We start from the raw sequence: 115343 nt of genomic DNA, 5'->3' as shown, positions 1-115343 counted from the left end.
CCCGACATGCTCGCCGCCGGTGTCCCCGTCGGCCTCGGCGTCGACGGCACGGCGTCCAACGAGTCCGGCGAACTCCACACCGAGCTGCGCAACGCCCTGCTCATCAACCGTCTCGGAGCTCGTCGCGAGGCCGCCCTCAACGCCCGTCAGGCGCTGCGGCTGGGCACCTTCGGCGGCGCCCGGGTCCTGGGACGCGCCGGCCAGATCGGCTCCCTGGAGCCGGGCAAGCTGGCCGACCTGGTGCTGTGGAAGCTCGACACCCTCGCCCACGCCTCCATCGCCGACCCGGTGACCGCCCTGGTCTTCGGCGCGGCCGCCCCCGTCACGGCCTCCTTCGTGAACGGCCGTCAGATCGTCGACTCCGGAAGGCTGCTGCACGCCGACGAGGAGGAGATCGCCCGCACGACGCGCGAGGAGGCCCGCCGCCTCGCGCGGATCGCCGCCCAGGGCTGAACCCCCCGGCCCGCGGGGAACCCGGCCCCCGCGGCCCGGTTCCCCGCGGGCGGACACCGAACTCCGGTCGAGGGGGACGGCCCTCGACCGGGAGCCACGGACCTCCGAGCGGGGTCCGTGGTGGGCCGTGCCCGGGGTGCGCGTGGACGCGCGCGCCCCGGAACGGTTCCCCGCCGCCCCCTCGCGTCTCCCGTGACCCGCACGACCGCCGCACCACCTCCCTGACACCCGCGTCAGAGCCGACGTGTACCCGACCGGAGGAGAGCCGCCGTGTCCCCGCACCCCGCCGAACACCCCGTAGACCAGAAGCTCCCCGCCCTGCGCATGGCCACCAGCGGTCTCCAGCACGTGGCCGCCATGTACGCCGGGGTCGTCGCCCCGCCCCTGATCGTCGGCGCGGCCGTGGGCCTGACCGGCGCCGAACTCACCTTCCTCACCGGCGCGTGTCTGTTCACGGCCGGTCTCGCCACCTTCCTCCAGACGCTCGGCGTGTGGAAGATCGGTGCCCGTCTGCCGTTCGTCAACGGTGTCACCTTCGCCGGGGTCGCCCCCATGACGGCGATCGTGGCCTCCACCGACGACAAGAGGGACGCCCTGCCGGTCATCTACGGCGCGGTGATCGTCGCCGGCCTCCTGGGCTTCCTCGCCGCGCCCGTCTTCTGCAAGGCGGTCCGCTTCTTCCCGCCGGTCGTCACGGGAACGGTGATCACCCTCATCGGCGTCTCCCTGCTGCCCGTCGCCTTCGGCTGGGCCCAGGGCCCCGACCCCGCCGCGCACGACCACGGTTCGACGACGAACCTGGGCCTGGCGGCCGCGACCCTGCTGATCGTGCTGCTCCTGCGCCGGTTCACCGGCGGCTTCGTCAAACAGATCGCCGTGCTGCTCGGCCTCCTGGCGGGCACGCTCGTCGCGATCCCCCTCGGCGTCACGGACTTCGGGCCGGTGGCGGACGCGGACGTCGTCGGCTTCCCCGCCCCCTTCCACTTCGGCGCGCCGCAGTTCCGGCTCGCGGCGATCGTGTCGATGTGCGTGGTGATGGTGGTCTCGATGACCGAATCGACCGCCGACATGCTGGCGTTGGGCGAGATCGTCGAACGCCCGGCGGACGAGCGGACCATCGCGGCGGGCCTGCGCGCCGACACCCTGGGCTCGGCCCTCAGCCCCGTCTTCAACGGCTTCATGTGCAGCGCGTTCGCCCAGAACATCGGTCTGGTGGCGATGACCCGGGTCCGCAGCCGCTACGTCGTCGCCACCGGCGGCGCCTTCCTCGTGCTGATGGGCCTGTGCCCGGCGGCCGCCTCGCTCATCGCCGTCGTGCCCCGCCCGGTCCTCGGCGGCGCCGGTGTGGTCCTGTTCGGCTCCGTCGCCGCCAGCGGTATCCAGACCCTCGTCCGGGCCGGCCTGGAGAAGGACGACAACGTCCTGATCGTGGCCGTCGCCCTGGCAGTGGGCATCATCCCCATCACCACGCCGGACTTCTACCACGCCTTCCCGGAGACGGCGAGGATCGTCCTCGACTCGGGCATCTCCACGGGATGTCTGGCCGCCGTCCTGCTCAACCTGGTTTTCCACCACACCGGCCGCGGCCGGGACACGACGGACGTCACCCACCCGATGGAGACGGGCGAGGACCTCACCGGGCCGGTCCGGGCCCCGGCCACGCCATGAGGTTCGCGAGCAACTCGGCCTGCTCGACGGCGTCGTCGAGCGCGTGATGCGTGTGCGGGCGCCGGGGCAGCAGCCGCGCCGGCATCGTCCGCTTCGCCACCGACCGCAGCGGCACCCCCGCCCTGGCGGCGTACAGCGTCTTCATGTCCAGGCAGCCGGAGTGCCCGAAGGGGCTCGCGCCGGTGAAGCGCACCAGGTACCAGTACAGGAACGTCCAGTCGTACGAGGCCGGGTAGCCGCACATCACCGGCTGGGCGTCCTCGCTCACCTCGCGCACCCACCGGGTGAACTGGGTCAGCGCCTGCTCCGGTGGCAGTCCCTCGACGGCCAGACGCTCGCGGTCCAGCCCGCTCACGGCGAGTGCCTCGGGGACGAAGTCGTCGCTGATCGGCCTCAGTTCACGGTAGAAGGTGCGGCGTGCCGGGTCGGCCGCGGTGAAACCCCCGGCGTCGTGCCGCCCGGCGACCGCCGCTCCCAGGCTCAGCAGGGAGTACGGCCCGGGGATCGGGCCGTCGGCCTCGATGTCGACGGAGATGTAGAGGCTGGGTTTCACACGGCGTGCGGACATGGGACCGGAGCATCGCAGGCCCGCACACCCGAGCGCATCCGAATTCGCCCGAAGACGGGCCGGGCGGCGGGTCAGAGCCCGAACAGGCCCGGATCCGAGGCCAGTTCCTTGAAGTGGTCCTGCGGGTCGGCGACCATCCTGCGGGTCTTCAGGTCCAGCAGCCCTCCGACCGCGCTGAGCTGGGCGGACACCGTGCCGTCGGTCTTGGTGATGGTCTGCTCGATCCGGAAGGTCCTGCCGCCGCCCCACTCGAAGACGCAGGTCACGTCGACCTCGTCCCCGGCCAGGAGTTCGCGCCGGTAGCGGATGGTCGTCTCCAGGGCGACCGGGCCCACGCCCCTGGCGGCCAGGCCCGCCTGGCTGATGCCCGCCGCCTGGAGCAGTGACCAGCGGGCGTGTTCCGCGTAGTTGATGTACACGCTCTGGTTGAGGTGCCCCTGGACGTCGGTCTCGTACCCGCGCACGGTGATCCGGACGGAGAACGGCTCGCTCACGGTGTCCCCTTCTCTGGGTCGGTTCCCTGGTCGGTGCCGAGGTCGGTCCCGCGGTTGTCCCGCGGGTCGGTCCCGGGGGCCGGTGCCCGCCGGTGATCCGCCCGTCGATCTTGGCATGTCCCTCACACCCGGCGGGGGGAAGCGAGCAGATAGCGGGTCCGCGAGCGGGGGTCGGTGTGCTCGCCGGTCTGCCAGCCCGCCCCCTCCAGGGTCGCCGAGCAGGCCCGCAGTGTCGCGTCGTCCGGCGCGTGCACGGCGACGGCCTCGGGCTGCGGGGTGTCGCGCACCCGGTACCCGTCACGGCCCGACGGCCCGGCGGGAAGGTGGCCGGCGGCCTCCAGGGCGAGGGCCGCGGCCCGCACCAGGTGGGCGCGTTCCCAGCCGCACGGCCGGCCGGTGCCGCCGTCCGGGTTGGTCATCCGGCGCAGTTCGAGCAGCCCCTGCCAGGCGCTGTGCACCTCGCGGGCCCGGGCGGGTCCGGACGCCCCGCCGTCCGCCTCGCCGCCGACGCGCGCCGCGAACACGCCGGTGTCCGCCGGCGCCGGCTCCGGGCGGGCTCGGGCCGGGGCCTCCGCCTCGTCCGCTCCCGCCCCGGCCGCCGGCGCCCCGGGCGCGCGCAGGGTCTCGCGGACCCGGTGTCCCGCCGGGGTGAGGAAGTGGTCGTGCGGCGGGCGCGGGTGCCGGAAGGCGAGGCCCTGCCGCACCAGCGCCGTCAGTTGCGGCGCCGTACCCCGCAGCCGCCCGGTGACCGCGTCGGCGGCCTCGATCATCCGCCGCTGGGCGGCGGTCGGCGGTCGGGTCACGGTGTGCTCCCTGCGAGTGCTGTCCCCGGCGGGGACCTCCTCGAAGGCTACGGCCCGGGTCCGACATTCCAGGCGGCGATCACCGGCCGCCCGTGTTCGGTGCCGAGCCGGCACAGCGTTCCCGTCTCCAGCAGGAACAGCGCGCCGGCCGACGCGGGCAGTCCCAGCCGGCGCGCGGTGAGCACGCGCAGGAAGTGGCCGTGGGCCACCAGCACCACGCACTCCCCGGGGCCGGTGGGCGCCGCGTCGATCCGGGCGAGCACCCGGTCGGCCCGTTCGCCGACCTGTTCGGGCGTCTCCCCGGGGCGGCCGGGCGGGCCGGGGGCGACCCCGTCGGTGAAGAGGAACCAGTCCGGCCGTGTCCGCCGGATCTCGGCCGTGGTGACGCCCTCGTAGCCGCCGTAGTCCCACTCGCGCAGGCCGGCGTCGACGCGCACCCCGTGCAGGCCGGCCAGTTCCGCCGTCTCGCGGGCCCGCGCGGCGGGGCTCGCGAACGCCGCGGCGACCCGGTGGGCCCGGATCAGGGGCGCCAGCGCGCGTGCCTCGTCGCGGCCGTGCCCGGTGAGCGGCACGTCCGTCGATCCGGTGTGCCGGCCCGAGCGCGACCACTCGGTCTCGCCGTGCCGCACGAGAAGCAGGTCACCCACGCGCGCGTGCCCCTTCCTGCCGTGCCTTCCAGCACCGTGACACAGGACCCGGGCCCCCGCATGCCGGGCGGCGGCCGGCCGCCGTCGCCCGGCATGCCGCCGGATCCTCGCCTACTGCCGGTAGCCGCCGAGGAACCGGCCGATGCGCCCGATCGCCGCCTCCAGGTCGTCGGCGTGCGGGAGGGTGAGGATGCGGAAGTGGTCGGGGGTGGGCCAGTTGAAGCCGGTGCCCTGGACGACCTGGATCTTCTCCCGCAGCAGCAGGTCCAGGACGAACTTCTCGTCGTCGTGGATCTTGTGGACCTTGGGGTCGAGGCGGGGGAACGCGTACAGCGAGCCCTTCGGCTTCACGCAGGACACGCCGGGGATCTCGTTGAGCTTCTCCCAGGCCACCGTGCGCTGCTCGTGCAGACGGCCGCCGGGCGCGGTCAGTTCGTGGATGGACTGGCGGCCGCCGAGCGCCGCCTGGATGGCGTACTGCGCGGGCGCGTTGGCGCACAACCGCATGGAGGCCAGCATGGTCAGGCCCTCCAGGTAGTTCCTGGCGTGCTGCTTGGGGCCGGTGACCACCAGCCAGCCCGACCGGAAGCCGGCCACCCGATAGGTCTTGGACAGGCCGCAGAAGGTCAGGACGACCAGGTCGGGGGCGAGCGCGGCGACCGAGTGGTGCACGGCGTCGTCGTACAGGATCTGGTCGTAGATCTCGTCGGCGAAGACCATCAGGCCGTGACGCCGGGCGAGGTCGAGGATGCCTTCGAGGATCTCCTTCGGGTAGACCGCGCCGGTGGGGTTGTTGGGGTTGATGATGACCACGGCCTTGGTGCGGTCCGTGATCTTCGACGCCATGTCGTCCAGGTCCGGGTACCAGTCGGCCTGTTCGTCGCAGAGGTAGTGGACGGCCTTGCCGCCGGCGAGGGTGGTGACGGCCGTCCACAGCGGGAAGTCGGGGGCGGGGATGAGGATTTCGTCGCCGTCCTCGACCAGCGCCTGTACGGCCATCGAGATCAGCTCGGAGATGCCGTTGCCGAGGAAGACGTCGTCGACGCCGACCTCCAGGCCCAGGGTCTGGTAGCGCCCCGCCACCGCGCGACGGGCCGACAGGATGCCGCGCGAGTCCGTGTAGCCGTGCGCCTGCGGGAGCATCCGGATCATGTCCTGGAGGATCTCCTCCGGCGCCTCGAAGCTGAAGAGGGCGGGGTTGCCGGTGTTCAGGCGCAGGACGCTGTGACCCGCCGCCTCCAGCGCGTCGGCGTGCTCGATCACCGGACCGCGGATCTCGTAACAGACCTCGCTCAGCTTGTTCGACTGCCGGAACTCCATGCGCGCTCGCCCCTCCGGTTCGTTGTGATGCTTGGTTTTACCAAGTTCCAGCTTGGAAAGTCCAACGACATGTCTAGACTGCGTGCCATGTCACCTCGCCGAAGCTACGACCAGTACTGTTCCGCCGCTCGCGCGCTCGACGTCGTCGGCGACCGCTGGACCCTGCTGATCGTCCGGGAGCTGCTCGCCGGCCCGCGCCGTTACACGGACCTGCACGCCGACCTGCCGGGAGTGAGCACGGACGTGCTCGCCTCGCGGCTGAAGGACATGGAGCGGGACGGGCTGACCACCCGCCGCAGGCTGCCTCCGCCGGGCGCCGCCTATGTGTACGAACTCACCGGACGAGGCAGGGAGTTGCTGCCCGTCCTCCAGGCGCTGGGGGAGTGGGGCGAAGGGGAACTCGGTGAGCGCCGCCCCACCGACGCCCTGCGGGCGCACTGGTTCGCGCTGCCGCTGCTGCGCGGGCTCACGGACGAGGCTGCGGTGTCCGCAGGCGCCGGGCTGGTCGAAGTCCGGCTCGACGAGGGGGAGTTCCATCTGCACGTCGGCGCGGAGGGCGGGCCCGTGTACGGGGACGGGCCGGCGCCCGCCGAGCCCGACGCGCGGCTGGTCCTGGACGCGGGCACCTGTACGGCGGTCGCCCAGGGCCGGTCGACCGTCCCGCAGGAGGTGCGCGCCGGGCGCATCGAGGTCACCGGCGACGGCGCGATCGCCAAGGCCCTGAGAAACGCGTGACACCGGGGCGCCCGTGCGGTGCCGCTCGTGGCGGAAGGCCTGCCGCCGGTGGCGGCAGGCCTTCCGAGGGGGTGTCCGGCGGGCGTCAGGCGCCCGGCGGCACGTGCCTCGGCCGTCCGGAACCACGCGTCAGCGTGTACCCGCCGATACCGGCGAGGGCGGCGAGCACGGCGCCGACCGCGGTCCACACCCACCGGTCCGACCACCAGCCGGACGCCCAGCCGTCGTCCGGCTCGATGCTCGACAGCACGGCCGAGGCCGACGAGTCGTCCTCCTCCGCCTTCGTCCCGACGGCGATACCGGGAACGAGCGGCTCCGCGAGCGAACCGTCGACGGCCGCGGAGCCCCCGATGTCCTTGGATTCCACCCGCAGTTCCGCGCCGACCGGCAGGCCCAGGTCGGCCGCCTTCAGCCCGAGGACCGTCAGCCGGACGTAGTACGTGCCCGGCAGCGGGTCGTCGGCCCACGGCTCCGACCAGGCGCGGACCGTGCGCAGCACACAGGCCAGCTCCACCGAGGCCGTGCCCGGCGCGGCGGTGCGCGTCTGCGCCCCGTACTGGCAGGCCTGGCGGCGCCGCAGACCGTCGTAGACGTCGACCTGCCAGGTCTGCCCGGTGTGGGCCGCGGGCAGTTTCACCGTCGCCCGGACCGTCGGGCGCTGGCCGGTGTCCGCGGGGAACGACCAGTAGAGGTAGTCACCGGCCGATCCGCTCGCCGTCGCCGTCTGTCCCTGGTCGATCTCGGTCGCCGTACGGAACGACGTACCCGCCTCGGTCGGCGCGGAGGAGTCGTCCGAGGGGCTCGCCGAGGGGGTGGAGTCGGCCGCGGCCGAAGCGGCCGCCGGTCCGAGCGCCAGCCCGAGCACCGGTCCGAGCGCCAGCAGGGCGCCGCTCAACACTCGTGAGACACGCATCAGTTGGTCCTCCAGACCGCGATCCGCCAGCGTGACACCCAGCCCCACAGCACACCCGCGAGGAAGCCGAACAGCACCAGGACGCCCAGCAGCCACCAGCCGCGCCCGAGGCCGAAGGAGGCCACGTCGCCCGCCGGTGACGGGCTGCCGACCACGTCCACCGTCAGTTCCAGCGGCATGCCCGGCGTGGTCTTCACGCCCGCGGCGGCCGAGTAGGAGTTGGTCACCTGCACGCAGACCGTCTCGGCAGGAGCCTCGTCGTCGTCGCTCTCCGCCTTCGGGTAGCGCAGCCCGGTCGAGATGACGTCGGTACGGCCGTTGCCGGCCGCCTCGCCGCGCACGATCTCCCGGCCGTGCACCGTGACCGCCCGCAGCAGCACCCCGTAGTCGGGGTTCATGGCCCGGTCGGCCGCCACGCTCACCGAGGCGCGCAGTTCCTGCCCCGGCTTCACGTCGACCTTGTACCAGCGCTCCTGGCCGAACTCCTCGCGGTCGGTGTACAGCCCGGACTTGAGCGCCGGGGCCGCGGAACAGGAGGCCGCGCCCTCGGTGGCGACCGGCGTCACCACGGGGTCGGCGGCCCGGTCGACCAACTGGTTGACCCGGTCGGTGAGTTCGTCGGTGTGCTCCACCGAGGTGTAGGTGCCGCCGGTGGCCTCGGCGATGCAGCTCAGCTGCCGGCGCATCTTGACGTTGGGCACCAGCCCGAGCGTGTCGATGGTCAGGCCTATGCCCTTGGCCGCGATCTCGCGGGCCACCTCGCACGGGTCGAGCGGCGCGCAGGTGTCCTCGCCGTCGCTGATCAGCACGATGCGCTTGGAGCCGGTGCCGCCGTCGAGGTCGCCGGCCGCCTTCAGCAGCGCGGGGCCGATCGGTGTCCAGCCGGTCGGCGACAGGGTCGCCACCGCCGTCTTGGCCTCGGTCCGGTCCAGCGGGCCGACCGGGTAGAGCTGCGCGGTGTCCTTGCAGCCCGTCTTCTGGTCGTCCCCGGGGTAGTTGGCGCCGAGCGTGCGGATGCCGAGCAGGACGTTCTCCGGGGTCGCGTCCAGCACCTCGTTGAACGCCTGCTTGGCCGCGGCCATCCGCGTCCCGCCGTCCATGTCCTTCGTCCGCATCGAACCGCTGACGTCGAGGACCAGGTCGACCTTGGGCGCGGTGGCGGTGGTCTCGTCGGCGACCGCCCCGGCCGGGAACGCGAGCCCGGCCGTGAGCGCGGCGAGCAGGGCGCAGACGCCCGCCGCCAGCCGTTGTGTTCTGATCATCGGCGGATCCTATTGATCAGAGGTGTCCGGCCACAAAACGGCGGCGGAACCGATCGCGGCGCCGGTCGCGGACCCGGCGCGCCCGACCGGTCGTTCCGCGTCGACCCGATGGCTCGTCAGAAAATGCCGGTGCTCAAGGGGTTGGGCAGTGCGGCCCATCGGTCGCCCGCGGTGCCCTCCGACAACCGCATCAGCGTCAGCGCCTTCGCCGGAAGCGGCTCCTCGCACAGCGCCACGAGGTCCGGCGAGCGCGGCAGATCCCGCACGGCCGTCTCCAGCGCCGCCCCCAGGGCCGCACGGCTCCCCGCCGTCGCGGCCAGCGCTCCCGCCACCAGGGAACCGAACAGCTTGCGCCGCAGCGCGGTCACGTCGTCCGTGCGGATCCGCTCGGGCAGCCGGTCCGGCAGCGGGACGCCGTGCCGGGCCAGCCGGGCCGGACCCACCCGGATGTCGGCCAGATCGCGGTAGACCAGCCGCAGCGGGGCGCCCGAGGCCGACAGCACGACCAGCAGGTTCTGGCCGTGCGCCTCCAGCGCCACGCCCAGCTCCAGCAGCCTCAGTCCGACGGTCAGCGCGAGCCGCGTGAAGTCCGCCAGCCACCGCGGCGAACTCGGCAGCGCGGTGCCTGCCAGCGCGGCCACCGGCACGACGTGCTCGCCCGGCGCCGCGTACACCCGCGGCGACTCGCGCAGCACGGCCGCCAGATCGGGGGAGTGGGCGGTGGCCGCGCCCAGGGTGCGGGTCATGTGCAGCAGGCCGCCGGTGTACGGCGTCAGGGTCTGCGCGAACTCCGACAGCACCGCCGAGGAGGTGACGGACCCGACGGAGATGTCCCGCACGGAGGACGTCAGCCGCGTGCTCAGCGCGGTCTTGACGTGCCGGTCGCCGGGAAGGGCGAGCGTACGCAGCGACATCAGCGGGCGCGCGTCGATCCCCCGCTCGCAGGTCCGCTTCAAGACGTGCGAGGCCTGCCACGGATGGACCGGGATCACCAGCCGGTCCCCGTCCCGCAGTTCCCCGGGCCACTCGCCCGACACCAGACACTCGTCGGCCGGCACCGGCAGCAGCCCGAGCCGTACCGGCACCCGGTGCTCGGGCCCGTACGCCAGCTGCTCCGCCACCGTGAACCCGGGCCTGGAACGGCAGTTGGGATGGTAGGGATGCCCGTCCACCACGCGCTGCTCCCACTCCCAGTCGTGCACCGGCCACTCGTCCGGGTCCCGCAGGAGGCTCGTGCCGGGCTCCTGGCCGGCCCGCGACAGCGCCATCGACGCCACGCTGTGGGCGAGTTCGGCGGCGAATCCGGAGGCGTGCGGCACCCCCAGCTCCGTCATCAGCCGCGCCGGGTCGCCGTGGGCGACTCCGTCCAGCCGCACCTGCGTCACCCGCGCGGCGGTCGCGTACGGGTCCGGGAGGGGGCCGTGCAGACGACGGCCGTCCGCCAGCCGCAGCAGGCACTCCCCGCCGGACTCCTCCCGGCGGGTGATCCACGGCAGCGGCTCGTGGACCAGGGCCCGCCACAGCCTGGTCAGGACGGCCGCCCTCGCCCCGGGCAGCGCGGCCGTGAACCGGGGGCCGAGAGCGGGACGGACGACGGCCAGTTCCGCGGCCAGCTCGGCCTCGGCGGTGGGAGGAGGGTGCACGGGTGGGCTCCTGAGAGTGCGGGTACGGCGTCACCGATGGGCCGTGACGACGCGATAATGATCGTCTCCGCCCAGCAGAACCGTAGGGAACCAGGGAACCAGTGGATCGCGTGGACCTCATCCCCCCGCCCGCCGAGGCCACGGCGTCCGCCGACGCCATCGCCGAGCGCGCCGACGCCTGTGCCGCCGCGCCGCTCCTCAACTGTCTGTTGAGGGAGCTCGCCGAACCGCAGCCCGCCGCGTACAGCTCGGGCTCGGCGGGCACGGACCGGCCCGTGTACCGGCTGCCCGGCGGCGACGGCGGTCGCCTGCTGCGGGTGCGGGCCGGACGGCGGCCCGCCGAGCCCGAGCTGTACGCGGCGGGCGCCTGGCACCGCCTGGGGCACCGGCAGCTCGTGGCGCTGGCCGCCGAGGTGCTGCGGGCGCACACCGGCCTGTCCCACAGCGAACTGCCCGCCGAGATGACCGCCAGCCGGGACGCCGTCGCCGCGCTGCTCGCCGCACGCGCGCGTGCCACCCCGCCGGCCGGCGCTTACCTGCGCTCCGAGCAGTCCCTCGTCACCGGCCACCCCCACCACCCCGCACCCAAGGCGCGCGGCCGGGGCCCGGCGGCCGGCTGGCTGCCGTACGCCCCGGAGGCCCACGCCCGCTTCCCGCTGGTCCTGCTCGGCCTGCGCGAGGACGCGCTCGTCGAGGAGGGCGACACCGGCGCGCTCGACGCCCTCGGCACGGCCCCGCCCGGCTACCGGTTGCTGCCCGCCCACCCCTGGCAGCTCGACCTGGCCGCCCGGGAACTCGCGCCCGCCTTCGCCGACGGCCGGCTGGTCCGGCTCGGCACGACCGGCTTCGAGGCCTGGCCGACGGCCGCCGTACGGACGGTCTACGCGCCCGAGCGCGACCTGTGCCTGAAGTTCAGCCTCGACGTGCGCATCACCAACGACATCCGCCGCCTGTGGCGCCACGACCTGCTGAAGCTGCGCCGCACCGACGAGGCGGCGGTCCGCGCCTTCGCGACGGACGGCGGCCGCGCGGGCCGCGCGCCGGCGGTCTGGCTCAGCGACCGGGGCTACCGCACCGCGTCCTTCGCCTTCGAGGCGCTCGCCGTGCTGGTCCGCGACGGGCTGGAGGACCGGCTGCCGCCCGGCGCCACCCCGCTGCTCGCCGCGGGCCTCGTGGAGGGCTTCGACGGCGACCCGCTGGCCGCCGCGCAGGACCCGGCTGCCTGGTGGGAGGCGTACCTGGCGGCCGTCGTCCCTCCGGCGCTGCGCGCCTTCGCCGACCACGGCGTCGTCCTCGAGGCCCATCTCCAGAACACGCTGGTCGCCGTCGACGCCGACGGCATGCCCGTGCAGGCCCTGTTCCGGGACGCCGAGGGCGTCAAACTGCTGACGGACGTCGAGCGGTCGGCCGGCTGGGAGCGGCTGGTGTACTGCCTGGTCGTGAACCATCTGTGGGAGGTCGCGGCGGCGCTCGCCGAGTGCCACCCCGGCCTCGACCCGTGGCCCGCCGTGCGCCGCGAGCTGGCCCGTCACGACCTCCCCGAGGCCACCGCGCTGCTCACCGCGCCCACTCTGCCGGGCAAGACCAACCTGCTGCTGCGCTGGACGGGCGCGGACGGCGCCGACGCCCGCTACCTCCCGCTCCCGAACCCTCTCCTGCGCCCGTAGGCACGAACCCGCCGACGACCGCCGGGGAAGCGGGTAAGGTGACCCTAACTTTTCCTGGTGGGGTGCCGTTCCGGCGAGGGTGCCCGTCGTGGATGGAGGCTCCATGGAGGATCACGCGCGCGCCCGGAGCGGGAGCCCGGCGGACGGACCCGCCCCGGAGGGCGCGTGGGTCCTGGACCGGGTGCGGCTCGGCGCCGGCGGCCCCCTCGCCCGGGTGCGGGTCGCGGGCGGCAGGATCACCCATGTCTTCGCCGGGACCGGGACCGGGGGGCCGGTCGCGGCCGCCGACGGCGAGCGGGTCCTCGACCTGGACGGACGGGTGCTGCTGCCCGGTCTGTGGGACGCCCATGTCCACCTGGCGGAGTGGGCCGGCGCCCGGCACCGGCTGGACCTCGCCGGGACCGCCTCCGCGCGGGAGGTCGCCGACCTCGTGCGGCGGCGCGGCGGAGCGGGGGACGCGCGGGGCGGGGGCACGGTGCTCTTCGGCTACGGGTTCCGGGACGGGCTGTGGCCCGACGCCCCGCACAAGGCGCTCCTGGACGCGGCCCTGCCCGACCGGCCGGTCGCCCTGGTCAGCGCCGATCTGCACGCCGCGTGGCTCAACTCGGCCTGCCTCGCCCTCGTCGGCCGCGGCGGCCACCCCACCGGGCTGGTGCGGGAGACCGAGTGCCACGAGGTCCTGGCCGCCCTGCCCGGCGCACCGGCCGCGGTGGTCGACGGGTGGATCGCGGACGCCTGCGAGGCCGCCGCGGCACGCGGGGTCACCGGGGTCATCGACTTCCAGTACGGCGACACGGTCGGGGACTGGGAGCGCCGCTCGGCCGCGTTCCGGCCCGCGGTGCGCGTCGCCGCGGCGGTCTATCCGAGCCGTCTGGACGCGGCCGTGGAGCGCGGGCTGCGCACGGGCGACCCGGTCGGTGGGTCGGGGCTGGTGACGGCGGGCCCCCTGAAGCTCTTCACCGACGGCTCGCTGAACACCCGTACCGCCCTGTGCCGCGACCCCTATCCGGGCCTCGAGGGCACGGAGGGCGCGCACGGCATCGAGGAGACGTCACCGCGCGAGCTGGTGCGTCTGATGCGCCGGGCCGCCGCGCACGGCATCCGGCCCGCCGTGCACGCGATCGGCGACCACGCCAACACGGTGGCCCTGGACGCCTTCGAGGACGTGCGCTGCCGCGGCCGGATCGAGCACGCGCAGCTGCTCAGCCCCGAGGACCTCCCGAGGTTCGCGCGGCTGGGCGTCACCGCGGGGGTCCAGCCGCGGCACGCGACGGACGACCGGGACGTGGCCGACCGGCACTGGGCCGGACGCACCGCACGCGCCTTCGCCTACGCCGATCTGCTGGCCGCCGGGGCCCGCCTGGAGTTCGGTTCCGACGCCCCCGTGTCGCCGCTCGACCCGTGGCTCGCCGTCGCCTCGGCCGTCGGCCGGACCGACGACGGACGCCCCGCCTGGCACCCGGAGCAGTGCCTGACCGTCCCCGACGCGCTGGTCGCGGCGGCCCGCGGACGCCGGTTCGTACGGGTGGGCGACCCCGCCGACCTGGTCCTCGTGGACGTGGACCCCGCGCGCGCCGACACGGACACCCTGCGCACGATGCCCGTGCACGCCACGATGACGGACGGCCGCTGGACCCACGGGCCCTACCGGACGCACTGAGACGGCGGGCGCGGGTGGCCGCCCGCCGTCGCCGCGGGCCCCGGGCCCGGAGGGACCGTTTCCTCCGGGCCCGGGGAGCCGGGGCGGGTCAGACCGTCGCCCTCGCGGCCAGCACGGAGCGGTGGATCTCGTCCGCCCGGACCGCCACGGTCGACAGCAGCGTGCTGGTCAGGCCGTGGGTGTGCTCGGTCCCGCCCTGGAGGTAGAGACCCGCGGTCACCTCCGGTGCCGTCTCCACCCGGTGGTCGCGGCCCACCCGGACCTCGTCCCCGTCGTCGCGCAGGCAGAGCTTGGCCGCCTCGCCGAGCAGCGAGGCCAGGTCGCGGGGCCGGTAGCCGGTGGCGAGCACGAGGACGTCGGCGGCGAGCAGCCGCTGTTCGCCGGTCGGCAGGAACTCCACGGTGACGTCGAGACCGCCGTCGGCGCCCTGGTCGACCGCGCGGACCCGGGAGACGTTGAGGAAGCGCAGCCGTTCGCGCCCGGCCACCTTCTCCCGGTAGGCGGTGGCGTACAGGGCCTCGATCAACTCCATGTCCACCACGGAGTAGTTGGTGGAGCGGTGGTAGTCGAGCAGCGACTGCTTCACCTCGGAGGGCGAGGAGAAGTAGACGTCGACCGCCTCCGGGTCGAAGATGCGGTTCGCGAAGGGACTGTCGTCGGCCGGGGTGTAGCCGTACTTGGCGAAGACCGAGCAGACCTCGGCCTCGGGGAAGGTGCGGTGCAGGTAGTCCACCGCCTCGGCGGCGCTCTGCCCGGCGCCGAGCACGACGGCCCGCCGAACCGGGGCGCCCGAGTGGGCCAGCCGCTGCGCGCGCGGGATCAACTCGCTGTTGTGCCAAACGTGTTCGTCGAGCTCCAGGCCGGGCGGCACATGCGGCTCCAGGCCCGTGGCCACGCTGATGTTGCGGGCCCGGCGGGTCACGGTCGCCCCCGCGCCGGTGGCGCCGCGGCTGGTGACGTCGAAGAAGGCCACCTCCCCGTCGTCCCCGCGCACCGGCTCGACACGCACCACCTCGCTGCCGTACTCCACCAGGTGGGAGACGCGCCCGGCGGCCCATTCGAAGTACTCGTGGAACTCCATGCGCAGGGGGAAGAGGGTCTTCTGGTTCAGGAAGTCGATCAGTCTGCCCCGCTCGCGCAGGAAGCAGAGGAAGCTGAAGTCGCTGGTCGGGTTGCGCAGGGTGACGAGGTCCTTGAGGAAGGACACCTGCATCGTGGCGTCGTCGATCAGCATGCCCCGGTGCCAGCCGAAGCGCGGCTGGCGCTCCAGGAACAGCGCGTTGAGGCGGCGGTCTGCCGGAAGGCTCGTGTTGTGTTCCTCGACCGCGATGGACAGAGCGAGATTTGATGGACCGAATCCGATTCCGATGACGTCGTGTATGACGCCGGAACCCGTGAGCGGTGACTTCACCTTGGCATCGCCTCCTCAGGCAGGCCCATGCTAGATAAGGTAAGGCTTACCTTGCAATGAGTCGTTGAAGGGGAGGACCGTCATGCGGGTCGTCATGCTCGGCTACCAGACCTGGGGCCACCGCACGCTTCAGGCGCTGCTGGACTCCGACCACGAGGTGGTTCTCGTCGTCACCCATCCGAAGAGCGAGCACGCCTACGAGAAGATCTGGGACGACGACGTCGCCGAACTCGCCGAGAAGCACGACGTTCCCGTCCTGCTGCGCAACCGCCCCGACGACGCCGAACTCCTGGCCGCCGTCGCGGACGCCCGTCCGGACATCATCGTCGCCAACAACTGGCGCACCTGGCTGCCCCCGGAGCTGTTCGACCTCCCCCCGCACGGCACCCTCAACATCCACGACTCGCTGCTGCCGTCGTACGCCGGGTTCTCGCCGATCATCTGGGCGCTGCTCAACGGCGAGGAGCGGGTGGGCGTGACCGCCCATCGCATGAACGCCGAACTCGACGCCGGGGACGTCCTGGTGCAGCGCTCGGTGCCGGTGGGGCCCGCCGACACGGCGACCGACCTGTTCCACCGGACCGTCGACCTGATCGCGCCGATCGTGCGCGAGTCGCTCGACCTCATCGCATCCGGCCGTGACGCCGGCCGGTGGGTGCCGCAGGACCGCGCCCGGGCCAGCTTCTTCCACAAGCGGTCGGCGCAGGACAGCCGCATCGACTGGAACTGGCCCGCCGAACGGCTGGAGCGGCTGGTGCGGGCCCAGTCCGACCCGTACCCGAACGCGTACGCCTTCCACCGGGGCCGCCGGCTGAGGATCGTCTCCGCGGCCGTCTCGGAGGGGCGGTACGGCGGCACCCCGGGCCGGATCTTCATCCGTGAGGGGGACGGCGTCGTCGTGGTCGCGGGCGCCGAATCCTGGTCGGGCCGCTGCCGGGGACTCCTCGTCCGGCGGGTGCGCACCGACGACGGCACGGAGTACGCGGCCGGCGAGTACTTCCGCACGATGGGGGGATACCTGACGTCCCGTCCGTGAACGGCGGCCACGGGCGCGCGGGGTGCGCCCGCACGCCCGCATGCCCGAGTGCCGAGCACCCCGGGGGGCTCGGCACTCGGGTTCAGTCGGCGATCGTTGCCGGGACGGACCGTGGGGCGGGGGGCGTCGTGCCGGGGTCGTCGTGGTGGTGCCGGCCCAGCGGGATGACCATCGGGGTGCCGCTGACGGGGTCGGTGGTGATCCGGCAGCGCAGGCCGAAGACGTCCTCGACGGTGGCCTCGGTGACCACCTCGGCGGGCGCGCCCTCGGCGACCACGCGGCCGCCCTTCATGGCGATGACGTGATCGGCGTACCGGCAGGCCTGGTTGAGGTCGTGCAGCACCATGACGACCGTGCGCCCCTCGTGCCGGTTGAGGTCGGTGATCAGGTCGAGCACGTCGATCTGGTGGGCGAGGTCGAGGTAGGTCGTCGGTTCGTCGAGCAGGAGCACGGGGGTGCCCTGGGCGACGGCCATCGCGATCCACGCGCGCTGCCGCTGGCCGCCGGAGAGTTCGTCGACGGGGCGGTCGGCGAGGTCGGTCAGGCCGGTCGCCGCCAGTGCCCCGTGCACGGCCTCCTCGTCCGCCGCGGACCACTGCCGCCACCAGGTCTGGTGCGGTGAACGGCCCCTGCCGACCAGGTCGAAGACGGTCAGTCCCTCCGGCGCCACCGGGGTCTGCGGCAGGATGCCGAGGGCGCGGGCGAGTTCGCGGGTGGGGATCGAGCGCAGGGCGGCACCGTCCAGCTCGACGACACCGTGACGAGGTGTCAGCAGCCGGGCGAGGGCCCTCAACAGGGTCGACTTGCCGCAGGCGTTGGCGCCGACGATGGCGGTGATCCGCCCGGTCGGCACGGTGAGGTCGAGGTCCTCCACCACCGTCCGTCCGTCGTAGGCGAGATGCAGGTCCCTGGCCCGCAGTTCGGGCCCCCGGGCGCCGGTGCGAGCGCCGTGCCCGGCCGGGGCGGGTGCGTCGGGCGCGCCGGCCGGCCCGTACGGCAGGCCGGCGCGGCCCTTCGTGGGGGTCGGCCGCGGGGTGCGCGGGTCGGTGGTCGACATGCGATCAGCCTCCAGAGCCCGCGCGGTTGGCGCGGATGAGCAGCCACAGCAGGACCGGCGCGCCGAGGGCGCCGGTGACGATCCCGACCGGCAGTTCCGTCCCGGGGACCGCCTCGCGGGCGAGGAGGTCGGAGCCGAGGACGACCAGCGCGCCGGTGAGACCGGAGACGATCGGCGGCGGCGACGCGGTGCCCGCCAGCCGCTGGGCGATCTGCGGACAGGCGAGGGCGACGAAGGCCACCGGACCGGCCGCGGCCGTGCCGAAGGCGACGAGCCCCACCCCGGCCAGCAGCAGGGCCAGACGGACGGCCTGGACGGGCGTGCCGAGGCCCGCGGCCACGTCGTCACCGAGCTGGAGCGTGCGCATCCAGCGGGTCATGGCCAGGGTGACCGGCAGGAGGACGGCCAGGGCGACGGCCAGCGTGTCGACCTGGCCCCAGGTGCGGCCGTTGAGGTTGCCGACCAGCCAGCCGATGGCCTCCTGCGCCTGGAAGCGGCTGCCCCGCGCCACGAGGAAGTCGGTGGCGCTGGTGCAGATCCAGGAGACGCCGATGCCGACGAGGACGATGCGGTACCCGGTGGTGCCGCCCTTCCACGCCAGGGCGTACACGAGCAGCGCCGTCGCGAGCGCGCCCAGCAGCCCCAGGGCCGACAGGCCGAGGCCGCCGGTCCGGCCGAGGACGACGGACGCCACCACGGCCGTCCCGGCGCCCTCGGTCAGCCCGATCATGTCGGGGCTGGCCAGGGGGTTGCGGGTCATCGTCTGGAACACGGCCCCCGAGACGCCGAACGCGACACCGACCAGCGCCCCGGTGAGCGCCCGGGGCAGCCGCAGGTCCCGTACGACGACGAGCGTGCCGGGGTCGCCCGCGCCGCCGAGCGCCCGGACGACGTCGGCGAAGGGCACGGGGTAGTCGCCGAGCGTCAGTCCCCGGCAGAACAGCAGGAACGCGCCCGCGGCGACGAGCAGTCCGGTCAGCGCCGGACGGGGGCGCAGCATGCCGGAGACCGGCGGAAAGGCCAGCCGGAACGGCCGGCCCCGCAGCGCGGGGCGCGGGGGAGCGGCGGGCGGTGGCCCGGCGGCCCCGCCCGGCGGACGCGCCGGCGCCGAAGGGGTGGTCGGTGAGGACTGTGCGGGCACGCTCACACCTCCGCGAGCTTACGGCGGCGGACCAGGGCGATGAAGAACGGGCCGCCGAGGAAGGCGACGAGGACGCCGGCCTGGATCTCCGTCGGTCTGGCCACCGTCCGGCCCAGGATGTCGGCGGACAGCAGCAGCACGGGCGCGAGCGCCGCGGACAGCGGCAGCAGCCAGCGGTGGTCGGGGCCGAGGCCGGCGTACTGCGCGAGGGCCCGCGCGATGTGCGGGACGACCAGGCCGAGGAAGACCACGGGGCCGATCACGGCGACGGACGCGCCGGTCAGCAGCATCACGGCGGTCACCCCGCGCAGGCGCACCGCGCCGAGGCTGCGGCCGAGGGAGGCGGCCACGTCGTCGCCGAGGGCCATGCTGTTGAGGGCCGGCGCGCAGGACAGGGCGAGGACCGCGCCGACGGCGAGGAAGGGCAGGATGCGGGCCACGTCGCCGGAGTCCTGGCCGGCCAGCGTGCCGGCCGACCAGAAGCGGTAGCGGTCCAGGGCGTCCTGGTCGGTCAGGACGACGGCGCTGGTGAGCGAGGACAGCAGCGAGGTGACGGCGACTCCGGCGAGCGCGAGTTTCACCGGCGTGGCCCCGGAACGGCCGAGCCGTCCCAGGAAGAAGACCAGGACGCTCGCGGCGAGGGCCCCGGCGAACGCGAACCAGACGTAGCCGTAGAACGACCCGGCCCCGAACACCGCCACCGCCAGCACGATCGCGAAGGACGCCCCGGCGCTGACCCCGAGGATGCCCGGGTCGGCCAGCGGGTTGCGGGTGAGGGCCTGCATCAGCGCCCCGGACAGCCCGAGCGCGGCGCCCGTCGTCAGTCCGAGCAGGGTGCGGGGCACCCGCACCGACCAGACGACGTTGTCGACCAGGCGGCTGGGCGGGCGGCCCAGCATCGCCCGCACGACCTGGTCGAGGGGGACGTCGAGCGCGCCCAGTGCCAGCGAGAGCAGGGACAGGACGACGAGGAGGGCGACGACCAGGGTCACCAGTACCGCGGTGCGAAGCCTTCTGCGTGAAGCCACGTGCCGGTCTCCATGTCGCGGTCCGGGGGTGCCGCCGGGGCTGTCGCGGGGTCATCACCCGTCGTGCGCAGCCCTGTTGGCGGACCACCGGACGATCCCGTCAGCAGGTTAGGTGAGCATAACCTCAGTCGCCTGCGCTTGGCTCCCGGTCGAAAGGGTCCGCCGGGAGGGCCCGTCGAGAGGGTCTATCAAGTTAGGCAATGCTTACCTTACTATTCGAGCGGTCGCGGCTCCGCTGAGCCGTTCCAACCGCACCTGGGAGGCACGGGCAGCTGTGTCGGGCAACACGCGCACTTCTGGACAGGCGACGGCGGCGGACTACTGGCGGCGGCGGTTCACCGCACCGGCACCACAGCCCGCACTGCCACTGGATCTTCCGCACCCGACCCGCCGGGACGGGGACGCGCCCCGCGCCCGGCGCACGGCCCCGCTGGAGACGGCGCCCGACGGGACGGCCGCGCTCACCGCGTTCGTGGCCCTGCTGCACCGCTACGGCGGCGCGACGGCGACCGCCCTCACGGTGGCCCACGAGGGACTCCCGCTGCGCGTCGGGACGGACGGCGGCACGACGTTCGCCGCACTGTGCGCACAGGTCGCGGACGTGCGCGCGCAGGCGGCGGCCCACCGCCTGCCGACCGCCGACCTGGTGCGGCTCCTGGCTCCCGAACCCTTCCGCGGCGGCGCCCTGTTGTGCGCCACGGGCTTCGGTCACACGCCCTGGGAGGACGCCGGTCCGCTGGACCTGGCGCTCTCGGTCGACGGCGCGGAGGTGACGGCGGACTACCGCGGCGACCTCTTCACACCCGCCACCGTCGACCGCGTCCTCGGCCACTACCGCACCCTCCTCGCCGACGCCCTCGCCCGCCCGGACACCCCGCTCGCCGACCTGGAGATCCTCGAAGGCGCCGAGCGCCACCGGATCCTGCGCGACTGGAACGACACCGCGCACGACGTGCCCGCGCACACCTGGCCGCGGATGTTCGCCGACCAGGTCGCCGCCCGCCCGCACGAGGTGGCCCTCGTCCACGAGGGCGTCCGCCTCACCTACGCCGAACTCGACGCCCGCGCTGCCCGGTTGGCCCACGCCCTGGTGGCCCGGGGCGCCGGTCCCGAGACCGTCGTCGCCCTCGCCGTACCGCGCTCGGCCGACATGATCGTCGCCGAGGTCGCCGTCCTGAAGGCGGGCGCCGCCTATCTGCCGGTCGACACCGACTACCCCGCCGACCGCATCGCGTACATGCTCGCCGACGCCCGGCCGGTCTGCCTGGTCACCACCGCGGACACGGTCGCGGACCTCCCCCGGACACCCGTCCGCTCGTCCTCGACGCCCCGGACACGATCGCCGAACTGGCCGCCCACCCCCCGCACGACCCCGCGGCCGCCGCCGGCCTGACGCCAGCGCACGCGGCCTACGTGATCTACACCTCCGGCTCCACCGGACGCCCCAAGGGCACCGTGCTCTCCCACGCGGGCGTCGCCGGACTGGTCGCCACCCAGCGGGAACGCTTCGGGATCGGCCCGCACAGCCGCGTCCTCCAGTTCGCCTCGCCCAGCTTCGACGTGGCGTTCTGGGACCTCTGCCTGGGGCTCCTGTCCGGCGGCCGGCTGGTCGTCGTGCCCGCCGACCGCCGGGTGCCGGACGCCCCGCTCGCCGACTACGCCCGCGAGCACGGCATCACCTTCATGATCCTGCCGCCCGCCCTGCTCGCCGCCCTGCCGGACGACGCCCTGCTCCCGCCCACGGCGACCCTGCTCGCCGGCACCGAGCGGGTCTCTCCCGAACTGGTCGCCCGCTACGCCCGCGGCCGGATGATGTTCAACGCCTACGGGCCCACCGAGGCCACCACCAACTCCACCCTGGGCCGGTGCGATCCGGACACCCCGGCCGGCACCCTCGTGCCGATCGGCGTACCCGACCCCGGGACCCGCGCCTACGTCCTCGACGACCGGCTGCGCCCGGTCCCCGCCGGTGTCACGGGAGAGCTCTACCTCGGCGGCGCCGGCCTGGCCCGCGGCTACCTGGGCCGCCCCGGCCTGACGGCCGAGCGGTTCGTCGCCGCGCCCGACGGCCTCGCCGCCGCACCCGGCGACCGCCTCTACCGCACCGGCGACCTGGTGCGCTGGAAGGCGGACGGCCGGCTCGAGTTCCACGGCCGCGTGGACAGCCAGGTCAAGATCCGCGGCTTCCGGGTCGAACCCGGCGAGATCGAGTCCGTCCTGCGCTCGCACCCCGGCGTCGACCAGGCCGCCGTCGTCGTCCGCGAGGACCGCCCCGGCGAACGGCGCCTCGCCGCCTACGTCGTGCCCGCGCTGGAGGCCGGCCCCGGCACCGGCGCCGAGGCGGGCGTCGCCGAGTGGAAGGACCTGCACGAACTGCTGTACTCCGCGGCCGGTTCGGAAGGGTTCGAGGAGAACTTCGCGGGCTGGAACAGCATGTACGACGGGCTGCCCATCCCCCTCGCCGACCTGCGCGAGTGGCGGGAGGCGACCCTGGAACGGATCCGCTCCCTGCGGCCCCGGCGGGTCCTGGAGATCGGCGTCGGCTCGGGGCTGCTGCTGTCCCGGCTCGCCCCCGACTGCGAGGAGTACTGGGGCACCGACCTATCCGAGGAGGCCGTACGCGCCCTGCGGACCCAGGTGTCCGCCGTCCCCTGCCTCGCGGACCGCGTCACCCTGCTGGCCCGGCCCGCGCACGACCTCACCGGACTGCCCGCCGGCCGCTTCGACACGATCGTCGTCAACTCCGTCGTGCAGTACTTCCCGGGCGGCGACTACCTCACCGGCGTGCTGCGCGCCGCCGCCGCCCTGCTCGCTCCCGGCGGCGCCCTCTTCGTCGGCGACGTGCGCAACCTGCGGCTGCTGCGCACCCTGAGCGCGGCCGTCGAGAGCGGCCGGATGCGGGACGGCGGCGACGCGGCGCAGGCGGACAAGGAGGCCCTGCGCGCCGCCGTGGACCGGGCGCTCGCCTGGGAGGGCGAACTCCTCGTCGACCCCGACTACTTCACCGCCCTCGACGGGCTCACCGCGGACATCCGCGTCAAGCGCGGCGCCCACCACAACGAACTCACCCGGTACCGCTACGACGTGGTCCTGCGGCCGGGCGCGGACCGAGCCGGGGACGCGGGGACACCCGAGTCGCCCTGGCCCGCGCTCGGTTCGGTGCCCGCCCTGGACGCCCTGCTCGCCGAAGGCCCGGACCGGGTGCGGATCACCGGCATCCCCAACGCCCGCCTCGCCGACGACCTGGCCGCGCTCGACGCCCTGCACGACAGCAGCAGGCCGGCCACCGCCTCGCACGGGGTGGACCCCGAGTCCCTCCACGACAGCGCCGCCCGGCACGGTTACGAGGCGACGCTCACCTGGAACGGCGACGCCGAGGACGGCAGCCTGGACGCCCTGTTCGTCCCCGCGGGCAGCGGCCACGCCGTCCGCTACCGCCCCGGCGGCGGCCGTCCGCTCACCAACCGGCCGGCGCCCTTCCGTACCGTCGGCGCGCTGATGGGGGCCCTGCGCCGGCACGCCACCGCGGCCCTGCCCGACTACATGGTCCCGGCCGCCTTCGTCCCGCTCGACCGGCTGCCCGTCACCCCCAGCGGCAAGCTCGACGCCGCCGCGCTGCCCGTGCCGGACCTCACCCGGACCCGTACCGGCCGCGACCCCGGCACGGACCGCGAGCGGCTCCTGTGCGAGCTGTACGCGCGGGCGCTGCGGGTGCCCTCGGTGAGCGTCGACGACGACTTCTTCGCGCTCGGCGGCGACAGCATCGTCGCCGTCCAGCTGCTCGTCCTGGCCCGCCGCGCCGGCCTCGAACTGACCCCCCGTGACGTGTTCCGCCACCGTACGGTCGCCGAACTGGCCGGCGTCGCCCGCACCGCGGCCACGGACCGGACGGACGACCCCGCGGCCGGTGTCCCGTGGCGGACGCCCACCGACGAGGAACTCCTGTTCCTGCGAGGGGAGTCCGCGCTCCGCATCGAGGAGACGCTGCCGCTCGGCCCGCTCCAGGAGGGCTTCTTCTTCCACGCACTGATGGACGGCGCCGAACACGACGCCTATGTGGTGCAGCAGGTCGTCGAGCTGACCGGACCGGTCGACGGCGTCCTGCTGCGCCGGGCCGCGCAGCGGCTGCTGGACCGCCACGCCCCCCTGCGTGCCTGCTTCCGGCAGACACCGGACGGCCGCCCCGTCCAGATCGTCGCCGCCGGCCCGCGGCTGCCCTGGCGCGAGGTCGACCTGACCGCGCAGGACGACACGGCGGTCCGCCACTCCCTCGCCGAGGCCGTCGCCGCCGACGAACGCGCCCGTCGGTTCGACCTCGCCCACCCGCCGCTGCTGCGCTGCGCGCTGCTCCGCCTCGGCCAGGAGCGCAGCCGTCTCGTGCTGACGTTCCATCACATCGTCGCCGACGGCTGGTCCCTGCCGATCCTGCACCGCGAACTCCTCGCCCTCTACGGCGAGGACCCGGCCCCGCTGCCCGAGGTCGCGCCCTACCGCGGCTACCTCCGCCGGATCGCCGGGGCCGACCGCGAGGCCGCCCGCGACGCCTGGCGCACCGCCCTCGCCGGGGTCGAGGAGCCCACGCGGCTGGTGGACGCCCCGGCGCCCGCCGGCCCGATCGAGCCCGCCCAGATCCGCGTCGAGCTGTCCGAACGGGTCACCGCGCGGCTCACCGCCCGCGCCCGGGACCTCGGAGTCACCCTCGGCATCCTCGTCCAGGGCGCCTGGGGACTGCTCCTCGGCAGGACGACGGGCCGTCAGGACGTCCTGTTCGGCACCACCGTGGCCGGACGCGACGCCGCCGTCGACGGCATCGACTCGATGATCGGCCTGTTCATCAACACGCTGCCCACCCGGCTGCGCTGGGCGCCCGGCGACACCCTCGGCGCCCTGCTGGAACGGCTCCAGGACGAGCAGAGCGCCCTCCTGGACCACCAGCATCTCGGCCTCGCCGACATCCGGCGCGCCGCAGGCCACCCGGGCGGCGGCGAACTGTTCGACACACTCGTGGTGTTCGAGAACTACCCCGGCGGCGAGGGCGCCCCGGCCGTCACCGACCCCTCCGGCACGATCGCCGTCGCCGGGCACGCCTTCCACGACGCCGTGCACTACCCCCTGGCGCTCATCGTCAAGCCGGGGCGCCGGCTCGACCTGCGTCTCAAGCATCACGCCCGCCGACTGGACGCCGACGCCGTGCGGTCGCTCGCCGACCGGCTCACCCTCGTCCTGCACGCCCTGGCCGAGGATCCCGCCGCCCGGGTCGCCGACCTCGACCTGCTCACCCCGCCCGAGCGGGCCGGCGCCCACCCGGCGGGGGAGACCCGTGAGGTCCCCGCGACCACCCTCGCCGCCGCCCTGGCCGCGCAGGCCGCGCGCACGCCCGACGCGACGGCCGTCGTCGCCGACGGCGGGGCCACCCTGACCTACGCCGAACTCGACCGGCGTGCCGAGCGGTTGGCGAGGACGCTGCGCTCGCGGGGGGCGGGACCGGGCCGGTTCGTGGCCGTCGCCGTGCCGCGCTCGGCGGAGCTCATGGTGGCCCTGCTCGCCGTCCTGAAGTCGGGGGCCGCCTATCTGCCGCTGGACCTGGACTACCCGGCGGACCGGCTCGCGTACATACTGGCCGACTCCGGCGCGACCACGGTCGTCACCACGGCCCGCGACCGGGAACGGCTGCCGTCGGCCGCCGGCCCGGACGTGATCGAGGCCGACACCGACGCCGGGACCGATGCCGGGGCCGTACCCGATGCCGGGGCCGTGCCCGAGGACGGCACCCGACCGGCCCGGCCCGACGACCCCGCCTACCTCATCTACACCTCCGGCTCCACCGGCCGGCCCAAGGGCGTCGTCGTCACGCACCGCGCCGTCGTCAACCGGCTGGCCTGGATGCAGGGCGCCTACGGCCTCACCGCCGACGACCGGGTGCTCCAGAAGACGCCGTCCGGGTTCGACGTGAGCGTGTGGGAGTTCTTCTGGGCGCTGTGCGAGGGCGCCGCCGTCGTCCTCGCCGTGCCGGACGGCCACCGCGACCCCGCCTACCTGGCCCGCCTCGTCCGGGCCGCGGGCGTGACGACGGCGCACTTCGTGCCGTCGATGCTGGAGGCGTTCCTCGCGTCCGAGGAGGTGACCTCCGACCCCGCCTGGGCGGACGGGCTGCGCCGTGTGTTCAGCAGCGGCGAGGCCCTGCCCGGGGCCGCCGCCCGCCGCTGGCGGGAGCTGACCGGCGTCCCGCTGCACAACCTGTACGGTCCCACCGAGGCCGCCGTCGACGTGACGTACCACGCCTACGACGGCGCGTCCGACACCACCGTGCCCATCGGCAGGCCGGTGTGGAACACCGGTCTGCGCGTGCTCGACCCCTGTCTGCGCCCGGTCCCCGACGGCGTGCCCGGCGAGCTGTACCTGACCGGGGTCCAGCTGGCGCGCGGCTACCACCGGCGCCCCGCGCTGACCGCCGAACGCTTCGTGGCCGACCCGTACGCCATCGGGCCGGGCGCCCGCATGTACCGCACCGGCGACCTGGTGCGCCGCCGCTCCGACGGCACCCTGGACTACCTCGGCCGCACCGACCGGCAGGTCAAGCTGCGCGGCAACCGGATCGAACCCGGTGAGATCGAGGCCGCGCTGACCCGCCACCCGGCCGTCGCGCGCGGCGCGGTCGTGGTGCGCGACGAGCGGCTCGTCGCCTACGCGGTCCCGGCGGCCGGTCACGACGTCGACCCGGCGCGGCTGCGCGCCGCCCTCGCGGAGGCGCTGCCCGCGCCCCTCGTCCCGGAGGCGTACGTCGTCCTCGCCGACCTGCCCCTCACCCCCAGCGGCAAGCTGGACCAGGCCGCGCTGCCCGCCCCCGAGGCCGAACGCGCCGACCGCCGCGAGCCCGCCGGACCGCTGGAACGCCGGCTCACCGAGATCTTCGCGGCCGTCCTGGGCATCGCGGACACGGGTCCCGACGACGACTTCTTCCGGCTCGGCGGCGACAGCATCAGCTCCATCGGGGTCGCCGGGCGGGCCCGCGCGGCCGGCCTGGACCTCAGCCCCCGCGACGTGTTCACCCACCGCACCCCCGCCGCACTCGCGGCCGCGGCGGCCACCGGCACGGCGGCGCCGGCCGCCGGTCCGACCCGCGCGGCCCCCTTCGTGCTCACCGAGGCCGGGCACGCCCGCGTCCGCGCGCTGGCCGCCCCGGCCGCCGTCGCCGACGTGTGGCCGCTGGCACCCCTCCAGGAGGGCCTGTTCTTCCACTCGGCGTACGACGAGGGCGCCCTCGACGTCTACACCGTCCACGAGACCTTCGACTTCGCGGCCCGGCTCGACACCGGACGGCTGCGCGCCGCCGTCCGCACCCTCCTCACCCGCAACCCGGGCCTGCGGGCCGGGTTCACCGGCGAAGGACTGGACCAGCCGGTGCAGTTCATCGTCGAGGACCCGCCGGTCCCGCTCGACGAGGTCGACCTCTCCCACCTCCCTGCCGCCGAACAGGACCTACAGATAAGGGAGTTGACGGACGCCGAACGCCACCGGCGCTTCGACCTCTCGGCGCCCCCGCTGTTCCGGCTGCTCCTGCTGCGCCTCGGCGCCAAGCGCGGCGACCGGCTCGTCATCGGCCGCCACCTGATCCTCTGGGACGGCTGGTCGGCCTGGCTCTTCCTCGACGAGCTGTTCGCGCTCTACGGGACGGGCGGCGACGCGACGGCCCTGCCCGACCGCGGCAGCTACCGCGACTACCTCACCTGGCTGGAACGGCAGGACGACTCGGCCGCCACGGCCGCCTGGCGCACCGCCCTCGCCGGTCTCGACGAGCCCACCCTGCTCGCCCCCACCGCCGCCGACGGCCTCGAACCGGTCATCCCCGACCGGCTCGACCTGCGCCTGCCCGCCGCGCTCGGCGACCGGCTGCGCGCGACGGGACGCGCCCACGGCCTGACCCTCAACACGTTCCTCAACGCCGCCTGGGCACTCACCCTCGCCTCCGCCACCGGCCGTACCGACGTCGTGTTCGGCACCACGGTGGCCGGCCGGCCCAGCGAGGTCCCCGACGTCGGCGACATCATCGGCCTGTTCCTCAACACGGTCCCCACGCGGATCGCCCTCGACCCCGCCGAGCCGGTCCTCGACCTGCTCCGCCGCGTCCAGGGCGACCGCCTCGACCTCATGCCGTACGAGCACCTGAGCCTCGGTGTGCTCCAGGCGGAGACCGGGCACCGCAAGCTCTTCGACACCCTGTTCGTGCTGCGCAACAACGACACCGAGGAGCGGCTGGCGGACCTGCGCACCCGGCACGGCGCCACGGCCGTCACCAACGCCGACGCCACCCACTACCCGGCCAACCTCGTCGTCACCCCGGGCCGCCGGATCACCGTCACCCTCACCCACCGTCGCGACCTCGTCCCCGCGGACCGCGCGCGCGACCTCCTCGACCGGTTCGCCCTGCTCCTGGAGCGGCTGAGCGCCGACCTCACCGCCCCCGTCGGCTCCCTCGACCCGCTGCTGCCCGCAGAACACGAGGCACTGCGCGCCCGGTCGGCGGCGAGCCGGGTACCCGCACCCGAGGACACCATCGCCGACCTGCTGGCCGCGCAGGCCGCCCGTACCCCGCACGCCCGGGCCCTCGTCTTCGGGACACGCACCCTGACGTACGCCGAACTCGACGCGGCCGTGAACCGCACCGCACGGCTGCTGATCGAGCGGGGCGCCGGCCCCGAGCAGGTCGTGGCGCTCGGCCTGCCGCGCTCCCTGGACATGGTGGTCGCGCTCTTCGCCGTGCTGCGCACCGGCGCCGCCTACCTGCCGCTGGAACCGGACCACCCGGCCGACCGGCTGTCGCTGATGCTGGCCGACGCCCGCCCGCTGCTCCTGCTCACCACCGCGGCCGTCTCCGCCACCCTGGACGCGGACCTGCCGCGCGTCCTGCTCGACGACCCGCGGACGAGGCGCGAACTGGCCGCGTGCTCCGACGCCCCGCCCGCGCTGCGCTTCAGCCTGGAGCACCCGGCCTACGTCATCTACACCTCGGGCTCCACCGGCCGCCCCAAGGGCGTCGTCACCCCCTACCGGGGGCTGACGAACATGCAGCTCAACCACCAGAAGGAGATCTTCGCCCCGGCCGTCGCCGCGGCCGGCGGGCGCCGGCTGCGCATCGCGCACACCGTGTCCTTCGCCTTCGACATGTCCTGGGAGGAACTGCTCTGGCTGGTCGAGGGACATGAAGTGCACGTCTGCGACGAGGAACTGCGCCGGGACGCCGAGGCGCTGGTCGCCTACTGCGAACGGCACCGCGTCGACGTCGTCAACGTCACCCCCACCTACGCCCGGCTGCTGATCGAGCAGGGACTGCTGGAGGGCCACGTCCCGCCGCTGGTGCTGCTCGGCGGCGAGGCCGTCCCCGAGACGGTGTGGACGGCGCTGCGCGACACCGACGGGACGTACGGCTACAACCTGTACGGTCCCACCGAGTACACCATCAACACCCTCGGCGGCGGCACCCTCGACAGCGACACCCCGACCGTCGGCCGGCCCATCCGGGGCACCCGCGCCCATGTCCTCGACGCCTGGCTGCGGCCGGTGCCCGACGGTGTGCCCGGAGAGCTGTACATCGCGGGCGTCGGTCTCGCCCGCGGCTACCTCGGGCGGCCCGCGCTGACCGCCGAACGCTTCGTCGCCGACCCGTTCGGGGAACCCGGCGAGCGCATGTACCGCACCGGTGACCTGGTGCGCCGCAACCCCTGGGGGTCCCCCCGGCCGGAGGCCGGGGGAGGCAACCTCGACTTCCTCGGCCGCACCGACGACCAGGTCAAGATCCGCGGCTACCGCGTCGAACCCGGCGAGATCGAGACCGCGCTCGGCCGGCACCCCCTGGTCGCCCAGGCCGCCGTCGTGGTCCGTGACGAGCGCCTGGTCGGCTACGTCGTGCCCGCCGACGACGACGCGGACCCCGCGGAGCGCTCCGCCGCCGAGGCCGCCCAGGTCGGGGAGTGGCAGGAGATCTACTCCGACGAGTACGAGGAGATCGGCACCGCGGTCTTCACCGAGCGCTACGACGGCTGGGACAGCTCCTACGACGGCCGCCCCATCCCCTTCGAGGAGATGCACGAGTGGCGCGAGGCCACCCTCGCCCGGATCGCCGCGCTGCGTCCCCGCCGCATCCTGGAGATCGGCGTCGGTTCCGGGCTGCTGCTGTCCCGGCTCGCCCCGGACGCCGAGGCCTACTGGGCGACCGACTTCGCCGCGCCCGTCATCCGCAAGATCGGCGAGGAGGTGCGGCGCGACCCCGCGCTGGCCGCCAAGGTCGAACTGCGCTGCCGGCCGGCCGAGGACCTGAGCGGCCTGCCCGCCGGCTGGTTCGACACGATCGTCATCAACTCCGTCGTCCAGTACTTCCCGAGCCTCGCCCATCTCACCACCGTGCTGCGCGGCGCCATGGACCTGCTCGCACCCGGCGGCGCCCTGTTCGTCGGCGACGTCCGCAACCTGCGCCTCGCCCGCACCTTCCACACCGAGATCCAGCGCGCCCGCGGCGCCGCCGGCGCCGAACTCGAGCGGGCGGTCGAGCGCGGTCTGCGGCTGGAGAAGGAACTCCTCGTCGACCCCGACTACTTCACCACCCTCGGCTACGGCGTCGACCTGCGCACCAAGCGCGGCCACCACCACAACGAGCTGACCCGGCACCGCTACGACGTCGTCCTGCACGCCGGCGAGCCGGACGTACGGCTCGACGGCCTCCCGGTGGTCGACTGGGCGACCGCCGACACCGTCGGCGAACTCGTGCGCGGCGACTGGTCCTCGGCCGCCGCCATCGGCGAACTGCTGCGCGCGAAGCGGTCGCCGGGCGACGGCGCCGGGCGCCGCCCGCGCGGTGCGGCGCCCGACGGCCTGCGCCTGACCGGCGTGCCCGACGGCCGGACGTCGCAGACGGGCGTCGACCCCGAGCACCTGCACGAACTCGGCGCGGCGGCCGGGTACCGGGTGCTGACCACCTGGTCGGGGCGGGACGGGACCTTCGACGCCGTGTTCCTGGCGTCCGCCGCCTCCCCCGAACCCCGGCTCACGGCCGGCCTGTTCCGCCCCGGCGGCGGCGCCGACCGCCCGCTCGCCAACGAGCCCACCGCCGCCCGCGAGGCGAGCGCCCTGGTGCGACGGCTGCGCGAGGACCTGGGGCGCGAACTGCCCGACTACATGGTCCCGGCCGCCTTCGTCACCGTCGACGGCCTGCCCATGAACGCCAACGGCAAGCTCGACGTGCGCGCCCTGCCCGAGGCCGAACCCGCCGTCGCCCTCGGTGGCGGACGCGGCCCGCGCACCCCGCGGGAGCAGGTGCTGTGCCGGCTGTTCGCGGAGGTGCTGGGGCTGCCCGAGGTGGGCGCCGAGGACGACTTCTTCGACCTGGGCGGGCACTCGCTGCTCGCCACCCGGCTGGTCAGCCGCGCCCGTACGGAACTGGGCACCGAACTCGCCATCCGCGACCTCTTCGAGGCGCCCACCCCGGCGCTCCTCGCGGGCCGCGCGGACCGTGCCGCCCCCGCCCGCCCGGCGGTGGTCGCGGTCGCCGCCCGGCCGGCCCGTGTCCCCCTGTCGGCGGCCCAGCGCCGCCTGCTCCTGGTCGAGGAGATCACCGGCACCGGCGTCGCCTACAACTTCCCGCTGGTCTTCCGGCTGCGCGGCGGCCTCGACACCGAGGCGCTGGGCGCCGCCCTGCGGGACGTCGCCGGACGCCACGAGGCGCTGCGGACGGTGTTCCCGGTGCACGAGGGCGTGCCGTACCAGCGGATCGTCCCGGCCGACGAGGCGGTCCCCGTCTGCACGGTGACCGGATGCGCCGAACGGGAGCTGCCGGAGCTGATCGGGGCGGCCCAGCGCCGGCCCTTCGACCTGACGGCCGAACTCCCGCTGCGCTGCGAGGTGTTCCGGCTCTCACCGGACGACCACGTGGTGGCCGTCGTGCTGCACCACATCACCACCGACGAATGGTCCGACCGGCCCTTCCTCGCCGATCTCGGCACCGCCTACGCGGCCCGGCGCGAGGGGCGCCCGCCCGTCTGGACGGCCCTGCCGGTGCAGTACGCCGACTACACCCTGTGGCAGGAGGACCTGCTCGCGCGGACCGGCGGCGACCAGCTCGCCCACTGGACGGACGCCCTGCGCGGCCTCCCCGAGGAGCTCGCCCTGCCGGCCGACCGGCCGCGCCCCGCCGAGCCGACCGGGCGCGGCGGCAAGGTCCGCCTGGAACTGCCCACCGCCACCGGCCACGCCCTGCGGGACCTCTCCGCCGCCACCGGGACCAGCATGTTCATGCTGTTCCAGGCCGGTACCGCCGCACTGCTGCACCGCCTCGGCGCGGGCGACGACATCCCCCTCGGCGCCCCCATCGCCGGCCGTACCGACGAGGCACTCGCGGACCTGGTCGGCTTCTTCGTCAACACCCTGGTCCTGCGCACCGATCTGACCGGGCAGGGACTGACGTTCCGTCAACTGCTGAAGCGGGTGCGCGAGTCGTCGCTCGCGGCCTTCGAGCACCAGGACCTGCCCTTCGACCGGGTCGTGGAGGCGCTCAACCCGCCCCGTGTCGCCGGGCGCAACCCGCTCTTCCAGGTCATGCTGGGCTACCACCACCGGCCCGACGGCGACCCGGACGTGCTCGGTCTGCGGACCGAGTGGTTCGACATGGACACCGGCGCGGCCAAGTTCGACCTCCACTTCACCTTCGTCGACGAGACCGGCAACGACCGGATCGTCCTGCTGCTGGAGTACGCGGGCGACCTCTTCGACCACACGACGGCCGAGCGGCTCGCCGGCCGCGCACTGCGGCTGCTGGAACGGGCGGCCGCCGAACCGGACCGGGCGATCCGTGACCTCGGGATCCTGGAGGACGCCGAGCGCACACGGGTGCTCGAGACGTGGAACGCCACCGACCGCCCCGTCCCGTCCACCACACTGCCCGCACTCTTCCGCGACCAGGCCGCGCGCACCCCGGACGCCACGGCCCTCGTCACCGAGGAGCTGCGGCTCACCTACGCCGAACTGGACGCCCGCGTGGAGCGGACCGCGCGGGTGCTCACCGCGCTCGGCGCGGGTCCCGAACGCACCGTGGCCGTCGCGCTCCCGCGCTCGGCCGACCTGGTCGTCGCGCTGCTCGCGGTCCACCGCGCCGGAGCCGCCTACCTGCCGCTCGACCCCGACTACCCGCCGGAGCGCCTCGCGCTCATGGTCGAGGACGCCCGCCCGGTCTGCGTGGTGCGCGACGCCCTGCCGACCGGCCCCGAGGCGGAACCTCCCGCCGCCTGCGACCCGCGCCACCCCGCCTACGTGATCTACACCTCCGGCTCGACCGGACGCCCCAAGGGGGTCGTCGTCCCGCACGAGGGCATCGTCAACCGGCTGCTGTGGATGCAGGACACCTACCGCCTCGACGCCGCCGACCGGGTCCTCCAGAAGACCCCGTCCGGCTTCGACGTGTCGGTCTGGGAGTTCTTCTGGCCCCTGATCAGCGGCGCCGCCCTGGTGCTCGCCCGCCCCGAGGGCCACCGCGACCCGGCCTACCTGACCCGGCTGATCCGCGAACAGGACGTCACCACCGTCCACTTCGTGCCGTCCATGCTCCAGCTGTTCCTGGAGGAGCCCTCCGCGGCGCGCTGCACCGGACTGCGCCGGGTGATGTGCAGCGGCGAGGCCCTGCCCCCGGCCCTCGCCCGCCGCTTCCACCGGACGCTGACCGCCGAGCTGCACAACCTCTACGGGCCGACCGAGGCCTCCGTCGACGTCACGGCCGTCGAGATCGGACCGGACGCGCCGCGGGTGTCCATCGGCCGCCCCGTGTGGAACACCCGCGTGCTGGTGCTCGACGCCGCGCTGCGACCGGTGCCGGCCGGTGTCCCCGGCGAGCTGTACCTCGCGGGCGTCCAGCTCGCGCGCGGCTACCTCGACCGGCCCGCCCTCACCGCGGAGCGTTTCGTCGCCGACCCGTACGGGGCACCGGGCACCCGGATGTACCGCACCGGGGACCTGGCCCGCTGGAACACCGACGGGACCGTCGACTACCTGGGACGCACCGACGACCAGGTGAAGGTCCGCGGCTTCCGCGTCGAACCCGGCGAGATCGAGGACACCCTGAACCGGCACCCGGACGTCGGACGTGCCGTCGTCCTGCTCCGCGACCAGCGACTGGTGGCGTACGTCGTCCCGGCCGCCGGGGCAGCGGTGGACGGCGCGCGACTGCGGGCCCACACGGCCGCGGTGCTCCCCGCGCACCTGGTGCCCGCGGCCTTCGTCCCGCTGGACTCGCTGCCCCTCACCCCCAACGGCAAGCTCGACCGGACGGCCCTGCCCGGCCCCGACTTCACCACCGCGGGCGGGCGGGGCGCCCCGCCCCGCGGGCCGCGCGAGGAGATCGTCGCCGGGCTCTTCGGCGACGTCCTCGGACTCGAACGGGTCGGCGCCGACGACGACTTCTTCGCGCTCGGCGGGCACTCGCTGCTCGCCATGCGCCTCGTCGGCCGGATCCGCACCCTGCTCGGGGCCGACCTCACCGTCCGCAGCGTCTTCGAGGCGCCCACCCCCGCCCTGCTCGCCGCCCTGCTCGACGACCGGGCCGGCGGGCCGCCCGCCCTCGTCGTCGGGGACCGGACCGGCGAACTCCCGCTGTCCTTCGCCCAGCAGCGGCTGTGGCTGCTGCACCGTATCGAGGGGCCGGGAGCCACCTACCACATCCCGGCGGCCTGGCGGCTGACCGGCACCCTCGACGCGGACGCGCTGGAGGCCGCGCTGAACGACGTCGTGGCGCGCCACGAGAGCCTGCGCACGGTCTTCCCCGAACGCGACGGCCGGCCCCGCCAGGTCGTGCTCGAACCGTCCCGGGCGACCGTGCCCGTGCACCGCGGCCGGGCGACCGAGGCCGAACTGCCCGCCCTGCTCGCCGGAGCCGTCGCGCAGGGCTTCGCCCTGGAACGCGAACTCCCTTTGCGGGTGCATGTGTTCCGCCTGCGGGCGGACGAGCACGTCCTGCTGCTGGTGCTGCACCACATCGCGGGCGACCAGTGGTCCGACGGTCCCCTCCGGCGCGACCTGGCCACCGCCTACGAGGCCCGCCGCGCGGGGCGCGCGCCCGAGTGGTCCCCGCTGCCCGTGCAGTACGCCGACTACGCCCTCTGGCACCGCGCGGCACTCGGCGACCCCGCCGACCCGGACAGCCGCCAGAGCGCCCAACTGGCCCACTGGCGCCGTGTGCTCGCGGACCTGCCGGACGAACTGACGCTGCCCGCCGACCGGCCCCGGCCGGCCGAGAGCAGCCATCGCGGCGGCGCCGTCGGGCTGACCCTCGACGCCGGACGGACCCGCGCCCTGCGCACCCTGGCACGCGACCACGGCGTCAGCGTGTTCATGGTCGCCCAGGCCGCCGTCGCCGCACTGCTGCACCGGCTCGGCGCGGGTGACGACATCCCGCTGGGCGCACCGGTCTCCGGGCGCTCCGACGAACGCCTCGAAGACCTGGTCGGCTTCTTCGTGAACACGCTGGTGCTGCGCACCGACGTCTCCGGCGACCCCACGTTCGCCGAACTGCTCGCCCGGGTCCGCGCCTTCGACCTCGCCGCGTACGAGCACCAGGACCTGCCCTTCGACCGGCTGGTCGAGGCCGTCAACCCGGCCCGCTCACTGGCCCGGCACCCGTTGTTCCAGGTGATGGTCGTCCACCTGGAGAGCGCTGGCGCCGTCCCCGGGCTGGCCGGTCTGACCGCCCGTGCCGAGCCGCTGGAGCAGCGGGACGCCAAGTTCGACCTCAGCTTCGACTTCGTCGAGCAGGGCGAGGACGGCATGCGGTGCTGGATCGAGTACAGCGCCGACCTCTTCGACGAGCCGACCGCCGAACTCCTCGCCGCGCGGTTGGAGTCGCTGCTGGCACAGGTGAGCGACGACCCCGGCCGCCGCGTCGGCACCCTCGACGTCCTGCGCGAGGACGAACGCGCGCTCGTCCTCACCGGGTGGAACGACACGGCCCGGCCGCTGCCCGGCCTCACCCTGCCGGAGCTGTTCCGCGCCCAGGCCGCGCGCACCCCCGGGGCCACCGCCGTCGTCTTCGAGGACACCGCCCTCACCTACGCCGAGCTCGACCTGCGGGTGGAGCGCCTCGCCCACACCCTCGCCGCGCACGGGGCGGGCGCCGAGACCACCGTGGCCGTCGCCCTGCCGCGCTCCCCAGGCCTCGTCGTGTCGCTGCTGGCCGTCCACCGCGCCGGCGCCGCCCACCTCCCCCTGGACCCGGGCCACCCGGCCGAGCGGCTCGCGTACACGCTCGCCGACGCCCGCCCGGTCTGTGCCGTCACCGGCGACGCAGCCACCCTGCCCGGCACCGGGGTGCCCGTCCTCATGGTGGACGCCGAGGGCGTCCCCGCCCGTCCGGCGCACGCGCCGCTGCCCGCCGCGTACGACCCGCGCCACCCCGCCTACGTGATCTACACCTCCGGCTCGACCGGACGCCCCAAGGGGGTCGTCGTCCCGCACGAGGGCATCGTCAACCGGCTGCTGTGGATGCAGGACACCTACCGCCTCGACGCCGCCGACCGGGTCCTCCAGAAGACCCCGTCCGGCTTCGACGTGTCGGTCTGGGAGTTCTTCTGGCCGCTCGTCACCGGGGCCGCCCTGGTGCTCGCGCGCCCCGAGGGCCATCACGACCCGTTGTACCTGGCCGATCTGATAGAGCGTCAGCACATCACCGTCACGCACTTCGTGCCGTCGATGCTGCGCGCCTTCCTCGACGAGCCGGCCGCCGCCCGGTGCACGGGCCTGCGCGAGGTGATGTGCAGTGGCGAGGCGCTGCCCGCACCCCTGGCCGCCCGCTTCCACCGCCTCCTGCCGGGCAGCCGCCTGCACAACCTGTACGGCCCCACCGAGGCGTCCGTGGACGTCACCTTCCACGAGGTGCCCGCCGACCCGGACCGCGTGCCGATCGGCCGCCCGGTGTGGAACACCCGCACCTACGTCCTGGACGCGGCGCTGCGCCCGGTCCCGCCCGGCGTGGCCGGCGAACTGTACCTGTCGGGCGTCCAGTTGGCCCGCGGCTACCTGGACCGTCCGGGACTCACCGCCGAACGGTTCGTCGCCGACCCCTGGGCCGACGCGCCCGGCGCCCGGATGTACCGCACCGGCGACCTGGCCCGCTGGACCCGGGACGGCGCACTGGAGTACCTGGGCCGCGCCGACGACCAGGTCAAGCTGCGCGGATTCCGGATCGAGCCCGGCGAGATCGAGACCGTCCTCGCGGCCCACCCGTCCGTCGGCCACGCCACCGTCGTCCTGCGCGACGCCCGCCTCGTCGCGTACGTCGTCCCGGCCGGTGACGGCGCGCCGGTGGACGCGACCGCGCTGCGCGCCCGTGCCGCAGAGGTGCTGCCCGACCACATGGTCCCGGCCGCCGTGGTCACCCTCGACGCCCTCCCGCTCACCCCCAACGGCAAGCTGGACCGACGGGCCCTGCCCGCACCCGACTTCACCGCCGAGGTGACCGGCACCCGGCCGCGCACGGAACCGGAGGAGACCCTCGGCGCCCTCGTCGCGGACGTCCTCGGCCTCGAACGGGTCGGCGTCGAGGACGACTTCTTCTCGCTCGGCGGCGACAGCATCGTCGCCATGCAGCTGGTCGCCCGCGCGCGCGCCGCCGGGCTCGCCTTCAGCCCCCGCGACGTCTTCCGGCACAAGTCCGTCGCGGGACTGGCCGCCGTCGCCGCCCCCACCGGCCCCGCCGCCGACCGCGAGCACGACGGCGTCCTGCTGCCCGGCCTCACCGACGACGAGCGCGCCGAACTCGCCGCCCTGCCCGCCGGAACGGCGGTCCTGCCCGTCTCCCCGCTCCAGGCCGGACTGCTCTTCCACGCCGCCCTCGACTCCGGCGAGGAAGGCCCCGACGTGTACACCGTCCAGGTCTCCTACGACCTGGAGGGGCCGCTGGACCCCGACCGGCTGCGGGCCGCCGGACAGGCGGTGCTCGACGCGCACGAGAACCTGCGCAGCGGTTTCCGCCACCTGTCCTCCGGCCGCCCGGTCGCCGTCGTACCGCGCACGGCCGTGCTGCCCTGGCGGCAGCTCGACCTCAAGGACGGCGCTCCGGACACCCCCCACGGCGCGGAAACGCACTCCGGCCCGGGCGACGACCCGCACCGGTGGACCCGTCTGCTCGGCCAGGAGCGGCGCCGGTTCGACCCCCGGCACCCGCCCCTGCTGCGGATGCTGCTCGTCCGGCTCGCCCCGCGACGGCACCGGCTCGTCCTCTCCCACCAGCACCTCCTGCTGGACGGCTGGTCGCTGCCGCTGCTCACGGCCGAGCTGTGGGCCCGCTATGAGGGCCGCGTCCCGACCGCGCCCGCCCCCTACCGCGACCACCTGAGGCTGCTGGCCGCCCAGGACCCGGCCGCCTCGGCCGCCGCGTGGGCCGACGCCCTCGGCACCCTCGCCGAGCCCACCCGGCTCGCGCCCGCCGACGCGGACCGGGCCGCCGCCGTGCCGCACACCCACACCGTCGAACTGGACGCCGGGCACACGGCGGAGCTGGAGACGTTCGCCCGGCGCCATGGCGTCACCCTCAACACCCTCGTCCAGGCCGCCTGGGGCGTCCTCCTCGGCCGGCTCACCGGACGCCAGGACGTGGTGTTCGGCGCCACCGTCGCCGGCCGCTCGCCCGAACTCGCCGGGTCCGAGTCGATGATCGGCCTGTTCATCAACACCGTGCCCGTCCGGGTACGGGTCCTTCCGCAGGAGAGCACGGCCGGTCTGCTCGCACGCCTCCAGGACGAGCAGTCCCGGCTCATCGCCCACCAGCACCTCGGACTCGCCGACATCCAGCGCGCCGCCGGACTCGGCGAACTCTTCGACACCCTGGTGGTGTTCGAGTCGTACCCGGTGGCCGAGCCTGCCGGGTCGGACGGGGAGGGCGCCGGTCCGCGCGTCACGGTCCGCGACCACGAGGACGCCACCCACTACCCGTTCGCATGGGCCGTCGAGCCCGCCGAACGGCTGCGCCTGACCGCCGAGTTCCGCCCCGAGCTGTTCACCCGGGCCACCGTGCGGCGGATCACGGCGGCCCTGACCACCCTGCTCACCGGTATGGCGGCCGACCCGGACCGCCCGGTCGGACGCCTCGACCTGCTCGGCCCCGCCGACCGGCACACCGTCCTGCGCACCTGGAACGACACCGCGCTGCCCGCCGGTCCGGACCGGCGGCCGGACACCGTGCCCGCCCTGTTCACCGCCCGGGCCGCCGCGTCCCCGGACCGGATCGCCGTCACGGACACCGACGTCACCTGGACGTTCGCCGAACTCGACGCCCGCAGCGACCGGCTGGCCCGGATCCTCGCCGCCCACGGCGCGGGACCCGAGCGGATCGTGGCCCTCGCCCTGCCCCGCACCGCCGGCCACATCGCCGCGATCCTCGCGGTGATGAAGGCGGGCGCCGCCTATCTGCCCCTCGACCCCGACCTCCCCGCGAGCCGGCTCACCGGCATGCTCGACGACGCCCGCCCGGTCCTGCTCCTGGCCACCGGCGAGAGTGCCGCCGCGCTGCCCGCGACCGGCGTCCCGGTGCTCCTGCTCGACGCCCTGGCCGACCCCGTGACCGACGCCGAGCCCCTCGGCCCGCCGCAGGCGGAACCCGTCGCCCCCGCCCCCGACCACCCCGCCTACGTCATCTACACCTCCGGCTCGACGGGCCGCCCCAAGGGCGTGGTCGTCACCCAGCGGGGCATCGCCGGCCTCTTCCACAGCCACCGCCACGACCTGTACGAAGCCGCCCGGCGCCGCGCCGGACGCCGTCACCTGCGCGTCGCGCACGCCTGGTCCTTCTCCTTCGACGCCTCCTGGCAGCCGCAGCTGTGGCTGCTGGACGGCCACGCCCTGCACATCGCGGACGACGAGACCCGCCGCGACCCCGAACTCCTCACCGCCTTCGTCCGGGACCGGGGCATCGACTTCATCGAGGTCACCCCGTCATTGCTGGCCCGCATGGCGGACAGCGGGCTGATCACCGCCGACGGCGACTGCCCGCTCTCCGCGGTCGGCTTCGGCGGCGAGGCCGTCCCCCCGTCGCTGTGGAGCCGGCTGGCCGCCCTGCCGGACACCGAGGCGTTCAACCTGTACGGCCCGACCGAGGCGACCGTCGACGCCCTCGTCGGCCGGGTCCGCGACAGCGCGGACCCGGTCGTCGGCCGCCCCGTCCACGGGGGCCGCGCCTATGTGCTGGACACCGCGCTGCGCCCGGTGCCGCCCGGCGTCACCGGCGAGCTGTACCTGGCGGGACCGGGCCTGGCCCGCGGCTACCTCGGGCGGCCGGACCTGACCGCCGAGCGCTTCGTGGCCGACCCGTTCGCGGCGCCCGGCGCGCGCATGTACCGCACCGGCGACCTGGCCCGCTGGACCGAGGACGGCCTGCTGGAGTTCGCCGGCCGCACCGACGACCAGGTCAAGATCCGCGGCTACCGGGTCGAACTCGCCGAGATCGAGGCCGCGCTGGACACCCACCCGGCCGTCGCGCGGACGGTCGTCGTGGCCCGCGAACACCGCCCGGGCGTACGGCAGCTCGTCGCCTACGCCGTCGTCCCGGACGGCACCCGGCCGGACCCGGCCGCGCTGCGCGCCCACACCGCCGCCGTGCTGCCCGACTACATGGTCCCCGCCGCCGTGGTCGTCCTGGACCGGCTGCCGCTGCTGTCCAACGGCAAGCTCGACCGGGCCGCCCTGCCCGCCCCGGACTTCGCCGCGGCGGGCGGCGGCCGGGCCCCGGCGAGCGACACCGAACGCACCCTGCGCGACGTGTTCGCGGACGTCCTCGGGCTGCCCGCCGAGACGGTCGGCACGGACGACGACTTCTTCGCCTTCGGCGGCGACAGCATCATCGCCATGCAGCTCGTCGCCCGGGCCCGGGCCGGCGGTCTGCGGGTCACCCCCCGGCAGGTCTTCCGGCACCGCACCGTCGCCGAGCTGGCCGCCGTCGCGGTCCCGCTCGGGGCCGGCGAGCGGCACGGCGTCCACGACGACGGCACCGGCACCGTCCCGCTCACCCCGGTCATGCGCGCCCTGCTCGAACGCGGCGGCCCGATCGCCGCCTACCACCAGGCGGCCCTGGTCCGCACCCCGGCCGACCTGACCGGACCCGGGCTGCTGACCGTCCTCACGGCGCTCGCCGCCCGGCACGACCTGCTCCGCGCCCGCCTCGTCCGCGACCCCGAGGGCGCCCTGCTGGTCCCCCCGGCGCGGGACACCGACGTCGGCTCCTGGCTCACCCGGGCCGATGTGCGCGGCGCGGACGAGGCGACCCTGCGCGCCGCGGTCTGCGCCCACGCCGCGACCGCACGGGACGGGCTGGACCCGGACGGCGGGGCGATGGTGCGGGCGGTCTGGTTCGACGCCGGACCCGGACACCCCGGCCGGCTGCTGCTCCTCGTCCACCACCTCGTGGTCGACGGCGTCTCCTGGCGGGTCCTGCTGCCCGACCTCGCCGCCGCCTGGGCCGCCGTCCGCACCGGCCGCCCCGCCGCACCGGCGCCGGTCGAGATGTCGTTCGCCCGCTGGTCGAGGCTGCTGGGCACGCGGGCCGCCGACCCGGCGACACGGGACGAGCTGCCGTGGTGGACCTCCGTCCTCGCGGCGGGCGCAGGCCTGCCGTCGGCGCGCCCGCTGGACCCCGCCCGGGACACCGTCGCCACCACCCGCCACCTCTCCCTGACCCTGCCCGCCGACCTGACCGGGCCGCTGCTGAGCCGTGTCCCGGCCGCCTTCGGCGCCACCGTCAACGACGTCCTGCTCACCGCGTTCGCCCTCGCCGTCGGCGACTGGCGGTCGCGGACCGCGGGCACGCGGGGGCCGGGCGGACCCGTCCTGGTCGACCTGGAGGGCCACGGCCGCGAGGAGGAACTCGCGGGCGGCGCCGACCTGTCGCGCACCGTCGGCTGGTTCACCAGCGTGGTCCCGGTACGGCTCGACCCGGGCGACGCGGACCGCGCGGACGCCTTCGCGGGCGGGCCCGCGCTGGACGAGGCCCTGGCGCGGATCCGCGCCCACCTCGCGGCGCTGCCCGCCTCCGGCATCGGACACGGCCTGCTGCGCCACCTCGACGCGGCGGCCGGCCCCCGGCTGGCCCGGCTCGGGGAGCCGCAGATCGAGTTCAACTACATGGGCCGCTTCGGGCGCCCGGAGGCCGCCGACTGGTCCTACGCGCCCGAGGAGGACGCCGCCGACCTGGACGCGGACCCGGACATGCCGATCTCCCACGCGCTCACCCTCAACGCCCTCACCGAGGACCTCCCCGGCGGACCGGAACTGAACGCCCACTGGTCGTACGCGGCCGGGCTCCTCACCGAGGACGCCGTCCGGGACCTGGCACGGACCTGGTTCCGGGCCCTGGAGGCCCTGGTGCGCCGAGCGGCCGGGACCGGCCCCCGGCCGTGACCGGCTGCCCCCACGACGACCCCGACCACGCGACCGACGACCACGACCACTCACCCGACGACCACGACCACCACGACCGCCCCGACATCGGATCAGACCGGAAAGACAGGGACCCCGCCATGAGCAACCCGTTCGAGAACCCCGACGGCGTCTACTTCGTCCTCGTCAACGACGAGGGCCAGCACAGCCTGTGGCCCGACTTCGTGGACGTCCCGGCCGGCTGGACCGTCGCGCACGGACCGGCCGCCCGCCAGGAGTGCCTGGACCACATCGAGGCCAACTGGACGGACCTGCGGCCCAGGAGCCTCGTCGACGGCGCCTGAGCCCGGCGGTACACGGAAGGAGGGGGCGGCCCGCGCGGGCCGCCCCCTCCTTCCGTGCCGCCGGACGGGTCAGGACGCCGGCTGCTCCACCTTCGTCGCGGTCTTGCCGTCCACGGCCGCCGCGAGCTGCGGCACCAGGCGGTCGAGGACGTAGGGGATGCTGAGCACCGTGGACAGGGACACCGCGTTGCCGTAGTCGCCGCTCTCCTGGATGAAGACCTCACGGCCCTGCTTCACGACGTCCAGGTCGGCGTAGATCCTGTCGCCGTGCAGCTTGGCGATCGCCGTGGTGAGGTCGGGCACGATCCAGACGGCGACGTCCTGGTCGAGCAGGTCGAAGCGCTCCTTGCTGATGTTGGCGCCGAAGGTGTCCCCGATCACCTTGTCGAGGTCCTTGGGCAGCGAGAAGCCGAGGTCGGACAGGATCCGCGAGCGGGTGTCCTGGGTGCCGTAGACGAACGTGCCCTCGTACGGGGTCGCCATGACGGCCGTCGCCCCGGCGAACGCGGGCTGCGCCTTCCTGGCCGCCGCGAACTTGTCCTCGACGCCGGAGACGAGCGCCTTGGCCTCGGCCGCCTTGCCGAGCGCCTTGCCGATCTCCTCGGTCTGCCGCTGCCACGGCACCCCGTAGTCGTTGTAGGCCTTCGGCTGGGCGACCACCGGGGCGAACTTCGACAGGCTCTCGTACTGGGCCTTCGTCAGTCCCGAGTACACGGCGAGGATGAGATCGGGCTTCAGCGCGGCGATCTTCTCCACCTGGGGACCGGTGCCGGTGTCCTTGAGGACGGTCGGCGCCGCCGCGCCGCCCAGCTTGTCCTGCGCCCACGGTCCGACGGCGCCCTTGTAGCCGCCCAGCCATTCGGTGGTGCCGACCGGCACCGTGCCGAGCGCGAGGACGGCGTCCTGGTCGGTGAGACCGACGGTGACGATCCGCCGGGGCGCGGACTCGATCGTCGTACTGCCGTACTTGTGGTCGAGCGTCACGGGGAAGGCGCCGGACGCCGACGACGCGCCCGGCCCCTTCGCGTCGGCGGACGAGGAACCGGACCCGGAGCCGGAGGAGCCGCAGCCGACCGCGGCGACGGCGAGCAGGGCGACGGAGGCGAGCAGACCGGACAGCCGTGAGGCTCTGGTGGCGCGAGGCATCGGTGATCCTTCTGTTCGTCGTGGTGCGTTCGGCGAGGAGCAGGTGGGCGGACGGCGGCGGGACGGGGAGACAGGGGGGCGGTTGGCGGGAGGGCAACAGGGAGACGGGGAGCCGGGGAGCGGGGAGTGGCGTCCGGGGTCGGGTTCAGGGGCTGGTGCCGGTACCGGGGCCGGGGGAGCGGCTGCCGGACCAGGCCTGCCACAGGGCGGCGTACGTGCCCCCGGCGGCGAGCAGTTCGTCGTGGGTGCCGTTCTCCACGACCCGGCCGTCGCTCAGCACGACCACCCGGTCCGCGGTGGCGGCCTGGCTGAGACGGTGCGCCACGACCAGCGCCGTACGGCCCCGCAGGGCCCGCTCGGCCGCCTCGTCGAGCTGCCGGGCGCCCGAACTGCCCGCCTCCGCGGTCGCCTCGTCGAGGACGACGACCGGCGGATCGGCCAGCAGGATCCGGGCGAGCGCGAGTTGCTGGGCGCGGTCGGCGGTCAGCCGGTGGCCGCCGTCGCCGACGACGGTGTCCAGACCGTCCGGGAGCGCCTGCGCCCAGCCGAGGGCGCCCACACCCGCCAGCGCCTCCCGCAGCTCCTCGTCGTCCGCCTGCGGACGGGCCAGCCGCAGGTCGTCGGCGAGCGGCCCGGCGAAGACGTGCACCTCCTGCGTCACGAGTCCCACCAGGCGGCCCGACTCGTCCGGTTCGACACCGCCGACGTCGACGCGGCCGCCGTCCGGCCGGTGCAGTCCGGCCACCAGCTTCGCGAGCGTCGTCTTGCCCGCCCCGGTCGTGCCGACCAGCGCGACGCGTTCCTTGGGCCGGATCTCCAGGTCGACGCCGTGCAGCACCGGGCGGCCGGGCACGTACGCGTGCGAGACGGCGGTCAGCGTCACGGCGGGGGCTCCGGCGGGGACCGGACGGTCGTCCGGGTGCCCGGCGGACGCGGGCACCGGTTCGTCCACCACTCCGACCAGCCGGGCCAGTCCCGCCGTCGCCGACTGGGCGTCGTCGAGCAGCACCAGCGCGGTGTTCACCGGGCCGAACAGCGCGTGGAAGTACAGCGCGGCGGCCGTGGCGGTGCCGACCGACGCGGACCCCGAACGCACCAGCAGGAACCCGGTGACCAGGACGGCGCCGAGGCCCGCGTACTCGGCGATGTGCAGCCGGCTGTAGAAGCGCAGCACCAGCCGCACCCCGCGCATCGTCAGCTCCACCGACGCCCGCGAGCGCTCGGTGACCTCGCGGGTGTGGCGGGTCTGCATCCGGTACGCCCGGACGGTCCGCGCCCCGCCTATCGTGTCCAGCAACTGCTGCTGCTGGGCCCCGGTGGCGATGCGCTCCCTGGCGTACAGGGGCACGGCGTTGCGCACGTACCAGCGCGCGGTGTGCGCCTGCACGGGCACGGCGACCAGCGCGGCCAGCAGGAACCGCCAGTCCAGCACGGCCAGCGCGACCAGGGTCAGCACGATCGACAGCGCGGAACGGGCCAGCTCGGGCAGCGCCCCGCGCACGGCGTCGGCGACCCGCGACACGTCCCGGGTGACGCGGGCGTTGAGATCGCCCGAGCCGGCCTTCTCCAGCCGCTCCAGCGGCAGCGACAGCGCGCGCTCCACGAACAGTTCGCGCAGCCGGGCGAGCACGGTCTCGCCGAGCCGGGAGACCAGCGACATGCCCTGCGCGGTCGTGACGCCCTGCACCACGGCGACCGCGGCCAGCGCGAGGACGGGCAGGTCGAGCGCGTCGGCGGACCGGTGCTCGGTGACGACGTCGACGATCCGGCCGAGCAGGGGCTGGGTGAGCAGTCCGACGGAGGTGGCCACCACCATCAGCCCGAACCCCGCGAAGGCCAGGCCCCGGTGCGGACGCAGCAGTTCGCCCACCGCGGCGCGGGTGCGCGCGGCGCTCGCCGTGGGCAGCAGGGCGCGGCCGGCCTCCGCCTCCTCGGATCGCGTGGTCATGCCAGCACCGCCGTCCGGTAGGTCGCGTCGGCCCGTACGAGCTCCGCGTGTGTGCCTTCGGCTCCGACCCGGCCGCCGTCCAGGAGGACCACCCGGTCGGCGACGGCGAGCAGCGCCGGACTGTTGGTCACCACGAGCGTGGTGCGGCCGCGGCGGATCTCGCGCAGCCCTTCGGCGATGCGCGCCTCGGTCAGCGCGTCGACGGCCGTCGTCGGATCGTGCACGACCAGGACGGGCGGCCCGGCGCGCAGGGCGCGCGCCAGCAGGACGCGCTGGCGCTGGCCGCCGGACAGGGAGCGGCCGCCCTCGCCGACCCCGGTGGCGGTGCCGTGCGGCAGGGAGCGGGCCACCTCGTCGGCGTGCGCGGCGCACATGGCCCGTTCCGTCAGGACATCCGCGTCCGCGTCACCCGTGCCGTCCCCGGCCGACGGCTCCGCGGCGGATCCGTCCGGCGTCCCGTCGTCCTCCGGCTCCGCGCGAGGCGTCACGTTGTCGGCGAGCGAGCCGTCGAACAGCACGGCGTCGTGCGCGGCGACCAGTACCGCGGCCCGCAGTTGCGCCGGATCGAAGCGGTTCAGCGGCACCCCGTCCAGCTCGACCGTGCCCGACTCCGGATCCCGTTCCCGGCCCAGACAGCGCAGCAGCGCCTCCGCGCAGGCGGGGTCCGTCACGGCGATGCCGGTGAGCCGGCCGGCCGCCACGTCGAGGTCGATGCCGTCCGTGCCGTCGCCGAGCCGTACCCCGCGCAGCCGCAGTGCTCCGCGCACCGGCTGCGGCACCGGGTCGTCGCCGCCCACGACGGCGGGCTCCGCGGCCAGCACCTGCGCGATCCGGGCGGCCGAGGCCCGGCCCTGCGCCAGTTCGGCGTTGACCCAGGCGAACGTCTCCAACGGCCCCAGCAGGAACAGCGCGAGGCCCACCGCGGACACCAACTGCCCCAGGCTGAGCGACCCGTCGAGCGCCAGCCGGCCGCCCACCAGCGCTATCAGCGCGATGAAACCGCCGGTCAGGGCCAGGACGAGTCCGGTCTGCCAGGACTCGGCACGCGCCGCGCGCAAGGTGGCGGCCAGCGAGAGGCGGCTCGTCCCGCGGTACCGCTCGACCGCGGCCCGCTGGGCCCCCAGTCCCTTCAGCACCCGCAGCCCGGCCACCAGGTCGGCCGCCACCCCCGAGGCGTGGGCGGCCCGGTCCTGCTCGGCCTCGCTGCGGCGTTCCAGCGGCTTGCTCAGCAGGTGTCCCAGCCACAGCAGCACCGGCGTGCCGAGCAGCACGATCAGTCCGAGCGGCACGGACGTCAGCAGGAGCGCCACGGCGCTCGCGGTGACGCCCGCGACGGCCCAGGTCCCGCTCATCAGGGCCATGTTGACGGCGCCGACGCGCTTGGCGTCCTCGGTGGCGACGTTGGCCAGTTCGCCGGGCAGCCGTCCGTCCTCGGCGCCGCCGCGGGCGTCGAGCACCCGGCGCACGATCGCCAGGCGCAGGGTGTGGGCGGCCTCCTCGGCGCCGCGCTCACCCGCCCGCGCGCCCAGCCGGAAGCTCCACGACAGCGTCACGTACACCACGGCGAGGACGGCCAGCCACAGCAGGAGCCGCCCGGCGTCCTGTCCGGCGACGGCCTGGTCGATGACGACGCCGATGAGCACCGGCACCACGGCTTCCCCCAGTTGGTGCACGCATCCGAGCGCCGCGCCGAGACCGACGCGGCGCGCCTGCCCCCGGACCGAGCGTGTCAGGACGTCACGTCCCGACTGTTCCCCTGATCCCACCAGCCACCCTCCGGATCCGGTCAACTTAGGCAAGGCTACTCTAAGTGAATCAGGGCGAGTCAATGCCCGGACGGCGGGCGCGGTGCCCTCCTTCGCGGGCCGTGTGCTTCAGTTGGCGCTGCGGCGGTCCCGGCCGCGCCGCCCCTCGCCCCGCCCTTAGGAAGGGAACCCGGACGCCGTGCACGTACTGATCCTGGGCGGCACCGCCGAGGCCCGTGACCTCGCCGGACTCCTGGCGGCGGACCCCGCGCCCGGGTGGCGCGTGACGAGCTCCCTGGCCGGACGGGTGAGCACACCGAGGCTCCCGCCCGGCGCGGTGCGGGTGGGCGGCTTCGGCGGGGCCGAGGGGCTGGCCGCGTGGCTGACCGGACACCGGGTCGACGCGCTGGTGGACGCCACCCATCCCTTCGCCGCCGCCATGAGTCTGCACGCGGCCGAGGCCGCCGCCCGTACGGGCGTCCCGCTCCTCGCGCTGCGCCGTCCCGGCTGGACCCCGGCCCCGGGTGACGTCTGGCACGACGCCGGTTCGCTGACCGAGGCCGCCGGGCTGCTGCCCTCGCTCGGGCGGCGGGTGTTCCTCACCACCGGCCGGATGGGGCTGGCCGCCTTCGCCGCCCTGGACGAACTCTGGTTCCTCGTACGGTCCGTGGAACCGCCCGGGGAGCCCGCCCCGTCCCGGACGGAGGTGCTGCTCGACCGGGGGCCCTTCACCCTCGCCGGGGAGCGCGGACTACTGCGCCGGCACCGGATCGACGTCGTCGTGACCAAGGACAGCGGCGGCGCGGCCACCGCCCCGAAACTCCTCGCCGCGCGCGAGGCGCGGCTTCCCGTGCTCGTCGTCCGCAGACCCCCGCCCCCCGAGGGCGTCCGCACGGTGACCACCCCCGAACAGGCCCGATCCTGGCTCGCCCACTGCACCCCCTGACCCACCCCCGGTCCGGGCGGGGGCGCCCCCGCCCCGCCGCTGGTGACGGCGGAGGCGGAGGCGTCGGCGGGGCCGTCCCTCGGGGTCAGGACTTGTCGAGGAGCTTGGTCATCTCGGTGATCTCCGCGGTCTGCGACGTGACGATGGCGTCGGCCATCGAAGCAGCGGGCCGGTACGCACCCTTGTCCTTCTCGGTACCGGCCATCTCCACGGCGCCCTTGTGGTGCTCGATCATCATCGTGAGGAACATGGTGTCGAACTCCGCGCCGGACGCCTTCTTCAGCGCGTCCATGCCGGAGGCGTCCATCATGCCGGGCATGCCGGGCATGCCGGACCCGGCGGAGTGGTCCATGCCGGGCATGGACTCCGCGGCGCTGCCCGAGGCGGCCGGGACGTCCTCGCCCCAGGCCGTCAGCCAGCCGCTCATCGTCTTGATCTCCGGGTCCTGCGCCTTCTCGACGCGGGCGGCGATGTCCTTGACCTGCGCCGAGGAGGCCCGGCCGGCGGCCAGCCGCGCCATCTCCAGCGCCTGCCGGTGGTGCGGGATCATGCCCTGCGCGAAGGCGACGTCCTGCGCGTTGTGCGCGCCGGCGGTGGCGTCGGCCGAAGCGCCGGTGGACGCCGGCGCCGAGCCGCTGCCGCCGCCCGCCTCACCGGTGCTCTCCCCGCCGCTGCCACAGGCGGCGAGGACGAGGGCGGCGGTCACGGACGCGGCCCCGACGAGGGCGCGACGGGTCAGGGTACGGGTGTTGCGCATGGGGGAACTCCTGCTGTGCTGAGTGCTTCACGGGAAACGATCCGGACGTGCCGAGGCGCACCGCGTCCTGTGTGGTCGGACGGGGCGCGCGGGGCGGTCTAGATCCGCAGGAGTTGCAGTTCCGCCAGCGACGGCGGCGCGCGGGCGCCGTCGGGGGCCCCGGACGCGCACGAGCGGACGGATTCCGCGCGGGCGGGGACGGCCAGGGCGTCGGGCACCAGCAGGGGCGGGGCGGGCGTGCCGCTCACCGCGGCGGCCGCACAGGTGGCGTCGGCGTGACGGGCGTGCCCGCCGCCGCAGTCCCCGCCGTGTCCGGCACAGCCGTCGTCCGCGGCGACCGCGACGGCCGTCGACGGGCGCGACGGCCCGCCGTGTCCGTGGACCGCGCCGCCGGGAGCCAGGGCGTGCATCGCGAGCAGTCCCGCCAGCAGCCCGAGCACGAGCAGCGCCGTGCGCCACCGCGGCGAGGGCGGTGGCGCGAGGCGCTGCTCGGTGGTGGTCATCGGGATCATCCTAGGAGAGGCCGGTGCCCCCGGCTCACCGCCGGGGTCCGTCAGGGGTACGGCCGCCACCGCGCCCGCGTTCACCGCGACCCCGTCTGTTCGTCCGCCCGGCGCCACGGGCCGCCGGTCACCCTCGGTTACTATGCTCATGTCACGCCGGAGGCGGGCAGCGAGGCGGACGGACGCCCGGCGGCCTGCCGGAGGGGCAGGGAGATGCGCATGCCGGAAGGAACCGTCCGGACCGTCCCGACGAGGGTGGCCCGCACGACATGCTGAGAGAGGTCACCGCGACCCGCTACCTCGAACCGCTGCGCTCCGGCGGTTCCGTTCCCGGCATCGTCGAGGCCGACGACCTGGGCACCTACGTAGTGAAGTTCACGGGCTCCGCGCAGGGCCGCAAGGCGCTCGTCGCCGAGGTGATCGTCGGTGAGCTGGCGCGCGCCCTCGGGCTGCGCTTCCCCGAGCTGGTCCTGGTGCACTTCGATCCGGCCGTCGCGGACCACGAACCGCACCAGGAGGTGCGCGACCTGCACGCGGCGAGCGCCGGGCTCAACCTCGGGATGGACTTCCTGCCGGGCGCCCGGGACTTCACCCCGCAGGTCGCCGAGGTGTTCCCGGTGGAGCCGCGGGAGGCCGGGCGCATCGTCTGGCTGGACGCCCTGACCGTCAACGTCGACCGTACGGTGCACAGCTCCAACCTGATGGTCTGGCCCACGTTCGGCATCGCCCCGCCGCGGCTGTGGCTCATCGACCACGGTGCGGCCCTCGTCTTCCACCACCGCTGGGACGGGGCCGACCCGGCGAAGGCGTACGACTTCCGTCACCACGCGCTCGGGCACTCGGCCCCGGACACCCGGGCGGCCGACGCCGAACTGGCGCCCCTGGTGACCGAGGAGCTGCTGCGCCGGGTCGTGGCCAAGGTGCCGGACGCCTGGCTGAGCGGCGAGGAGGGGTTCACCTCGCCGGACGCGGTCCGGGAGGCGTACGTGCGCTACCTCCACGCGCGGGCGGAGGCGTCCGCGGCCTGGCTGCCCACCGACTTCCCCGCTCGGGAGGAGCTCGCCGCCGACGAGGCCCGGCGTGCGGCGAGGACGCGGCAGGGACGGCCGGACTGGCTCAAGCGGGTCCCCGACCTGCACGGCAAGCCGGCCGCGGAACAGGACTGGTCGGTGCACCTCGGATGAGCGACCGGCGCGGGACGGGTGGTCCTGACGACCCGGGCGGCCCGGGAGACCTGGCAGACCCGAGTGGCGTGAGAGGAACGAGCGGGATGGACGAGCCGAGCGCGGGGAGCGGGCCGCAGGAGCCGGGCGGGTCCGGCGCGCCGGGCCGGCGGGTCGAGATCGAGTACTGCACCCAGTGCCGCTGGCTGCCCCGCGCCGCCTGGCTGGCCCAGGAACTGCTCACGACCTTCGAGGCCGAGCTGTCCGAACTCGCGCTGAGGCCGGGCAAGGGCGGGGTCTTCGTCGTGCGGATCGACGACGAGGTGGTCTGGGACCGCCGCGAACAGGGCTTCCCGGAGCCGACAGCGGTGAAGAAGCTCGTCCGCGACCGGGTGGCCCCGGGAAGGTCCCTGGGCCACTCGGACCGCTGAACGTGCCGCGCGGCGGGGAGTCCGCCGCGGTGCTCAGCCCCTGAGCTGCTCGTACGCGGGCAGAGTGAGGAAGTCCGCGTAGTCGTCGTCGAGGGAGACCGTCAGCAGCAGGTCGTGGGCCTGCTGCCAGTGGCCGGCCGTGAAGGCCTCCTCGCCGATCTCCTCGCGGATCGCGGCGAGTTCGCGCGCCGCGATCTCCCGCGCCAGGCCGGGCGTGGCCCTGACGGTGCCGCCCTCGTGCTCGAACTCCACTCCCGCGTTGATCCACTGCCAGATCTGCGAGCGGGAGATCTCCGCCGTGGCCGCGTCCTCCATCAGGTTGAAGATGGCGACCGCGCCCAGGCCGCGCAGCCAGGCCTCGATGTAACGGATGCCGACCTGGACGGCGTTGACGAGTCCCTCGTACGTCGGCCGGGCCTCCAGCGAGTCGACCGCGATCAGGTCGGCGGCCTTGACGTCGACGTCCTCGCGCAGCCGGTCCTTCTGGTTCGGCCGGTCGCCGAGCACCGCGTCGAAGGACGCCATCGCGATCGGGACCAGGTCCGGGTGGGCCACCCACGACCCGTCGAAGCCGTCGGCGGCCTCGCGGTCCTTGTCGGCCTTCACCTTCTCGAACGCGACCTTGTTGACCTGCTCGTCGCGTCGGGACGGGATGAAGGCGGCCATGCCGCCGATCGCGTGCGCACCGCGCTTGTGGCAGGTGCGCACGAGGAGTTCGGTGTACGCCCGCATGAACGGGGCGGTCATCGTGACCGCGTTGCGGTCCGGCAGGACGAACCTGGGTCCGCCGTCACGGAAGTTCTTGACGATGGAGAACAGGTAGTCCCACCGGCCGGCGTTCAACCCGGAGGCGTGGTCGCGGAGTTCGTAGAGGATCTCCTCCATCTCGTACGCGGCCGTGATCGTCTCGATGAGCACGGTGGCGCGGACGGTGCCCTGCGGGATGCCGATGTGGTCCTGGGCGAAGACGAACACCTCGTTCCACAGGCGGGCCTCCAGGTGCGACTCCGTCTTCGGGAGGTAGAAGTACGGCCCCTTGCCCAGGTCGAGAAGGCGCTGTGCGTTGTGGAAGAAGTACAGCCCGAAGTCGACGAGGGCGCCGGGGACCTGGCGGCCGTCCGCGTCGACGAGGTGCCGCTCGTTCAGGTGCCAGCCGCGCGGGCGCATGACGACGGTGGCGAGTTCGGCGTCGTCCTTCAGGGCGTACGACTTGCCGGACACCGGGTCGGTGAAGTCGATGTTCCTGGTGTACGCGTCGGCCAGGTTGACCTGCCCGAGGACGACGTTCTCCCAGGTCGGCGCCGAGGCGTCCTCGAAGTCGGCGAGCCAGACCCTGGCGCCGGAGTTCAGGGCGTTGACGGTCATCTTGCGGTCGGTCGGACCGGTGATCTCGACGCGGCGGTCGTCCAGGGCCGCGGGAGAGGGGGCCACCTTCCAGGAGTCGTCCGCGCGCACGGCGGCCGTCTCCGGGAGGAAGTCGAGCGAGGAGGTGCGGGCGATCTCGGCGCGCCGCGCGACCCGCCGGGCGAGGAGCTCGTCACGGCGCGGGGTGAACCGCCGGTGCAGTTCGGCCACGAAGGCGAGCGCCGCCTCGGTGAGGACCTCCTCCTGGCGCGGCAGGGGCTCGGCGTCGACGATGGCCAGCGGGGACGGCGCTGGTGCGGACATGAGCGGTCACTTCCTTCAGCGGTGGCACCGGGTGCCGGTCGAAGCGGATTGCGGCGAGCGGGGCCCCGGACGGGGCCGAGCCTTGTGATCAGTGGATACTAGTTTCCTCATCGTGGAAGTTCAATCGTTTGTTGATGTCGAGATTCTCCGCGTCGAGGCAACCCGGCGCCCGGTGCCGGACCCCTCTCACTCGAGTCGGCCGAGGTCCGCGGGGGTGTCGATGTCGAAGGGGCGGGCCACGTCCGCGCACTCGACGAGCGTGAGCGCCTGCGCGTGCTCCTTCAGATAGGCCCGGGCGCCCCGGTCGCCGGTGGCGCTCGCGGCGACGCCCTCCCAGTGCGCCGACCCGAACAGGACGGGATGGCCGCGGACCCCGTCGTAGGTGGCGCAGACGAGCGACGAGCCGTCCTCGTGGGCGGCGAGCACCCGGGCCACGGCTTCCGGACCGATACCGGGCTGGTCGACGAGGAGTACCAGCGCGGCGCCCGCCCCGGTCCCGGCGAGCGAGGCGAGTCCGGCCCGCAGCGACGTGCCCATGCCCCGCTCCCACTGCGGGTTCGGCACGATCACGCACCCGTCCAGCCGCGCCCGCTCGCGTACGGCGTCGGCGGCGGCCCCGAGCACCACGTGCACGTGTGCGCAGCCCGCCGTGCGCAGGGCCGCGACCGCGTGTTCGACGAGCGGCCGTCCCCGGTGTTCGAGCAGCGCCTTGGGGTGTCCGCCGAGCCGCCGGCCCCCGCCCGCCGCGAGCAGCAGGCCGGCCACCTGGTCGGCGGCCTCTTCTTCCTTGTGCGTCATGCCTCCTGCATACCTGACACGTCGGTGACGGCACGGTGTGCGAGGGCTGAATTTCGGTACGCGCAGTGGCGCACGCCGCATCGGGTGGCGTTTACTGACCCGCGCGTCCTGCCGTGCCCGGCCGTGCCGCGGGACGTGCGGGGCGGGGCGGGGCGGGCGCGCACGCGCGCTCGGCGGAGCGTGAGGGGGGAGAGCTGTGTTGCGGAGCTTGGGGCAAAGAGCGGTGACCGGTGGCGACGAGGACCGCAAGGTGGCGGAACTGCGGACCGCGGTGTCCCGGTTACGCCGCGAACTCGCCACGTATCCGGCCGACTTCCCGGACCGCGGCATCGCCGAGGACGAACTCGCCGCGCTCGCCGCGATGGTGACCCACGGCACCCCCGAAGTCCCGCGGCTGCGCAGGTCGTTGCTGCTGATAGCGGGTGCCATCGGCTCGGTGAGCGCCCTGGCGCGGGGGCTGGCGGACGTCCGCGGCGCAGTGGACCGGTTCGGGCAGACGCCACGCGGCTGAGCGACCGACGGAGACCCCGGGGGTCGGAGCCGGGTCGGCTCTAGACCGCCGGTCCCGCACTGGTCAGCGCCTGGGACAGTTCCGCCGCCACCTGCTGGAGCACCGGCACGATGCTCCCGGTGGCCGCCTCGGTGACCCGGCCCGCCGGGCCCGAGATCGAGATGGCCGCGGCCGTCGGGGAGTCCGGCACCTGGACCGCCAGGCAGCGGACGCCGATCTCCTGCTCGTTGTCGTCGACCGCGTAGCCGGCGGCGCGCACCTCCGCGAGGGCGGCCAGGAAGCCGTCGGGGGTGGTGATCGTCCTGTCGGTCGCGGCGGGCATGCCGGTGCGGGCGAGCAGGGCACGCACCTCGTCGTCCGGGAAACCCGCGAGCAGGGCCTTGCCGACACCGGTGGAGTGCGGCAGGACCCGGCGGCCGACCTCGGTGAACATCCGCATCGAGTGCTTGGACGGCACCTGCGCCACGTAGACGATCTCGTCGCCGTCGAGCAGGGCCATGTTCGCCGTCTCGCCGGTCTCCTCCACCAGGCGCGCCAGGTAGGGGCGGGCCCAGGTGCCCAGCAGCCGGGCCGCCGACTCGCCGAGCCGGATCAGCCGGGGTCCGAGCGCATAGCGCCGGTTGGCCTGCTGGCGGACGTAACCGCAGGCCACCAGGGTGCGCATCAGCCGGTGGATGGTGGGCAGCGGCAGCCCGCTGCTCGCGGACAGCTCGCTCAGGCCGACCTCGCCGCCCGCGTCCGCCATCCGCTCGAGCAGATCGAAGGCGCGCTCGAGGGACTGGACTCCTCCGCCCGCGGACCTGGCGGAGTCGGTGGTGCTGGCGCTGGACGTCGGCACGGCGCGTTCCTTTCGAAACTGGCGGGAGGGGCTGAAGCCTACCCGGCGGTCGGTTGACTCCTCGCTGGTGTGTAGCTACCTTCTGCTGGTCGGAATAGTAATTCCGTTATGTGGAAACGTCCAGAGTGGCGCGACCGGGTGCATCGTGGGGGGAGGGTGCCCTTGACGGCATGCGGGCGGAACGGAAGACTCCTTCAACAGAACGTTGAATTCCGTTGCGTGGAAGTTTCCGCCGGATGAACGCAAGAGAGGGGTCCGGGTGTCCGACGCCGAACTCATACTGCGCTCGACGCGCGTCATCACTCCCGAAGGGTCACGGCCCGCCGCGGTCGCGGTCGCCGGCGGAAGGATCACGGCCGTCCTCCCGTACGACACGCCCGTCCCCGCGGGCGCCCGCCTGGAGGACTTCGGCGACCATGTGCTGCTGCCCGGACTCGTGGACACCCATGTTCACGTCAACGACCCGGGGCGCACCCACTGGGAGGGCTTCTGGACCGCCACGCGCGCGGCGGCGGCCGGCGGCATCACCACGCTCGTCGACATGCCCCTGAACTCCCTGCCGCCCACCACGACGGTCGACCACCTCCGGATCAAACGCGAGGTCGCCGCCGACAAGGCGCACATCGACGTCGGCTTCTGGGGCGGTGCCCTGCCCGACAACGTCAAGGACCTGCGGCCGCTGCACGAGTCCGGCGTCTTCGGTTTCAAGGCGTTCCTCTCGCCCTCCGGCGTGGACGAGTTCCCGCACCTCGACCGTGACCGCCTCGCCCGGTCCCTCACCGAGATCGCCGGATTCGACGGCCTGCTGATCGTGCACGCGGAGGACCCGCGCCACCTCGACGCCGCCCCGCAGCAGGGTGGCCCCCGGTACGCCGACTTCCTGGCCAGCCGCCCCCGGCACGCCGAGGACACCGCCGTCGCGGAGCTCGTCGCCCAGGCGAAACGCCTCCACGCGCGCGTGCACGTCCTGCACCTTTCCTCCAGCGACGCGCTCCCGCTGATCGCCGCGGCCAAGGCGGACGGCGTGCGCATCACGGTCGAGACCTGCCCGCACTACCTGACCCTGACCGCCGAGGAGGTCCCCGACGGCGCCAGCGAGTTCAAGTGCTGCCCGCCGATCCGTGAGTCCGCCAACCAGGACCTGCTCTGGCAGGCCCTGGCGGACGGCACGATCGACTGCGTGGTCACCGACCACTCGCCGTCCACGGCCGACCTCAAGACCGACGACTTCGCCACCGCGTGGGGCGGCATCTCGGGGCTCCAGCTGAGCCTGGCGGCCGTCTGGACGCAGGCCCGGCGGCGGGGCCACGGCCTGGAGGACGTCGTGCGGTGGATGTCCACCCGCACGGCCGCCCTCGTGGGCCTGTCCCGCAAGGGCGCCATCGAGGCGGGCCGGGACGCCGACTTCGCCGTCCTCGCCCCCGACGAGACCTTCACCGTCGACCCCGCGTCCCTCCAGCACCGCAACCACGTCACCGCGTACGCCGGCAAGACCCTGTACGGCGTCGTGAAGTCCACCTGGCTGCGGGGCGAACGGATCCACGCCGACGGGGAGTTCACCGAACCGAAGGGACGGCTCCTCACCCGTACCCCCTGAGCGCGGGGGCCGCCCGGACCGCCCCTCCGGCTCCCTCTCGCACCCGCACCCGCACCGGCCGACCCCCGAAAGGCAGACCAGAAGACCGTGACGGCGACAGAGACCTTCACCGGCGACGCGAACCCCTACGGCGGCGGCGACCCCTACGCGGACTACCGCACCGCCGACTTCCCCTTCACCCGGCACGTCGACCTCGCCGGCCGGCAGCTCGGAGCCTCGGTCGTCGCCGCCAACGACGAGTTCTTCGCCCAGCGCGAGAACCTGCTGCTCCCGGGCCCCGCCGAGTTCGACCCGGAGCGCTTCGGCCACAAGGGCAAGATCATGGACGGCTGGGAGACCCGCCGCCGCCGGGGCGCGTCGGCCGACCATCCGTGGCCGACGGACGACGACCACGACTGGGCGCTCGTCCGCCTCGGCGCCCCCGGGGTGATCAGGGGCATCGTCGTCGACACCGCCCACTTCCGCGGCAACTACCCGCAGGCGGTGTCGGTCGAGGGGACCTCGGTGCCGGGCTCGCCGTCCCCGGCGGAACTCCTCGGCGACGACGTCAAGTGGACGACCCTGGTCCCGCGCACGCCGGTCGGCGGCCACGCGGCGAACGGCTTCGCCGTGTCGGTGGAGCAGCGCTTCACCCACCTGCGGGTCAACCAGCACCCCGACGGCGGCATCGCCCGCCTGCGCGTCCACGGCGAGGTCGTGCCCGATCCCGCCTGGCTCACCGCTCTCGGCACCTTCGACGTCGTCGCCCTGGAGAACGGCGGCCGGGCCGAGGATGCCTCCGACCGCTTCTATTCACCCGCGAGCAACACCATCCAGCCGGGCCGCTCCCGCAAGATGGACGACGGCTGGGAGACCCGCCGCCGCCGCGACCGGGGCAACGACTGGATCAGCTACCGCCTGACGGCGCAGGCGCTGATCCGCGCCCTGGAGATCGACACGGCGTACCTCAAGGGCAACAGCGCGGGCTGGGCCTCCGTGTCGGTCAGGGAGGGCGAGGGCGGAGCGTGGACGGAGATCCTCCCGCGCACCCGTCTCCAGCCGGACACCGACCACCGCTTCGTCCTGCCTGCCCCGGCCGTCGGCACGCACGCGCGCGTGGACATCTATCCCGACGGCGGCATCTCCCGCCTGCGGTTGTTCGGCTCGCTCACGGAGACGGGCGCGGCGGATCTGACCGCGCGCCACCAGGAGCTCGGCGGCTGAGCCCGCCGCCGTCCCCCCCCCCCCCCCCCCCCGCGCGTTCCGCGGGGGGACGGGGCGCGCACAGGGACGGGCGTGGGCCGCGGTCCCGCGCCGCCGGCGCGGCGCGCCCCGGCGCTCAGGCCGCGTGTCCGCCGTCCACGGCGAACTCGGCGCCCGTGACGTACGCGGCCCCCGCGAGATGGGCGACGGTCGCGGCCACCTCGTCCGCCGTGCCGAAGCGGCCCAGCGCGGTCATCGTCGCCTGTCCTTGCGCGTACGGTCCGCCGGCCGGGTTCATGTCCGTGTCGATCGGCCCCGGATGGACGAGGTTCGCCGTGATCCCGCGCGGCCCCAGCTCACGGGCGAGGGCCTTGGTCAGGCCGATCAGCGCCGCCTTGCTCATGGCGTACAGCGTCCCGCCCGGACCGGGCACGCGCTGGGTCATGCAGGTGCCGATCGTGATGATCCGGCCGCCGTCGGGCATCCGCGCGGCGGCCGCCTGGGAGACCAGGAACACCGCGCGCACATTGACGGCGAGCACCCGGTCGACGTCGGAGCGGGAGAGGGTCTCCAGCGGGCCGAGGACACCGACGCCCGCGTTGTTCACCAGGACGTCGAGTCCGCCCAGTGCCCGGACCGCGCGGTCCACCGCCCCGGCCGCCTCGTCGGGGTCCGCCGAGTCCGCCCGCAGGGCCACCGCCCGCCGCCCGAGCTCCTCCACCGCCTTGACCACGTCCTCGGCGGCCGCGCCGCCGTTCACGTAGGTCACCGCCACGTCCGCTCCCTCGCGGGCGAGCCGCAGGGCGGTGGCCGCCCCGATGCCGCGGCTGCCGCCGGTGACCAGCGCCACCCTGCCGTCCAGTGTTCCTTCGGTCGTCGTCATGGGTCCATCCCAGCCGCCGGGGCCCGGGCCCGCCGGCGGTGAACGGACGTCGAGTCCCCGGGCCGGCACCGCGAGCGCCCGTCCGGACGGCCCGGCCGGCGTCCCTCGCCCCGCGGCCCGAAGATGTGGGGGGACCGCGGGGCGAGGGTTCTCAGCAGCCGTAGTTGATCAGGTTGAAGGTCACGTAGTGGTCGGCGGTGTAGTAGTCCTCGTCGGTCTTCTTCCCGGTGACGACGCGGCGCGCACCGCGCGTCGAGGAGCCCGGCGTCTTCACCGTGTACTCGTGGTAGTAGCCGGACGCCTGGCCGGGCAGGACGCCTTCCCGGTTCTGGAAGACGGCCCCGTCCTGGGAGTAGGGGAACGGTCCGCCCTGGCCGATCAGCCGGAGCGTGTCGTAGGCCTGCGAGGGCAGCTTCGTGTAGCAGACGCTGCCGACGGCGGCGTGGGCGGTGGTGGCGGAGACGGTGCCGCCGACGAGGAGCGCGGTGAGGGCCGCGGCCGAGAGGCCGGCGCGAGTGATCCGTGGGGGGAATCTCATGGCTTCATGATGACGCGCGTAGAAAGTGTCATGTCAATGACAAGAACGGGGAATTCGCCGTCGGTCCCGAGAAGTTTTCACGGTGTTAACCGCGGACCCCGGGCGGATCCGGGCACCGTGCTAGCGCGGCTTGCGGCTGTCCGAGGCCGCGAACAGGGCGAACGCCAGCACGACGAGCGCGACGCTCACGTACACCTCGTAGCCGTCGAGGAAGCCCAGGCGCTGCACCAGTCCCAGGTGCCAACGGGTGAACGCGTGCAGCAGCCCGAGGACCCCCTGCACCAGAGCGAGGAAGCCGAGCACTCCCAGCAGTTCCTTCATGACGAGGACTCTCGCCGCGCCCGGGCCCGGCGCGCCATCGGCCGAGCGGCGCGACCGGTCCGACAAAAGTGCGTGGTCCGGCGGTCCGGCCGCGCCGAAAGTAGTTGGCCGCGCGACCTCGGTCGACCGCTCCCGCCCATCGGTCGCGATTCCCGCGCACGCGTGGGTGCCGCGGCCCCGCGCTGCGTAGATTGCCGGTCATGAGGGCAGACGACAGCGTGGCGCCGGCGGCGCCCGGGTTCACCGGACACCGATGGCTGCTGCCGTCGGCCGTGGTCGCGGAACTCGCCCCCGACCCCGAGCGTCCCGGGCGCCCGCACCGGCGCACCGCACGGGACTGGGCCGTCGACTTCTGCTGCTTCCTCCTGGCCGTGACCGTCGGGCTGGCCGTCGCGGACAACCTGCCCGGCGAGCGGGAGCTTCCCGAGGCGGTCGCCGCGGCCGACCAGCTGCTGGGGGCGCTCGCCTGCGCGGCCGTCTGGCTGCGCCGCCGGTGGCCGGTCGCCCTGGCCGCCGCGATGGTCCCCCTCGGCTTCCTGTCGACCACCTCGGCCGGCGCCTGCACCGTCGCCCTCTTCTCCCTCGCCGTGCACCGGCCGTTCCGCTGCGTCGCCTGGGTGGGCGGCGCCGAGATCGCCCTCATCCCGCTGCTGGCCTGGGCCCGCCCCGATCCCACCCTGTCGTACGTGCCCGCGGTGGCGTGGAGCGTGCTGTTCACCGTCACGGCCATCGGCTGGGGGATGTTCGTCCGGTCCAAACGGCAGTTGATGCTCAGCCTGCGCGACCGTGCCCGGCGCGCCGAGACGGAGGCCCGGCTGCGCGCCGAACAGGCGCAGCGGCTGGCGCGCGAGGCCATCGCCCGCGAGATGCACGACGTGCTCGCCCACCGGCTGACCCTGCTCAGCGTGCACGCGGGCGGGCTGGAGTTCCGCCCGGACGCGCCCCGCGAGGAGATCGCACGCGCGGCGGGCGTCATCCGGGAGAGCGCCCACGAGGCGCTCCAGGACCTGCGGGAGATCATCGGCGTGCTGCGGGCCGGCGACTCCGACGACGCGGGCCGTCCGCAGCCCACGCTGGCCGCCCTGGACGGCCTGGTCGCCGAGTCCCGTGCGGCGGGCACGAAGGTCGTCCTCGAACGGCACGTCACCGACGCGGCGTCCGTCCCGGCGTCCGTCGGCCGCACCGCCTACCGCATCGCGCAGGAGTGCCTCACCAACGCCCGCAAGCACGCCCCCGGCGCGGAAGTGGCGGTCAGCGTCACCGGCGGCCCCGGCGAGGGCCTCGCCGTGACCGTGCGCAACCCGGCCCCCGAGGGCGACGTCCCCCCGGTCCCCGGTTCCGGCCAGGGGCTGATCGGACTGACCGAGCGGGCCACCCTGACCGGAGGCCGGCTGGAGCACGGGCCCTGGGGGCGCGGCGGGTTCGAGGTACGGGCGTGGCTGCCGTGGCCCGCCGCTCCCTGACCCCGCCCCGGCCCCCCGGCTCCGGCCCGGCCCCCTGACCCCCGCCGCGGCCTCCCGCGCCGGCCCGGGCGCGGTTCCCCCCGTCCCGCGCCGCCGTCCCGGCCGTCGTGAACCGTCGGCGCGGGCGCCCGCAACCGTGATTACGTGAGGGCCATGACTGCCATCAGACTCCTCCTCGTCGACGACGATCCCCTGGTGCGGGCCGGTCTGGCCTTCATGATGGGGGGCGCCGCCGACATCGAGATCGTCGGCGAGGCCGCCGACGGCGGCGAGGTCGCGGACCTCGTGGAGCGCACCCGTCCCGACGTGGTCCTGATGGACATCCGGATGCCTGCCGTGGACGGGATCACCGCCACCGAACGGCTGCGCGGACGCGAGGACGCCCCGCAGGTCGTGGTGCTGACCACCTTCCACGCCGATGAGCAGGTGCTGCGCGCGCTCCGCGCGGGCGCCGCGGGTTTCGTCCTCAAGGACACCCCGCCGGCCGAGATCCTCGACGCCGTGCGCCGGGTCGCGGCCGGCGACCCGGTCCTGTCGCCCGCCGTCACCCGGCAGCTGATGGACCACGCGGCCGGGAGCGCGGCCGACGACCGGCGCACCCACGCACGCGGACGCCTCACCGCCCTGGGGGAACGCGAGCGCGAGGTGGCCGTGGCGGTGGGCCGGGGGCTGTCCAACGCGGACATCGCGGCCGAGCTCTTCATGAGCGTCGCCACCGTCAAGGCCCATGTCTCCCGGCTCCTGGCCCGGCTCGGCCTCAACAACCGGGTACAGATCGCCCTGCTCGCCTACGACGCGGGGCTGCTGGACGACGCCGGTGGCCGCGCCGCGGACCCGGCCGACCCGGCGGACCCGGCGGGGGCCGACCGGGCGAACGGCGGGGAGGGGCCGCGCGGCCGGCGCGGCGGGCACTAGGCGGCCGGCCCGGACGTTGGACGGGTGACGCGAGCGTCGCGGAACGTGACCGGAGGGGGCGCACATGGCGGAGGAGATCGACCTGGGGGAGTTCGGCGACGGGTTCCGCCGGGACCCGCATCCGGTGTACGCGCGGCTGCGCGAGCGCGGTGCGGTCCACCGGGTGCGGCTTCCCGCGCCCGACTCCTACGTGACCTGGCTCGTCGTGGGCCACGAGGAGGCGCGCGCGGCGCTCGCCGACCCCCGGCTGGCCAAGGACTCCGCGCGGATCGGCGCCACCTTCCTCGACGAGGAGCTGATCGGCAAGCACCTGCTGGCCGCCGACCCGCCGCAGCACACGCGCCTGCGTGCCCTGGTCTCGCGCGCCTTCACCGCACGCCGCGTGGCGGAACTGCGGCCGGGCATCGAGCGCATCACCGGCGACCTGCTCGACGCGATGCTGCCCCGCGGCCGCGCCGACCTGGTGGAGTCGCTGGCCTACCCGCTCCCGCTGACGGTCATCTGCGAGCTCCTCGGCGTACCGGAGCGGGACCGCCCGGCGTTCCGTGAACTGTCCGGCGAGGCCGTCGCGCCCAGCAGCCCGCAGAGCGAACACGACGCCTTCGTACGGCTGGGTGCGTACCTCACCGAGCTGATCGAGGACAAGCGGTGCGCCGGGCCGAGCGGCGACCTGCTGGACGACCTGATCCGCACCACCGCGCAGGACGGCGACCGGCTCTCGCCGGGTGAACTGCGCGGCATGGCGTTCCTCCTGCTCGTCGCGGGCCACGAGACCACCGTCAACCTGATCGGCAACGCCGTCCACGCCCTGCTCACGCACCCGGACCAGCTGGCCGCCCTGCGCGCCGACATGTCCCTCCTCGACGGCACCGTCGAGGAGGCCCTGCGGTACGAGGGACCGGTCGAGAACGCCACCTTCCGGTTCGCCGCCGAACCGCTGGAGATCGCCGGCACGCCTGTCGCCCGGGGCGATGCGGTGATGATCGGTCTGACCGCGGCGGGCCGGGACCCGGCGCGCTACCCGGCACCCGACGGGTTCGACATCCGCCGCGAGAGCCGGGGCCACCTGGCCTTCGGGCACGGCGTCCACTACTGCCTGGGCGCCCCGCTGGCCCGTCTGGAGGCCCGCACGGCGATCCGGTCGCTGCTGGAGCGCGCCCCTGACCTGGCGCTCGACGGCCCGCCCGGCGAGTGGCTCCCCGGCGCCCTGATGCGCGGGATGCGCAGCCTCCCGGTCCGCTGGTGACCCACCCCGCCCGGACGGGGCGGTCGTGGTCAGGCCGTTGCGTCCGTCGCCGGGATCTCCGAGAGCCGGACCGCCCTGCGGTCCCGGCGCGACACCTCGCACGCCTCGGCGATCCGCAGGGCCTGAAGGGCCTCGCGGCCGTCACAGGGGTTGGCCCGTTCGCCCCGCACCACGTCCACGAAGGCGTTGAGCTCGGCCTCGTAGGCGGGCTCGAACCGCTCCAGGAACCCCGTCCACGGTTTGTCCGCGGCCGGGGGACCGGTCGGCTCGGTGGACGCGATCGGCGTGCGGTCGTCCAGACCGACGACGATCTGGTCCAGCTCCCCGGCCAGCTCCATGCGCACGTCGTAGCCCGCCCCGTTCAGCCGGGTCGCCGTGGCCGTGGCCAGGGTGCCGTCGTCGAGGGTGAGGACCGCGGCCGCCGTGTCGACGTCCCCCGCCGCACGGAACATCGCGGGCCCGGCGTCCGAGCCGGCCGCGTAGACCTCCATCACCTCGCGCCCGGTCACCCAGCGCAGACAGTCGAAGTCGTGCAGGAGGGCGTCCCGGTAGATCCCGCCGGAAACCGGCAGCCAGTCGGCCGGCGGCGGAGACTGGTCGGACGTCAGCGCCCGCACGGTGTGCAGCCGCCCCAGCCGTCCCGAGCGCACCGCCTCCCGCGCCCCGGTGTACCCCGCGTCGAAGCGGCGCTGGAAGCCCATGTGAAGGATCGTTCCGGCGCTCTCGACCTCGGCTATCGCCTGCAAGGTGCCCGCCAGATCCAGGGCGATCGGCTTCTCGCAGAAGACCGGGAGCCCCGAGCGTGCTGCCCGACCGATCAGTTCGGCGTGGGCCGACGTCGCCGTCGTGATCACCACCGCGTCGACGCCCCAGCGGAAGATCTCGTCCACCCCCGGGGCGGCGGTCTCGCCGAGCCGGTACGCCAGCTCCTGGGCCCGCGCGTGATCCGCGTCCGTCAGGATGAGGGATCCGACCTCGCGGTGACGGCTGAGTGTGTTCGCATGAATGGTGCCTATGCGGCCCGTCCCGATGACCCCGATGCGCATGAAACAAAAGTGACGTCGCAGGCCGCGCGCTGTCAATGCGCATGTCCGGACAACCGAACTGCACAACTTCCCGTCAACCGGCCACGGAGCTACGCTCGGCCCGTGCCGAAACCAGAGGTGGACCCGACCGTGCAGCTCGAACTCCGTGTGGACCGAAGCTCGCCGGTGCCGTTGTACTTCCAGCTGGCCCAGCAGCTGGAGGCGGCCATCGAGCACGGATCGCTCACTCCCGGCAGCCTGCTGGGCAACGAGATCGAACTCGCGGCACGGCTCGGCCTGTCCCGGCCCACCGTGCGCCAGGCGATCCAGTCGCTCGTCGACAAGGGCCTCCTGGTGCGCCGCCGGGGCGTCGGTACGCAGGTCGTGCACAGCCAGGTCAAACGCCCGCTCGAACTCAGCAGCCTCTACGACGACCTGGAGGCCGCGGGACAGCGTCCGGCGACGACGGTCCTGGTCAACACCGTGGTCCCGGCGTCGGCCGAGGTCGCGGCGGCCCTCGCGGTGGCGGAGGGCAGTGACGTCCACCGGGTCGAGCGGCTGCGGCTGGCGCACGGGGAGCCGATGGCGTACCTGTGCAACCACATCCCCTCCGGCCTGCTGGACCTCGACAGCGCGCAGCTCCAGGCCACCGGTCTGTACCGCCTGATGAGGGCCGCCGGGATCACCCTGCACAGCGCGCGCCAGTCCATCGGCGCCCGCGCCGCCACCGCCGCGGAGGCCGAGCGGCTCGCCGAGGAGGAGGGCGCGCCCCTGCTCACCATGCAGCGCACCACCTACGACGACACCGGCCGCGCGGTCGAGTACGGCGACCACATCTACCGGCCGACCCGCTACTCCTTCGAGTTCCAGCTGCTCGTCCGCCCCTGACCGACCGGAGCCGGTCGGGTCGTATTGTCCGGACAAGGTGACCGCATGTCCGGACAACGCCGACGACGGGCGTTCCGCCCCCGGGAGGGGCCTCGCGACGGGTGTGCGAAGGGCGCCCCCGTTGTTCGCCCGGCTCGGCACCCGGCGGGAGGGTGAGGCAGAATCGGCGACGATGAGCACCTACGGCAACTTCACGGCCCCCATCGGCTCCCGCCGCGCCACCGCACTGCGCACCGTGGGCACGAGGGAGCGCAGGTCGCACCTCACCGCACCCCGGGTGCCCACGGTCGGCATCGACATCGGCGGCACCAAGGTGATGGCGGGGGTCGTCGACGCCGACGGCAACATCCTGGAGAAACTGCGCACCGAGACGCCGGACAAGTCCAAGAGCCCCAAGGTCGTCGAGGACACCATCGTCGAGCTGGTCCTCGACCTGTCCGACCGCCACGACGTGCACGCCGTGGGCATCGGCGCGGCCGGCTGGGTCGACGCCGACCGCAACCGCGTGCTGTTCGCGCCGCACCTGTCCTGGCGCAACGAGCCGCTGCGCGACCGCCTCTCCGGCCGCCTGTCGGTCCCCGTCCTGGTGGACAACGACGCCAACACCGCCGCCTGGGCCGAGTGGCGCTTCGGCGCGGGACGCGGCGAGGACCACCTCGTCATGATCACCCTCGGCACCGGCATCGGCGGCGCGATCCTGGAGGACGGCCAGGTCAAGCGCGGCAAGTACGGCGTCGCCGGCGAGTTCGGCCACATGCAGGCGGTACCCGGCGGCCACCGCTGCCCGTGCGGGAACCGCGGCTGCTGGGAGCAGTACAGCTCGGGCAACGCGCTCGTGCGGGAGGCCCGCGAACTGGCCGCCGCCGACTCCCCGGTCGCGTACGGCATCATCGAGCACGTCAAGGGCAACATCGGCGACATCACCGGGCCCATGATCACCGAGCTGGCCCGCGAGGGCGACGCGATGTGCATCGAGCTGCTCCAGGACATCGGCCAGTGGCTCGGGGTCGGCATCGCCAACCTGGCGGCCGCCCTCGACCCGTCCTGCTTCGTGATCGGCGGCGGTGTCTCGGCCGCCGACGACCTCCTCATCAGCCCCGCGCGGGACGCCTTCAAGCGTCAGCTCACCGGCCGCGGCTACCGTCCCGAGGCCCGTATCGTGCGGGCCCAGCTCGGCCCCGAGGCCGGTATGGTCGGCGCCGCCGACCTGGCCCGGCTGGTCGCCCGCCGCTTCCGCCGCGCCAAGCGCCGCCGCGTGGAGCGCTTCGAGCGCTTCGAACGGTTCACGGAGGCCGCCCGCCGCACCCAGGACACCGCGTGAGCCCCGCACCACCCGGCACGACCCAGGACACCGCGTGAGCCCCGCACCACCCGGCACGACCCAGGACACCGCATGACCACCGCACCGCCCCGCACCACCCGGGACACCGCATGACCGCACCGCTGCCCCGCCAGGCCGCGTCCCCCGACGAGCCGCCCCGCCCGCCCGAGGACCGCCGGCACGTCGTCCGGCGCAGGGCCCTCACCCTGCTGATCATCGTGCTGCTCATCGGTGTCCCGGCCGGCTACCTGGTGATCTCCGCCAACCAGAGCCGCGACAGCGGCAAGGACAAGGAGGCCAAGTACTCGGCCACCGGTCTCACCGAGGGCTGGCCGTCCAAGGTCCAGCGCCGCCTGTACCAGGTGCCTATCCCGCACCCGTCGAACCAGGTCGCCTACTACGAGACGAACAACTGGAAGACCAGCCGTCTCTACGCGCAGTTCCAGACCACCCAGGTCGGCCTCGACCAGTTCCTCGCGGAGATCGGCGTCACCCGGGCCGAGCTGAAGAAGGGCGACATCACCATCAGCGCCCGCGACCAGGAGATCACCGGCTGGAAGTTCACGGGCGCCGGCTCGCGGCCCGGCGACGACTTCGGCATCGTCCACGAGCAGAAGCGGCCCATGCCGACGCTGGACATCGTGGTGAACACCGGCAACGCGATCTACCCCTTCGTCTACGTCGTCTCGCGCACGGTCCCCTGACCGGACCCCGCCGCTGCTCGGCCCGCCCGCGGCCGCGCGAACTGTCGGCCCGGGCAGGCCTGCGGGACCGATTGTCAGACCCCGCCCGTAGAGTCGAAGACGACTGATCCGGCAGACGGGCGGGAGGTGGACACAAGGCATGGGCGTCATGACCGAGGGCGCGGTCGAGGCCGGGCCCGCAGCCGTTCCCGTACGACTCGCGGCCCTGTTCCTGCCCGCCCCGCTCCCGCGCGAGGGGCGGGTCGCCTTCTGGGACCCGGCGGACGGCACCCTGCCCGCCGCGGCCGACGCGCAGCGCACGGAACTGACCGTCGTCCGGCGCCACGGGTCGTCCATCCGCCGGGCGCAGGTGCCCGCCCTCTCCCTCCCGCTCGACCGGGCGCTCCCGCTGCTCGTGCGGGCCCGCCGCGACCCCGCCGCCCACCCCGCGACCGCCTGCTGGGGCGCGGCCGCGCTGCACGCCCTGCGGCTCACCGCACGGGGCCGCCTGCTGCCCGGCCTGACACCCGCCGGACACGACGCCTGGCGGGCCGGCCCCCTGGACCCGGAGGACGTCGCCCACCTGCGCGCGGTCGCCGCCGCACTCCCGTACGAGGGACACGCCGTGCCGCTCCCCGGCTCCGGAGCGCTGCGGCTGCCCCGGCCCGAGGCCCTGATGCGGGCCTTCCTGGACGCCGTGGCGGACACCCTGCCCCGCACCCCGGCCGCGCCCCACGCCTGCGGTAGGCCCTTCGCGGACCGCCGCCCCCAGCGGCTGCCCGGCGCGCACGACTGGGCCGCCGAGGTCGCCGCGGGGATGGACGCGGGCGTCCGGGTCTCGCTCCGCCTCGACCTCTCCGCGTACGACATGTTCGACCGGGTCGACGACGGCGAGGGGACGCGCCGCGCGGGCGCGGCCGTCGTCCAGGTGCACAGCCTCGCCGACCCCACCCTGATGACCGACGCGGCGGCCCTGTGGGCGGGTGAGGCGGACGCGTCCTTCGGGCCGCGCGCCCGCGTGGACGCCGCCCTCGCCGTCCGGCGCGCGGCCCGCGTCTGGCCGCCGCTCGCCCGGCTCGCCGAACGGGACACGCCGGACGTCCTGGCCCTGTCCGAGGACGAACTGGGCGAGCTGCTCGGCGTCGCGGCCACCCGGCTCGCGGCCGCCGGGGTCGCCGTGCACTGGCCGAGGGACCTGGCGCAGGACCTCAGCGCGGCCGCGGTGGTGCGGCCCGCGCCCGGTTCCGCGACCGACGGCACGGGCTTCTTCGAGAGCGAGGAACTGCTCCGGTTCCGCTGGCAGCTGGCGCTCGGCGGCGAGCCGCTCAGCGAGGCCGAGATGGACACCCTGGCGGAGGCCCACCGCCCGGTGGTCCGGCTCCGCGACCAGTGGGTCCTCGTCGACCCGGCGCTCGTCCGCAAGGCCCGCAAACGGGAGCTGGGTCTGCTGGACCCCGTCGACGCCCTGGCCGTCGCCCTGAGCGGCACCGCGGAGGTCGACGGCGAGAGCGTCGAGGCCGTTCCCGTCGGCGCCCTGGCCACCTTGCGGGACCGCCTCACCACCGGCGTGCACCCCGCGCAGCCCCCCGCGGGACTGCACGCGACCCTGCGCGACTACCAGCTGCGCGGCCTGGCCTGGCTGGACCTCATGACCTCCCTCGGCCTCGGCGGCTGCCTCGCCGACGACATGGGCCTCGGCAAGACGATCACCGTCATCGCGCTGCACCTGAAGCGGGCCCGCCCCGAACCGACCCTGGTGGTCTGCCCGGCCTCCCTCCTCGGCAACTGGCAGCGCGAGATCGAGCGCTTCGCGCCCGGCGTCCCCGTCCGCCGCTTCCACGGCCCCGACCGCACCCTGGCGGACCTGCGCGGCGGCTTCGTCCTCACCACGTACGGCACCATGCGCTCGGCGGCGCCGTCCCTGGCCGGACAGGCCTGGGGGATGGTCGTCGCGGACGAGGTCCAGCACGTGAAGAACCCCTTCTCCGCCACGGCCAAGGCCCTGCGCACCATCCCGACCCCCGCGCGCGTGGCGCTGACGGGCACCCCGGTCGAGAACAACCTCTCCGAACTCTGGGCCCTGCTCGACTGGACGACACCCGGACTCCTCGGCCCCCTGAAGTCCTTCCGCGCCCGGCACGCGCGCGCCGTCGAGAACGGCGAGGACGAGCAGGCGGTGGAGCGCCTGGCCAGGCTGGTGCGCCCGTTCCTCCTGCGCCGCAAGAAGTCCGACCCCGGCATCGTGCCCGAGCTGCCGCCCAAGACCGAGACCGACCGTCCGGTGCCCCTCACCCGTGAACAGGCGGCCCTGTACGAGGCGGTGGTGCGGGAGTCGCTGCTCGCCATCGAGACGGCGGACGGCATCGCCCGCCGCGGGCTGGTGCTGAAGCTCCTGGGCGCGCTCAAGCAGATCTGCGACCACCCGGCCCTCTACCTCAAGGAGGAGGCCGCGTCCGTCGGGGACTCCCTGGCCGCCCGCTCCGGCAAACTCACCCTGCTCGACGAGCTGCTGGACACGGTTCTCGCCGAGGACGGCTCGGCCCTCGTCTTCACCCAGTACGTCGGCATGGCACGCCTGATCACCGCCCACCTCGCCGCCCGCGCGGTCCCCGTCGACCTGCTGCACGGCGGTACGCCGGTACCCGAGCGGGAGCGGATGGTCGACCGCTTCCAGGAGGGCGCGACACCCGTGCTCGTCCTCTCCCTGAAGGCCGCCGGGACCGGACTCAACCTCACCCGCGCGGGCCATGTCGTGCACTTCGACCGCTGGTGGAACCCGGCGGTGGAGGAACAGGCGACCGACCGTGCCTACCGCATCGGCCAGACCCAGCCCGTCCAGGTGCACCGGCTCATCACCGAGGGCACGGTCGAGGACCGCATCGCCGAGATGCTCCACGCGAAGCGCGCCCTGGCCGACGCGATCCTCGGCTCCGGCGAGTCCGCCCTCACCGAACTCACGGACCGCGAACTGTCCGACCTGGTCCGGCTCCGGAGGGAGGCGTGATGGACGGGACCGAGGACGACGGCACCCCCGTTGCGCCCGACACCGCTCGGGAGACGGACACCGGCCCCGCCGCCGAGGCCCGCCGGGCACTGCGCGCGGCCCGGGAAGGCGCCCAGGAACCGCAGCCGTCCGTGGCTCCGTCTCCCGAGCCTCCGCAGCGGCGGGGCGATCCCGCCGCGGCTCCCGCGCCCGTGTCCTCGCCCGCCTCCCGTCCCGCGGACGCGGCCCGCGCCGCTCTGCGCCGCCCGGCCTCCGCACCCCCGGCGGACACCGCTCCCAGGCGGCAGCCCGGGTCCGTCACGGGGCCCGGGGCCGTACCTGAGCCCGGGTTCGTACCGGAGCCGGGGTCCGTGCCGGAAACCGTGGCCACGGCGGGCGTCGGCGCCCCCGGGGATCCCCTCGCCGGGGAGCCGGCCGCGGGCGCTCCCGCCGACCCGGCGGCCGCGGCCGCCGACTCCGTGCGGGCTTCCGCGCAGCCGGGGGGCACCCCGCAGGGGGACGATCCGGGAAGCACCCCGTCAGGGGAGACCACCGCCGACGGCGCACGGTCCGAGGACGCCGCATCGGCGGACGCCGGGACCCGGTCCGCCCAGGCGTCCCCGCCGCCGAGGCCCGGGGACGCGGCCCGCGAGGCACTGCGTGCGGCACGCGCGGAGGCCCGGCAGGAGGCGGAGGCCCGGCAGGCCGCTGCCGGAGGCCGGCTCCGGACGGGCCGCAGGACGGCGGAGGATGCCCGGCGTCCCCGAACCGACGTACGTCCGGCCGAAGTCCGGCGGCCCGACCGCACCCGCGATCCCGTCGCCGACGGGCGGGCGCGCGCCGTACGGGAGATGCTCGCGGGCGCCTTCCGCATGCCGCCGGAGGACCCGGCCGAGCCCGACGCGGTCACCGGCGGCGGGGCCGTGTCCCAGGAGACCGCCCCCGACGCCGTCGCCGACGGGACGGCCCTCGGCGCTGTGACGGTGCCCGCGGCGCCCTCCGGCGACCGGCTCCCACCGGAACCCGCACCCGAACCCGCACCCCGCACCGAGCCGTCCGACGCCCTTCGGGGCGCTCCGGAGCCCGCTCACTCGCCCCGCTCCATGGGCGCCCCCGCGCGCGACGGTGATCACCGGCGTACGTTCCCGGCGTTCCCGCCCCGCGCGGACGGGCCGTTCGCCGGCACCTGGTGGGGCAACGCCTGGGTGACCGCGCTCGAGGAGGGCGCCCTCGACCTGAAGCGCCTGGCCCGCGGACGCGGCTACGCGGAGCGCGGGAGCGTGGACGCGATCACGGTGACCCCCGGGCTCGTCCTGGCGTACGTGCAGGGCAGCCGTCCGCGTCCCTACCGTGTGCAGGTGCGGCTGCGCACGCTGGGCGACGCGGACTGGGAGCGGTTCCTGGAGGCGGCCGTCGAGCGGCCCGGCCACATCGCCGCGCTGCTCGACAAGGAGATGCCCGAGTCCCTCGCCGACTGCGGGGTGCCGCTGCTGCCGGGGCCCGGCGATCTGGAGCCGCAGTGCAGCTGCCCCGACCGAGGACACCCCTGCAAGCACGCGGCGGCCCTGTGCTACCAGACCGCGCGGCTGCTCGACGCCGACCCGTTCGTGCTGCTCCTGCTGCGCGGCCGGGGCGAACGCGAGGTGCTGGACGCGCTGTCCCGCCGTAACGCCACCCGGGCGGCCCGTGCCGCGCAGCAGCAGGACCCGGAGCCCCTGCCGGGCGTGCGGGCGGCCGAGGCCCTGGCCGCACGCACGCTCCCGCCGCTGCCCGCGCCGCTGCCGGTGCCGCCGCATCCGGAGCAGCCCCCGGCCTATCCCTCCGCGCCCGACGGCCCCGACTCCTTCGCACTGGACCACCTCGCGACCGACGCGGCCGCCCGTGCGCACGCCCTGCTGGCCACCGGCCACGACGAGATCGGCGAACTCGACCTGTGGCGGGACGCCGTCCGGCTCGCCGCGTCCCGCCCCGGTTCCGGGCTCACCGTCTCCACCCGGGCCCTCTACGCCGCGCTCGCCGCCGCCGTCGGGCGCACCCCTTCCGATCTGGCCCGGGCCGTGGCCGCGTGGCGGCAGGGCGGGCCGGAGGGGCTCACCGTCCTGGAGGAGACCTGGGATCCGCCCGCCGGGCGCTTCGACCGGGCCCGGCCCCTCCTCCTCGCCGCCGACCTCCCCGCGTTCCGGCCGCGCCGCAACCACCTGACCCACCCCCGGGGCCATGTCCAACTCCGCTTCGGACAGGACGGGTTGTGGTACGCGTACGAATCGGAACCCGGGCAGGACGACTGGTGGCCGCGCGGCACACCCGACCCGGACCCGGTCGGCGCCCTCACCGGCCTCGGTACGGCGGACGACCTCTGACCACCGGCGCGAACGCGCCCTGCTCCCGCGTTCCGCAGGCCCCTGGTGCCTCGCCCCCCGTACCCGTGCGCGCGGTGTGACGTCCGGCCGCCGTCACGGGAGGACACCTCCGCCCTGACCTGTCGTGAGCTGTGCGGAACGGTGCCCACCGACCCCCCGTCGCCCGCGCGGCCGTGGGAGATGAGAGGGTCTGACGGGTGAGCGAGACACCACCGAACACCCTGCAATACCGCTTCGACGGGCCGGAAGAGGCTCCCGTCCTGATCCTGGCTCCCTCACTGGGTACCACCTGGCACAGGTTGTAAAGACCGTCCAGGGACGTCTACACCAGTCCGGCGCGGGCGGGAAATTGCAGGTCATAGCGTTTTGGTCCGGGACGGTCTGCCCAGTTGGTGATTGCGGTGTGACACGAGAGTGATACGGCGAGGCCCCACCGAGGCCCGTCGTGGCGGGGTCGCTGCGCGGATCCGTGAGACGGCGAAGCCACACCGGAGCACTCGGGTGCGGCTCCTCTGTCGAGATCGAACGCGCTGGCTGCGCGCGATGCGGTCGGTGATTCGTACGATCCGCGTGCCTGTGACTCTCTCGGGTGTCTGATTCGCGATCGCACCCGCTCATCCGTCCGTACGAGGGGTGCGGCCCCTCCCAGTGCGACCGGGTCGGTGAGTGCGGGAGGCCGGATCGGCTGGCTGGCCACCGGCAGTTGAACTGGGATGGCTTCACTCCAGTCTGCAGCGCGCGGCAGGCGACGAGCCTAGCTACGTTCGGCTTTATGCGCTTCGCGTTTCTCCCAAGTTTCGACGAATGGGAGTGGCGCGCGCCTGGTCGATGAGTTGTTTACTCGGGTGCCCGGTCAGGAGATCGTGTTGTCTGCGTGGGACCGGGAACTGTACGAAGTGTGGCTCAAGCTCGGATTTGCTCACGTCCCTGAACCCGGTGCAATTCAGGGGATGCGGATACTGCGGTGACATGGTGCGCTGGCCGGTAGCTGCTTCGATCTGAAGGATTAGGCATCGTCCGCCCGCTCTCATCGCGGACCGGCAAGGCCGGGGAATTCCCCCGCGGATCACGTTGGGCACAGGCGGTCCAGACTGCACGTGATTGCTGGCCTCCATTAGCCGCAGTCACGCACTGATTGACGGCAGACAAAGGCACTGCTCGGCTTGCCGTGACGTCGGGTCTTGCCTGCGCAGCCAGCGCCAGCACGTGGAACCGGTGGGCCTGGCGCCGGCGTGCGATCTCGCCGGTGACCAACCGCGGCGGCTGCATCGGTCTGCCAGAGGCGACGCTGCACAACACCGGCGACACCGTGCTTGCCCTCGTCCAGCGGCGTTCAGACGCACCTAGACGGACTCGAACGCGTGACGGGATCGATGTCCGGCCGTTGGGTCGGCCAACTGTCGCGTCATGCTTTGCAGCGGTCATGCCGATGCCGGGAGACAGTCAGTATCACTGGCCGCGCGCTGCTGACCAGTGCATCTGCGTCTGTGTTCAGGTCGCGTTCAGGTCCGGCGGAGCCTTGGGCAACTCCCGTACCGGAAGCGCCAAAACTCTGGCAAAGGGGTCTGGGGCGAGCGCCGGGCACCGTGTCATGGTGCCTGCCATGTCGACTGATCACCTCACTCACAACCGGCCCGCGGGCCACATCCGTCACGCGGCGAGCAAGGTGCCGGAGGTGACCGTCTACTTCTGGATCATCAAGGTGCTGACCACCGGGATGGGCGAGACGGCGTCCGACTTCCTGGCCCACCTGCTCGGCCCGGTCCCCGCCGTGGGCCTCGGCGGCGTCGCCCTGGTGGCCGCTCTGGCGGTGCAGTTCGCCGTTCGTCGGTACGTGGCCTGGGTCTACTGGACGGCGATCGTCATGGTCAGCGTGTTCGGCACGATGGCCGCCGACGTCCTGCATGTCGGCCTCGCCGTGCCGTACACGTTCTCGACCCCATTCTTCCTGGCCGCGCTGGCCGTCGTCTTCGTCCTCTGGTACCGCAGCGAGCGCACCCTGTCCATCCACAGCGTCCACACCCGGCGCCGCGAGAGCTTCTACTGGGCCGCCGTGCTGGCCACGTTTGCGCTGGGCACCGCCGCGGGCGACCTCACCGCCTCGATCGGCCTCGGTTACCTGGGTTCCGCGGTCCTGTACGCCGCCGCGATCGCCGTCCCGGCTGTCGCTCACCGGTGGGGGAGCATGAACGCGGTCGCCGCGTTCTGGGCGGCGTACGTCATCACCCGCCCGCTCGGTGCCTCGGTCGCCGACTGGATGGCCCTGGGCCACGGCCGGGGCGGGCTCGCGCTGGGCCTGGGGCCGGTCACGCTGTCCTGGACGGTGGCGATCCTCGGCTTCGTCGGCTACCTGGCCGTCTCCCGCAAGGACGTCCAGCGCGACATCGCACCGTGATGTCCGGGTGGCGTTGACCGCGGCACGGTCACCCGGCAGGCACGCCCACCACGAACCGTGCCCCGGGAGTGTGTCCGCGGTCGTACGTCACCTCGCCGTCGGCGAAGCGGGCCAGACGTCGTGCCAGCGGCAGACCCAGGCCCACTCCGCCGTGTCCGTCACCGGGATCCGTGCGCCGGCCGGGCTCGAAGAGCTGTCCGGCGAACGGGGGCGGTACGCCGGGGCCGTCGTCGATGACATCGATGCGCACGCCGTCGGGTGCGCGGTGGGCGCGAACGGCGATGTGTGAGCGGGCGTAACGGCAGGCGTTGGACAGGAACGGGCTGACGATGCGTTCGAGGAGGGCGGGTGGGACTCCGGCCTTCAGTGGCGGGCCGTCGGCGGCAACCGTCAAGTGGGATGGCATGCCGAGGACTTCGGTGAGGCGTCGCAGCGTGGGGAGGACCTCGGTGGTGCCGGGAGCGGTGAGTGTGCCGCCGCGGGCGTCGTCGAGGAGGGTGTCGCAGATGGTGCGCATGGTCTGGGCGGCTTCCGCGATTACCTTGTGGGTGGCGTGGGTCTCGGCGGTGCGGGGATGGGTCTGCCACCAGTCGAGTTCGGCGATGATCCGGCTGAGGGGTGTGCGCAGCTCGTGCGAGAGTTCCCCGGTGAGGTGCCGCTCGTGGCGCAGGAGGGTGCGGATGCGGTCCAGTATGGCGTCCAGTGAGGTACCGAGGCGCGCTGATTCGGCCGGGTGCCGCTCATGACAGCCGGTGGCCGACCCCGCGTGCCGTGCCGATGGTCCGCTCGCTGCCTGCCGCGCGCAGCTTTCGGCGCAGGCGGGTCAGATACTGGTCGAGGGTGTTCTCGTGGACCTGGGCACCCTCGGGCCAAGCCGCCCGGACCAGTTCGCGGCGGCACACGATGCCGCCGGATGCAGCCATGAGCGCCGCCAGGAGACGGAACTCGATCGGTGTCAGGTCGACCCCGATGCCTCGGACGCTGACCACGTGCCGGACTGCGTCCAGCGCCAGGTCGCCCGCAGTGACGGCATGCGGTGGTGCGGCCCGTTTGAGGGCTGCCCGCAGGCGGGCCGCGAGTTCGGTGAGGTGGAAGGGCTTGGGCAGGTAGTCGTCGCCTCCAGCCGAGAACCCTGACAGCCGGTCGCTCAGCCGGTGGTGGGCGGTCAGGAAGATGACGGGGGAGAGGAACCCGTTCGCGCGCATGGCCGTGCACACCTCCCGTCCGTCGGCATCGGGCAGCCCGATGTCGAGCACGGTCGCGGAGATGTCGGCGGTGGCAAGTCGCAGGGCGGTGGCGCCGTCCGGTGCGGGCACGGGGTCGAAGCCCTCGGCGCGCAGTCCGCGCATCAGCACGTCACGCAGGGCGTGATCGTCCTCGACGACCAGGATCGTCCGGCGCATGGTCCTCCCTCTGCTCTCGTGGGACGTCCATGTGTTCCGGTGTCGCGTGCGTCCGGCCCCCTGCTGTGCCGGCCGTCGGTTCTGCCGTGCCGCGCGCCGAGTCCGCCTCCGTGTCCGTGTCCGTGTCTGTCGTGCCGAGGGCCCATCGGCCGGGAAGCCAGCGGGCCACAGCGCTCAGATACAGGCCGAGCCACCCGAGGGCGAACAGCCAGCCGCCGACGACGTCGGTGAACCAGTGCACTCCGAGGTAGACGCGGGTCAGCCCGACCAGCGCGCCCCAGCCGCCGATGACCAGGGTGAGTACAGTCCTGCCACGCGGGCCGCGTATGCGGATGGCGATGATCAGCAGCCCCGCGGTGAGGGCCGCGGTGGTGGTGTGACCGGACGGGAACGCCCATCCCGAGGCATGCGTCGCCCAGTCCGTCAGGGGTGGCCGCGGCCGGGTGACAAGTGCCATCACCGCGTACCGCAGCGCCTGGCCCGCCCCAAGGCAGCCCAGACAGAGCGCCACGGCGAGCCCGCGCTGCCGTGGGGTGCGCCCCGCGATGAGCGCGGCCAGCACCGCCAGCGCGTACGGGATGACACCGGTCCCGGTGTCGGTCAGCCCGCGGGCGAGCGCCACCGCCACGTCGGGCCGGTGGCCGACGGACCACGAGAGCAAGTCGGCGTCCGCGAACAGCGGTGTGCCGTCGTGGCCCACCACGACCATGGTCAGCACGCCGAAGGCCGTCCACGCTCCGAGACCGCAGCTGCCGGCCAGTTCGGCGACCTCGCCGCGCTTCACGACACCACCAGCAGTGGACGCAGACGGGTGGCCGCGAGCCGCAGGGCTGCGGCCTCCGCACGCCTGCGCAGTGCCGACATGACGAGGAAGGCGGCGAGCGCGCCCACCACGACCCCTGCCAGCACGTCGTGGGGATAGTGCGCGCCCACCCAGACACGCGAGGCGGCCATCGCGCAGGCGGCCACGACGGCGACCGCACCGAGTCGGCGGGAGACGAACAGCAGGGCGACGGCCGCCGCGGCGGCGATGGCCGCGTGGTTGCTGGGGAAGGACCAGTCGCCGGGCGCCGGACACGCCTCCAGTGTGGTCACCCGCAGGCTCTGGCAGGGCCGGTCCTCGCGCACCAGCAGCTTCAGCACCGCGTCCACCCCGAAGGCCACGACCACGACGAACGGCACGGCGAGTGCGGTCACGGACGCGGTGGCGCCCACACGCCGGGCGTGCCACCAGCCGACGGCCATGAGCACCGCGAACAGGGCGAGACCGTACGTCGACCAGGCCGACACCGTGTCGTCCAGCCAGACGGGGGAGTGCCGGGCGAGGTTCACCACGTCGGTGTAGGCCGGGCCGTCGACCGGCGAGCCGTCAAGTGCGATGATCATCCGCGTGCCTCCTTCGCCTTCGCGTCCCGGCGCGAGCGGTACACCTCGGAGGCGACCGGAATCAGCGACAGGCCCACGATCACCGCGACCATCGGCAGCAGATAGCGGTCCACGTTCGGCACGGAGGAACCCAGCGCGTAGCCCGCCAGGGTGAGCCCCAGGCTCCACACCAGACCGCCGGTCACCTGCCAGACGGTGAACGTCCGCACCGGCACCCGCAGGGCGCCCGCCATCGGGTTCAGGACCGTGCGCACCACCGGAACGAAGCGGGCCAGGATGATCGCCTTCGCGTACCCGTAGCGTTCCAGCAGCTCCTCCGCGCGTCTCGCCCCCTCGTGCAGGCGGGCTGAGCGGCTTCGGGCGAGCAGGGTGCCGCCCGCTCGACGGCCCAGGAGGTACCCGCACTGCGAGCCGGCCAGCGCTCCCACCGCCGCGGCGACCAGGAGCGGGGCGAGCGACAGCCTCAGGCCGCTCCCGGCGGTGCCGGTGCACAGCAGGCCGGCCGTGAACAGCAGGGAATCGCCCGGGAGGAAGAAGCCGATCAGGAGCCCGGTCTCGGCGAACAGCACCACGCCCACGCCCAGCACGCCGAACGCGGACAGCAGCGACCGCGCGTCGAGCACATTGACGGCGAGCTGCGACGATAGGTGTACGGCTGTGGTCATCGTCGGAGGCCCCTTCATCGTTCTTCCGGAGTGTCGGATGCGGCGAAACGCTGAAGCGAGGGCATCCGGCGACTGACTACAATCTTGTAGACGGTCTACTGAACTGTAGACGATGGGGGAGTGAGGGACGTTCCCATGACCGACGCGAGGGACGAGAGGCGGCCGGCAGGCGAGCTCGAGGCCGCCGTCATGGCCGCGCTGTGGGCCGCCGGGGCCCCGCTCACGCCAGGGCGGGTGCAGATCGAGCTCGGCTCCGGCCTGGCCCGGACGACGGTGGCGACGATACTGACCCGTCTGCACGAGAAGGGCGTCGTCGACCGGGAGCGGCAGGGCCGCGGCTACGCCTATTTCCCCGTGCAGGACGCGCCCGGCCTGACCGCCCGGCGCATGCACTCCGAACTCGACCGTGACACCGACCGGGAGACGGTCCTGGCCCGCTTCGTGGCCCAGCTCAGTCCCGGCGACGAGCAGCACCTGCGCCGGCTCCTGGAGGGTGAGGAGCGATGACCGCTCTGCTGCTCCTCCCGCTGATCCTGCCCTTCCTCGCGCCGACACTGGCCCGCCGAACCCTCGACCGACTGGCTCCCGCCACCGCGCTGTGGGTCCTCACCGCCTCTACCCTGGCGCTGGCGGGAGCCTGCGTCGCCGCTCTCGGTGCCCTCGTCCTGACCGGGCTGCTCAAAGTCCCCGCCTTCGCCGTCCTCGGTGAACTCGTCCACCCCCTGCGGACCCCTTCGGACTACGTCGTCCTCCCCGCCGCCATGGCGGCCACGGGGGTGCTCAGCCTCGGCGTCTGGACTCTCGCACGCTCGGCCTTCCGGCAGACCCGCGCCTTCCAGACCGCCCGCAGGCAGGCCGACCGCCGTCCCGCCGCAGGTGATCTGTGCGTGATCGAATCGCCCGATCCGGACGCGTACGCCCTGCCCGGACGGCCCCATCGCATCGTCGTCACCACCGCCATGCTGCGCACTCTGGGACCTGCCGAGCGTGAGGCCCTTTTCGCCCATGAGCGCGCCCACAACCGGGCCGGGCACCACTACTTCCTGGCCGCCGCCGAACTCGCCGCCCACTGCCACCCCGCCCTGCGCGCCACCCGCGCCACCATCCGGTTCGCCGCCGAGCGGGCCGCCGACGAGGCCGCCGCGGAGGTCACCGGGGACCGGCGCCTGATCGCCACGGCCATCGCCCGCGCCGCCCTCGCCGGAAACGCCTCTGCCTCCACCCGACCGGACTTCGCGCCCGCGGCGACGACCGGACCGGTGCCGCAACGCGTCGCGGCGCTCCTCGCGCCCGCCCGGACCCGCCCGCGCACCACCCGCCGTACCGCGTTCCTTCTCGTGGCCTGCACGGTCCTGTCCGTCGCCGCCGGAGCGGCAGGCGTCGTCGACTTCCACCACGAGGTCGAGGTCGCCCAGGGTGAGGAGGCTCCCTGACCGGTTCGGCCCCGGAGGCCCACCGCCGGAGACGGGATCGGCCCGCCGCGTGATCATTCGCGGGCGAGGACCAGCTCCAGCAGCCGGAGCAGGTCGCCGGTCGCGTCGGCGGCGCCCAGTGCAGTGAGGGCGCCAAGCGCCAAAACGGTCCCCGCCCTGCGGCCACAGGTGTGGAGGTGGGGTGGCCTTGAGGGCGACTATACGGCGGGAGACCGCGCGGCCGGTGGAGCCGAATCCGTGCGGTGGCGCCGGGCGGCCGGCCCGCGAGCGCTGCCCGGGCGAGGGCGCGGGCGGTCGACGCGCGGTCCGTGACCGCCGCTTCTGCATGGAGTATCTCCTTGCCGGCGGCGCCACCGTACTGCTTCCCACCCCGAGTGGTCCGGGCTTGCCGGGGTGCCGGCAGCCGCGGCCCTGTCGGCGGTCTTCGGCTACCGGCCGCTGGCGGCCTGGCTGCCACTGTTCCCCGGCCTGCTGGTGCCGGGGCCAGTGATCCGCCGCTCCGTCCTGTGATGCCGGCTGATGCCAACGGAATCCGAGGCTGCACGGCGCCCTGCCGGCCGCCGTGCCGTCCTGCGGCGCCTGGCGAGCGGTGCCCCCGCGCGAGTGCGGGCCCTCTGGTCCCGCCTCCCCCGCCGCACGTCATGACGAGCGCCTTCCCTGGGGCCCCTGTGCCACGCGGGTACTGGCCGACGCCGCGTCGGACGGCGAGGCCCCTGGTCGAGAAAGGGCCCGGTGCGCCGCAGGCGCTGGGAGGGCGCCCGCTGTGACGGCTGTGGGGCCGGCGAACACGGAAGCAGCGCAAGTGGCCACGTAGTACCGCGGTACTACGCGCCCGCCGCGGTTCAGCCTCCCGGTACCACCGGATCCGGGTGATTCGGCACCTAGCGTTGCCGGTGAGGCGTCCGAAGTGACGGACGCCGGAGCCCGACAGGGAGAACGCGAATGATCGACGCACGGCGGTTGACCAAGAGGTACGGCGAGAAGACGGCCGTCGACGGGCTGGACTTCGTGGTGAAGCCCGGCACGGTGACCGGCTTCCTGGGGCCCAACGGCGCGGGTAAATCCACGACCATGCGCATGATCGTCGGCCTTGACGCGCCGACCAGCGGTTCCGTCACCGTCAACGGCCACCACTACGCCCGCCACCAGGCTCCGCTGCAGGAGGTCGGCGCCCTCCTGGAGGCCAAGTCGATTCACCCGGGCCGCTCGGCGTACAACCACCTCAAAGCGCTCGCGCTCACCCACGGCATTCCCGGCAGCCGGGTCGACGAGGTCATCGGCCTCGCCGGGCTCGACAGCGTGGCGAAGAAGCGGGCCGGCGCTTTCTCCCTGGGGATGGGCCAGCGGCTGGGCATCGCGGCCGCGCTGCTGGGCGACCCGCAGACGGTGATGCTCGATGAGCCGGTCAACGGGCTGGACCCGGAAGGGGTGCTCTGGATCCGCAACCTCCTGAAACGACTCGCCGACGAGGGTCGGACGGTGTTCGTGTCATCCCATCTGATGAGCGAGATGGCCCTGGTGGCGGACCACCTGATCATCGTGGGGCGCGGGCGGCTGCTGGCCGACACGACCGTGGCAGACCTGATCCGCGAGGCCGGCGGCGACACGGTGAAGGTCGTCACCCAGGACCCGGCCCGGCTGCGAGACGTACTCGCCGGGCCGGACGTCGACATCACCGGCCGGATCGGCTCCGAGGAGCTCCAGGTGACCGGGCTGACCGCCCGCGAGATCGGGTTGAAGGCCGCCGAGCACGGGATCGCGCTGTTCGAGCTGAGCGCGCGGAGCGTGTCACTGGAGGAGGCGTTCATGGACCTGACCAGGGATGCCGTGGAGTACCACGGCTCCACGACCGGCATCGACACCCTCGGGAGGCCCGCATGAGCACCCTCACCGCGACCGCGGAGGAACCCAGGACCACTCCCGCCCGCCCCGCCTACCGGGTGACCGGACGGCGCGTGCTCGCCTCCGAGTGGGCCAAGCTGTGGTCCCTGCGCTCGACCTGGATCACCCTGGGCCTCGGCCTGCTCTTCCTGGTGGCCTTCGGCCTGATCTCCGCGAGCCGCTACAAGTCGGGGATCGGCTCCGGCCACATGGACCGGGACTTCGCCGATTCGACGGCCGTCAGCCTGTCCCTCTTCGGCACGAACTTCGCCGAGCTTGCCCTCGGCGTGCTCGGCGTGCTGGTCACGGCGGGCGAGTACTCGACCGGCATGATCCGTTCCACGCTCGCGGCGGTGCCCCGCCGGCTGCCCGTGCTGTGGTCCAAGGCTGCTGTCTTCGGACTGGTCGCCCTGGTCGTGGGGACGGTGGGTGGATTCGTCGCCTTCCTGTTCGGCAGTGGAATCGTCTCGGGCACGCCCGCGGCCATGAGCCTCTCGCACGCCGGCGTACTGCGGAGTCTGCTGGGCGCCGGGCTCTACCTCGGCCTCGTCGGAGTGATCGGAACCGCGCTGGGCGCGCTGCTGCGGTCGGTGGCCGGTGGGATCTCGGTGCTGGTCGCCGCCCTGATGCTGATCCCGGGGCTGATCTCCCTGCTGCCGAGTTCCTGGCGGGACGACATAAGCCCCTATCTGCCGTCCAACGCGGGTGAGTCGATGTTCGCGCTGACCCACGACTCGACGACCCTGTCGCCGGGCGCCGGGCTGATGGTCTTCCTGTGCTGGACGGCGCTGGCGCTGGGCGGCGCGGCGTACCGGCTCGCGCGCACCGACGTCTGACGCCCGCACCATGGACAGGTGACGTCCGTGACCAACGATGACATCAGCGGGATGGGACCGCTGGTCGCCCGGCTGTCCCGGGGTGGCCAGCGGTTGCGGCAGGCCGACCGGACACATCCGTGGGTGCTGGACACCGCGGTCCTGATCGTGGTCTTCCTGATGTTCTGCCTGCCCGACCTGCTGCGCGGCGGTGTGGACGACGGCGACGGACCACGCCGCTTCCGGCTCGCCTTCACCGAGCTGCCCGTCGCGGGAATGCTGGCACTGCAGGCAGGACTGGTGCTGCCCCTGCTGTGGCGGCGACGCAGGCCGATGGCGGCCTTCGGCGTCATCGCCGCGGTGTTCGTCCTCCAATGGTCCCTGGGCGCGGCGCTGCGCGCTGACGTCGCCCTCTTCATTGCCCTGTACAGCCTGGCCCTGCACGGTCGGCTGCGGCAGCTGCCGTGGGCCGGTGCGGTGATGGCCGGGGCCATGCTGCTGGTCGCCGTCCGCGCGTCCTCGGCCGTGTCCGTCTGGGACGCGCTGTTCTTCCTGCTGAGCACGGCGACCGCGGCCCTCGCGCTCGGCCTCGTGGTACGAATCCGCCGGGCCCAGCTCGCAGGACTGCGGGACCGGGCGGCCCGGCTGGAGATCGAGCGCGACCAGCGCAGCAGACTCGCGGCCGCCACCGAACGCACCCGGGTAGCGCGCGAGATGCACGACATCGTCGGCCACAACCTGTCCGTCATCATCACGCTCGCCGACGCCGGCGCCTACGCCACCGACATCGCACCCGAACGGGGCAAGGAGGCCCTGCGGCTCATCGGCGACACCGGCCGGCAGGCCCTCGGCGAGCTGCGGCGCGTGCTCGGCGTACTGCGCGAGACCGGGGACGGCCCGGCCGGCGGGCCCGAGCTCAGCCCGCAGCCCGGCATCGCGGACGTCGGCGCCCTGTGCGCCACGGTGCGCGCCGCTGGACTGGAGGTCGTCTACCGGACCTCCGGCGACGCCGAGGCCCTGGACGACGGGGTCCAGCTGACGGTGTACCGCATCGTCCAGGAAGCCCTCACCAACACCATGAAGCACGCCGCCGACGACGCCCGGGCGCACCTGGCGGTCGCCGTGACGGACACCCGGCTGAGCATCCGGGTCCAGGACACCGGCCCGGCCGCACAGCCGGGACCGCCGAACGAGGAAGGGCACGGCCTGGTGGGCATGCGAGAAAGAGCCGCTCTGTACGGCGGCACCGTCAGCGCGGGACCCACGGACGACGGAGGGTGGAGCGTCGAAGCCGTCCTCGACCTCACGCCCCGGGGCGGTGACCGGTGACCACCGTCCTCATCGTGGACGACCAGCCGCTGCAACGCTACGGCTTCCACCTGCTCCTGGACTCCGTCCCCGAGACCGACGTCGTCGGGGAGGCCGCCCACGGCGCGGAGGCCGTCCGCAAGGCCGCCGAACTGCGCCCGGACGTCGTCCTCATGGACGTCCGCATGCCCGGCATGGACGGCATCGAGGCCACCCGCCGTATCGTCGCCGCCGGCGGCCGCTCACGCGTCCTTGTGCTCACGACGTTCGACCTCGACGAGTACGTCCACGCCGCGATCCGGGCCGGCGCCAGCGGCTTCCTCCTCAAGGACGCGCGCCCCGAGGAACTCCTCGCTGGCATCCGCGCGGTCGCCTCCGGTGACGCCGTGATCGCACCCGCCCTCACCCGCCGCCTCCTGGACGAGTACGCCCAGTACGTCCCCGCCCACCGGGGGAACGCCGCCGACGACCCGAGGCTCGGATCCCTCACCGACCGCGAACGGGAGATCCTCGTCGCCGTCGGCAAGGGCTGGACCAATGGCGAGATCGCCGCCCGGTTCGTGCTCTCCGAGTCCACCGTCAAGACCCACGTCGGCCGCGTCCTGGCCAAGATCGGAGCCCGCGACCGGATCCAGGCCGTGATCTTCGCCTACGACCACGGCCTCGCCCGGCCCAACGCCGACTGAACCCGATGAGCGGCGGCCGGGAAGACCGGCGGCCTGCTCGCTGCTGCCGCGCCGCGGGGCCCGTCAGAGTTCCAGGCGGTAGCCGTGCCCGCGCAAGGTGCTGATGCGGGGCAGGACGGTGGGGCGGACCGAGGCGTCGGCGGCCTGCGCGAGGCGGCGGCGCAGGCCGGCCATGGTGACATCGAGGGTCTTGGTGGAGCCGAACCAGTTCTCGTCCCAGACCTCGGCCATCAGGGTCTCCCGGGAGACGGCCTCCCCTGCGTGCCGGGCCAGGACGGCGAGCAGGTCGAACTCCTTGGGACGCAGGTCGATGTCCACGTCGAGCAGCGTGCAGCGGCGGGCCACGACGTCGAGGACGAGGTCGGCCAGCCGGACGGGTTCCTGCGGCGGCGAGGCGACGACCCGGCGGCGCAGATGGGCGCGGAGCCGGGCGAGCAGCACGGTCAGAGTGAAGGGCTTGACGAGGTAGTCGTCCGCCCCCGCGTCCAGCCCGGCGACTACGTCGATGTCGTCCGTGCGGGCTGTCAGGATGACGATCAGCAGGTCAGGGTGCCGGGCGCGCACGGCGCGCGCGACGTCCAGACCGTCCATGTCGGGCAGTCCCAGGTCGAGCAGCAGCACGTCGTACGGCGTCCGCGCGGCCTCGGTCAGCGCCGCGGAGCCCGTCCGGCTCCAGGTCGGTGCGTAGCCGTTGCCGCGCAGGCCGGTCTCCAGGTGGCGGCCGATGGTCTCGTCGTCCTCGACGATGAGGACGCGGTGACGGCTCGGGTCGGCGGTCGCGTGCGTACGCATGCTGGACAGCGTAGGAGCGGGCGACGCACGCGGCCCGTCCACTCCCGTCCGCTCACAGGTCACGCAGCTCCTCCACGGCGGGCCGGCCGGCGCTGCGGATGCCGTTCAGCGCGGCCGCCAGTACGGCGACGACGGCCGCGCCCGCGGTCAGGGCCAGGTAGCCGCCCGGCACCGACAGACTCGCGGGCGGCGGATCGAAGACACCCGTCAGGACCTTCACGAGCATCTCGGACAGGGCCCAGCCGATGAGGGCGCCGCCCGCCAGGCCACCGGCGGCCAGCAGCAGGGCCTCGGTGAGGACCATGCCGCGCAGTTGGCCGCTGCGAGCGCCCAGGACGGTGGCCACGGCGAAGGTACGGCGGCGCTCGGCGAGGCCCAGGGCGAGGACGAGCCCTCCCGCCCCGGCGGCCAGCAGCACCGCGAAGGCCAGCTCGATCCGGGTGAGTCCGGCCAGGTCGACGGAGGTCAGACTGGTGCCGACCGTGCCGCGCGTCTGCGTCAGGTCGGTGACCGTGGCGCCGGTGCCCAGCTGCTTGCGCAGATGCGCGGCGATCTGCTGCTGGTGGCTGCCGCCCGTGTCGAGCAGGAAGGCGCCGACCGCGTCGCTGCCGGTCGCCCTCGCGACGTACGCGGCGTTGGCGACGAAGAAGCTGTCCTTCGGCGCGGTCGGGAACTCCTTGACGATCCCGGCGTAGTGGAAGGGCACGGTGCGCAGCGTTTTCGTGCGGGCGTCCTGGATCCGGAGGTTGACGGTGTCGCCGGGGGAGAGCTGGAAGTCGTGCACGGTCTCCGCGCTGACCAGCAGGTTGTCGGGGCGCTGGGCGAGCCGGTGCATCAGCTGACCGGCCGTGCCGCCCGAGAAGTAGGCGTCCTGGAGCGAGGTCGCCTTCGCGACGGTGGCGGGCCGGACGCCGTAGAGGTCCTGGAGGTCGGAGCCGACGTAGGCGTAGCGGTGCTGGAGGGGCTCGACGTTCCGGACGCCGGAGACCTTCAGCGTGTCGGCCGCGCTCGCCCGGACCTGTGCGCCGGGCGGTTCGGTGACGGTGACGTCCGCGCCGTTGGTGAGGCGGGCGTCGACTTCGGACTGCTGACGGTAGGTGGAGTTGAAGACGGCCGTCGAGATCGCGAACGACACGGCGAGGGCGAGCAGTACCACGGAGCGGGCCAGCGGCCGCCGGCGGCGGGAGAGCACGGCCGCCGTGGTCGTGGCGAGGGTCGCGGTCAGCGGCCGGGCGAGGCGGGCCAGGGCCGGCCGGCCGTGGGCGAGGACCAGCAGGGTCAGCCGCCACAGCAGCAGGGCCGCGCCCAGCCACAACAGGGCCGGGCCGAGGAACGCCCAGTAGGAGACGGACACGCTGGGTACGCCCTCCGGGGCGAGGACGAGGGCGTACTGGTTGCCGGAGGAGGCGCGGAACACCAGCCAGGAGCCGGTCAGCAGCGCGAAGTCCAGGCCGTACCGCAGCCACCAGGGCGAACGCGACCCGCGCGGCTCCCGCCTGGTGTCGGCGACGGTCACCGTGCGCAGATCCCGCAGGGCGGGCACGAGCACGGCGGCGGCGGCCACGGCCACGCCGAGGACGAAGGCGACGGCGTACCAGAGGGCCCAGGTGCCCGCGCCCGCCCCGAAGGAGGCGGCCCCGAAGGCGAGGCGGCCGGTGAGCGCGGCAAGCCCGAGCCCCGCCAGGCCGCCGACGGCCCCGACCAGCGCGGCCTCCAGGCCCGCGAGCGCGGTGATCTGACGGGGACGTAGCCCGCGCAGCCGTAGCAGGCCCTGCTCCCGGCGACGCCGTTCGCCGCCGGCCGCTGCGACCGCCACCGTCAGGGCGGCGGCCAGGACGGCGCCGGGCACGCCGAGGAAGAGGAAGAGGATCTGGGCGTAGAGGGCGTCCTGGCGGGCGGAGTCGAGGGCCGCGCCCAGGTTGTTGCCGACGAGCGCGGAACCGGCCGACCTGGCCTCCAGGTGGTGTGCGGCACCGGTGACCGAGGTGAAGGCGGCGGCCGGGTCGGCCGGCAGTCTCGCGTCGCGGGCCACGTGGATCTGGGTGGTGACGTCGGTGGCTCCCCGGGTGAGGGAGGCGAACCGGGCGGCGGGCAGGAGGACGACGTTGTCCGGGGGAGCGGTCGGCTGGGACTGTGTTGGCGCGCCGACCTTCTGGAACAGGGAGTCGGCCTGGGGCAGGTCGACCACGCCGTCCACCCGCACCTGCCGCAGTCCGGCGCCGGGCAGCCGTACGCCGATGGTGTCGCCGGGGGCGGCGTGCAGGTTGGAGGCGGTCTGCTGGGCGAGCAGGACGCCGGTGCCGGAGCCGGAGAGCGTGCGCAGTTCGTCGGGGAACTGGCTGCGGTAGCCGGCCGGCAGGCCGAGCGCGACGCCGGGGCCGGTCGTCTGTGTGCTGCCTCCCACGGTGGCGGTGAAGCCGGTGGTGCGGGCGAAGCCGACGGGCAGCGCGGCCCGGGTGCCGCCGGCGGCCTGCACCAGCGACCGGACGGCGTTCGGGTCGGCGCCCGGCTGTACCTCGACCTGCCAGTCCACGGCGACCGAGCGGACCGCGCGCTGGGTCATGGTCGCCTTGGACGCGGTGAGGAAGGAGCCGAGCGCGGCGACCAGGGCGACGGCGAGGGCGATCCCGGCGACGGCGGCCAGGAGCCGTCCGATGCGGTGGCGGGCCAGTCCGGCCGCCCAGGCGGTGATCATGACAGGCTCCCTCGTGGGTCCGGCGCTGGTGCTGCTTCGAGGGCGAGCAGCCGGCCGTCGCGCATGTGCCGCCGAAGGGTGAGCCGGGCGGCGACGGCGGGGTCGTGGGTGGTGACGACGAGGGCCGCGCCCGTCCGGTCGGCCGCCGCGAGCAGGGCGTCCAGGACGCGGGCGCCGGTGGCGTGGTCGAGGCGGCCGGTGGGCTCGTCCGCGAGGATCAGCCGCGGCGCCTGCGCCAGCACCCGGGCCACAGCCACTCGCTGGGCCTGGCCGCCGGAGATCTCGTCGGGCAGCCGGTCGGCCAGCCCGGCCGCGCCGACCACGTCGAGCGCCTCGGCGACCGGACGGAGGGTGTCCTCCTGCGGACGTCCCGCCAGGACGAGCGGCAGCGCGGTGTTCTCCGTGACGTCGAGGGCGGGGATGAGGCTGTCGGCCTGGAAGACGAGGCCGATGTCCCGGGGGGCGTGGAGTCCGGGCCGGGTGATCGTGCCGCTGGTGGGGCGTTCGAGCCCGGCCAGCAGATGGAGCAGGGACGACTTCCCCGACCCGGACGGTCCCACGATCGCCAGCCGGTCGCCGGAGCGGACGTCCAGATCGGCGCCGTGCACCGCCACCACGGCGGTGTGGCCCCGGCCGAAGGTGAGCGCGACGCCCCGGCAGGAGACGAGCAGGTCAGCGGAGGACATGGCTGCTCTCCTTCGCCTGAGCGGTTCCCTCGTGTCCCTCGTGTCCCTCGCGGGCCCGCCCATCGTCCAGTGTGATCACTCGGTCGGCGCCCCGCACCGCTTCCGCGCTGTGCGTCACGATCAGCACCGCGCAACCGTCTGCCGCCCGGTCCCGCAGCATCCGCAGCACCAACTCCTCGGTCACGCCGTCGAGTTCGCCGGTCGGCTCGTCGGCCAGTAGCACGGCGGGGGAGTTGGCCAGCGCGACGGCGAGCCCGGCCCGGGCCAGCTCACCGCCGGACAGCTGCCGCGGCAGCGCGCCCGACCGCCGCCCGAGCCCCATCTGTTCCAGCAGCGCTGCGGCCCGCACGGCGGGACGGCCGCGCACCGCATGCTGGGCGAGTCGGATGTTGTCGCGCACGGTCAGATGCGGCAGTAGGTTATGGGACTGCAGGAGCACTCCCACATGGCGCGCGCGCAGCCGGGCGCGTTCGGTCTCGGGCCGGTGGCTGATGCGCACGCCCGCCACCCGGACCTCGCCGCCCGACGGCTCGTCGAGCCCGGCCAGGCACGCCAGCAGGGTCGACTTGCCCGCCCCTGACGGGCCGACGACGGCGACCGTCTCCCCCCGCCGTACCCGCAGTGACACTCCGCGCAGCGCGAGCGTCTCCTCCTCGCCGGCCCGGTAGAAGCGGTAGAGCTCCCGGGCGGCCAGCACCACGTCGTCGTCGGACGGTCCGGCGGGCATCGCACTCACCGCCACGCGAACGAGTCGCTGACGATCCGCCACGGGTCGACGTTGTCGGCGTTGACCGGGCCGGACAGCGTCAGGTCCACCTCGTGGCCCTGCCGGTAGAAGGCGTACCGCTCGAACGCGTCGCGCACCACCTTGCCGGTGACCGGGTCCTTGGCCGAGTCGCCCTGGTAGGCGAGGAGGACGACGGGGCCCGCTTTACGGGTCACCTGCGACACCTTCGGCGATGCGAACTTCGGCACCTGCCCGCGCAGTCGAGGTACGACCGTGTTCTTGACGGAGGTGACGGTCGGGGCGGTGGAGGCGTTGGCCGTGGCGATGGTGACGCTGTTCAGCTTGTCCGTGAAGACGGTCGTTGCGCCCTTGTCGGTGCGGGCCCAACCCTCCGGTACCTTCACCGTGAATCCGGTGAAGCCGCCGGTGGGACGGTAGGCCACGAACACCTGGTTGTCGGGGATGTCGCCGGGCGGGTTCGACTCGGTGGGGGCCGGGTTCGCCGCCCGCACCGGGGCCGTCGAACCCGAGCCGGAATGCGCCCCGGACGACGATCCGGAACACCCCGCGATCACGGCCGCGACCACCGTCACTGCGACGAGGCCGGCGGAGATACGTTTGTACGACATGCCACTGCCCTCCCGAGCTACTGCCGGGTCCTGCTCTCCTGCCATGTCACCGACGCTAGAGAGCCGTCGGTTAACGCCCCGCACGCCGACGGTTAGACGACGGCAAAAGCGCGTGGCGCACCGCCCACGGACCGGCCGGGCGCCCGCAGGATGGGGGCATGAGACAGCGCGTGGTGCGAGTCGCCCTCACCGCCGCCCTGGTCGCCGTCGTCCTCCTCGCCGTCCCGCTGGCCCTGGCGATCAGGTCGTCCCTCTACGCCGACCAGCGCGACACCCTGGAGCGGGCGGCTCTGTCGGGGGCGGTACGCGTCAGCCCGGACTACGCGACCGGCGACCCCGTGGAACTGCCCGCGCCACCGCCCGACGGCGGTCTCGGTCTGTACGACCCCTCGCTGCGGCTGCGGGCCGGCACCGGCCCCCGCACCGGCGACGCGGCCGTGCGACGGGCGCTGGCCGCGGAGGTGGTGCGCGGCCGGCCGGGCGGCGACCTGGTCGTCGCGGTACCCGTCTCGCACGCCGAGCGGGTGATCGGCGTCGTACGGGCCTCCTCGCCCGCAGCCGCCGTACGCCACCGGGTCCTGATCGCCTGGGCGGTCCTCGCCGGGGTCTGCGCCCTCGCGCTGACCGTGGCCGTCCTCGTCGCCCGCAGGCAGGCGCGGGTGCTGGCCGCGCCGCTGGAGGACCTCTCCCGGCACTGCCGGGCCGTCACCGCAGGCGACCTGAGCGCCCGGGCCGCGCCCAGCAGCGTCGCCGAGATCGACCAGGTCGCGCGGACCCACAACGAGATGCTGCACAGCCTGACCGAACTCCTGCGCCACGAGCGCGACTTCACCGCCAACGCCTCCCACCAGCTGCGCACCCCGCTCGCCGGGCTGCAGCTCACCCTGGAGGCGGGGATTGCCCAGGACGACGACGCCCGGCTGCGGCCCGCCCTGGAGGAGGCCCTGGCCACCACACGCCGCCTGCACCGGACGGTGGAGGAGGTGCTGCGCCTGTCCCGCTCCCACGGCCTGCCGCGTCGGCCCGCCCCCGACACGCCCGTGTCGCAGCTGCTGCGCGAGACCGAGGAGCGCTGGCACGGACTGTTCGCCCGCGACGGCAGACGCCTGGAGGCCGCGGTCCTCGAGACGGGGGACGACGTTCGCGTCCTCGGCGCCCCCGTCACCGAGATCCTCGGCGTCCTGCTGGAGAACGCGCGCGTCCACGGGCGCGGCACCGTGCGCCTCACGGCCCGCGACCTCGGGGAGGCCGTCGCTTTCGATGTGACCGACGAGGGCGCGGTGGACGGCGAGGCGTCCCGGCTGTTCGACCGCGGCCGCACCGGCGCGGGGGAGGGCTCCGGCATCGGCCTGTCCCTCGCCCGCGATCTGGCCGTGTCCCTGGGCGGCAGACTCTCCCTGACCAGCCGCCGTCCAGCCGCCTTCACCCTGCTCGTCCCCGTACGCCGCGAGGAGCCCGGCTCCGAGGGCGACGGCTGAGGAGGGTTCAGGCGCCTGCTGCGGTGGGAGCCGGTCGCAGCCGGGTGACGATCCGGTTCGCGGCAATCTTCTGCAGCAGCCCGTAGGCGAGGACCGGCAGCAGCAGGTGCGGTTTGTCGGGCAGGGACGTGGTGATCAGCACCGCGCTGGCGCTGCTGTTGTTCATGCCGCAGGCGAGCGTCAGCGACGAGGCGGTCCCCGCCTCCAGCCGCAGGAAGTGGGCGGCGACCCGGCCGAGGACGAAGGAGAGCAGGCAGACCAGGGCGGCCACGGCCAGGGCAGCGGCGAGCAGGAGCGGTCGTGGCCGTGTGAGGACGGATCCGAGGGCGCCGCTGGCGTTGACGTAGGTCAGGACCAGCGAACCGGCCATGGCCGACGGCGTCACCGTCGTGACCAGGCGGCCCAGCCATCGCGCGGGCAGGACGAGTGCACCCAACAAGCCCGCCGCGCAGGGAAGGACCACGGCGGTGAGGGCGAAGTCACCCTGGGTCAGCCGGCCGGTCGCGGCGAGGGTGTGCGCGTAGCCGCCGCTGAGCAGCGGCGACAGCGTCGCCAGCAACACGGGGGTGGTCAGCGGGCTGAGGAGGGTGGAGGCCAGGACGAGACCCACCATGGTCGGCTGATCTCCGTCGCCCTTGTCGGTCCACACGGTCGCCCCGGCGGCGACGGGCATCGCCACGACGAGGATCATCGCGGTGAGCAGTCCGCTGCCGCCGTCGGCGTCCGGGGTGCGCCGCAGCAGGAGGGCGACGAGCGGCACGACCGCCAGTGGGATCGCCAGGTGCAGCACGAGGCCGGAGAGCAGGGCCTTCGGACGCCGCAGCAGGGCGCCCAGCGCGCGGACGGGGACCTGGAGCCCGGCCGAGAACAGCACCAGGGACAGCAGGAGCGGTGCGGTGTGCACTGTCAGGTGCGACGGCGGCAAGTGGTGGGGGCGGCGCAGCCACAGGCCGGGGGCGGGCAGGACCAGGGCGAGGGCGTAGGACAGGACGACGGCGCGGCCGAGCCGGTGCCGCAGCCAGGACGCGGCGCTGGTGTGCATGGCCCCATCGTGATCAGGCCGGACGCGGCGGGCCGGGAAAGCCGCGCGGCAGTCAGGATGCGTTCAGGTAACCGCTGGCAACGTCCTGCCCATGACCTACGAACTCTCCGAGCCTCCCGAGGCCGAACCCGGCACGAGTGCCTCCGCTCGCCCTTTCCACCGTCCGCGCTGAAACAAGCTCCCCGAGGTCACCGCCTACTTCTGGATCACCAAGGCAGCGCTGGTAACAGGCGTCCTGGTGGTGCTGGTGGCCCTGATGCGGGTGCCCGTCGTGCCGAACGTGCTCCTGTTCCGGATCGCCTTCGTGCTGATTCGCCCGCTCGGCGCGACAGCCGGAATTTCCTGACCAAGCCGATCGCGAAGGGCGGTCTCGACCTCGGTACGGCGGGTGCGTCGGCCGTGCTGTTGGCCGTACTGGTCGGTCGGACGGGTTACGCCCACACTCAGGAGCACCGCAGTCTCGCCCTGTTTGCGGCCCTGCATCCTGTCCTGCGCCCGCTTCCCCACCTGACTGCTGCAGCGTGTCGAGAGAAGATGCGTCTGCCGGATCGTCCGGTGAAGAGGAAAGCGCCCCCCCCCAGGAGGTGGTCCGGCGTCCAAGAAGCCATGTCCGGCCTGCCGGGCACGCGACACCCTCGGGAGAAGTCCATGAAGCCTGCCCGCACCACGTCCGCCACGCCCGAGCCGTCGAACCCACCTGCCCGGGAGCTCTCAGCGTGGCGGTTCGTGGCGGTGTTCGGGGGCGTCAGTCTGCTGATGGACTTCGTCTACGAGGGCGCTCGTTCCGTCACTGGCCCGCTGCTCGCTCACCTGGGCGCCTCCGCGGCTGTGGTCGGCGTGGTCACGGGGGCGGGCGAGGCCGCCGCGCTCGGACTGCGTCTGGTTTCGGGACCGCTGGCCGACCGTAGCCGCCGGTTCTGGGCATGGACGATCGCCGGATACGTGCTGACCGCGGCCACCGTCCCGGTGCTCGGCCTGACCGGACTGCTGTGGGTGGCCTGCACCCTGGTGATCGCGGAACGCGTCGGCAAGGCCGTGCGCTCCCCTGCCAAGGACACCCTGCTCTCGCACGCCACCGCCGCCACCGGAAGAGGCCGTGGCTTCGCGGTCCACGAGGCGATGGACCAGGTCGGCGCTCTTGTCGGCCCGCTCACCGTGGCCGGGGTCCTCGCCCTCACCGGCGACGACTACGCCCCGGCGCTCGGGCTGCTTGCGCTGCCCGGCGTGGCCGCTGTCGCGCTGCTGCTCTGGTTGCGTGCCAGGGTTCCCGATCCGGTCGGCTACGAGACCACCATCGGCACGGCGGCGCCCGGGGAGCCGCCTCCTGCCGGGTCCCGGGAGAGCAAGCTGCCGCGGGCCTTCTGGGCCTACGCGGTCTTCACCGCCGCGACCCTGACCGGTTTCGCCACCTTTGGTGTGCTCTCCTACCACCTGGTCGTCCGGCACTTGATGCCGACCGCTATGGTGCCGGTGCTGTACGCGGCGGCCATGGCCGCGGACGCGGTGGCGGCGCTGGCCACTGGCTGGCTGTACGACCGGTTCGGCGCCCAGGTCCTGGTCGTCCTGCCGCTGCTGTCCGCCGCCGTTCCGGCCCTGGCCTTCACCGACACGGTGGGAGTGGCCGTGGCGGGGGCGCTGGTGTGGGGCGCCGCGGTCGGCGTTCAGGAGTCCACGCTGCGTGCCACCGTCGCCGACCTCGTACCCGTGGGACGCCGGGCCACCGCATACGGCGTCTTCGCCGGGATCATGGGAGCGGCCGCGTTGGTCGGCGGCGCCTTGGCCGGGGTCCTGTACGACATCTCCATCCCGCTTCTGATCGTCGTCGTCGCAGGCATCCAGACCGCCGCGCTCGTTCTGCTGTGGGTCACCCGGGCCGTGCGCTCCACGCCCGCCCACTGAGTGGTGAACGTTCGAACAGGCACCGGGCATTCTGGTCACCACGCCGCTGCGCGGCCGGGCATGGAGCGACGGACACCTGCGAAAGCCGGGGCGGCAGGGCAAAAGGACGAGCTTGAGGAATCCGTGTCAGCTCACGAGCATCCCGCGGCCGAACCAGTCCTTGGTGTCGCGGACTCCGGGCAGGGCGAAGAAGTAGCCGCCGCCGGTGGGTGAGATGTAGTCGACGAGGGGTTCGTCGATCAGCCGGGTCTGGGTGGCCTCGAACTGGCGCTTGACGTCCTGCTGGTAGCAGCAGAAGACCAGGCCCATGTCGAGGTTGCCGACATCGTCGATTCCGCGGTCGTAGTTGTAGCCGCGGCGCAGGATGCGGGAGTCGTCCGTGGCGGCGGTGCGTGGGTTGGCGAGGCGGATGTGGGCGTCGAGGGGGATCGCGTTGCCGTGCGGATCCTTGGCGTAGTTGGGGACATCGGTCTCCTTGACGCCGTCGAGCGGGGCGCCGGTGTCCTTGCGGCGGCCGAACATCTTCTCCTGCTCGGTGAGGGACACCCGGTCCCAGAACTCGACGAGCATGCGGATGATCCGTATGACCTGGTAGCTGCCGCCCCTGGCCCATGCGGGCTCGCCGGCGCCGCCCCCGACCCATATGAGGCGGTTGCTTTCTCGGGACGAGGCGACGTCTGGGTTGGCGATGCCGTCCTTGAAGCCGAGCAGGTTGCGCTGGGCGCCAATGGGGCGGGGCGTGTTCTGGAAGCCGTCGATGCGCCACTTGATCTGCATGGCCCCACGGGTGTGCCGGGCGATGTCGCGCAACGCGTGCAGGACGGTGTCCTGACGGTTGGCGCAGATCTGCAGGGACACGTCGCCGTGGCACTCGGCGGGCTTGAGGTTGTCGTTGGGGAAGGTCCGCATGGGAGTCAGGCGGCGGGGCTTGGCCGTGGCGAGGCCGTAGCGGTCGTCGAAGAGGGATGCGCCGACGCCGACCGTGATGGTCAGGCCGTCGGCGGGGACGGTCGGGCCGAGGATGCCGCTGTCGGAGGGCGGGGCGCCGACGCCGAGGTCGGCGGGGGTGCCGCCGGAGGTCAGGAAGCGGGCCCGGCTGGTGAGCGTCTTCAGCAACTCCACCAACTGCGCGCGGTCGTCGGCGATGACGGTGAAGGAGACGAAGGTGGCAGCGGCCGGCGCCGGGGTGATGATGCCGGCCTGGTGGAGGCCGTGGAAGGGCACTTCGGCGGCGTTCTCCGTCTGCGAGGCCGCCTGTGCGGTGCCACCGCCGCTCTCGGCGAGCGCGAGCCCGCCGCCGGCCAGAACCGCGCCGGCCGCTCCGGCGCCGAGGGCCGTCTTCACGAAGGAGCGGCGGTCGGCGCCGGCCGGGCAGCCACCCTGCGGGGCGGGGGTTTCGGCGGACGGCATGGGGGCGTTCCCTTCGGTGCGGGCGAGGTAGTCGATGCGGTGGTGTGCGGTGGTCATCAGGCGGACTTCCGGATCTCCAGCAGGTCCGGGACGGGGGAGAGGTCCTCCAGCAGCTGGCCGGTGGCCCCGTTGACGCGGGCGCGGGCGGTGGCGCCGAGCTGTCCGACGGGGGTCCAGTGGCTGCCATGGTGGGCGGAGTCCAGGAGCTTTTGCAGTCGTGCGACGTCTGCGTCGACGGTCGGCAGCAGGTGCGGAGAGCGTCTGGTGAGCAGCGGCCTGAGGACGGTGAGCAGCTCGCGGGTGCCGGCGAGGTTGGCGTCGGCGGTGGCGAGGTTGGTGTGGCTGCCCTCGTCCGTGTCGCCGGTCAGCTCGAACTGCAGTGTGTTCTCGAGGACCTCGTGGGCGCGCAGTGGCAGGTCGGACGGGTCGAAGTCCTGGTGCGGGAAGGCTTTCCGCAGGCCGGCGGCGTCGGCGGCCAGTCGCTGGGCCGGCGCGGTGAGCGAGGCGGCGGGCTCGCCGTGCCACAGGCCGTACTCGATGCGGTGGAAGCCGGTGAAGTCCTTGTCGTGCACTCCACCGGTCAGGCCGTCGGCCCTTCCGTCGATCTTCCGGTCGAAGTCCTCGAAGGTGCCGTAGGCGGCGCCGAGGGAGGCGTAGGTGCGGTGCGCGGTGAGCCAGTCGGTGCGGGCCTGGCCGAGGTGGTTGTGCCTGATGTCGTCGGCCAGGGTGCGGGTCTGGGGCACGAGAGCGGCCAGGCCCTCGTCGACGTACGTCCGGTACTGCGCGAGCGGGCCGGAGAGGTCGTGTTCCGAGACCGGGACGACCGCCTTCGCAGCCCCGCCACCGGTGACGCGGACGGCCTCGGAGGTGACCGCGGTTCCGCCGCTGGGCACGCACCGCCAGGCGTATGCGCCGCCGGCGACAGTGGCGACCAGGGCGCGGGTGGTGCCGGGGGCGAGGCCCTCGATCTCGCCGTAGACAGCGTTCGTGGCCGGGTCGATGAGGTACACCTCGGCGGTCTTGTCGCCGGTGTTGTGCATCTGGAAGGTCTGCCGGCCGGGCCTGGGCGCGGTGAAACCCTCGCCGCAGTCCTTCTCCGAGACGGCGACGGTCTGGGCGGCGCCGGGCTTGGGGCGGCCGAAGGCGACGGCGAGGCCCGCGAGGAGCGCGGGGACGGTGACGACGGCGACGGGAACCACCCAGGCAGGGCGGCGCCGCGGGGGCGTCGGGGCGTCCGGGGCCGGTGCCGCCTTGCCGGAGGCCGGCTTCGGCGCCGTGGCGCGCAGGCCGCGCACGAACAGCGTCATGACCACGGCGAGATAGCCGGCGTAACCGAAGACCTGCAGCCAGGTCATGGTCGGCGTCAGGTTGAACACGCCCTGCACCAGCGTGCTGTACCAGGAGCCGGCGTCGATACTGCCGCTCAGGTCGACCGCGTAGGCCGCCTTGCCGGGCAGCACTCCGCCCTCTTGCAGGTCGCGCAGCCCATAGCCGAGAACGCCGGCTGCGATCACGATCAGGACCGCTCCGGTGGCGGTGAAGAACTTCGTCAGGTTGATCTTCAGGACCCGCCGGTACAAGCCCCAGCACAGGGCGGCCGAAAGGATCAGCCCGATGGCGGCGCCGGTCAGAGGGCCGGAGGACTCGCCGGCCGCCTGGGCCGTGGTCCACAGGAACAGCGCGGTCTCCAGACCCTCCCGGCCCACGGCGAGGAAGGAGGTGAGGATCAGCACACCCGAGCCCATGGCCAGGGCTCCGGTGATCTTCTCCTTTATCTCACCGGACAGGCTGCGGGCCGAGCGGCGCATCCAGAACACCATGGCGGTGACGAACGCGACAGCGATCACGCTGAGGGTGCCGCCGAAGGCTTCCTGCGCGGTGGCCGACAGGGAGGCCGCGGTGAAGGTGAGGACCGCGCCGAAACTCATGGCGAGCGTTATCGCCGCGAGTACGCCCGTCCACACCTGCGGCAGCCGGGAGCGGGCATCCGCCCGCACAAGGGTCGCGACGAGGATGGAGACGATGAGTCCTGCTTCGAGCCCCTCCCGCAGCCCGATCAGGAAACTCGGAAACGCGTCATCCCACATGCGACCCTCCCCGGGCGGCCTCCGTACGAGCAGCGCCCATTAGCGTAGGCAACCCTAACTAAGGCTGGACCATCATGACTACAGATCTGTAGTCAGATGGTCATGGAGCAGTAATGCAGGGGTAAAACCCGGGAGCTCTTTCAGTGCGGTCTGCGGGACGACGTCGCCTTCGCCCGGCCCGGTGTCACCGACCGGGACATTGCCGACTTCCGTACGGAGTTCGTCCGTGCGCTCGGGTTCTTCACAGGGCCATGAAACCGGCGCCCCGTCCTTCACGCCGGCGATCTGAGTCCCTGGACCTGCTTGCGGCCGTGCGCGCAAGCTGCCGCAGCATGTCCTCGCGGTGCGACAGGCGTCGATACCTGTGACCGTATGGTTCTATGCGGGTCGGCCCGCACGTGGGGCCGTCAACAGTGGCCTGCTCCCCACCCTCAGCGGCTGACCAGGGAAGATGGAGAACTGGGACGGGAGTATCTAGGGTCGGCGCGTGGCTTTCATCATGGTGTGTGAAGACGACGCGGCGGTCCGCGGCGTCCTCAAGCGCGCCCTGGAGCACGACGGGCACACCGTCTCCGTCGCCGCCACGGCCGACAGCCTGCTGCGGCAGCTCGCACCGGCGCCCCACCTGGTCGTCCTGGATCTCGGCCTCCCGGACGCCGACGGCCGAGACGTCTGCCTGGCCCTGCGGGCTCGCGGCGTCGACGCGCCGGTGTTGATGCTCACCGCCCTGGACGGCCTGCATCACAAGGTGGGCGGCTTCGAGGCCGGCGCCGACGACTACATGACCAAACCCTTCGACATCCCGGAACTGCTGGTCCGCGTCCGGGCGCTGCTGCGCCGGGCCACCGTGGTGCCCGCACCGCGCGAGGTCGTCCTGGATCCAGCGAAGCACGTGGTGACCTACCATTCGGTGAGCATGAGCCTGACCCCGACGGAGTTCCGGCTGCTGGGCCGTTTGATCGCCTCGCAGGGCGACGCGGTACGCCGCCACGCGCTCGTCGCTGCCGGCTGGCCGCACGGGGCGCAGGTCAGCGACAACACCCTCGACTCCTATGTGCGCCGGCTGCGGGCGAAGCTCGGTTCGCTGGGTGTGGCCGAGCGTCTGGCGACCGTCCGCGGCGTGGGCTACCGATGGCAGTGACGGGATTCCGTAAGCGGGTCGTCGCACTCACCGTGCTGATCGCCACCGCCGTGGTCGCGATCCTGGTCGTGGTCTCGCACGTACTGCTGAGCCGGGTGACGGACGCCGACGCGCACGATCTGGCACATACGCGCGCCGAGGCGGTGGCGGCGACCGTCACCGACAAGGGCGGCCGTGTCGTACTCACGGAGAACAGCAGCGAGGCGCTCGACGAGGTCGCCTGGGTGTATGCCGACGGCAGCCTGATCGACGGAAACGTCCCGCCGAGCCTGGTCGATCGCGTCGAGGAGCTCGCGGGCTCGGGGCGATCGCAGACCGTGTCGGTCGGCGATCACCTCCTGTACGCGCGGCAGATCCCGATCCACGGCCACCACGCCATGGTGATCGTCCGGGTGGACCTCACGCCCTACGAGACGTCCGAGCAGCGCAGCCTGACCTTGTCCCTGGTACTGGGCGGCCTCACGATTCTCCTCGCCGGCGGGGTCGCACACCTCGTGGTGCGCCGCGCGCTGCGGGTCGTGCACGAGATGGCCGCCCTCGCCGACGACTGGGGCCAGCACGAACCCGGGCGCCGCTTCAACCTCGGCGTCCCCCGCGACGAGTTCGGGGAACTGGGGCGGACCCTGGACCACCTCCTGGAGCGCGTCGACAACGCGCTGGCGGACGAGCGCCGGCTCACCGACGAGATCGCCCACGAGCTGCGGACACCGCTCACGGTCCTGCGGGCCGAGGCACAGCTGGCGCAGCTGTCCGGCGAGCCGGTGCCGACGGAGGCGGTGCTGAGCGAGGTCGACCGCCTCGATACGGCGATCACGACGCTGCTGCGCGCCGCCCGCGCACGGACGGACGAGGGGACCCGGTGCGACCTGCGCTCCGCCGCACGGCAGGCGATCGCCGGCCGTGCGGTCGAGGTCGCCTTCCCCCCGAAGGTCGAGGTCGCCGTGGCGGCCGACGTCGCCGTGTCGCTGCTGTCACCCCTGCTGGACAACGGCCTGCGGCATGCGAAGTCCCGGGTGTGGATCACCGCGCGCAACCAGGGCGAGGCCATCGTGGTCGATGTCCTGGACGACGGCCCGGGATTCGATCCCGCGGACGTCGACCGGGTCTTCGAAGCGGGGGTGACCGGTGGCGGCGGGTACGGGCTGGGGCTGCCGGTGGTGAGGCGCATCGCCGCCTCGGCCGGTGTGGAGGTCCGCGCGATCGCGGACGGCCGCGGGCATGTCGAGGTGACACTCCCGGCCGCCCGTGCAGCCGCGTAGTCAGGTTAAGTGCAGATTCCCCGCGTCAACCTTCTCGCATGACAACGGCAACGGAAGCACGCGCGCGCAGCGGGCGTCTCATGCTCAACAAGGTTCCCGAGGTCACCGTCTGGTTCTGGGTGATCAAGGTCCTGTGCACGACCGTCGGTGAGAGCTTCGCCGACTGGATCAACATGAAGCTGGGCGTCGGCCTGGTGAACACGGCCTGGATCTTCACCGCGGTGTTCGTGGTGGTCCTGGTCGTCCAGCTGCGGCTGAAGCGGTACGTCCCGTTCCCCTACTGGCTGACCGTGGTCGTCGTCAGCGTCACCGGCACCCTGTACACCGACATCCTGACCGACCAGCTCAATGTGCCGCTGTGGATCAGTTCCGCGGTCTTCTCGGTGCTGCTCGCGGCGGTCTTCGGCGTGTGGTGGGCGCGGGAGCGCACACTGTCGATCCACTCGGTCACCACGCTTCCGCGGGAGTCGTTCTACTGGCTCGCCGTTCTCGTCACCTTCGCGCTCGGCACCGCGACCGGCGACTGGACCTTGGAACTGACCGGCTGGAGCCCGGGAGTCTCGGTCCTGCTGCCGCTCGGCCTCATCGCGGCGATCACCGCGCTGTGGAAGTTCGGCGCCAACCCGGTGCTGTCCTTCTGGCTCGCCTACATCCTGACCCGCCCGCTGGGCGCGAACATCGGCGACTGGCTCGCCTCCCCCAAGGTCGCCCAGCCGGGCGAACCGACCGGTCTCGACCTGGGCACGTTCACCACCAGCCTGATCTTCCTCGGCCTCATTCTGGCGACGGTGGTCTACCTGACGGTGACGCGCTCTGACGTGACCGAGACCCACGAGGCGACCCACGCCGCACACACCACCGGCGACCCGCGCAAGGAGCGCGTCGCGCTGGCCGGCTTCGGACTGCTCGCCGTCGCCACCGCGGGCCTGCTCGTCTGGGCCCATGGCCAGCCGCACGTCGGCCCGGCGCCGGAGGAGGACAACACCTCCGCCGTCCAGATGGCGCCCGGCCAGGCGGTGAAGAAGTTCCCGCCAGCCAAGGTCGCCGCGCTGAAAACCCTCGCCTCCACCTCGCTCAAGGACGCACGCTCGGGGAACGCCAAGGGCGCCCACGCGGCCGCCCAGAAGCTGCGTGACCTGTGGGACGCCGACCAGGCATCGCTGCAGCCGCTGGACCAGACCGGCTGGACCTCCATCGACGCCCAGATGGACAAGATGCTCAAGACGTTCGGCATCGACCACTCGAACCCGCCGATGTCGCCTGCGCAGCAGGAGAAGGAACTGAACACCCTGCTGACGGACATGGGCTGACAGGCCGCACAGCGCCCCGGCCGGGCAGGCTCGGTGTACCGAGGCAGCGCAGAGAACCGCCATTCCTCGGCACACGCCCGGGAGCCTCGGACACCGCAGTGCGGCCGCAGCCTCGCGTGGGGCGGTCGCTGACCGGATGGCGTGGGCCGAATGGTGCCCTCCGCAGGTCCAGCGGAAGCGCCATTCTGATGCGCTGATGCTGCTGCATCTCACATCTGCCGGTCGCGCAGCGCTCTGGCCGGACGGCCGGCGTGAGTCGCCGCGGAGCGGCTGTGAACGCATCGCGCTGGTAGGGCCGTAGGGACGGCCTGCTATTCCGGATGGACCGACACTACCGAGAAGAGTCGCGGTTGCACGTCCGACGCGATCTTGGCGGCCTGGTCCATGTGGACGCGGGCCTCGGGGTTGTCGAGCATCGCCCTGTAGTGCTCCTCGCTCTCCCACTGGGCGTAGTTGACCACCCGCTCGCCGTCGAGGGAGGCGTGGAAGTTGGCGCAGACGAAGCCGGGTTGGTGCTTCATGGTCTCCTCCGTCGCGCGGGCGAGCAGCTCGATCAGCTCCTCCTGGCGGTCGGGGGAGACCGTGAACACGTTGATGAGGGTGGCCACAGGGCGGGTGGTGTCGACCTGAACGGTAACAGTCATGTAGTTACTACTCCCCTTACGGCTGTGGGGTTGTTGCTTTCGGCTGCTGCATTCGCTCGAACGGATGCGAGCCGCAAGACTGCGGTAATGGGCGAGAGTTGTCGGTCCGGACTCCGGGACGTGCCGCGTACTGGACGCCGATGAGGGCCAGTTGTGCCAATCCGCCGCCCCGGAGTCTGTTCCGATCATCATGACTCCAGGGCACTCGGCACGGCGGGCTCCGGGGGCTACAAAGGCTGGACGGCCAGGGCTCGGGCGGGGTGGCGGGGGCCGAGGAACACCGCGATGCCGTGGCCGTCGGGGGAGGGGTGGGTGGCCTGGGTCCAGCCCTGGCGACGGTAGAAGGCCATGGCCCGGGGCGACTTGAGGGAGGTGAGCAGCCAGGCGCGGCCGTCCGGCGCGTCCTCGGTCACCGCTCGTAGGAGGCCGGCAGCGATTCCGGTGCCATGGACGGTGGAACGGACGGCGAGTTCATCGATCTCACGGGCACCGCACAGCCACTCCTCGGTGCGGCTCGGGCCCAGACCGGCGGCCGCTTGCGGATGGCAACGGTCGACCGGGAAGGGGGTGGGAGTGGCCCAGGCGGTCGCGAAACCCACGATGTCCGGCCCGTCGAAGGCGAGCGCTGCGGTGAACCCCGGACGCCGTACGTCCGAGCCGAGCCGTGCGACGAAGGCGTCCGCCCTTTCCTCGTCCTCGTTCCAGGGCGGCGCGCAGAACGCGTCGGCGTAGACGGAGCGCAGGGCCGCGCTGTGAGGCAGGAGAGCGTCGTACGGGACGACATGGATGTCCGTCACGCCGCCACCGCTCCGGCCACGACCGGATGCAGGGCCGCGCACTGAAGCGGTGCTGACGGGTCGATCGACACGTCCAGCGGGGCCGGCTCGGCCCCGGCCCGTACGAGGAGGTCGCCGACGGCGGCGATCATCGCGCCGTTGTCCGTGCACAGGCTGAGCGGCGGCACCCGCAGCGTGATGCCGGCCGCCCGGCAGCGCTCCTCGGCCAGCGTCCGCACCCTGGAGTTCGCGGCGACCCCGCCGACTACGACCAGCGTGCCGACCCCGTGCTCCACACAGGCGGCCACGGCCTTGCGGGTCAGGACGTCGGCGACCGCCTCCTGCAGTGACGCGGCCCCGTCGTGGACGGGCAGCTCACGACCGGCGTGGGACTCGGCCCAGCGGGCCGCCGCCGTCTTCAGTCCCGAGAAGGAGAAGTCGTACGACCCCGGAAGCGGGCGCGGGAAGGGAACGGCGCCGGGGTCGCCCTCGCGGGCGGCCCGGTCGATGGCCGGACCGCCGGGGTACGGCAGTCCGAAGACGCGCGCGACCTTGTCGAAGCACTCACCGGCGGCGTCGTCGAGGGTGTCGCCGAGATGGGCGATCGGATCGCGGGCCAGGTCGCGCACGAGGAGCAGCGAGGTGTGGCCGCCGGAGACGATCAGCACCATGCACGGGTCGGGCAGCGGCCCATGCTCCAGGGTGTCGGCGGCGACATGACCGGCCAGGTGGTGCACGCCGTGGAGCGGGACGCCGAGCGCGTAGGCGATGCCCTTCGCCCCCGCGAGGCCCACTTGAAGGGCGCCGGACAGCCCCGGGCCCGTGGTCACGGCGACCGCCCCGATGTCGGAGAGCCGCAGCCCCGCCTGGTCCAGTGCCTGACGCACCACCGGGCGCAGGGCGTGCAGGTGGGCGCGGGAGGCGATCTCGGGCACCACTCCGCCGAAGCGGGCGTGCTCGTCCATGCTCGACGCCACGGCGTGCCCGAGCAGGCGCCCGTCCCGGACGAGCCCCGCACCGGTCTCGTCACACGACGACTCGATCCCGAGCACGATCGGAGAGCCCATGCCCTCCCCTTCCTGCGGAATCTACGTTATTGCGAACAGTGTGCAATAAGATTCGACCGGATGTGAACCCGGACTCGGTAGCACGGGTGATCGCTTAGTAGAGTGCGCGCCTGTCGCACCCCTGAACTCCGAGGTAGCCAGCAGTGACCCCCGCCCCACAAGGCCCGCCCTCCGCCGTCACCGTCGTCGGGACAGGAGCCGACGGCTGGTCGGGCCTGGCCGAACCCTCCCGCGCGGAACTGCGCCGTGCCGACGTTCTCATCGGGGGTCCGCGCCATCTGGACCTGCTGCCCACCGAGTGCGCCGGCGAGCGCGTCGCCTGGCCCTCACCCCTGCGCCCCGCCGTCCCCCGCCTGCTCGCCGCTCACGCCGGCCGCCGTATCGCCGTCCTGGCCACCGGTGACCCGATGTTCTACGGCATCGGACGCACGCTCGCCGAAGAGGTCGACGCACTGCGCGTCCTTCCTCACCCGTCATCCGTGTCCTATGCCGCCGCCTGGCTGGGCTGGCCGCTGGAGGACGTCGAGGTCGTCACCCTGGTGGGCCGCCCCACCGCCCGCCTCGCCGCCGCCCTGCACGACGGCCGGCGACTCCTTGTCCTGAGCGCCGACGCCCGCACTCCCGAAGACGTCGCCGCGCTGCTCATCGACCGCGGCTTCGGACCGAGCAGGATGCGTGTCCTGGAACAACTCGGTGGCGACCGGGAGCGTGTGACCGCCGAGACCACTGCCGACGACTGGGCGCGGACCCAGCAGTCCGGCGATCCCCTCAACATCGTGGCCGTCGAATGCCGCCGGGCACCGGACGCCCTGCGACTCGGTGCGGTGCCGGGCCTGCCCGACGAGGCGTACGAGCACGACGGGCAGCTCACCAAGAGACACATCCGAGCCGCCACGCTCGGCGCGCTCGCCCCCGCTCCCGGCGAACTCCTGTGGGACGTCGGTGGCGGGTCGGGTTCGATCGCCATCGAGTGGATGCGCACCCACCCGTCGTGCCGGGCCGTCAGCGTCGAACGCGACCAGGTACGTGCCGAACGTATCCTCCGTAACGCGGAGCGACTCGGCGTGCCGGGACTTCGGGTGGTCACCGGTGACGCTCCGGGCGCGCTGGCCGAACTCCCCGCGCCTCACGCCGTGTTCGTCGGCGGGGGACTTACGGCCCGCGGTCTCCTCGACGCCTGCTGGGCGGCCCTGTCACCCGGCGGGCGGCTCGTCGCCAACACGGTCACGCTGGAGTCCGAGGCGCTGCTCGCCGACGCTCACCGCCGCCATGGTGGTGAGCTGGTGCGGCTCGCGGTGGCGCACGCCGTGCCCGTGGGCGGCTTCACCGGCTGGCGGCAGGCCATGCCGGTCACCCAGTGGTGCGTGCAGAAGACCCCCAACCCCCCTCCAGGAGCAGACAGATGACCGTGTACTTCATCGGCGCCGGACCCGGTGCCGCCGACCTGATCACGGTGCGCGGCGCCCGGACGCTCGCCGCCTGCCAGGTCTGCCTCTACGCGGGCAGCCTCGTCCCGCGCGATCTGCTGGCCGAGTGCCCGCCGGACGCACGCCTGGTGGACACCGCCCAGCTCGATCTGGACGAGATCACGGCCGAGTTGCTTCGCGCCCACCAGGAGGGGAACGACGTGGCCCGGCTGCACTCGGGCGACCCGTCCGTCTTCAGCGCGGTCGCCGAGCAGATGCGACGGCTCGACGCGGCCGGGATCCCCTACGAGGTCGTCCCCGGCGTTCCCGCCTTCGCAGCCGCGGCCGCCTCCCTCAAGCGGGAGCTGACCGTGCCCACCGTCGGCCAGACCGTCATCCTCACCCGCGTCGCCAACCGCGCCACCGCCATGCCGGACGGCGAGGACCTGGCCACGCTGGGCCGCAGCGGCGCGCTGATCGTGCTGCACCTGGCCGCCAAGTACGTGGACCGCGTGGTGGAGGAACTCCTCCCGCGCTACGGCGCCGACTGCCCCGCCGCGGTCGTGGCCTACGCCTCCCGCCCGGACGAGCTGATCATCCGGGGCACGCTGGAGGAGATCGCCCAGAAGGTGAAAGAGGCGGGTGTGCTGCGTACCGCGGTCATCATGGTGGGGCGGACGCTCGGAGCGGAACAGTTCCGCGACAGCCACCTGTACTCGCCGGAGCGGGAGCGTCATGGCTGCTGAGCAGGTGATTCCCGTCCTGCGGGTGAGGGACGCCGCCGAAACTGTCAGGTGATACGCACGTCTGGGCTTCACTCAGTGCACCGGTCCGAGCCGGGACTCCCCGTTTTCACCGAGGTTGCCCGAGGCCAGCTACGCGTCTTCCTCTCGGAGCACGGGGGCGACGCGCGGCCAGACACCTTGGTGTATCTGAGGGTCGCCGATATGGGCGCCGTGGCCGCCGAGTTCGGGGTCTGTGTCGAGGAGGCGCCGTGGGGGCGCGAGCTAGACTCCGCGACCCCGACGGGAACCGCATCAGGGTGGGTCTGGCCTACGAGTGACCGGCGGGCCCGGTGCCTCGGCGCGGGTGAATCATGTCACCGTACTGCGGCCCACGACCGTCCCTGCACGGTCGATGCAGATGACGTCCACCGCGACGGGCGCGCCGCGCAGCACGGCCAGCGCCTCGTCGCGGGCCGTCCTCGCCACCAGGTCGCCGAGCGGTACCCCGGCGGCCTGGCACAGCTGGAGCGCGGCGAGCCCTGTGTTCGCGTCGGCCACGACGGCGGCCAGCGTCTCGTCCGCGCCGCCCCGCCTGGCCAGTTCGGCGAGGAAGCCTTTGTCGACCTGGGAGCGGCCGGAGTGCAGGTCCAGATGGCCGGCGGCGAGCTTGGAGAGTTTGGCGAAGCCACCGCAGATCGTGAGGCGGTCCACCGGGTGCCGGCGGATGTACTTCAGCACGGCGCCCGCGAAGTCCCCCATGTCGAGCAGGGCGTCCTCGGGCAGGCCGTACTCGGCGACGACGGTCTTCTCGGACGTCGACCCGGTGCACCCGGCGACATGGGTCCGTCCGGCCGCGCGGGCCACGTCCACGCCCCGCCGGATGGAGTCGATCCAGGCCGAGCAGGAGTACGGCACGACGATGCCCGTGGTGCCGAGGATGGACAGGCCGCCGAGGATGCCGAGCCGTGGGTTCCAGGTGGAGCGGGCTATCTCCTCGCCGTGGTCGACGGAGACGGTGATCTCCACGTTGCCGCTGCCGCCGTGCCGGGCGGCCACTTCGGCGACGTGCTCGCTCATCATGCGACGGGGCACGGGATTGACCGCCGCCTCACCGACGGGCAGCGGAAGGCCGGGCCGGGTGATCGTCCCCACGCCGGGGCCCGCCCTGAAGACGACGCCACTGCCTGCGGGCAGTCGCCGGACGGTGACCCGGACCAGCGCGCCGTGCGTGACGTCGGGGTCGTCTCCCGCGTCCTTCACGATCCCCGCCATGGCGGAACTCTCGGTCAGCTCCTCGGCGGCCAGCGCGAAGGACGGCGTCTGCCCCTTGGGCAGCGTGATCGTCACCGGGTCGGGAAACTCACCGGTCAGCAGGGCGGTGTACGCGGCCGTGGTGGCCGCCGTCGCGCAGGCCCCCGTGGTCCAGCCGTGCCGCAGCCCCGTGTGCTCGAGCTGGGCGCGGCGACCGCCCTTCACCTGACCGGAACCATGCGCCCCGCCCGCCTGCACCACGTCTCGACCCTCACTGCCACTCATGAACGGACCCACCCCCTCATGCACGTACTGATCCTCGGCGGAACCACGGAAGCCCGCCGCCTTGCCGAACTCCTCCACGGCACTCCGGGGCTGAAGCTGACCAACTCCCTTGCCGGACGCGTCGCCAGCCCCAGGCTGCCCCCGGGCGAGACCCGCGTCGGCGGCTTCGGCGGGGCCGAAGGGCTGGCGGCGTGGCTGAGCGAGCAGACGGTCGACGTGATCGTCGACGCCACCCATCCCTTCGCCGGGAAGATCAGCTTCAACGCGGCACAGGCCGCTGCCGCAACCCATGTTCCCCTGCTCGCCCTGCGCCGGCCCGGCTGGGTCCCCGCCGAGGGCGACCGGTGGCACGAGGTGGGCTCGCTAGAGGAGGCAGCCCAGGCGCTGCCCGCCCTCGGCCGGCGAGTCTTCCTCACCACCGGGCGCATGGGCCTGGCGGCCTTCGCGGACCTGGAGGACCTGTGGTTTCTCGTCCGATCCGTCGATGCACCCGAGCCACCGCATCCGGCCCGCATGGAGGTACTGCTCGACCGTGGCCCCTTCACCCTCGACGGGGAGCGAGAGCTGCTGCGGCGCCACCGCATCGACGTGGTGGTCACGAAGGACAGCGGCGGGGCGGCCACGGCGCCGAAACTGACGGCTGCCCGCGAGGCGCGGTTGCCCGTGCTCGTGGTCCGCAGACCACCCGTTCCCGAGGGAGTGACCGTCTTCCCGGATCCCGAGAAGGCGGCCCAGTGGGTCCGCGAGCACCTTGAGCAGGGAGCTTTTCCGGTCATTGACTGAAACCTGGCGCCGACTTTACTGCGGCCTTCTTGTAGCTGCAACTTCTTCGCAGAAACCTGGAAGGCGCGGCTGAAAACAGCCGCTCGCCGAGAAGTAAGGGTCACGCCCCATGACCACCGCTCCTGATTCCGCTTCCGCCAGGCCGACCGCTCCGGCCACCGGCCGCGGCATCTCGTGGCACCGCATCCGCACATCAATGACCCGCAAGGAATGGGCGAGCGTCGGCGGAATGGCCGCGTTCATCCTGGCGCTGCATGTCATCGGCTGGTTCACGCTCGTGGCGATCGTCGCCCCGGAGCACTACAGCCTCGGCACGAAGACCTTCGGCATAGGCATCGGAGTCACCGCGTACACCCTGGGCATGCGGCACGCCTTCGACGCCGACCACATCGCCGCCATCGACAACACGACCCGCAAGCTGATGAACGAGGGCCAGCGCCCGATGTCGGTCGGCTTCTGGTTCTCCCTGGGGCACTCGTCGATCGTCTTCGCGCTCGCTTTCCTGCTGTCTCTCGGCGTCAAAGCGCTGGCAGGGCCGGTCGAGAACGACAACTCCACGCTGCACAGCATCACCGGCTGGATCGGTACGACCGTCTCGGGCACCTTCCTCTACGTCATCGCGATCATCAATCTGGTGATCATGGTGGGCATCTGGAAGGTGTTCCGGCAGATGCGCACCGGCCACTTCGACGAGGCGGCCCTGGAGGAGCAGCTCAACAACCGCGGCTTCATGAACCGCCTCCTTGGCCGCCTGATGAAGTCGATCACCAAGCCCTGGCAGATGTACCCTCTGGGCCTGCTTTTCGGTCTCGGCTTCGACACCGCCACCGAGATCGCGCTCCTCGTCCTCGCCGGCTCGGGCGCCGCCTCCGGCCTGCCCTGGTACGCCATCCTGTGCCTGCCGGTCCTGTTCGCGGCCGGCATGTCCCTGCTTGACACCATCGACGGCTCGTTCATGAACTTCGCCTACGGCTGGGCGTTCTCCAAGCCGGTCCGCAAGGTCTACTACAACCTCACCATCACCGGCCTGTCCGTCGCCGTCGCCCTGATCATCGGCACCGTCGAACTTCTCGGTCTGGTAGCCGAGAAGGCGGACCTGCACGGCGCGTTCTGGGACTGGATCTCCGGACTCGACCTCAACATCATCGGCTACGTCATCGTCGGCCTGTTCTTCGCCACCTGGGCCGTCGCCCTGGTGGTGTGGAAGGTCGGCCGCATCGAGGAGAAGTGGACGGCCGGCCTGGCCCAGCCGGCCACGGCTCAGGAGCACGGCGAGTAGAGCAGGAGGCGGTGGCGCCCGCACGGCGCGGCACCGCTCACCTCACGCCTCCGGATACCGGCGGGGCGTCCAGACGATCTCCTCGCCGTCTCCGCGCCGCACCACCTGGGTCTGCGAGGAACCGACCAGCAGGATCGTGCGCATGTCGACCTCGGCGGGATCCAGCTCACCCAGCCGCACGATCCGCACCCGCTCACCCGGGCCGCCGACGTCCCGGGCTACCACCACCGGAGTGCCGGGCGCCCGGTACTCCAGCAGCAGTTCCTGTGCCTTGCCCACCTGCCAGGTACGGCTGCGCGAACCAGGGTTGTACAGGGCCAGGACCAGGTCCGCCGAGGCCGCTGCCCGCAGTCGCTCCGCGATGACCTCCCACGGCTTGAGCCGGTCGGAGAGGGAGAGGGCGGCGTAGTCGTGTCCGAGCGGGGCGCCGGCCCGTGCCGCGGCAGCGTTGGCGGCGGTCACGCCCGGCAGCACGCGCACCGGCACATCCAGGTGCTCGGGCTGCGACGCCACCTCCAGCACGGCGGTGGCCATCGCGAACACACCCGGGTCGCCGCCGGAGACCACGGCCACCCGCCGCCCCTTGCGGGCCAGTTGCAGCGCGAACTCGGCGCGCTCGGCCTCCACGCGGTTGTCCGAGCCGTGCCGGGCCTGGCCCGCCCGCTCGGGCACCCGGTCCAGGTAGGTGGTGTAGCCGACCAGATCGTCGGCGGCGGCCAGCGCGCCCCGCGTCTCGGGTGTCAGCCACAGCGGACCGGCCGGCCCCGTCCCGACCACCACCACCTCGCCCCGCTCACGTACAGGCCGCTCGGCGTCCACCTGACTGGGCAGCACGGCCACCGAGAAGTAAGGCACCGACTCCGCGTCCACCGCCGCGAGTTCGGCGACGCGCTCCTTGCTCATGGTGGCCCGTTCCACATAACGGGCCTCGGTCAGGCGTCCCGAAGTCTCCAGCGCGCGGCGCACCTTGGGGAAGGTGCGGCCGAGCTTCATCACCACCGCGGCGTCCGTCGTGGCCAGGCGAGCGGTCAGCTCCTCCTCGGGCAGGGTGCCCGGCAGGATCGTCAGCACCTCCTCGCCCTCGGCAAGCGGTGCGCCCAGGCGGGCCGCAGCGGCCGACACGGAGGTGACGCCGGGGATGACCTCGGTGTCGTAGCGTTCGACGAGCCGCTTGTGCATGTGCATGTAGGAGCCGTAGAAGAGCGGATCGCCCTCGGCGAGTACGGCCACGGTGCGCCCGGCGTCGAGGTGGGCCGCGAGTCTGGCCGATGCCTCGGCGTAGAACTCCTCCATGGCGCCCTTGTAGCCGCCGGGATGGTCGGTGGTCTCCGTCGTGACCGGGTAGACCAGTGCTTCCTCGATGTGGTCTTCGCGGATGTGCCGCGCCGCGATCGACCGGGCGATGGACCGCCCGTGCCGGGCGCTGTGGTACGCGACCACGTCCGCCCCTGCGATGACCTCGACGGCCCGTACGGTCATCAGGGAGGGATCACCGGGGCCCAGGCCGACCCCGTACAGCTTGCCGCTCACTCTTCCTCGCTCGCGATCGCGTTGAGTGCGGCGGCCGCGATGGCGCTGCCACCGCGTCGGCCGCGGACCACCAGGTACTCCAGCCCGGAAGGATGCGCGGCCAAGGCGTCCTTGGACTCGGCAGCGCCGACGAAGCCGACCGGGACGCCGATGACGGCGGCGGGCCGGGGCGCGCCCTCCTCGATCATCTCCAGGAGGCGGAAGAGGGCGGTAGGGGCGTTGCCGACGGCAACGACCGCGCCCTCCAGCCGGTCCCGCCACAGCTCCAGCGCCGCGGCGCTGCGCGTGGTGCCCAGCCGTTCGGCCAGCTCCGGGACGGCCGGGTCGGACAGGGTGCACAGGACGTCGTTCCCGGCGGGCAGCCGTTTGCGGGTCACGCCGCTGGCCACCATCTGCACGTCGCAGAGGATAGGGGCGCCGGCGCGCAGGGCCTCGCGGGCCCGGGCCACCACCTCGGGCGTGTAGGCCAGATCCTCGACCAGGTCGACCATCCCGCAGGCGTGGATCATGCGTACCGCGACCTGGCTGACATCGGCGGGCAGACGCGTGAGGTCCGCCTCGGCGCGGATGGTGGCGAAGGACTGGCGGTAGATCGCCGCTCCGTCCTTCTCGTAGACGTGGGTGGTCACGGTGCTCTTCTCACTGCTCTCGGTCGTCGTGCGGGTCATGAGATGATCGCCGCCAGGGCGGCGCCCATCCGGGAAGGGTCTGCTGCGGAGGCGGTTCTCGTCTCACCGCCTGCCGGGGCGACCGACAGGCGGTAACCGCCCTCCGGGGTCGCGAGCACGTCGACGTGCTCACCACTCGGGTGTCCGCAGCGCCGTGCACACCCGGACCAGTACAGGGGGAGGGCGGGGCGGCCTGTCGCTTCGAGTGTGCGCGCCACGTCCGCCCGGACGTCGGCGTGTGCCTTGGCGCATCCGGGGCGGCCGATGCAGGCGCCGACGCGGAGCCAGGGGGACGCGGGGTCGGTGACCAGTCCGGCCGCACGGAGACGCTCGAGCGACTCGGAGACTCGTGCAGCGGTGGCGGCCACGGTGGGGACAACGACGCCACGCCAGGGGGTCAGCCGCAGCTCAGTGTCCGCGACCATCGTCAACGCCTCCCACTGGAGGGCCGAGAGCCGCCCCAAGGGAACGTGCGCGGACAAGGCTTCGCCCACGACTCCCGGGGCCGGCCCGTCGGCCGAACCGACCGGCTCGGGACCTTCATCGTGCGCGATGCCCGCGGCCGTCAGCCGATCACGTATCAGGCGGTCCAGCTCGCCTTCCGGCAGGGGGAGTTCTGAGACCCTCCAGGTGTGTGCCGTGTGCGATCGCGCGGCCTGAAGGAACGTCTCGGCTGCCACCAGTGCTGCGAGCGGCGCGTCATCGACCGCCACGCGGACCGACCCGGGGGTGAGCCACGCCGCGCCGTCCCGTATCGCGCGCACCGTGACGTCGGCGCCGAGGCCGGCCACATCACCGCGCCCGTCGTCCAGAGCGAACAGGAACCGACCCGACAGACCCCGGGCGGCATCGCTCCCGCACAACGCGGCGTCCAGGGCCGTCAGCCATGGCCGCACGTCCCGCACGCCTTCGCCGTCCAGGCCGGACAGGGGCGAGGCGACGATGTTGCGCACCCGCTCGTGCTCCCGTGAGGGAAGCAGACCGGCCGCGTCCAACGCCTCCGCCAACTCCCCGCCACACCCGGCTGCCAGACCGCGCAGCTGCACGTTGCCGCGCGACGTCAGGTGCAGGTCGCCATCGCCCAGCCGCCGGGCGACGCGCCCGAGTGCTGCCGCCTGCCCGAGCGTCAGGACTCCACCGGGAAGCCGGACACGGGCAAGGGCCCCGTCGTCCGCCGCGTGCAGGCGCAGCGCTCCGGGGCAGGCGTCACCGCGCTCCCGTGTGGCCTGGGGCGTTGGAGGAAGGGCTGCCGTGGGCATGGCGGTGAGCATACCTACGATCATGGGCGATGTATGCCCCGCGCTGTTCCAGTGACCCTTACTATGCTCCCCAGTGGATCACCCGGTCCACGAACCGCCATCACGGCGACAGGAGAGGAAGCCGGTGCGAATCCGGCGCGGTCCCGCCACTGTGATCTCGGCCTCACCAGGCCGGGTGAGCCAGGAACTCCCTTCCCTCGCCCTCGGCTTGGTCCGAGGGGGAGACCCATTCCGACACCGCCCGGGGCGCGGACCCCGAGGAAGGCCAGGCGACGCATGCCCACTCCGTCCGGGGAGCGAGTCCCACCCGCCCACGAGATCCTGCTCCTGTCGACGTCCGACACGGACCTGCTCAGCGCCCGCGCGGCCGACGGCCCGGTCGGCTACCGCTTCGCCAACCCCGCCCGCCTTCCCCTGAACGACCTCCCGGCCCTCCTCGACGGCGCGGACCTGGTCGTCGTACGCCTCCTCGGCGGTATCCGCGCCTGGCAGGACGGCATCGACCTGCTGCTCGCCGACGGCCGCCCGGTGATCGTCCTGACCGGCGAACAGGCCCCCGACGCCCAGCTGATGGCCGCCTCCACCGTCCCCGTCGGCATCGCCGCCGAGGCCCACGCCTACCTCGCCCACGGCGGCCCCGCCAACCTCGAACAGCTCGCTCGGTTCCTGTCGGACACCGTCCTTCTCACCGGCCACGGCTTCGACGCGCCGGCACCTGCTCCGACCTGGGGTCCGCTGGAGCGCCCGGATGGTCCGGCCGACGGTCCGACCATCGCCGTGCTGTACTACCGCGCCCACCACATGAGCGGCAACACGGCCTTCATCCATGCACTCTGCGACGCCATCGAGGACGAGGGCGGCCGGCCGCTCCCGCTGTACGTCGCCTCCCTGCGCGCCCCGGAGCCGGAGCTGATCGCCGAACTCCGGGCCGCCGACGCCCTCGTCACCACGGTCCTGGCGGCCGGAGGCACCAGGCCCGCCGAGGCATCGGCCGGCGGCGACGACGAGTCCTGGGACGCGGGCGCGCTCACCGCCCTCGACGTCCCCATCCTCCAGGCCCTGTGCCTGACCGGGTCACGCACGGCCTGGGAGGAGAACGACGAGGGCGTCTCCCCGCTGGACGCCGCCAGCCAGATCGCGGTCCCCGAGTTCGACGGCCGCCTGATCACCGTGCCGTTCTCCTTCAAGGAGATCGACGCCGACGGACTCCCGGCCTACGTCGCCGACCCCGAGCGTGCGGCCCGGGTCGCCGGAATCGCCGTACGCCACGCCCGCCTCCGCCACATCCCGCCCGCCCGGAAGCGCCTGGCCCTCGTCCTGTCGGCGTACCCCACCAAGCACTCCCGGATCGGCAACGCGGTCGGCCTGGACACTCCCGCCAGTGCCGTATCCCTGCTCAGGCGCCTGCGGGAGGAGGGTTATGACTTCAGCTCCGACGCGGACATCCCCGGCCTGGCCTCCGGTGACGGTGACGAACTGATCCGCGCGCTGATCGAGGCGGGGGGTCACGACCAGGACTGGCTCACCGAGGAGCAGCTGGCTCGCAACCCGATCCGGATCCCGGCCGCCGACTACCGGCGCTGGTTCGCCACGCTCCCCGAAGAGCTGCGGACGGCGGTGGAGGAGCACTGGGGCCCGGCGCCCGGCGAGATGTTCGTCGACCACAGCCGCAACAAGGAGGGCGACATCGTCCTCGCGGCACTGCGCTTCGGCAACCTGCTCATCCTCATCCAGCCCCCGCGCGGCTTCGGCGAGAACCCCATCGCCATCTACCACGACCCGGACCTCCCGCCCTCACACCACTACCTGGCCGCCTACCGCTGGATCGCCGCCCCGCAGACGGAGGGCGGCTTCGGCGCCGACGCGATGATCCACCTCGGCAAGCACGGAAACCTGGAGTGGCTGCCCGGCAAGAACGGCGGCCTGTCCGCCGCCTGCGCCCCGGACGCAGCCCTCGGCGACCTGCCCCTGATCTATCCCTTCCTGGTCAACGATCCCGGCGAGGGCACCCAGGCCAAGCGCCGCGTGCACGCCACCCTCGTCGACCACCTCGTCCCGCCCATGGCCCGGGCCGACTCCTACGGCGACATCGCGCGCCTGGAGCAACTCCTCGACGAGTACGCGCAGATCTCCTCGATGGACCCGGCCAAGCTGCCCGCCATCCGCGCCCAGATCTGGACCCTCATCCAGGCGGCGAAGCTGGACCACGACCTCGGCCTGGAGGACCGGCCCGACGACGACGGCTTCGACGACTTCCTCCTCCACGTCGACGGCTGGCTGTGCGAGGTCAAGGATGCCCAGATCCGCGACGGCCTCCACGTCCTCGGCAACCCGCCCACCGGCGCCGACCGCGTCAACCTGGTCCTCGCCATCCTCCGCGCCCGCCAGATCTGGGGCGGCGCCAAGGCCCTTCCCGGCCTGCGCGAAGCCCTCGGCCTG

At 73.7% G+C, this 115343-nt stretch carries 83 protein-coding genes, 2 pseudogenes and 1 riboswitch (2 of these 86 only partly in view); of the genes and pseudogenes, 40 read left to right on the top strand and 45 right to left on the bottom strand.

Annotated features, from left to right (window positions below; genetic code table 11):
• Both Saso_RS30915 and Saso_RS30910 read left to right on the top strand, forming a co-directional pair.
• Positions 1–453 carry the end of an 8-oxoguanine deaminase gene (locus Saso_RS30915; protein ID WP_189923248.1) on the top strand. The gene continues 927 nt to the left of window position 1, outside the view, so only the last 453 of its 1380 coding nucleotides appear in the window; its start codon lies beyond the left edge, outside the window; its stop codon occupies positions 451–453.
• A 324-nt stretch (positions 454–777) separates the two neighbouring features.
• On the top strand, positions 778–2121 hold the full coding sequence (locus Saso_RS30910) for a nucleobase:cation symporter-2 family protein (protein ID WP_189923399.1): 1344 nt from the start codon (positions 778–780) through the stop codon (positions 2119–2121).
• Here Saso_RS30910 and Saso_RS30905 read toward each other — a convergent pair.
• The 5 genes from Saso_RS30905 to Saso_RS30885 all read right to left on the bottom strand — a co-directional run bounded on the left by Saso_RS30905 (position 2087) and on the right by Saso_RS30885 (position 5953).
• Entirely contained in the window at positions 2087–2689 is a 603-nt protein-coding gene (locus tag Saso_RS30905) for a 3'-5' exonuclease (RefSeq protein ID WP_189923250.1), read from the bottom strand. The genes Saso_RS30910 and Saso_RS30905 overlap by 35 nt on opposite strands.
• 71 nt (positions 2690–2760) lie before the next feature.
• Complete coding sequence (locus tag Saso_RS30900) at positions 2761–3183, bottom strand: acyl-CoA thioesterase (RefSeq protein ID WP_189923252.1); 423 nt, start codon at positions 3181–3183, stop codon at positions 2761–2763.
• 122 nt (positions 3184–3305) lie between these two features.
• Positions 3306–3986: a hypothetical protein gene (locus tag Saso_RS30895; protein WP_189923254.1), complete on the bottom strand. Its 681-nt coding sequence runs from the start codon at positions 3984–3986 to the stop codon at positions 3306–3308.
• Between the two features lie 47 nt (positions 3987–4033).
• Positions 4034–4633 carry a histidine phosphatase family protein gene (locus Saso_RS30890; RefSeq protein WP_189923256.1) on the bottom strand — a complete coding sequence of 200 codons (600 nt, stop codon included), beginning with the start codon at positions 4631–4633 and terminating at the stop codon, positions 4034–4036.
• 111 nt (positions 4634–4744) lie between these two features.
• Complete coding sequence (locus tag Saso_RS30885; protein WP_189923258.1) at positions 4745–5953, bottom strand: pyridoxal phosphate-dependent aminotransferase; 1209 nt, start codon at positions 5951–5953, stop codon at positions 4745–4747.
• An 87-nt stretch (positions 5954–6040) separates the two neighbouring features.
• On the opposite strand from Saso_RS30885, the gene Saso_RS30880 reads away from it, so the two are divergent.
• Positions 6041–6688: a winged helix-turn-helix transcriptional regulator gene (locus Saso_RS30880; RefSeq protein ID WP_189923260.1), complete on the top strand. Its 648-nt coding sequence runs from the start codon at positions 6041–6043 to the stop codon at positions 6686–6688.
• Between the two features lie 85 nt (positions 6689–6773).
• Here Saso_RS30880 and Saso_RS30875 read toward each other — a convergent pair whose 3' ends face one another.
• From Saso_RS30875 to Saso_RS30865, 3 genes are all read right to left on the bottom strand, one after another.
• Entirely contained in the window at positions 6774–7601 is an 828-nt protein-coding gene (locus tag Saso_RS30875; protein ID WP_189923262.1) for a hypothetical protein, read from the bottom strand.
• Complete coding sequence (locus tag Saso_RS30870) at positions 7601–8863, bottom strand: VWA domain-containing protein (protein ID WP_189923264.1); 1263 nt, start codon at positions 8861–8863, stop codon at positions 7601–7603. Before Saso_RS30870 ends, Saso_RS30875 begins: the two co-directional genes overlap by 1 nt.
• A 116-nt stretch (positions 8864–8979) precedes the next feature.
• The gene (locus tag Saso_RS30865; protein WP_189923266.1) at positions 8980–10506 is read right to left on the bottom strand and encodes an IucA/IucC family protein; all 1527 of its coding nucleotides are present in this window, start codon (positions 10504–10506) and stop codon (positions 8980–8982) included.
• Between the two features lie 101 nt (positions 10507–10607).
• On the opposite strand from Saso_RS30865, the gene Saso_RS30860 reads away from it, so the two are divergent.
• Both Saso_RS30860 and Saso_RS30855 read left to right on the top strand, forming a co-directional pair.
• Positions 10608–12173, top strand: a complete 1566-nt coding sequence (locus Saso_RS30860; RefSeq protein WP_189923268.1) for an IucA/IucC family protein — start codon at positions 10608–10610, stop codon at positions 12171–12173.
• Positions 12174–12276: 103 nt separating this feature from the next.
• Positions 12277–13833, top strand: a complete 1557-nt coding sequence (locus Saso_RS30855; RefSeq protein ID WP_189923270.1) for an amidohydrolase — start codon at positions 12277–12279, stop codon at positions 13831–13833.
• A gap of 88 nt (positions 13834–13921) precedes the next feature.
• On the opposite strand, the gene Saso_RS30850 is transcribed toward Saso_RS30855, so the two are convergent.
• Positions 13922–15244, bottom strand: a complete 1323-nt coding sequence (locus Saso_RS30850) for a lysine N(6)-hydroxylase/L-ornithine N(5)-oxygenase family protein (RefSeq protein ID WP_189923272.1) — start codon at positions 15242–15244, stop codon at positions 13922–13924.
• An 82-nt stretch (positions 15245–15326) separates the two neighbouring features.
• Between Saso_RS30850 and Saso_RS30845 the strand changes: the two genes are divergently transcribed.
• Positions 15327–16280 carry a methionyl-tRNA formyltransferase gene (locus Saso_RS30845; RefSeq protein WP_189923274.1) on the top strand — a complete coding sequence of 318 codons (954 nt, stop codon included), beginning with the start codon at positions 15327–15329 and terminating at the stop codon, positions 16278–16280.
• An 82-nt stretch (positions 16281–16362) separates the two neighbouring features.
• Here Saso_RS30845 and Saso_RS30840 read toward each other — a convergent pair whose 3' ends face one another.
• The 3 genes from Saso_RS30840 to Saso_RS30830 form a co-directional block, all read right to left on the bottom strand.
• On the bottom strand, positions 16363–17337 hold the full coding sequence (locus Saso_RS30840; RefSeq protein WP_229901329.1) for an ABC transporter ATP-binding protein: 975 nt from the start codon (positions 17335–17337) through the stop codon (positions 16363–16365).
• A gap of 4 nt (positions 17338–17341) precedes the next feature.
• The gene (locus Saso_RS30835) at positions 17342–18337 is read right to left on the bottom strand and encodes a FecCD family ABC transporter permease (RefSeq protein WP_189923403.1); all 996 of its coding nucleotides are present in this window, start codon (positions 18335–18337) and stop codon (positions 17342–17344) included.
• 143 nt (positions 18338–18480) lie between these two features.
• Positions 18481–19506 carry a FecCD family ABC transporter permease gene (locus Saso_RS30830; protein ID WP_189923276.1) on the bottom strand — a complete coding sequence of 342 codons (1026 nt, stop codon included), beginning with the start codon at positions 19504–19506 and terminating at the stop codon, positions 18481–18483.
• A 274-nt stretch (positions 19507–19780) separates the two neighbouring features.
• Here Saso_RS30830 and Saso_RS39220 point away from each other — a divergent pair, with 274 nt between their 5' ends.
• The 3 genes from Saso_RS39220 (at position 19781) to Saso_RS30820 (ending at position 42245) form a co-directional block, all read left to right on the top strand.
• Entirely contained in the window at positions 19781–20899 is a 1119-nt protein-coding gene (locus Saso_RS39220) for an AMP-binding protein (protein WP_413790182.1), read from the top strand.
• On the top strand, positions 20845–41922 hold the full coding sequence (locus Saso_RS30825; protein ID WP_413790186.1) for a non-ribosomal peptide synthase/polyketide synthase: 21078 nt from the start codon (positions 20845–20847) through the stop codon (positions 41920–41922). The genes Saso_RS39220 and Saso_RS30825 overlap by 55 nt, the downstream gene beginning before the upstream one ends.
• 119 nt (positions 41923–42041) lie before the next feature.
• Positions 42042–42245: an MbtH family protein gene (locus Saso_RS30820; protein WP_189923405.1), complete on the top strand. Its 204-nt coding sequence runs from the start codon at positions 42042–42044 to the stop codon at positions 42243–42245.
• 69 nt (positions 42246–42314) lie between these two features.
• Here Saso_RS30820 and Saso_RS30815 read toward each other — a convergent pair whose 3' ends face one another.
• The 3 genes from Saso_RS30815 to Saso_RS30805 form a co-directional block, all read right to left on the bottom strand.
• Positions 42315–43391 (bottom strand): iron-siderophore ABC transporter substrate-binding protein, encoded by a 1077-nt coding sequence (locus Saso_RS30815; RefSeq protein WP_189923280.1) that lies wholly within the window; start codon positions 43389–43391, stop codon positions 42315–42317.
• A gap of 145 nt (positions 43392–43536) precedes the next feature.
• Entirely contained in the window at positions 43537–45339 is a 1803-nt protein-coding gene (locus tag Saso_RS30810) for an ABC transporter ATP-binding protein (RefSeq protein WP_189923282.1), read from the bottom strand.
• Positions 45336–47105, bottom strand: coding sequence for an ABC transporter ATP-binding protein (locus Saso_RS30805; protein WP_189923407.1), 1770 nt, complete (start codon positions 47103–47105; stop codon positions 45336–45338). Before Saso_RS30805 ends, Saso_RS30810 begins: the two co-directional genes overlap by 4 nt.
• A 178-nt stretch (positions 47106–47283) precedes the next feature.
• Here Saso_RS30805 and Saso_RS30800 point away from each other — a divergent pair, with 178 nt between their 5' ends.
• Positions 47284–48030, top strand: a complete 747-nt coding sequence (locus Saso_RS30800; protein ID WP_189923284.1) for a cobalt-precorrin-6A reductase — start codon at positions 47284–47286, stop codon at positions 48028–48030.
• Positions 48031–48115: 85 nt separating this feature from the next.
• Here Saso_RS30800 and Saso_RS30795 read toward each other — a convergent pair whose 3' ends face one another.
• On the bottom strand, positions 48116–48787 hold the full coding sequence (locus tag Saso_RS30795; RefSeq protein ID WP_189923285.1) for a DUF305 domain-containing protein: 672 nt from the start codon (positions 48785–48787) through the stop codon (positions 48116–48118).
• Between the two features lie 98 nt (positions 48788–48885).
• A complete protein-coding gene (locus Saso_RS30790) occupies positions 48886–49290 on the bottom strand; it encodes a DUF6153 family protein (RefSeq protein WP_189923287.1) in 405 nt (134 codons plus the stop codon).
• A gap of 269 nt (positions 49291–49559) precedes the next feature.
• Here Saso_RS30790 and Saso_RS30785 point away from each other — a divergent pair, with 269 nt between their 5' ends.
• On the top strand, positions 49560–50474 hold the full coding sequence (locus tag Saso_RS30785; protein WP_189923289.1) for a HipA family kinase: 915 nt from the start codon (positions 49560–49562) through the stop codon (positions 50472–50474).
• 86 nt (positions 50475–50560) lie between these two features.
• Positions 50561–50884, top strand: a complete 324-nt coding sequence (locus Saso_RS30780; RefSeq protein ID WP_189923291.1) for an Rdx family protein — start codon at positions 50561–50563, stop codon at positions 50882–50884.
• A 33-nt stretch (positions 50885–50917) separates the two neighbouring features.
• Here Saso_RS30780 and aceB read toward each other — a convergent pair whose 3' ends face one another.
• Positions 50918–52552, bottom strand: a complete 1635-nt coding sequence (aceB, locus tag Saso_RS30775) for a malate synthase A (protein ID WP_189923293.1) — start codon at positions 52550–52552, stop codon at positions 50918–50920.
• A 186-nt stretch (positions 52553–52738) separates the two neighbouring features.
• The gene (locus Saso_RS30770) at positions 52739–53350 is read right to left on the bottom strand and encodes a nucleotidyltransferase family protein (protein ID WP_189923294.1); all 612 of its coding nucleotides are present in this window, start codon (positions 53348–53350) and stop codon (positions 52739–52741) included.
• Between the two features lie 196 nt (positions 53351–53546).
• Here Saso_RS30770 and Saso_RS30765 point away from each other — a divergent pair, with 196 nt between their 5' ends.
• Positions 53547–53861 (top strand): DUF5955 family protein, encoded by a 315-nt coding sequence (locus Saso_RS30765; RefSeq protein ID WP_189923296.1) that lies wholly within the window; start codon positions 53547–53549, stop codon positions 53859–53861.
• A gap of 40 nt (positions 53862–53901) precedes the next feature.
• On the opposite strand, the gene Saso_RS30760 is transcribed toward Saso_RS30765, so the two are convergent.
• Positions 53902–54699 (bottom strand): IclR family transcriptional regulator, encoded by a 798-nt coding sequence (locus Saso_RS30760; RefSeq protein WP_189923298.1) that lies wholly within the window; start codon positions 54697–54699, stop codon positions 53902–53904.
• A gap of 259 nt (positions 54700–54958) precedes the next feature.
• Here Saso_RS30760 and allB point away from each other — a divergent pair, with 259 nt between their 5' ends.
• Both allB and alc read left to right on the top strand, forming a co-directional pair.
• Positions 54959–56296, top strand: a complete 1338-nt coding sequence (allB, locus tag Saso_RS30755) for an allantoinase AllB (RefSeq protein WP_189923300.1) — start codon at positions 54959–54961, stop codon at positions 56294–56296.
• Positions 56297–56383: 87 nt separating this feature from the next.
• The gene (alc, locus tag Saso_RS30750) at positions 56384–57499 is read left to right on the top strand and encodes an allantoicase (RefSeq protein WP_189923302.1); all 1116 of its coding nucleotides are present in this window, start codon (positions 56384–56386) and stop codon (positions 57497–57499) included.
• 115 nt (positions 57500–57614) lie between these two features.
• On the opposite strand, the gene Saso_RS30745 is transcribed toward alc, so the two are convergent.
• The 3 genes from Saso_RS30745 to Saso_RS30735 all read right to left on the bottom strand — a co-directional run bounded on the left by Saso_RS30745 (position 57615) and on the right by Saso_RS30735 (position 59220).
• Entirely contained in the window at positions 57615–58361 is a 747-nt protein-coding gene (locus Saso_RS30745) for a 3-oxoacyl-ACP reductase family protein (protein ID WP_189923304.1), read from the bottom strand.
• Positions 58362–58512: 151 nt separating this feature from the next.
• Complete coding sequence (locus Saso_RS30740; RefSeq protein ID WP_189923306.1) at positions 58513–58899, bottom strand: guanyl-specific ribonuclease; 387 nt, start codon at positions 58897–58899, stop codon at positions 58513–58515.
• A 120-nt stretch (positions 58900–59019) separates the two neighbouring features.
• Positions 59020–59220: a hypothetical protein gene (locus Saso_RS30735; RefSeq protein WP_189923308.1), complete on the bottom strand. Its 201-nt coding sequence runs from the start codon at positions 59218–59220 to the stop codon at positions 59020–59022.
• A gap of 200 nt (positions 59221–59420) precedes the next feature.
• On the opposite strand from Saso_RS30735, the gene Saso_RS30730 reads away from it, so the two are divergent.
• From Saso_RS30730 to Saso_RS30720, 3 genes are all read left to right on the top strand, one after another.
• The gene (locus Saso_RS30730) at positions 59421–60683 is read left to right on the top strand and encodes a sensor histidine kinase (protein WP_189923310.1); all 1263 of its coding nucleotides are present in this window, start codon (positions 59421–59423) and stop codon (positions 60681–60683) included.
• A gap of 153 nt (positions 60684–60836) precedes the next feature.
• Positions 60837–61598, top strand: coding sequence for a response regulator (locus Saso_RS30725; protein ID WP_229901330.1), 762 nt, complete (start codon positions 60837–60839; stop codon positions 61596–61598).
• A gap of 64 nt (positions 61599–61662) precedes the next feature.
• Positions 61663–62844: a cytochrome P450 family protein gene (locus Saso_RS30720; protein WP_189923311.1), complete on the top strand. Its 1182-nt coding sequence runs from the start codon at positions 61663–61665 to the stop codon at positions 62842–62844.
• A gap of 29 nt (positions 62845–62873) precedes the next feature.
• On the opposite strand, the gene Saso_RS30715 is transcribed toward Saso_RS30720, so the two are convergent.
• Positions 62874–63890, bottom strand: coding sequence for a Gfo/Idh/MocA family protein (locus tag Saso_RS30715; protein ID WP_189923313.1), 1017 nt, complete (start codon positions 63888–63890; stop codon positions 62874–62876).
• Between the two features lie 129 nt (positions 63891–64019).
• On the opposite strand from Saso_RS30715, the gene Saso_RS30710 reads away from it, so the two are divergent.
• The 6 genes from Saso_RS30710 (at position 64020) to Saso_RS30685 (ending at position 74499) form a co-directional block, all read left to right on the top strand.
• Positions 64020–64757 (top strand): GntR family transcriptional regulator, encoded by a 738-nt coding sequence (locus tag Saso_RS30710; RefSeq protein WP_189923409.1) that lies wholly within the window; start codon positions 64020–64022, stop codon positions 64755–64757.
• Positions 64758–64929: 172 nt separating this feature from the next.
• A complete protein-coding gene (locus Saso_RS30705) occupies positions 64930–66078 on the top strand; it encodes an ROK family glucokinase (RefSeq protein WP_189923315.1) in 1149 nt (382 codons plus the stop codon).
• A gap of 110 nt (positions 66079–66188) precedes the next feature.
• The gene (locus Saso_RS30700; RefSeq protein WP_189923317.1) at positions 66189–66782 is read left to right on the top strand and encodes a sugar kinase; all 594 of its coding nucleotides are present in this window, start codon (positions 66189–66191) and stop codon (positions 66780–66782) included.
• A gap of 139 nt (positions 66783–66921) precedes the next feature.
• On the top strand, positions 66922–69765 hold the full coding sequence (locus Saso_RS30695) for a DEAD/DEAH box helicase (RefSeq protein ID WP_372442513.1): 2844 nt from the start codon (positions 66922–66924) through the stop codon (positions 69763–69765).
• Positions 69765–72104, top strand: coding sequence for an SWIM zinc finger family protein (locus tag Saso_RS30690; protein WP_189923319.1), 2340 nt, complete (start codon positions 69765–69767; stop codon positions 72102–72104). Before Saso_RS30695 ends, Saso_RS30690 begins: the two co-directional genes overlap by 1 nt.
• Before the next feature lie 1603 nt (positions 72105–73707).
• Positions 73708–74499 carry a COG4705 family protein gene (locus Saso_RS30685; RefSeq protein WP_061915592.1) on the top strand — a complete coding sequence of 264 codons (792 nt, stop codon included), beginning with the start codon at positions 73708–73710 and terminating at the stop codon, positions 74497–74499.
• 28 nt (positions 74500–74527) lie between these two features.
• On the opposite strand, the pseudogene Saso_RS30680 reads toward Saso_RS30685, so the two are convergent.
• The 5 genes and pseudogenes from Saso_RS30680 to Saso_RS30660 all read right to left on the bottom strand — a co-directional run.
• Positions 74528–75238, bottom strand: a pseudogene (locus Saso_RS30680) (sensor histidine kinase); the annotation flags it as partial.
• Position 75239: 1 nt separating this feature from the next.
• Positions 75240–75902 (bottom strand): response regulator transcription factor, encoded by a 663-nt coding sequence (locus Saso_RS30675; protein WP_061915595.1) that lies wholly within the window; start codon positions 75900–75902, stop codon positions 75240–75242.
• Positions 75856–76686: a phosphatase PAP2 family protein gene (locus tag Saso_RS30670; RefSeq protein ID WP_061915599.1), complete on the bottom strand. Its 831-nt coding sequence runs from the start codon at positions 76684–76686 to the stop codon at positions 75856–75858. Before Saso_RS30670 ends, Saso_RS30675 begins: the two co-directional genes overlap by 47 nt.
• Positions 76683–77288, bottom strand: a complete 606-nt coding sequence (locus Saso_RS30665) for a phosphatase PAP2 family protein (protein WP_061915602.1) — start codon at positions 77286–77288, stop codon at positions 76683–76685. Before Saso_RS30665 ends, Saso_RS30670 begins: the two co-directional genes overlap by 4 nt.
• On the bottom strand, positions 77285–77953 hold the full coding sequence (locus tag Saso_RS30660) for a DedA family protein (RefSeq protein WP_189923320.1): 669 nt from the start codon (positions 77951–77953) through the stop codon (positions 77285–77287). The genes Saso_RS30665 and Saso_RS30660 overlap by 4 nt, the downstream gene beginning before the upstream one ends.
• Positions 77954–78088: 135 nt before the next feature.
• On the opposite strand from Saso_RS30660, the gene Saso_RS30655 reads away from it, so the two are divergent.
• The 6 genes from Saso_RS30655 (at position 78089) to Saso_RS30630 (ending at position 84076) form a co-directional block, all read left to right on the top strand.
• Entirely contained in the window at positions 78089–78460 is a 372-nt protein-coding gene (locus Saso_RS30655; protein ID WP_189923322.1) for a BlaI/MecI/CopY family transcriptional regulator, read from the top strand.
• Positions 78457–79386 carry a M48 family metalloprotease gene (locus Saso_RS30650; protein WP_189923324.1) on the top strand — a complete coding sequence of 310 codons (930 nt, stop codon included), beginning with the start codon at positions 78457–78459 and terminating at the stop codon, positions 79384–79386. Before Saso_RS30655 ends, Saso_RS30650 begins: the two co-directional genes overlap by 4 nt.
• Positions 79387–80328: 942 nt before the next feature.
• Positions 80329–81267 (top strand): ABC transporter ATP-binding protein, encoded by a 939-nt coding sequence (locus Saso_RS30645; protein WP_061915615.1) that lies wholly within the window; start codon positions 80329–80331, stop codon positions 81265–81267.
• On the top strand, positions 81264–82103 hold the full coding sequence (locus Saso_RS30640; RefSeq protein ID WP_061915619.1) for an ABC transporter permease: 840 nt from the start codon (positions 81264–81266) through the stop codon (positions 82101–82103). The genes Saso_RS30645 and Saso_RS30640 overlap by 4 nt, the downstream gene beginning before the upstream one ends.
• 27 nt (positions 82104–82130) lie before the next feature.
• Positions 82131–83411, top strand: a complete 1281-nt coding sequence (locus Saso_RS30635) for a sensor histidine kinase (RefSeq protein WP_061915622.1) — start codon at positions 82131–82133, stop codon at positions 83409–83411.
• Positions 83408–84076: a response regulator gene (locus tag Saso_RS30630; protein WP_061915624.1), complete on the top strand. Its 669-nt coding sequence runs from the start codon at positions 83408–83410 to the stop codon at positions 84074–84076. Before Saso_RS30635 ends, Saso_RS30630 begins: the two co-directional genes overlap by 4 nt.
• Before the next feature lie 63 nt (positions 84077–84139).
• Here the strand turns inward: Saso_RS30630 and Saso_RS30625 are convergent, their stop codons facing one another.
• The 5 genes from Saso_RS30625 to Saso_RS30605 are packed head-to-tail and all read right to left on the bottom strand — an operon-like array spanning position 84140 to position 89605.
• Positions 84140–84868, bottom strand: a complete 729-nt coding sequence (locus Saso_RS30625; RefSeq protein WP_061915627.1) for a response regulator transcription factor — start codon at positions 84866–84868, stop codon at positions 84140–84142.
• Positions 84869–84920: 52 nt separating this feature from the next.
• Complete coding sequence (locus Saso_RS30620) at positions 84921–87563, bottom strand: FtsX-like permease family protein (protein WP_189923326.1); 2643 nt, start codon at positions 87561–87563, stop codon at positions 84921–84923.
• Positions 87560–88249 (bottom strand): ABC transporter ATP-binding protein, encoded by a 690-nt coding sequence (locus tag Saso_RS30615; protein ID WP_061915633.1) that lies wholly within the window; start codon positions 88247–88249, stop codon positions 87560–87562. Before Saso_RS30615 ends, Saso_RS30620 begins: the two co-directional genes overlap by 4 nt.
• The gene (locus Saso_RS30610) at positions 88236–88976 is read right to left on the bottom strand and encodes an ABC transporter ATP-binding protein (RefSeq protein ID WP_061915636.1); all 741 of its coding nucleotides are present in this window, start codon (positions 88974–88976) and stop codon (positions 88236–88238) included. Before Saso_RS30610 ends, Saso_RS30615 begins: the two co-directional genes overlap by 14 nt.
• A 5-nt stretch (positions 88977–88981) precedes the next feature.
• Entirely contained in the window at positions 88982–89605 is a 624-nt protein-coding gene (locus Saso_RS30605) for a hypothetical protein (protein WP_061915639.1), read from the bottom strand.
• A gap of 158 nt (positions 89606–89763) precedes the next feature.
• On the opposite strand from Saso_RS30605, the gene Saso_RS30600 reads away from it, so the two are divergent.
• Positions 89764–91083: a sensor histidine kinase gene (locus Saso_RS30600; protein WP_061915642.1), complete on the top strand. Its 1320-nt coding sequence runs from the start codon at positions 89764–89766 to the stop codon at positions 91081–91083.
• Positions 91084–91090: 7 nt separating this feature from the next.
• Here the strand turns inward: Saso_RS30600 and Saso_RS30595 are convergent, their stop codons facing one another.
• Entirely contained in the window at positions 91091–92125 is a 1035-nt protein-coding gene (locus Saso_RS30595) for a bile acid:sodium symporter family protein (protein WP_189923328.1), read from the bottom strand.
• Between the two features lie 648 nt (positions 92126–92773).
• Here Saso_RS30595 and Saso_RS30585 point away from each other — a divergent pair.
• A complete protein-coding gene (locus tag Saso_RS30585) occupies positions 92774–94024 on the top strand; it encodes an MFS transporter (RefSeq protein WP_189923330.1) in 1251 nt (416 codons plus the stop codon).
• 126 nt (positions 94025–94150) lie between these two features.
• Here Saso_RS30585 and efeB read toward each other — a convergent pair whose 3' ends face one another.
• From efeB to Saso_RS39260, 3 genes and pseudogenes are all read right to left on the bottom strand, one after another.
• Positions 94151–95434, bottom strand: coding sequence for an iron uptake transporter deferrochelatase/peroxidase subunit (efeB, locus tag Saso_RS30580; RefSeq protein ID WP_189923415.1), 1284 nt, complete (start codon positions 95432–95434; stop codon positions 94151–94153).
• 56 nt (positions 95435–95490) lie between these two features.
• Positions 95491–97521 (bottom strand): iron uptake transporter permease EfeU, encoded by a 2031-nt coding sequence (efeU, locus tag Saso_RS30575; RefSeq protein WP_189923332.1) that lies wholly within the window; start codon positions 97519–97521, stop codon positions 95491–95493.
• Between the two features lie 192 nt (positions 97522–97713).
• A pseudogene (locus Saso_RS39260) lies at positions 97714–97815 on the bottom strand (DUF6624 domain-containing protein); the annotation flags it as partial.
• Positions 97816–98008: 193 nt separating this feature from the next.
• Here Saso_RS39260 and Saso_RS30570 point away from each other — a divergent pair.
• The 3 genes from Saso_RS30570 to Saso_RS30560 are packed head-to-tail and all read left to right on the top strand — an operon-like array spanning position 98009 to position 101231.
• Positions 98009–98662 carry a response regulator transcription factor gene (locus Saso_RS30570; RefSeq protein ID WP_189923334.1) on the top strand — a complete coding sequence of 218 codons (654 nt, stop codon included), beginning with the start codon at positions 98009–98011 and terminating at the stop codon, positions 98660–98662.
• Positions 98653–99921 carry a sensor histidine kinase gene (locus tag Saso_RS30565; RefSeq protein WP_189923336.1) on the top strand — a complete coding sequence of 423 codons (1269 nt, stop codon included), beginning with the start codon at positions 98653–98655 and terminating at the stop codon, positions 99919–99921. Before Saso_RS30570 ends, Saso_RS30565 begins: the two co-directional genes overlap by 10 nt.
• A 38-nt stretch (positions 99922–99959) precedes the next feature.
• Entirely contained in the window at positions 99960–101231 is a 1272-nt protein-coding gene (locus Saso_RS30560) for a COG4705 family protein (protein ID WP_189923338.1), read from the top strand.
• Between the two features lie 311 nt (positions 101232–101542).
• Here the strand turns inward: Saso_RS30560 and Saso_RS30555 are convergent, their stop codons facing one another.
• The 3 genes from Saso_RS30555 to tsaD form a co-directional block, all read right to left on the bottom strand.
• Positions 101543–101875, bottom strand: a complete 333-nt coding sequence (locus Saso_RS30555; RefSeq protein WP_189923340.1) for an antibiotic biosynthesis monooxygenase family protein — start codon at positions 101873–101875, stop codon at positions 101543–101545.
• Between the two features lie 227 nt (positions 101876–102102).
• Entirely contained in the window at positions 102103–102672 is a 570-nt protein-coding gene (locus Saso_RS30550) for a GNAT family N-acetyltransferase (RefSeq protein WP_189923342.1), read from the bottom strand.
• Positions 102669–103718, bottom strand: coding sequence for a tRNA (adenosine(37)-N6)-threonylcarbamoyltransferase complex transferase subunit TsaD (gene tsaD, locus Saso_RS30545; RefSeq protein WP_189923344.1), 1050 nt, complete (start codon positions 103716–103718; stop codon positions 102669–102671). Before tsaD ends, Saso_RS30550 begins: the two co-directional genes overlap by 4 nt.
• A gap of 143 nt (positions 103719–103861) precedes the next feature.
• Here tsaD and cbiE point away from each other — a divergent pair, with 143 nt between their 5' ends.
• Both cbiE and cobM read left to right on the top strand, forming a co-directional pair.
• Complete coding sequence (gene cbiE, locus Saso_RS30540; protein WP_189923346.1) at positions 103862–105124, top strand: precorrin-6y C5,15-methyltransferase (decarboxylating) subunit CbiE; 1263 nt, start codon at positions 103862–103864, stop codon at positions 105122–105124.
• Positions 105121–105870, top strand: a complete 750-nt coding sequence (cobM, locus tag Saso_RS30535) for a precorrin-4 C(11)-methyltransferase (protein WP_189923348.1) — start codon at positions 105121–105123, stop codon at positions 105868–105870. Before cbiE ends, cobM begins: the two co-directional genes overlap by 4 nt.
• 348 nt (positions 105871–106218) lie before the next feature.
• Here the strand turns inward: cobM and Saso_RS30530 are convergent, their stop codons facing one another.
• Positions 106219–107385, bottom strand: coding sequence for a cobalt-precorrin-5B (C(1))-methyltransferase (locus tag Saso_RS30530; RefSeq protein ID WP_189923350.1), 1167 nt, complete (start codon positions 107383–107385; stop codon positions 106219–106221).
• An 18-nt stretch (positions 107386–107403) separates the two neighbouring features.
• Between Saso_RS30530 and Saso_RS30525 the strand changes: the two genes are divergently transcribed.
• Together Saso_RS30525 and nicT are read left to right on the top strand one after the other, a co-directional pair.
• A complete protein-coding gene (locus tag Saso_RS30525; protein WP_189923352.1) occupies positions 107404–108168 on the top strand; it encodes a cobalt-precorrin-6A reductase in 765 nt (254 codons plus the stop codon).
• Positions 108169–108277: 109 nt separating this feature from the next.
• Positions 108278–109447 (top strand): Nickel transporter NicT, encoded by a 1170-nt coding sequence (nicT, locus tag Saso_RS30520; protein ID WP_189923354.1) that lies wholly within the window; start codon positions 108278–108280, stop codon positions 109445–109447.
• A 42-nt stretch (positions 109448–109489) separates the two neighbouring features.
• Here the strand turns inward: nicT and Saso_RS30515 are convergent, their stop codons facing one another.
• From Saso_RS30515 to Saso_RS30505, 3 genes are read right to left on the bottom strand one after another with little or no spacing between them, the layout of a single operon-like run.
• The gene (locus Saso_RS30515; protein WP_189923356.1) at positions 109490–110977 is read right to left on the bottom strand and encodes a precorrin-2 C(20)-methyltransferase; all 1488 of its coding nucleotides are present in this window, start codon (positions 110975–110977) and stop codon (positions 109490–109492) included.
• Positions 110974–111645, bottom strand: coding sequence for a precorrin-8X methylmutase (locus Saso_RS30510; protein ID WP_189923358.1), 672 nt, complete (start codon positions 111643–111645; stop codon positions 110974–110976). Before Saso_RS30510 ends, Saso_RS30515 begins: the two co-directional genes overlap by 4 nt.
• The gene (locus tag Saso_RS30505; protein WP_189923360.1) at positions 111642–112928 is read right to left on the bottom strand and encodes a cobalamin biosynthesis protein CobG; all 1287 of its coding nucleotides are present in this window, start codon (positions 112926–112928) and stop codon (positions 111642–111644) included. The genes Saso_RS30510 and Saso_RS30505 overlap by 4 nt, the downstream gene beginning before the upstream one ends.
• A 90-nt stretch (positions 112929–113018) precedes the next feature.
• Positions 113019–113094: riboswitch (cobalamin riboswitch) on the top strand.
• 86 nt (positions 113095–113180) lie between these two features.
• On the opposite strand from Saso_RS30505, the gene cobN reads away from it, so the two are divergent.
• A protein-coding gene (gene cobN / locus Saso_RS30500) for a cobaltochelatase subunit CobN (protein ID WP_189923362.1) crosses the window boundary here: on the top strand, positions 113181–115343 show its 5' portion. The gene runs 1467 nt beyond the window's last position; only the first 2163 of its 3630 coding nucleotides appear in the window; its start codon is at positions 113181–113183; its stop codon lies beyond the right edge, outside the window.

Origin of the sequence: Streptomyces asoensis (assembly GCF_016860545.1) — a bacterium.
GTDB lineage: Bacteria > Actinomycetota > Actinomycetes > Streptomycetales > Streptomycetaceae > Streptomyces > Streptomyces asoensis.
This window is presented reverse-complemented; position numbering and strand designations above follow the sequence as displayed.

Coding starts and splice junctions, on each gene's coding strand:
- Saso_RS30600 (WP_061915642.1), top strand. CDS start 89,764: ATGAGACAGCGCGTGGTGCGAGTCGCCCTCACCGCCGCCCTGGTCGCC.
- Saso_RS30875 (WP_189923262.1), bottom strand. CDS start 7,601: ATGCGTGTCTCACGAGTGTTGAGCGGCGCCCTGCTGGCGCTCGGACCG.
- Saso_RS30870 (WP_189923264.1), bottom strand. CDS start 8,863: ATGATCAGAACACAACGGCTGGCGGCGGGCGTCTGCGCCCTGCTCGCC.
- aceB (WP_189923293.1), bottom strand. CDS start 52,552: ATGTCCGCACCAGCGCCGTCCCCGCTGGCCATCGTCGACGCCGAGCCC.
- Saso_RS30530 (WP_189923350.1), bottom strand. CDS start 107,385: ATGAGTGGCAGTGAGGGTCGAGACGTGGTGCAGGCGGGCGGGGCGCAT.
- efeU (WP_189923332.1), bottom strand. CDS start 97,521: ATGTGGGATGACGCGTTTCCGAGTTTCCTGATCGGGCTGCGGGAGGGG.
- Saso_RS30660 (WP_189923320.1), bottom strand. CDS start 77,953: ATGACCACAGCCGTACACCTATCGTCGCAGCTCGCCGTCAATGTGCTC.
- Saso_RS30795 (WP_189923285.1), bottom strand. CDS start 48,787: ATGCGCAACACCCGTACCCTGACCCGTCGCGCCCTCGTCGGGGCCGCG.
- Saso_RS30730 (WP_189923310.1), top strand. CDS start 59,421: ATGAGGGCAGACGACAGCGTGGCGCCGGCGGCGCCCGGGTTCACCGGA.
- Saso_RS30725 (WP_229901330.1), top strand. CDS start 60,837: ATGACTGCCATCAGACTCCTCCTCGTCGACGACGATCCCCTGGTGCGG.
- efeB (WP_189923415.1), bottom strand. CDS start 95,434: ATGCCGTCCGCCGAAACCCCCGCCCCGCAGGGTGGCTGCCCGGCCGGC.
- Saso_RS30790 (WP_189923287.1), bottom strand. CDS start 49,290: ATGACCACCACCGAGCAGCGCCTCGCGCCACCGCCCTCGCCGCGGTGG.
- Saso_RS30525 (WP_189923352.1), top strand. CDS start 107,404: ATGCACGTACTGATCCTCGGCGGAACCACGGAAGCCCGCCGCCTTGCC.
- Saso_RS30685 (WP_061915592.1), top strand. CDS start 73,708: ATGTCGACTGATCACCTCACTCACAACCGGCCCGCGGGCCACATCCGT.
- Saso_RS30770 (WP_189923294.1), bottom strand. CDS start 53,350: ATGACGCACAAGGAAGAAGAGGCCGCCGACCAGGTGGCCGGCCTGCTG.
- Saso_RS30620 (WP_189923326.1), bottom strand. CDS start 87,563: ATGATCACCGCCTGGGCGGCCGGACTGGCCCGCCACCGCATCGGACGG.
- Saso_RS30665 (WP_061915602.1), bottom strand. CDS start 77,288: ATGATCATCGCACTTGACGGCTCGCCGGTCGACGGCCCGGCCTACACC.
- Saso_RS30610 (WP_061915636.1), bottom strand. CDS start 88,976: ATGCCCGCCGGACCGTCCGACGACGACGTGGTGCTGGCCGCCCGGGAG.
- Saso_RS30510 (WP_189923358.1), bottom strand. CDS start 111,645: ATGACCCGCACGACGACCGAGAGCAGTGAGAAGAGCACCGTGACCACC.
- Saso_RS30745 (WP_189923304.1), bottom strand. CDS start 58,361: ATGACGACGACCGAAGGAACACTGGACGGCAGGGTGGCGCTGGTCACC.
- Saso_RS30690 (WP_189923319.1), top strand. CDS start 69,765: ATGGACGGGACCGAGGACGACGGCACCCCCGTTGCGCCCGACACCGCT.
- Saso_RS30605 (WP_061915639.1), bottom strand. CDS start 89,605: ATGTCGTACAAACGTATCTCCGCCGGCCTCGTCGCAGTGACGGTGGTC.
- Saso_RS30700 (WP_189923317.1), top strand. CDS start 66,189: ATGACCGCACCGCTGCCCCGCCAGGCCGCGTCCCCCGACGAGCCGCCC.
- Saso_RS30735 (WP_189923308.1), bottom strand. CDS start 59,220: ATGAAGGAACTGCTGGGAGTGCTCGGCTTCCTCGCTCTGGTGCAGGGG.
- Saso_RS30565 (WP_189923336.1), top strand. CDS start 98,653: ATGGCAGTGACGGGATTCCGTAAGCGGGTCGTCGCACTCACCGTGCTG.
- Saso_RS30675 (WP_061915595.1), bottom strand. CDS start 75,902: ATGCGCCGGACGATCCTGGTCGTCGAGGACGATCACGCCCTGCGTGAC.
- Saso_RS30910 (WP_189923399.1), top strand. CDS start 778: ATGGCCACCAGCGGTCTCCAGCACGTGGCCGCCATGTACGCCGGGGTC.
- Saso_RS30855 (WP_189923270.1), top strand. CDS start 12,277: ATGGAGGATCACGCGCGCGCCCGGAGCGGGAGCCCGGCGGACGGACCC.
- Saso_RS30835 (WP_189923403.1), bottom strand. CDS start 18,337: ATGCTGCGCCCCCGTCCGGCGCTGACCGGACTGCTCGTCGCCGCGGGC.
- Saso_RS30645 (WP_061915615.1), top strand. CDS start 80,329: ATGATCGACGCACGGCGGTTGACCAAGAGGTACGGCGAGAAGACGGCC.
- Saso_RS30785 (WP_189923289.1), top strand. CDS start 49,560: ATGCTGAGAGAGGTCACCGCGACCCGCTACCTCGAACCGCTGCGCTCC.
- tsaD (WP_189923344.1), bottom strand. CDS start 103,718: ATGGGCTCTCCGATCGTGCTCGGGATCGAGTCGTCGTGTGACGAGACC.
- Saso_RS30780 (WP_189923291.1), top strand. CDS start 50,561: ATGGACGAGCCGAGCGCGGGGAGCGGGCCGCAGGAGCCGGGCGGGTCC.
- Saso_RS30560 (WP_189923338.1), top strand. CDS start 99,960: ATGACAACGGCAACGGAAGCACGCGCGCGCAGCGGGCGTCTCATGCTC.
- Saso_RS30705 (WP_189923315.1), top strand. CDS start 64,930: ATGAGCACCTACGGCAACTTCACGGCCCCCATCGGCTCCCGCCGCGCC.
- Saso_RS30810 (WP_189923282.1), bottom strand. CDS start 45,339: ATGACCACGCGATCCGAGGAGGCGGAGGCCGGCCGCGCCCTGCTGCCC.
- Saso_RS30740 (WP_189923306.1), bottom strand. CDS start 58,899: ATGAGATTCCCCCCACGGATCACTCGCGCCGGCCTCTCGGCCGCGGCC.
- Saso_RS30625 (WP_061915627.1), bottom strand. CDS start 84,868: ATGCGTACGCACGCGACCGCCGACCCGAGCCGTCACCGCGTCCTCATC.
- nicT (WP_189923354.1), top strand. CDS start 108,278: ATGACCACCGCTCCTGATTCCGCTTCCGCCAGGCCGACCGCTCCGGCC.
- Saso_RS30655 (WP_189923322.1), top strand. CDS start 78,089: ATGACCGACGCGAGGGACGAGAGGCGGCCGGCAGGCGAGCTCGAGGCC.
- Saso_RS30720 (WP_189923311.1), top strand. CDS start 61,663: ATGGCGGAGGAGATCGACCTGGGGGAGTTCGGCGACGGGTTCCGCCGG.
- Saso_RS30695 (WP_372442513.1), top strand. CDS start 66,922: ATGGGCGTCATGACCGAGGGCGCGGTCGAGGCCGGGCCCGCAGCCGTT.
- cobM (WP_189923348.1), top strand. CDS start 105,121: ATGACCGTGTACTTCATCGGCGCCGGACCCGGTGCCGCCGACCTGATC.
- Saso_RS30505 (WP_189923360.1), bottom strand. CDS start 112,928: ATGATCGTAGGTATGCTCACCGCCATGCCCACGGCAGCCCTTCCTCCA.
- Saso_RS30595 (WP_189923328.1), bottom strand. CDS start 92,125: ATGCACACCAGCGCCGCGTCCTGGCTGCGGCACCGGCTCGGCCGCGCC.
- Saso_RS30820 (WP_189923405.1), top strand. CDS start 42,042: ATGAGCAACCCGTTCGAGAACCCCGACGGCGTCTACTTCGTCCTCGTC.
- Saso_RS30650 (WP_189923324.1), top strand. CDS start 78,457: ATGACCGCTCTGCTGCTCCTCCCGCTGATCCTGCCCTTCCTCGCGCCG.
- Saso_RS30880 (WP_189923260.1), top strand. CDS start 6,041: ATGTCACCTCGCCGAAGCTACGACCAGTACTGTTCCGCCGCTCGCGCG.
- Saso_RS30715 (WP_189923313.1), bottom strand. CDS start 63,890: ATGCGCATCGGGGTCATCGGGACGGGCCGCATAGGCACCATTCATGCG.
- Saso_RS30885 (WP_189923258.1), bottom strand. CDS start 5,953: ATGGAGTTCCGGCAGTCGAACAAGCTGAGCGAGGTCTGTTACGAGATC.
- Saso_RS30555 (WP_189923340.1), bottom strand. CDS start 101,875: ATGACTGTTACCGTTCAGGTCGACACCACCCGCCCTGTGGCCACCCTC.
- Saso_RS30845 (WP_189923274.1), top strand. CDS start 15,327: ATGCGGGTCGTCATGCTCGGCTACCAGACCTGGGGCCACCGCACGCTT.
- Saso_RS30815 (WP_189923280.1), bottom strand. CDS start 43,391: ATGCCTCGCGCCACCAGAGCCTCACGGCTGTCCGGTCTGCTCGCCTCC.
- Saso_RS30640 (WP_061915619.1), top strand. CDS start 81,264: ATGAGCACCCTCACCGCGACCGCGGAGGAACCCAGGACCACTCCCGCC.
- Saso_RS30840 (WP_229901329.1), bottom strand. CDS start 17,337: ATGTCGACCACCGACCCGCGCACCCCGCGGCCGACCCCCACGAAGGGC.
- Saso_RS30615 (WP_061915633.1), bottom strand. CDS start 88,249: ATGTCCTCCGCTGACCTGCTCGTCTCCTGCCGGGGCGTCGCGCTCACC.
- Saso_RS30585 (WP_189923330.1), top strand. CDS start 92,774: ATGAAGCCTGCCCGCACCACGTCCGCCACGCCCGAGCCGTCGAACCCA.
- Saso_RS30905 (WP_189923250.1), bottom strand. CDS start 2,689: ATGTCCGCACGCCGTGTGAAACCCAGCCTCTACATCTCCGTCGACATC.